We start from the raw sequence: 115,343 nt of genomic DNA, 5'->3' as shown, positions 1-115,343 counted from the left end.
CGGATCGCGGAAGGTCGGCGCATTCGAAGTCGGCGCACCGAACAGGTTGGAAATGGTCGGCGCACGGAACACTTCGGCAATGGTGCCACGCACCAGCACGTCGTCCAGCGGACGCCATTCCAGGCCGAACTTGGAATTGGTCGCGTTGCCGAAGCTGGAGTACTTGGAATAACGCGTGCCGAACGTGACATTCAAGGTCTTGGCGAACGCCACGTCACGCAGGATCGGAATGAACACCTCGCCATAGGCTTCTTTCACATTGAAGTCGCCGCGCACCGGCGAGGTACAGGTTTCCTGTGCCAGCTGGCAGTTGGTGAAATCCGGCGGCAGCGCGGTGACCAGGAAGTCGGGCGAGAAGCTCTGGTATTCCTTGCGATACGAAGCGCCGACGGCGAGGCTGACCACACCGGCCGGCAGTTCGAACAGCTCGCCGTTGGCATTGGCCTCGACTTCGCGCTGGATGTAGAGCGTGCTGAGGCGATACGGCGCTTCGAGCAGGCGGAATGCTTCGGGTGTTTCAGTCGGATTGAACGGATTGACCGGGATACAACCGGCGATCACCGCATCCGGCGTACCGCAACGGGCCACGCCCTGGGCATCGATGAAGGACGGACCCACTGCGTTGACCAGGTTCGGCTGAAAGATATAGCCGCCGAATACCTGATTCTGCGAGAAATGGCCGTAGGTGAAGTTCGCATCCCACTGCCAGCTGGTGTTGCCGAAGCCGCCCTTCAGACCCAGGTTGATCTGGTCGGTGCTGACGCGGGTGTCGGCACGGCGGTTGCCGATCGCTTCCAGGCGCAGGTTGAAGGCGTTGCCCGAATCGTTGGTGCCGCTGCGACCGAAGTCGATGCCGAAGGGGTTGTAGACGCTGTTGGCCGAAATCAGCACGTTGTCGGCGCGCGCATCGAACGGCAGAGGCGCGATGGCGAAGGCGGCGCGGGTGTTGTTGTGGAAAGCCTCGATATACGCTTCCACATTGTCGCTCAGGCGATAATTGCCGACGACGAACAGGCTGCCGCGCTCCTGCGGCGTCATCTCGAGATTGCCTACCGCCTGGAAGTTGTAAGCGTCGGTGGCAGGGTCGTAGCACTTGAAGTCGCTGAGCGCGTTACCGCGCGCGCCCGGCTTGCGTGTCACCGAACCGGCAGCACTGTCCGGACAGTTGAAACCCGCGATGAGGTCGTCGGGCAGGAAGATGCGTCCGCGCGGCGTGCGGCTGGAGCCGCCCGCGGCAATGGAACCTGACGACAGATACAAGGCATCGGCGGAGAATTTGCGATCGGCCGCGGAGACGGCGTCCTGCTTGTGGTAGTTCACGCCGACCATCAGGCTGCCCTTGTCGCTGGTATGACCCATCGTCATGGTCACGCCTTTGCGCTGGCCGTCGTCGGCATCGGCGATGCCGTAGTCGACTGCGAACTCGATGCCCTGGTAGTCCTTGCGCAGGATGAAGTTGACCACGCCGCCGATCGCGTCGGAACCGTAGATGGCCGAAGCGCCGTCCTTGAGCACTTCGACGCGCTCGATCAGATTGATCGGAATGGCGTTGACGTCCGGTGCCGGACCGGCCAGGCGGCGGCCGTTGACCAGAATCAGGGTACGCGCCGTTCCCAGGCCGCGCAGGTCGATGGTGGCCGCACCGGTACCGCCGCCGTTGTTGACCGCGCCATTGGTCGCGGTCGCGCCGCCGGCGATGGCCGGCGTGGTCTGCAGCAGGTCGCCGACGCTGAGCTTGCCGGTTTTTTCGATCTGCCCTTTGTCGATGACGAACACCGGGCTTGCCGTCTCCAGGTCGACGCGGCGGATGCGCGAACCGGTGACGACGATGGTTTCCAGCTTGTCGGTTTCGGCACCGGCGGCTTCAGGCTGCTGCGCGGCGGCCGGCAGCGCAAAGCAGCCGAGCAGGACAGCGCCTGCACCGAGAGATGGTGCAGTCAATGCCAGACGCACGGCTCGGGGGAGCAAAGGGTTGAACATGTATTTCTCCTGTAATTATTCACAAATCAGCCGCGCCGTCGCGAGTCGAAAACGACCTGCAACGCCGACCGCGCGGTTTCTGGGAAAGCGCAGGCCTGGCCGACAAACCCGGGCGTAGCCGGTATCGCAACGTTAAAAATCTGTGGGCGCGCTGAGTTGTCCCGAGTTGGCAGGCCGCGTTGCGGAAACTGCGCGGCGCGGCAAATCGTCGCCATCGCAACGCCGCATCCGTCCCGAGCGCAAGCCCACGCCGTGTTCGCGGCGCAGCGCGGCGGCACTGATGCCAAAGCGCTGCTTGAACAGGCGCGAAAATGCGCAGCGATTTTCAAAGCCGCTGGCGCTGGCTACTTCGCTGATCGCCAGAGGGCTGGAACGCACCAGCCGGCGCGCGCGCTCAAGGCGGCGATTGACCAGATAGGCATGCGGCGTTTCGCCGTAGACCGAGTGAAACGCGCGGATGAAATGCCAGGGCGAATAGCTCGCCATGCGCGCCAGCTCGGGAATGTCCAGCTCCTGTTCGCAGCGCGTCGCCATGTGATTGCGCACGCGCTGCATGCGCAGGAATACGCTTTGCCGCTGCGCCAGCGTGCGTCCAGGGCAGCGCTCGATCATGTCGCCGAACTCGGACTGCAGCTCCAGCACCGCCGCCAGCAAGTCGTCGGCTGCGCTCTGCATGGCGTACTCGCTGGCGTGCTCGACCGTCGCCCGCACCAGACGCATGGCCAGCCGGCGCAGACCCGGCGCTGCAGCGTGCCAGGCAGGCACCAGGCCGGGTTCTGGCGCGATCGCGCCGCCGGCACGCAGCAGGGCACGGCGCCAGCCGCTACGTTGGGCGATCAGGGCGATCCACAGTGCATTGCCGCGGCCACCGGCCTGCATGCGCTGCTCAGGCTCGGCGACGAACAGCTGGCCCGGCTCGAGGTTGAAGGCGCTTTCGCCACAGGCCAGGCGCAGGCGTCCACGCAAAGGCAGCCAGATACCGCTGCCGTCGCTTTGCGAAGCCAGCGTGGCACCGCGACCACCGCCGACCACAACCAGCAGGTTGTCGCCGCAGCGCTGCCGCAAGGCTTCGCTATTGCCCAGTTCCAGGCGCGCGCCGTAGCGCAGCGTTTCGCCGATGATTCTCATGTCCGCCTCCGTCCGATCTACTGGAGTGCATTAGTAGACGGAGTGCGGCACTGCGGTCCCGAGCCGGAGCGAATGATTGCCGAGATTGCGCTTAGATAGCGGTGAAATTTCGGCGGGATTTTGCCCACGTACGCAGGAAACGTAGTATTCATCGCTGTTTGCGCAAATGCTGCAACGCTGCCGCATGCCCTTTGCATGCATGAATTCGCAGCAACCGGCATTGACGCGTGCACTCGTTGCGACCGGCAGTTCCCATGGCATGCGCATACGCGATACCTGCCCCGCGGCCAATGCGACGAAATTCCGCCGAGACAGCGCCGAGATTTCGACGGGAGTTTGCCGGATTGCGCAGCAGCGGACGTTTCAGCGTGCAGCGACGGCGATTCGCAGCAAGGCGATGTCGGTATCGTTGCGCATCGCCCGGATCAGCACCAGGCGGCGCGAATCCAGCGACAGATCGAAGGCGCGATGATCGAAGCTATCGCGCGTGCGCCAGGCGATGCCTTCTTCGCCGTCGGCCAGGGAACGACGGCGCAGCACGATCTCGTCGTCGTCGGCACCGCTGTCGAAAAACCACAACACGCCACTGCGTACCTGCCAGGCGAAGCGCGGGCTGTCGCGGGCAACCAGCGGATCGTCCGGCGCGCCGCCGGCTTCGCGCAATTCATGAATGCCGGCGCCGTCGAGGCGGCTGTAGTAGATGCGCTCGGCACGCAGGTCGCGCTCCAGCGTCGCCACATTCTCGCGCAGCAGCTCGCCCGGCTGCTGCGCCTCGGCCAGCCGCAGCAGGCGCGTGCCCTGTGCAGCAGCCGCCACGACGAGATAGCCACGGCGGTTGGCATAGGTGGCGAAGCGCACATCCAGCGACGGCTGCGAGACGAGGTGCTGGGTCTGGCTGTCGAGATCGATCTCGAGCAGTTCGCCACGGCCGTCGCGCCGCCGCGTCACGAGCACGCGGCTGCCGCTGGCATTCCATTGTGGATAAAGAAATAAGTCGCCAACCCCCTGGGTCAGGGCATAGCTCTGCCGCGCCAGCGCATCGAACAGCCACAACTGCGGGCTGCCGCTGCGATCGGACACGAACAGTACACGGTTGCCGTCGGGCGACAGCACGGCAGCGGTATCACTGCCGGTGGACGGCGTCAGTTCGGCGGGCTCTGGCACGGCGGCGTCGAGCAGCAGCCCCTGCATGACCGTGCGTGCGCGTGGCACTTCGTAGACAAGCGCAGCGCCGTACGCGGCCACGTCGGGCATCTGCGCCGGTGCCACGCCCAATGCGGTGACGCGCGTATCGGCCAGGCCGACCCGATACAGGGCCGACGCGCCGGCATGATTGGAGGCAAAGACCAGGCCACTGCCGTCGGCCAGCCAGTCGAAACCACGGATCTGCGCCGACACCTGGGTCAGCCGGCGCACCGGCCCACCGCTGGCGGCAACGACGTAGAGGTCTGAATACGGTGACAAGCCGCGACGAAACGCAATCTGGCTGCCGTCGGGCGAAAAGTGTGGCGCAAGGTCGTGCTGGGCGGCATCGTGTGCATAGTCGAACGGCAGCGGCTCGCCGTTTTCCACGCTGCGCAAGGCGAGACGCGCCGTGCCCGGGGCGGCGAAGCTGGCGACGGCGAAACTGCGTCCGTCCGGCGACCAGTCGAAACTTTCGAACAACCCCTTGCCGCAAGAACCGCGCTCGCGTTCCACGCCGCCAAGGGCGTCGACGGTCAGCAGTTCGCAGTGACCATCACGGTTGCGTTGGAACGCCAGCAGCGCGCCGTCGGCCGACCACACTGGCCACGATTCCTCGCCGTTGCCGCTAGTGGGGAAAAACGTGCTGGATGCGCCGACACCTCGCACATGTATACGTTGCCGGCCGCTGTCGGCATCGCGCGCAACATAGGCCAGGCGCGCACCGTCAGGGGAAAGGCGTGGCGTGGACTCCGCACCAGGATCCGCAGTCAGCAACAGCGGCACCGGCGTGGTCAGCGCCAGGGTATTGGCGTGTTCGCGCAGCTGCCACTCACGCAGCGCCAGCACGAGTATCAGCACCAGACTCAGCATCGCCAGCGCGAGCAAGGCCAGGCTGCTGCGGTTTGGCGAAATCAGGGGCTGGCGCGGCGCCGCCGGGGCGGCGGCGTCAGGTACATCGCGCGGTATTTCGGCGATCGGAAGATCATTGCTCGCGGATTGCGGGTCTTGCCATTCCACCGGCGCGAGCAGGCGATAGCCCAAGCGCGGCACGGTCTCGATCAAATGCGGCAGAGCCGGGTCGTCGCCAAACACGCGGCGCAGCTCTTTTACCGCCTGGGTAAGCACATCGCCGTCGCCGGCACGGCCGCACCATACGCGTTGCAGCAGATCATCGCGGGTGCGGGTGACGCCGGGCTCGCGCGCCAGTTCCAGCAATACGCCGATGGCCTTGGGCGTGATGCGCTGCGATTCGCCTTCGGCGTTGACGCGCAGGGCGCCCACGTCGACGCGCCGGCCCGCTATGCACAGGACCCGGCGCAGACTCGCATCGGCTATCGCTTCTGAACGCATCGAACCCCAATCACGAAGAGTTTCGTAGATTAGATGCAGCATGCCACAAATGGGTTGCCTTGACGCAAGCGCCGCGCAAGCAGCGCAACATGACTGGATCGCGGCGCCAAAATCGCCCAACGGGTGTCCGCATACCTGAGCCTCGTGCGAGCCGGTATGGCTGCCCGGCCCATGCCCCTGGCAAACCTTGGCACTACGGGGGGGAGGTTCTGGCCGATTCGCAATGGCTGATCGGCCGCAGACCCGCCCTGAGGGCCTGTCTGATCGCGCGCACGAAAAATGCACCGCCGACGTCCCGTGCGGCGGTGCATAAACAACCCGATCGCCCCGCGGTTGGAGTCGCGCGGCAGAATCAGTCTGCCCGGTTTGCGCGACACCGGCGTTGCCGCGACTGCGCACCCGGGTTCCGGTTAGTGTGGAAACAGCGATACCGCAACAGCCGTGCCCTGGCCTTACTCTTCGCTAACGTCGATCGGGTCACACTGTGACCCAGTTCGTTGCGCTCGCGATGCGTTGTGAGCGCTGCGCAACTTGACGACAATGCCCCGGTACGAGCAGCAACCGACCAGCCCAATGCAAGATTTCCCGCTGTACTGCGTTTTGCCGCCGCACGCCAGTTGCCGCGGCGACAGATCACTCCCGCTCCATCGCGGCCAGCGTCCATGAGCGCGCGGCGATGGATCAACACAGCTGCGGTAGCGCTGCTGGCGCTATGCCTGGCCGGCGCTGCGGAAGCGCGCCAGGCCAGCAAGCGACCCGCCGCGCGCGCCGCGGCGAGCGCAAAGAGCAAACCCAAAGCCGTGGCCGCGCCGCGGCGTTCAGCGGCGGCGGCAGCGGTATTGCCGACCGTCGCGGCGACGATTCCGGCCAATGCCGGCCTTACCGTCGCAACCGAAATGAACCTGTGGCTGGACTCGATCGAAGCCTCGGGCCAGGTCGCCGGCCTGGCCGTCGGCGTGGTACAGGACGACCGGGTGCTGCTGCAGCGCGGCATCGGCTATGCGGACGCCGCCAGCGGCCAGGCCGTCACGCCGGATACGGTGTTTCGTCTGGCCTCGCTGTCCAAGTCGTTCGCGACCACCCTGGCCGGCCTGCTGGTCGATGACGGCTATATCGGCTGGGACAGCCGCATCGGCGGCATCCTGCCCACCTTCGCACTGAAGGACGCCAGCGCAGCCGAGCGGCTCAGCGTGCGCGACATCCTCAGCCATCGCGTCGGTCTGCCGCACAACTCCTACGACCATCTGCTGGAGCAGGACGAGCCCTATCCGCTGCTGGTCGACCGCCTGCGCGAAATCGATCCGATCTGTGGCGTCGGTGATTGCTACAGCTATCAGAACGTCGCGTTCAGCCTGATGGGCGACGTGACGTATGCGGTCACCGGCGATTTCTTCTACCACCAGGTCGAGAAGCGCATCTTCCATCCGCTGGGCATGACGACGGCGACCTACGGCCGCGATGCATTGGAATCCAGTCGCGACTGGGCCCGGCCGCATTCGCGCAACGGCAAGCGCTGGCTACCGTTCCAGCCGCGCGAGAACTACTACCATGTCGCGCCGGCCGCCGGCGTCAACGCCAGTATCAAGGACATGAGCCAGTACCTCATCGCGCAGATGGGCGGCCGCCCCGACGTGCTGGCGGAAGATCTGCTGGGCACCTTGCACCGCCCTGTGGTAGCCACGCCGACGGAAATGACCTCGGCGCCCTGGCGCCGCGGGCGCCTGCGCGATGCTCACTATGCGTTGGGCTGGCGGGTATTCGACTATGCCGGCGAACCGCTGGTGTTCCATGCCGGGGCCGTGCAGGGCTATCGCGGTGTGATTGCATTCCTGCCGCAGCGCCGTTTCGGCCTGGTCATGCTGTGGAATTGCGAGACCGCGCTGCCTACCGGCCTGATGCCAATGGCTCTGGACCGCTATCTCGGGCTGCCCCAGGTCGACTGGGCCGGCGTGGAGCCGCTGGAACGCAGCCGCGTCGCCGCCGGCGGCGCCAGCCGCTGAACAATCGGGCGACGCTACTAGCACACGCCTTGGATTCACCCCCGGTATACTGAGACGTATGTAGCGAATCGGGGGATGAGCTACCGTGTTGATCGCGGAACGCTTTATTTTGCTCGCGTTGGACCCGGTTTCCGGCAGCATGCGCCTGCCGCACCCGGACACCGATGCCGACGCGCTGTGCGCCGCCGGCCTGCTGGTCGATCTGCTGCTGCAGCAGCGCTTGCGTGCCCTGGCACCGGACTACCTGCATGTCGACGCCAGTCTGCCCAGCAACCATAGCCTGCTGACCATGGCTGCCGATGCCGTCGCCGCGCTGACGCGGCCCGATGCCGCAGCAGCCATCAACCAGGTGAAACGCCGTCACGGGCGCCTGGTGCGCGATCTGCTCGAGGGGCTGTACCGGCGCGACTTCCTGCATCGCATGCACGACTGGCGCTTCTGGCGCGACGATGCGCTGCGCTATCCGCTGCGCTCGGCCCAGGCCCGCAACGACGCCGCCGGCAGCCTGCAGTACGCCTGCGACAATGCCGACGACATTGCCGGCCTCGGCCTGTTGCTGCTGGCTGACGTGGCCGGCGTGCTGACCTCGCACCTGGACGCGCGCCAACACGAGCGCGCCAACCGCATCCTGCTCGGGCTGAATGGCACGGTCATCGACGAATCGCCGCGCGCGACGCTGGCGCTGATCCGCGCCGCCTTGCTGGCTTAGGCCGGTAGCGGACAAATCGACAGCAGTTCGCCGGTGCTGGCTGCGCCCCGTCTTCCGATTCATGCGTTACAGCCACCACGCCGGACCGGCAGTCGCACAAAGAAAAAGCCGGCATCCGCCGGCTTTTTCTTTACGCAGGAGCGAGTTCCGCCTACATCTTGAATTCGATGCGTCGACGCACCGTCGTCTCTACGGCGGCACCGTTGCGCATGGCCGGATTGAAGGTCCAGCGCTGCACCGCATCCAGAGCAGCGCGGTCGAAGGTGCGCGGCGGGTCCGCGTCGAGCACGCGCGCATTTGCCACGCTACCTTCCGGCGTCACGGTGAACTCCACCTGCACCCAGCCTTCCTGACGCCGGCGCAGTGCCGCGTTCGGATATTGCGGCGGTACCGACTTGACCAGTGCTGCATCACGCGTATCGCCGGCGCTGGGTGCGGCGGCAACCGGTGCGGCAGCGGCAGGGGGCGGCGTAGCCGGCTCGGCCGGTGACGGTGTGCTGCGCGCGGCGCCGGCAGCCGGGGTGGTGGTGCCGGCAGAATCGGCGACCGGCGTTGCCGGGGCCGTGCCGGCAGGCGTCGCCGGTGCGGCAGCCGGTGCTTCGGCGCGGCGACGTGCCGCCTCCTCGGCCGCGGCGGCCTGGGCCGTCTCGCGGTCGACCAGCTTGCGCTGCGCATCGAGCTTGGAGCGCAGGATGGTCAATGTATAATTGTTCGGATCAGCCTTGGTCAGCAGGTCGATCACGCGCTGCGCGTTGTCAATATTGCGCGCGTTGATTTCCTGCTCGGCTGTGCTTGCCGCGAAGGTAAACAGCTCGCGCAGCGCATCCTGGGCACCGCTGTTGCCTGGCTCCTTCTCAAGGATCTTGAGATAGAACTCCAGCGCGTTGTTGCCGGGCGGCGAAACCAGTCGTTGTTCGTTCAAGGCGGTGCGTGCTTCCTTGAACAGCTGGTCGACAGTCAGGGTATTGAGCTTGCCCAGTGTGGCCGGGTCGGGTGTGACCAGGACCGGCGTGCCCGCCGTACCAGGAGCGGCTTCAGCCGGCGCCGGTGCAACTTCGGGAATGACTACCGGTGGCTCGCGCAGAAAGAAATACCAGCCGCCGCCTGCCAGAGCGGCAAGAACGACGATGCCGGCGATGATCTTGGGTGCGGCACTGCCGCGGGCATGACGCAGGGAACGGAATTCGAGTCGGGCAGCCATGGTTTCTCGTCGCACAGTTTTAGCGGGAATCCGCGCTCCCTCCTAGTCATTCCTGTGCGCAGCCATGCGGCTTTCGCCGTGCTATCCCCCATGGCCGCGTTGCGCGGACGACACCGAATGTAGCGCATTTTGCGACGAGTGTCGCAATTGCCCTGCCGACCGCTTCGCAGTCTCGCAGGACAGCGCTCTGCCTCCCCGGCAATGTGACGAAGGACGTCAGATTGCGTCGCTGTACGGCCGAAAACCTGGCGCACAGCACGATCGCGATGACGCGAAGCCCACTGGCTTGCGCCGATGCAGCGCGCACCGCTATTGGAAACCGTCGGCAAATACGCGGTCGCCCGCTGCGGGGTCGGGCAGGACAATCAAGCTGGCCGTGCGTGCCGGCAGTGCCGCGAAAGCCAGGCTGCTGCCGCTTGCCGTGCCACTGCCCGCCGCCGTCAGATGACCCGTGCTGCCGAAGCGCCAGGCGTTCCAGCTGCCGTGCAGCGGCGCCGACAGCGTCACGCTGACATCCTGCGGCGATGTCGATTTGTTGAACAGCAGCAGGTACAGCTTCTGCCCGCTGCGATGGATGGCATAGGCACCCAGCACATCGGTATCGCTCGACACGGTACGCACCGAGTCGCCGCCGACGCGGGAAAACACGCCGTCGTAGTTGAGATACAGCTTGAACGCGTCTTCTGCATAGCTGCCAGGCGCCGGCGCCACCCAGCGCATGGCCGCATCCACGCCTTCACGCGCGAAGATCGCCAGTGCCTCGGCCTGGGCCAGCGCGCCGCTAACGCCCTGGTCTGGCCCCCAGTTGTATTCGCTGATCGACAGCCCGGTGCCGGGACAGGCCTGGGCTATCCACGCCTTCACGCGGGGAATCAGGCCGGGCTTGCTGTAGTGGTAGCTGTCGTTGTCGCCCAGATCGGCAAGCCAGGATTCGGACACATAGTTCGGGTCGTACAACTCGCGCAGGGAGCGCAGCCGCCTGGCGGCGACGGCAGGGCTTTCGGAATAGCCGAGGTTGCCGTTGAAATCGACTACGCCGTCGCCCTGCGGGTAGTAGTGCAGGTCGAGGTAATCGACCAGGCGTACGCCGTTGGCCTGCTGGTAGGCGCAGACCTGTTCCAGATACCACTGCACAAACGGCTTGCCCCCATGTGCAGCGCGGTCATTGCCGGACAGGCAATTGCAATCCTGCGCGTCCCTGGCCGAGGTGAACAGGTCCGGATAACCCCAGGTGACCGGCCCGAACACCTGCGCCGCGGCATCTTGTTGCTTGATGCGGATGGCCAGATCGCGTCCGCGCGTCCACACCTCGTCATAGGTCGGTGCCACCGGATGCACATCGCGGTGGGTGGAATTCCACAGCATGGGTTCGTTGTCGAGCGCGTACAGACGCACGCCGCCGCTCGCTGCCGTGCCGTAGCGCGACTGCAGATGGGCAATCCATGGCACCCAGAACGCCGGCGTCACATCGATAGAGGTATCGCTTCGCGCATTGTTCACTATGCGATAGCGTGGCTGGTCGTTGACCGTGGCGTAGTACTGGCAGTAGCGCACGCCCTGGCCATCGACCTGGGTGTTGAGCGCCGGATCGCACTCGCCGTTGCCGGCATCGGCCGTACACCAGCCGGCGGAACCGGGCTCGTCACACTCGTCGCGCAGCTGCGGCCCATACTTGGCCTGGGAAAAACCCCAGCGCTTGTTGGCGCGATCGTCGATCGGCGCCACGCCGATGGTCGGGATGGACAGCAGTGCCTCGCCACCGTTGCTGCGCGTGGCGGCGATGAAGGCATCGGCCGAATTGCCGCTTGGCGGCGTACCGCTGGCATTGGCCGAATCGGGAATGTTCTGCCAGTACCAGTCGCCAGCAGTGCTGTGCACATCGCCCTGCCAGTTGTAGCGAGTAGTCGAGTTGCCGCCCCAGCGTCGCAGCGGATAGCGCAGTGCGGCGAGACTGGCCACTTCGCCATAGCTCACGCCGAAGATCAGCGGATTGACGGCGCGCCGGTCCTGGCTCAGATCGATGCTGACGCTCTGGCTACCCGGCTGTGGCGGCGTCGTGCGTGGATTGAAACGCACGTCGTCGATATACAGCTGCGCCTGCACGCCGCCGCTGTTGTCCATCAGCTGCAGGCGGTTGAAGCTGCCGCTGGTCAGGCCGGTAGTGGCATCGAACGGAAACGTGGCCTGATGCCAGGTTGCCGCCACGATGCCGCCAGCGACGTAAGGCGCGAGTTCCAGCTCGGCCAGTGCGGTTTCGCCGTCGAGCAGGCTCAGGCGCAAGGCCTGGCCGCTGCCGCTGCCACCGTGAATCCACAAGCTCAGCGACGCATAGTTCGCCACATCGTGGCGCTTGCCCGGATCGGCGAACAGCAGGCCGCCCCAGTTGCGCGGCAGAAAGCGGATCGAGCGATTGCCCGCATGCACCGGCGCGGCATGGGCAAGCGAGTAGTCGGCGGCCGCGGCCCAGCTCCAGTCCTGCCATGCGGCGTCGAGCCCGTCGGCATAGACGTCCAGCACTGTCTGCGCAAGGACGGACGAGGGCACCGCCGCGAGCGCGGCACCAAGCAGAAACGATCGGCTGCGCATCGATACCACCACAACGGAAACGATGCCGACAGCTTAGCGGCGTGTGGCCATACTTACGTGGTGCCGGTCACATCTGTCCTGCGCGCGATTGCCGCTTTCGCCCAGTTCACTGCTGCGCCTGCAAAGGAATCGAGATGCGCACTTCGCCGCGGCCAGGTCCGTTGCCCGGCGCGTATTCCTCGATCACGGGCTCGCCCGCCGGCAGCCCCTTCACCGCCAGCCAGGCCTGCAGCTTTTCCACCAGCTTGATGCGTTCGGCCAGCGAGCCGAAATGATCGAGCTGCGCAGCACGCGCCGCCGGCAACAGCATGCCGCGCACGGCAGTGTCTTCCGGCATGAGGTCATACTGCGCCGGCAAGGCCAGGTCGAAGCTCCACTGGCCGGCATCGCGCCGGCGCGTCAGCGTCAACGGTGCACCGGTCTCGCCACCCAGCTTGTGCTGTACGTGGAAGCGCTGCAGCTGATTCAGTGCCGCGTCCCAGCTGCGCTTCAGCGCGGCCTCGTCCTGCAGCGCCACGTCGAGCGAAACCACCGTGAGCTTGCGCGCAGGCAGCTCGACCAGACGCGGCTCGATGCCGGCAATGTCGATATTCGGAAAGCTGTCGGCGAGCTCGCGCAGGTTGGCCAGTCCGGTTTCGAAATCGCGACCGACCAGGCGATCCATGAACAGCCCCATGTAGCGGCCGACCACATTCCAGCCGAAGCGGCTGTCCAGATGCAGCGGCAGATCGCTGTCGAGGCTCCAGCTCACGCGCGTCTCGCCACTCACCGTGGCGAGGCGGAAGTTCGCATTCGACTTGCCGCGTTCGCCGAAGTCGAGCAGCAGCGAAACCGATTCGTCGGGCTTGAGCGCGGTGATGGCCTGGCTGCCCTCGCCGACGCCGGACTGCTGGCTGGACCATGCGAGCTTCGCGCCTATGCCCTGCTCGGGCCCGCTGAAGGTGTAGCGCGCGGCCGGATCTTTCGCATGCCACGGCGACCACTCGTTGAAGCGGCGCAGATTGGACAGCAGCAGATAGATCTGCGATTGCGGCCGCGCGATCGTGGTGCTGCGCTCCACATGGACGCGGTCGGGCAGAACGAAAGCCACGCCGACCAGAACCAGGGCCAGCACCAGCAGCAGACCCAACAGACGCATCAGCAACCGCATAGCAAGGACTCCGACACCGGCAGCAGGACGGGGGAACATCCTAGCCCCAGGCGTGGCCCGGTGTCGCCTATGGCATTGCGACGCACATCGCGCAAACGAAAAACGCCGCTTGCGCGGCGTCTTCGCAGCCTCTGCAAAGTCCGTCCCCTGCGCTGGGCACCGCAGGGGAGGCAAAGCAGAAACGACTTACAGGTGTTTCTATCGGTGGAACGTGTTGCCTGATTACTTTGCAGCAGCCGGCTTGGCAGCCTTGGTCGCGCGTGCGGCCTTGGCAGGTGCAGCCTTCTTCGCCGCTACCTTCTTGGCCGGAGCCTTCTTGGCAGCGACTTTCTTCGCGACCTTCTTCGCCGCTACCTTCTTGGTAGCCGGCTTCTTCGCAGCGACCTTCTTGGCCGGTGCAGCTTTGGCCTTGGCGACCTTCTTGGCCGGGGCCGCCTTCTTTACAGTGGCTTTCTTCGCCGCGGCTTTCTTGGCGGCGGGTTTCTTCGCGGTTGCTTTCTTCATGGCCATACGTCTTAGCTCCTCGTCAGTTGGCAGTGGTTGCCCAGTAAAAGCGTGCAGAAACGCCTCGCACAGCAGATCGCTGTTGGTAGCGTGGCGGAGGTTGGCGACCTGCCGCCGCGTACGTTCGTCAGAGAGAAGTCGAAGTATGTGCATCGGGATGGAAACGGTGATCTTGCGGACCGCTTCCGACTTGCTCCCGTGTTCGACATACGGGTCGATGTACTTGCCTTCCGACATATCTCCATTACGCGCGCGTTTCAACGGCGCGAAAATTATTCCTGTCGCCCAGCACTGTCAACAAGTTTTCGAAGCGCGACAATCACATGCACGAAGATACAACGCCTCTGCCGCACGCGATCGCGTCATCCGGGCTGCACGCATGCGCGCGACACGGCTGCCGACCGGGACGTCCAGCCGTCTAAATGGATAGCTTTCCGCAGCAAGCACTTACACCGCGCGCGCGCCGCTACCTTGCGCAAAACCCCCGCATTCGCGCGCCAATCTGCGTTTTCCATTGTTTCTTTTTACCTTTATTTCAAATATTACGAAAACAGGGCGATGGCCGGCGGCTCGCGCGATCGCGTGCTCGTGCCGGCGCGTCACGCCGGCTGCCGCCTCTGCTCGCGATCATCGCGAAGCAAGGGCTTGCGTTCAGCTGAGGGACTGGTTGCGGGGTCGTCGCGGGCCGATTTGCGCGAAAGTGCGCAGACTCGCACAGCGCTTCGGCAGCCGCGGCGCGTGCGCGATGCGCGACGTTGCGATGATGCGAGGCTCTTGCCGTGCCCGCCGATATCAGCACGCGCTGTCTTCGCTGCAGGCAGACACGCTGCGCGATGTCCCTCGCGCGCGGCGTCGACTGCAGCGTCTGCACGTCGATGGCGCGCATGAAAAAGGCGCGCCTTGCGGCGCGCCTCGAAGAGGAAATCGCGGGGCGGCGATGCCGCCGCGACTTACTCGTCTTCGTCTTCCAGCTGTTCGAGGTAAGCATCCGGGTCAAGCAGGTTGTCCATGTCTTCCCGCAGGTTGCTTGGCTTGACCACGACGATCCAGCCGTCGCCGAAAGCGTCTTCGTTGATCGTCTCCGGCTTGTCCGCCAGCGAGGAGTTCACCTTGATCACTTCGCCGGCCACCGGCGAATAGACATCGGAAGCGGCCTTGACCGATTCGACGACAGCACAACCGGCGCCGACTTCGAGCGTGTCGCCGACATTCGGCAGCTCTACGTAGACGAGGTCGCCGAGCAGGCCCTGGGCGTGGTCGGAAATACCAATGGTGACCGTGCCATCGTCTTCGACACGGGCCCACTCGTGGGACTTCATGAATTTCAGGTCGCCGGGGATTTCTTTCATGGTCTTGATCCTGTCAGGTGGGCACCGCGGCGCGATTCTACAACGCCGTGATGCGATGCAATCAGTAGTTTTGTCGAACCGGCGTCAGACGCCGTCGCAGGGCTTGCCGTCACGCACGAAGGGAAACTTGACCACACGCACCGGCAGCAGTTTGCCGCGGATGTCGACCTGGACCTGGCCCGGCTCGCCGGCCGGAATGCGTGCGAAGGCAATCGCCTTGCCCAGGGTCGGCGAGAAAGTGCCGGAGAGAATTTCGCCGTCGCCGTTCGCCGTCGTCACGCGCTGGCCATGGCGCAGCACGCCCTTGTCGTCCAGCACCAGCCCGACCATGACGCGCGGCGAACCCGCCGCCTTCTGCTGTTCCAGCACACCGCGGCCGATGAAATCGCGGCCCTCGTCCAGCGCCACCGTCCACGCCAGGGCCGCTTCGTAGGGCGACACGGTTTCGTCCATGTCCTGGCCGTAGAGATTCATGCCGGCCTCCAGACGCAAGGTGTCGCGGGCACCGAGTCCGGCCGGCACGACGCCGGCGGCATGCAGGCGATTCCACAAGTCCACTGCCTGCTCCTGCGGCACGATGATCTCGTAGCCGTCTTCGCCGGTATAGCCGGTGCGGGCAATGAACAGGCCATCACCGGCGCAGGCGACGAACTTGCCGAGCTTGACCGCCTTGGCCGCCGTCTCGGCCGTGAGAAGGCCGTGTACCTTGGCGCGCGCGTGCGGTCCCTGTACGGCGATCATGGCCAGTTCCGGACGCTCGCTCACGCTGACGTCGAAGTGCTTGGCCTGGGCCTGGATCCAGGCCAGATCCTTGTCGCGCGTGGCCGCGTTGACGACGATGCGGAAGTAGTCTTCGCTCTGGAAATAGACGATGAGGTCGTCGATCACGCCGCCCTGCTCGTTGAGCATGCAGGTGTACAGGGCTTTGCCCGACACCTTGAGCTTGTCGACACTGTTGGCCACCAGGCGGCGCAGGAAGTCGCGCACGCGCGCACCGCGCAGGTCGACCACGGTCATATGCGAAACGTCGAACATGCCCGCGTCGCGACGCACTGCGTGATGCTCTTCGATCTGCGAGCCGTAGCTGATGGGCATGTCCCAGCCGCCGAAGTCGACCATCTTGGCGCCGAGCGCGCGGTGAGTTGCATTGAGTACGGTCTGGTTGCTCATTGGCGGTTCCGGCCTGGGGAGGCGCGCATTATCACGACGAGGGGTGGTCAATCCAAGCGCATTAGGTCTGCGATGGCGGACGTATCTGCCTCGAAGCGCGCCGGATCACGCAGCGCGCCCGGCACGTCGCTGCATCCTGTACAAGTATCGTGAAGCGCAGGAAACGCCGCTGCGGACGCTGCCAGCAGCCAGTCCGGGCATGCGCGCCGGCAACGTGATGCCGACGCTGCCGCGTCAGTCCTGCGCTGCCGGCTGTACGTACAAGGTGGCGCCGTCGACGCTGACCACGGAAACCTGCGCGCCGGCGGGCAAATCGGGGCCTTCCACCAGCCAGAGCGAATCGCCGACACGGGCCTTGCCGCGACCGTTCTCGATTGCGCTGTCCAGCACGTAGCACTGGCCGATCAACTGTTCCGCACGGCGGTTCAAGGTCGGCGAACGCGTTTCGCTGCGCAGGCCGCGCCGGGAAAAACGCCAGCAGCCGACACAGGCAATCACCGACAGCACGGCGAACACCACGATCTGCACGGGCAGCGACAATGCCGGCGACAGCAGCAGCAAGGCACCGACGCCGGCTGCGGCCAACCCTATCCAGAGCAGGAAAAAACCCGGCAGCAGCATCTCTGCCGCAATCAGCACGAAGGCTGCAGTCCACCAGAGCATGGTCAGGCTCACGTCGAAAGTTTCCTTCATGCCATCGGCTTGGGCACAGGACGGCGGCCTGCTTCGGCCTTGGCTTCGGCGGAAGCGATCTGGCTGGCGCCGGCCGACTTGGCCAGTTCGGCAATGCCGGCAAGCGAACTCAGCACACCGGTGGCTTCCATCGGCATCATGAAGATTTTCTGGTTCGGCGCCGTGGCTATCGCCTTCAGGGCTTCGACGTATTTGCTCGCGATGAAATAGTTCAGCGCATTCACGTCGCCCTCGGCGATGGCCTGGGACACCATGGCCGTGGCCTTGGCTTCGGCTTCGGCCAGGCGCTCACGCCCCTCGGCTTCGCGGTAGGCGGCCTCGCGCAGGCCTTCGGCCTCGAGGATGGCGGCCTGCTTCTGGCCCTCGGCGCGCAGCACTTCCGACTGGCGCGCACCTTCGGCTTCCAGCACGGCGGCGCGCTTGTCGCGCTCGGCCTTCATCTGTCGCGCCATCGATTCGATCAGGTCGCGCGGCGGCTGTATGTCTTTCAGTTCGATGCGGTTGGCCTTGATGCCCCAGGGATGCGTGGCCTCGTCGACGACGCGCAGCAGCTTGGCATTGATTTCGTCGCGCTTGGACAGGGATTCGTCCAGGTCCATGGAACCTATCGCGGTACGGATATTGGTCATGACCAGGGCGATCGTGGCCTGCTGCAGGTTGGACACCTCATACGCCGCCTTGGACGCGTCCAGCACCTGGAAGAACACCACGCCGTCGACACGCACGACGGCATTGTCCTTGGTGATCACGTCCTGCGACGGAATCTCCAGCACCTGCTCCATCATGTTTATTTTGCGGCCTATGGCCTGCATCAGCGGAATCAAAAGGTGGAAACCCGGCGACAGCGTGCGGGTGTAGCGGCCGAATTGCTCCACCGTCCATTCGAAGCCCTGCGGCACGATGCGTACCGGGTTGAACATGTAGAACAGGAGCAGCACGCCGACGATGACTGCAATCGAGCCGATACCCATGACGCCTTTCCCCCTGCTTTCGCGTTATGAGGCTGAAGTATAGGTCAAGCGGTCCCAGGCAGCCGGGCCGGGCGGCCTGACATACGTCATTCGTAACTCGGTGTTAACATCCGCCGCGTACGCCTTCGCCCTGACTCGCGTGGCGAAGGCTGCCGACGATTTCAATGGGGAGATGAAATACATGAAGCGTGTACTTTGCATGGCGGTGAGCACCGCCCTTCTGGGTAGTGCTGGCAGTGCGTTCGCCATCACCGATTCTGAGACCAACGCCAGCATTCCTTTCAGTTTCTCCAGTCCGGGCGCACGCAGCCTGGGCATGGCCGGTGCCTTCCTCGGCCTGGCCGACGACGCCACCGCGGCGTATACCAATCCGGCGGGCCTGACCCAGCTGGTGCAGACCGAAATCTCGCTGGAAGGCCGCCATACCGCCTACAGCACGCCGTATATCGACGGCGGTACCACCACGATCGACCCGTTCAGCACCGCCGGCCTGAATATCAGCGAGCAGGACAGTTCGAATACCAACCTGTCGTATTTGTCCGTGGTGATTCCGCACGATCGCTGGGCCTTCGCCTTCTACCGGCATGAACTGGCCCGCTTCAAGACCGACTTCACCACCCTGAACGGTGCCGAGATCGGCGAATTCCGCCTGTTTCCGTTCCGCTCCACGGCCGACCTGAAAATCGTCAGCCTCGGCGCCTCGGCCGCGTTCAAGGCCAGCGACAACGTATCGCTGGGTTTCGGCATCACCCGCTACGACTTCAATTTCAACACCTTGACCGGACGCGTCGACGACATCGATCCGAACAATGTGTTTCTGACCTCGATCCAGGCACAGAATGGCGATGACACCGGCTACGGTTTCAATGTCGGCGCGCGCTTCAAGCTCAGCGACCAGCTCAGCCTGGGCGCCACCTATCGCAAGGCGCCGGAGTTCAAATACAGCGCGTTCAATGCACTGCTCGGCGACGAAAACGGCAACCCGCTGCCGGCACCGCAGATCGTGGCAAGCAGCAACAACGTGCGCTTCGACATTCCCGACATCTTCGGCATCGGCCTGTCCTGGCGCCCGACCGACGCACTGGTGGTCAATTTCGACCTCGACCGCGTGATGTATTCGCAGCTCACCGACAACATCGATTCGCTGTTCCTGCTCGATGGCGCACAAAAGCTATATCTGGAAGATGGAACAGAAGTACACCTTGGCGCTGAATACACCTTTGCCAATATGAGCGCGCCGTTCAGCCTGCGCGGCGGCGTCTGGCACGATCCGCGCCATTCGGTCCAGTTCCGCAATCCGCCGGCCGACATCGGCGAAGTGGCGCTGTCCACCTTGTTTGCCGGTGGCCGCGGTTCGGAAACCCACTACACCGTCGGCGGCGGCTGGGCCTTCAAGAGTTTCCAGCTCGACCTGGGTGCCGACTTCTCCGACGGCCTGGACACCTATTCGGTATCCGGCGTGTATCGCTTCTGATCCGGGCAGCAGCGGGGCATACCTGCGCACACCAACGAAAAACGGCGCCCCAGGGCGCCGTTTTTCGTTCTGCCTGCAACACACGCGATCTGCATGAGCCGAGGCCACGGACCGCCGCGGCGATCCGTGGCGCGCGGTTTCAGTTACCGCAGGACCTGCCGGCCAATGCGGTCAGACGCGACAGGTTTGCAGTGCCCGGCGCGTAGCCTTCCAGCAGCGGCTGATAGGTCAGCTCCAGGCTGTTGCCCGAGGTGAACCGCAGCGAGGCCGAACCCCATTTGGTCTGGTTCAGCGCCGTGGCGGAGAACGCAAACGGGAACTGCGCGCCGGAGCCGCCGCCCTGGTACAGGTCGACCACGACGCCGTTGCCGAAACGCCGGCCCACGCCGCTGAGCCACAGCGGACTGCCATCCGGCCGGTAGGTATACCAATAGGTGACGATGGCCCGGTCGGTGCCCTGCTCGATGACTTCGAGATTGAAGCCATAGCCCGAGCGCTCCGGCTCGTACCACACGCCGCTATAGCAGGCACGCAGCGAGTTGCTGCCGTCGCCTTCGATCGCCGCGGGCGCGGTCAGGCGGCGCAGGGTCATGCTGCCGGCAGAGAAGCCGAACGCGGTCGGGAACCACTCGATGGCTGCGCTGTTGGAGTCGGTGAAGGTCATGCGCAGGCGCCCCCAGCTGATATTGCTGACACCGCCGCTACCGACCGGGAAGGCGGTAGAGCGCGTGCTGTAGACCGGCACATCGATGGAGTTGCCGCTGGGCGTCGCCACGCCCTGCAGGAACAGCGGCTGGCCGCTCAGATAGAGATACCAGGTCAGGTAGAAACGGCCGTCCGGCAACGCTTCGACCAGGAAACCGTGGCCGCTCTGGCCCGGATTGAACCAGTTGCCGCTATAGCCCGCATCGAGGCGGTTGGAGGCCGCATCGACGTGCAGCGGATCGTCCTGCACGTAGACATCGGCATTCGGGTTGGGGTCGGATGGATCGAGGTTGTTGGCCGTGGACTGGAACACCACGCCACGCCCCTCGCAGTCCATGGACGGATTGGTCGACGCACCGTTCGGCGCCGCACCGCTGCCGCTGGTGGTGGCACGGCGCACGATATTGCCCTCGGGGTCGAACACGAACACATCCTTGATGCCGCCGCTGTCGTCGAGGATCAGGTTGCTCGCGGCCGAGCCGAATGCGACGACGCTGCCGTTGCAGGAGATGGTCGGGTCGTCGGCATCGCCGTTGGGCGCACCGCCGCCGGGATTGCGCACACCGAACAGGCCGTTGCCCAGGGACTTGGACTCGCCGCCGTCGGGCATCTTGCCGTCCAGCGTTACCGCCGCGCCGGGCGCACCATTGACGGAAAGGTATACATTGTTCAAACCGCCGACCAGTTCGGCGATCAGGTTGGTCGCGCGCGAAGCGAAGGTGATGCGCTGGCCGTCGTAGGAGATCGACGGTTTGCCCACATCGGCATTGGCCGGCGTGCTGGCACCGGCCTGGCTGATGCGCACCACGCTACGGCTGAACAGGTCTTTGCGCACTACCTGCCAATTCGCGGTACCGCCGAGATTGACCGCCTTGGTGCGGAACGCGACGTAGCGGCCGCTGCCGGAGATCATCGCATCGCAACTGTCGCCGTTGCCCTGGGCATTGCCCGCGTCTACCGAAACCAGGGACACAGCGCCAGTGGTCGTGTTCATCACAAACACGTCCTTGGCATTGTTGGTGTCATTGGCGACCCAGTTGCTGGCCGATGAGCAGAACACCATCAGGTTGCCGTCGGCAGACAGGCTGGGACTTTCGGCCGGCCCCGACAAGGGCTGCCCGTTCGGCGCCGTCGTGGTGCAGGTAGGCCGGAACAGGCCGTTCGGCGGCGAGCTGCAGACCTGTCCGGTTTCGCCGGCCTTGGCCGGGTTGGACGGCTGATAGATGAAGGCGACGGCCTTGCCGTTGGCGGAAATCGCCGGCGACGTGCTTTGCCCGCGCAAGGCCAGGCCGCTGCTGTCGCTGACGCTGACCAGACGGCTGCTGCCGTCGCGGCGGTTCTTCAGCACGATGTCGCTGCCGCCGTTGTTGCTGTCGTCGCCGGTGATGCCGCGCTGGCGCGTCGAAAAGACCAGTATCGAACCGTCGCCGCTGAGTATCGGCGCGACCGAATCCTCGGTGGTCGCTGCGCCACTTCGCGTACCGCTGAGCGGACGCGAGCGGTGCGAAGTGCCTATGGTCTCGCTGGTGCTCAGGCTGAAGCTGGTCTGCAGGATGGAGAAGCGTGTCTGCGCCTGCAGTGCAATGGTCTCGCTGGCGGGAATGCTGTTGAGCCGCGCCGTTACCTTGCAGGTTGCGCTTTCGCCGGCCGCAAGGCCGTTGGGCAGGCTCCAGGTATAGCTGCTGCCGCTGCCGGTGGCACAGGCGCTGCTGACTACGCTCGCTTCCGCAGGCAGCGTCAGGCTGGTGCTCGGTGCCGTCAGGCGGAAGCCGCCGCGGTTCACCAGGGCCAGCTGCAGGTCGAAGCTGCCGCCGGGACGCACCGGCCCCGGCGTATTGGCAGTAGCGGTCAGCGCCACGCCGTCGGAAGTCGGCGTCGGCACGACCAGGATTTCCGCGGTCGAGGTGATCGCCGGACCGCCGGAGAAACTGATGCAATTGACCACAAATCGATAGGTACCCGGATTGGGCAGGAACAGATTGTAGTTATGCGGTGCGGCACAGGTGCTGGCCCGGTCGCAGGCCAGCGAACCGCTGGGCGGCGTGGTGCCGGTGCCGCCGCCGGTGCCGTCGGTCGGCCACTCGGGGAAACTCACGCCGCCGGGAAAACTACTGCCGTTGTAATAGCAGGCGTTGGCGACAGCCGACCAGCTCAGGCTGACGCTGGAACCCACCGTGATCGACGACGGTGTGTCTCCTTCGAGCCGGTCGGTAAATGACGCCGGCGGAAACCCCGCCCATGCCGCCGTGCCGAACAGACTCGCCACGGCCATCCCGGCCACCCATAGTAATGCGCGCATCTCGCCCTCCTCGTGCTGATTTGCCGCCGCAGCCCCCTGCGCCGCGCCAAGCTAGCGCAGTCGCCGTGGGGCCGCAATGAAATGGCGGCCTCGGCACGGCCGACTGCCAAGCCGTACGCAGGGGGACTGCCAACCTATACGCACTACGCGGCGCGCATGCGCCAGGGATCAGCGCGTGCTGCTGTAGAAACTGCGAAAGCGCGGCGAGAACAGGGCTGCATCCGGGACCAGTGCCGGGTTCAGTGCGCGCAACGCACGAATGTCGGAGCGAGCCGCTTCCAGCCCGGCGTCGGAATTGTCGATCTCGGCCTGGCGCTGCCGCGCCGCTGCGCGGATCAGATAGGCCTGGCTCTTTGCCCGGCCGTCACTGTAGGCATTCGGATCGATGCGGGCGGCGTCGGCATAGCGTCCGGCCAGGTAATTGCGGAACGCTTCCAGCAGTGGCGCCGGCACGCGCTGGGCCAGCGGCGTTTCCACCGGCTTGGGCGGTGTCACCGGCGGCTTGGGTTCGGGTTTGGGCGGCTCGGGCTTGGGCGGCTCGGGTTTTGCTGGATCGGTCTTTGGTGGCGGCTTGGGTACTTCGGTCTTGCCGCCGTCGGGGGCCTGGTTGCCGCCACTGGTAGCCGGCTTATCCGTATTCGGCTTGTCGGTCTGCGCCACGCGGGTATCGCATTTGGCGCTGGCGCGATCCTGCTCGGCCTTCAGGTTCGGTACGCTGCCGATCACGCCGCTGTTCGCCGCGGAGCGCCATTGCGCCAGCGCGGTGGCGCAGTCGCCCTGGTTGAACGCGGCAAGGCCGAGATAGAACTGCGGTACGTAGGGCTCCCAGCGCTGGCCGTACAGGCGCACGCGCGGCGCGGCGGCGGGATTGTCGGCAATCGCATCCTGCATGCGCTGCCTGACCGTCGCCCAGTCGCCGTCCTTGGCCGCTTCCAGGCCGCGGCTGTAGCTGTCTTTGTAGTCGGCCGCAGCCGACGACGCGATCAATAGCGCCGCGCCCAGGGCGGCGATTCCCTTACCAGCCCGCACGCGAGAAATAGTCCTCTGCCGAGATGGTGGGGAAGGCCGCATTGGCGGCGGCACGGCGCTGCGCTTCGACCTTGGCGATCACCGTGACCGGCTTGTTGGCCTGCGGATGGCGGAACGTGATGACATAGCTGCCGGCCGGCAATTTGAGCGTGAACGGGGTGCTGGCGTCGGCCGGCAGGCTGACAGCCTTGCGGTTGCCGTCGACCACCGATTCCACATTGGCCCAGGGCTGCGCGTTGAGCTGCAGCTCGCCCTGCAGCGCAGCCAGCCGGGCCTGTTCCACTTGTTCCAGATTCTGCCGCAGCGCAGCGGCGTCGCGCGTCAGTGCCGCGGCGGCCGGTTCGGCCGCGAGCAGTTTTTCGTTGCCGCGCACGAAGGCGGCCAGCGCGTCGAATTCGACCAGGCCAGGCGCGGCGCGCTGGGCGGCTGCGAGGGTCTCGGCCAGCCGCGCACGCAAGGCCAGCGCGTCGGCATCGCGCGGATTGGCCGCAAGCAGGCCGTTCAAGGCCGTTGCCGCCTGGGCCAGCGCGTCGAGTTTCAGCGGTGTCGCCGCAATCGCAGTGGCGATGCGCTCGCGTGCCGACTTGGCGTCGGCTTCGCGCTGCTCGGTCTGCGCCTGGGCTTCGACCTGGGCCAGCAAGGTCTTGAGCCGGGCATCGGCGGGGAACACGGTCGTGCCTTCGCGCGCCAATGCCAGCGCGGCGGCGCTGTCCTTGGCCGCCGCCCGCGCCTGTATCGTCTCGGCCACGCGCAGCGGCAACTCGGCCTGCAGCTGGCGCGCTTCGGCGTTCTGCGCATCGAGTGCGAAGACCTTGTCCAGTGCGCTACGCGCGTTGTTGTCGGCGGGCGCGAAATAGCGCTGCTCGGCAATCGCCTGCTTGGCCTGGGACAAGGCGCGGCCTATGTCTGCCAGACGCTGGCCCAGGCGCTGCTCGATCTCATTCTTCAGCGCGGTGGCGTCGGCCCGCTGCGGCGCGACGCGCAAGGCCAGTTCGGCCCGCTCCAGTGCGCGCTGCGGCGCTCCGGCGGCCGACTGGCGACCGTCCGCCACCAGCGCCGCGGCGAGCTGAGTGGCGAAAGCGTCGACGCGGGCATCCTGCGGCGCCAGTTCGCGCAGCTGGCCCAGGCTGGCGAAGGCATTGGCCGCAGCCGGTTCTGCCAGGCGGCCGGCCTTGAGTTCGCCCTCGCCGCGCTGCAGCAGCGCGAGCAGTTGTTTTTCCAGACCGGCCTGGCGCTGGGCCTGGCTTGCGCTGTCCGCCAGGCTGACGAAAGCCGGCTCTTTGCCCAGTTCCGGTCGCAGGCCGATCAGCATCAGATTGGCACGCTCGGTGTCCTTGGCGGCGAGTGCAGCGCGCGCGGGCGCCAGCTGCGCGGCGATGAAATCGTCGACGCGCTGCTTGATGGCGGCATCGTCGGGTGCCAGTTCGCGCGCCCTGAGCAGCAGCGCATAGCTGCCGTCGGGACCGAACGGCCTGGCCGCCTTGTCCGCCGCGGCGGCACCGGCAAGCAACTGTTCGATCTGTTTCCTGCGTTCGCTCGCCGCCGCCGCCTCGACGATGCGCTGCTTCAGCGCAGTCGTGGTGGCATCGTCCCTGCGCACGAACAGGCTCTGGTCGACCTTGTCCTGGGCCAGGACGAAATCGCCCTTGGCCAGTGCCGCCTCGGCTTCGCTGCGCATGGCCTGGGCGATGCGGTCCAGCAGTGCCTGCGCGGATTCGTTTTCGGGATCTTTCTGCAGCACTTTCTGCAGCACTTCGTAAGCGTTCTCGCCGGGCGGCGACACCAGCTTGCTTTCGCCGGCCAGGCGCTCGGCGTCCTTGACCCAGTAGCCGATCAGCTGACGCTCTTCCGCCGACATGCCCGAGGCTGCCTTCCAGCGCCAGATGCCGACACTGCCCAGGGCCAGCGCAACGAACACCGCCACGCCTATCCACAGCCAGGGCGGACTCGCCGGCGGTGCCTTGCGCGACGGTGGCGGCACGGTGGCGGAGGCCGGCTTGCGCGGGGGCGGGCGCTGCACATTGGTTGCCGAGGGCGGACGCGGCGCAGGCGGCGGCACACCGCCGGTCTTGCGCGCGGCGACATCCTGCGGCCGCGGCAGCGGCGCCGAACTGGCCAGCGCGCCCATGTTGCGCAAGCCGCTGCCGGACGGATCGCTGGCGGTGAAGCCGAGCTGGCGCAACTGCTCCGAGGCCGTCATACCCGGGCTGAGCTGCAGCCGCATGAGCAAGGTGTCGCTGGCGACGACGCGTTGCTTCAGCGCAGCGACGAATTCGTGCAAGGTGGCGAAGCGGTCGTCGCGGTTCTTCGCCAGCATGCGGTCCAGCACCGGCTGGAAATAGGCGAAGTCGGCATCCAGCGGCGGCGCCGGCTGGGTCAGGTGCGCCATCATCACGGCAATCGGCGTGTCGCCGTTGAACGGCGTGCGGCCCGACAGCAGCTCGTAGAACATGATGCCCAAGCTGTACAGATCGGAGCGGCCGTCGATATCGCTGCCGCTGATCTGCTCCGGACTCATGTAGTTGGGCGTGCCGACCAGCATGCCGGTCTGGGTCAGGCGCGTGGCGGACTGGTCCTGCTGGCGCGCGATGCCGAAATCGGTCAGTACCGGCGTGGCCGCGTCGCGGAACATGATGTTGGCCGGCTTGAGGTCGCGGTGGACGATGCCCTGGGAATGGGCGAAGTCCAGCGCACCGGCGATCTGCACCACCACGCTGACCGCGTCGGCCAGCGACAGCCCGGCCTGCATGCGGTCGGACAAGGTGCCGCCTTCGAGGAACTCCATGGCGATGTAGGCGACGTCGTCGGTCGAGACAATGTCGTAGACCGCGACGATATTGCGATGCGGCAGCTTGGCCATGGTTCGGCCTTCGAGCAGGAACCGCTTCTCGAACTGGCGCGCATCGTCGGACGCGGAATCGTGCGTGCGCTTCATCAGCTTGATGGCGATCTTGCGCTGCAGCGATTCCTGCACCGCCAGCCAGACCGTAGACATGCCGCCCGCGCCCAGCGGGCGCAGGAATTCATATCCAGGGATCTTCACCGGCGTCTGGGCCATCTAACGGGCTTCCTCCTCCGTCCGGGCCGATCATAGCAACAGCAGCCAGGCTTGATGCGGATGGGGCATGGCTGCAGTGGGCGACTACAGCCGCGCCGCCGGCTATGCCAACGCGGGCCAGGCAGCGCTCCGAACATGTGCGCAGCGACAACAGATCGCTGCAAGGCCAGCGCTGCAGCGCAGCGCCGGCGCAGCCATGGCTTGGGCCTCAGCGCGGCAACAGCAAGGCCACGCACAGCCCGCCGCCGTCACGATTGGCCAGCACGATGCGGCCACCGTGGGCCTCGGCGATCTCCCGCGCCAGCGCCAGGCCCAGGCCGGAACCGCTGCGCTTGGTCGAATAGAACGGCAGCAGCGCGTTGGCCAGCACCGCGTCGCTCATGCCGCTGCCACGATCGCAGACCTCGATGCGGCTTTCGCCGCTGCGCTGCTGTACCTCGATGCGGATCTCCTCGACCGGGCCGCCGGCCTCGTGCGCGTTCTTCACCAGGTTGATCAGCACCTGCTCGATCTGGGCGCGGTCGAACCAGCCCGGCTGTGGCGGCACCAGCCCGGTCTGGATGCCGGGGAACTGGCGCGCAATCGCGCCGAGCAGACTGCTCCACTCCACCTGTTCCAGCCGCGGCTGCGGCAGCTTGGCGAACTCCGCATAGCCGCGGATAAAGCCGTGCAAGTGGCGCGCGCGATCTTCGATGGTGTCGAACACCGGTCCCAGGCGCTGCGTATCGCCCTTGCCCGCCAGCACCCGGCCCGAATGCGCCAGCGAGGAAATCGGCGCCAGTGAATTGTTCAACTCATGGCTTATGACGCGTATGACCTTTTTCCATGTCGCCACTTCCTGGCGGCTCAACTCGCGCGTCATGCGCTTGAGCAGGTACATGCAGTGCTGGCGCCCCTGCAATTTGAAGCTGCGCTGGGAAAAGTGGAAGGTTTCGTCCTCGCCCTCCAGCGCCACGGTGAACAGCGCGTCGCCGCCATCGGCGACCGCCTGGGCGAAGGCCTGCGGCGACTCGGCCACGATGGTGTCGAAGGCCAGCCCCTGCATGCGCCGGCCGCCGTTGAGCAGCTGGCAGGCAGCGATATTGGCGTAGACCACGTGGCCGGCGGGTTCCAGCAGTACGATCGCGGTCGGCGTGTTCTGCACTACCGTGTCCAGCAGCAACTCGCGCTGGAACAGCCCCTGGCGTTCCTCGCGCAGCACCCGGCCCAGCTCGTTGTGGGCCTGGACCAGTTCGCCCAGTTCGTCGCGCAGGTCGGTGGCGATGCTGAAGCTGAAATCGCCGTCCTTGAAGCTGGTCACGCTGCCTGCCAGGGTGCGGAACAGTGCCGTGGTGCGAGCGCTCAGGCTGCGCGCCAGCAGCGGCACGGCAAACGCACCCAGCAGGGCACACAGGATCAGGCTCAGCGCCAGGTCGCCCAGCCACGCGTACAGCAGCAGGGCCACGGCTGCGGAACCGATGGCGAGCAGCGCCATGGCCAGGGCCAGCTTGCCTTCCAGTGAAAGAAATCGCATCGACCAACCTTGTCCCGAACGCCGTCGCGAATGATGCCGCGCACGGCGGCGCAGCGATACGCGCCGGGGGTCAGGCCGTGCTGATGCCGAGTTTTTCCAGGCGCCGGTACAAGGCCTGGCGCGACAGGCCCAGCTCGGTCGCCGCCTGGCTGATCACACCCCGCGCGCGCGCCAGCGCGGCTTCGATCGCCGCGCGGTCGGGCTCGTCGCTGCCGCGTGCGGTTGGCCGTGCCGCGGCCAGGCCGAGGTCGGCCGGCTGCACCAGATTGTCGCGACAGAGCACGCGCGCGCGCTGGATGGAATTTTTCAGTTCGCGCACATTGCCGGGCCAGCCATGGGCCAGCAGGGCGCTGCGGCTGTCGTCGGACAGGCGCGCCTCGCTGCCGAGAAAATGCTGCGCCAGCGGCAGGATGTCGTCGGTACGGTCGCGCAGCGGCGGCAAGGCCAGTTCGATCACATTGAGGCGGTAGTAGAGATCTTCGCGGAAGCGGCCTTCGCGGATCATCGTGGCCAGGTCGGCATTGGTCGCGCTGAGCAGGCGAACCTTGACGGTGCGCGTGCGGCCCGAGCCCAGGCGCTCGAACTGGCCGGTCTCCAGCACGCGCAGCAGCTTGATCTGGCCCGACAGCGGCAGATTGCCGATCTCGTCGAGAAACAAGGTGCCGCCGTCAGCCAGCTCGAAGCGGCCTTCGCGTGCCTTGGTCGCACCGGTATAGGCGCCGGCATCGGCGCCGAACAGTTCGGCTTCGATCAGCTCGTTGGGCAGGGCGCCGCAGTTGACCGCAATGAACGGGCCAGTCTTCACCGCCGAATTCGCATGCACGATCTCGGCGATGCGCTCCTTGCCCGCGCCGTTGGGACCGGTGATCAGCACCGGCAGATCGGCACGGGCAACCTGGCAGGCCAACTCGACAACGCGTTCCGTGGCCGAGTCGGCAAACACCAGATTGCGCAGGTCGAAGCGCGCCCGCAGCGCATCCTGGCTTTTGTTGCGTGCGCGCTTCAGGCGCGTCACTTCGCGCGTGGATTCGGCCAGCTCCAGCAGGTTTTCCACCGTGGCCAGCAGCTTCTGGTCGTCCCAGGGCTTGGCCAGGTAATCGGCCGCACCGGCCTTGACCAGTTCGACCGCGGTTTCCAGCCGGGTCCAGCCGGTCAGCAGGATCACCGGCAAATCCGGATGGCGCGCACGGACGGCGCGGAACAACGCAATGCCCTCTTCGCCCGAGGTCGTGTCCAGGTGGAAGTTCATGTCGGCAATGACGAGGTCGATGACCTCGCGCTCCAGCATGTCCAGCCCCTGCTCCGGCGACAGCGCCGCAACGGTGCGGATTTCATTGAGGGACAGCAGCACTTCCAGCGCCGTGGCCACGGCCGGGTTGTCGTCGATCACCAGAACGGTGCGCATGGACTCACGATGGGATAGAGGTTTCGGGCTGCGCATGGGCTGCTTGGATGCAGCTGTGCGCGGATTGGTTGCGTGGTCGCAGGCGGCAGAGGGTAGCGTTTTCGCGCTGGCCGATACAGCGCAGGGGAATGGAACGGGCCTGCGCGCCAGTGGGGCAGCGAGTCCGCCAGGAAAAACCGGGCGACGTTTTCAACGTCGCCCGGCCACTTCGATCTACCGCTCAGACACTGCGCGTGGCCACCGCCGGCGGCACGCGCGAGGCGCGCGTCGCCGGGCCGAACACGGCCGCCTGGCCCAGCAGCATCAGCACCACGATGCCACCGGCCAGATACACCAGCGGCAGGCGCTGCGCGGCGTAGTTGGCCATCAGCCAGTAGTTCAGGCCGTAGGTCAGCAGCACGCCCAGGGCCAGGCCCAACGAGGTGATGACGAAGTTCTCGGTCATGAAATAACGCAGGATGGAACCGCGCGTAGCGCCAAGGGCACGGCGCGTGCCGATCTGCTTGGTGCGCTGTGTGACCCAGAAGCTGGCCATGCCGACGATGCCGAGGGCCGTTACCGCGAGCAGCGAGACAATCACGCCGATCAGGATGATGGTCATGGCACGGTGTCCCTGATATCCCTCGGCGCGGATGCGCTCTATCGTGCGCGGCTCGCGCACGATGCGGCTGTGATTGCTCTTGAGCATGGCCGCCTCGGCTGCCTTCATCACTTCGTCGCGGCGGCCCGGCTCGGTACGCACCAGATAGCGGCCGAAATTGCCGAACGCCACGTTCTGCGGCACGAAGGTGGAATAGAACTCCGCATCCGGTCCGTCTTCGGCCGACCAGCCAATCCACGGCACCTGCATGCGCTCGACGACGCCGATGATGGTGTTCGGATTGCCTTCGGTATCCAGGTAGACCTGCTTGCCCAGCGCCGACTGGTCCGGGAACAGCTTGTTCGCCAGCGCGCGCGTGATCACGATCACCGGCGGCCAGTCGACCGAGCTGCGCTCGCGGAAGGTGATTTCGTCGGCGGTGAAGAAGCGGCCTTCGGCCAGCTTGGCGCCGAAGGCATTCAGGCCGTGCTCGTCGACGAAGTACATCGCCGAGGGCGCGGTCGAGGTTTTCTGCTCCCGCGTCAGGTTGATGCCGGTAGACCAGCCGCCATTGCTCATCGGCGTGGTATTGGTCGGCGTCGCATCGGCCACGCCGGGCAGGCTGCGCAGCAGGGCCACGTCTTCCTGGATCGAGGTCTTGATGTCGAAAGCCGCACCGAAGCCGAGGCTGCCGATGGTGAAGGTATCGGCTTCGTTGATGCCGCTTTCACGGCCCATCATCTGCACGCGCTGGGAAATGATGAACAGCGAGTTGCACACGATGGCCAGGGTCAGGGCGATCTGCAGGCCGATCAGCACCAGGGCGACCTTGCTGCGCATGAGCGCGGACAAAATTGGACGGATTTCCATAAATTCACCTATGTCGTTTTGTCGCTTACTGCGTTTTCAGCTGGGTAGCCGGGGTGATCTGGCAGGCCTTCCAGGTCGGAAACAGCCCGGCCAGTACCGCCGCGGTGACCGACAGCGCGATCGCGGTGAGCACCATGAACCAGTCCATATGCGCGACGCTGTTCAAGTCCTTGTACAGGCTGCGTACCGCCATCAGCCCCAGCCAGGTCAGGAACAGGCCGATCAGGCCGCCGCTGATACCGATCACGCCGGCTTCGATCAGGTGCTGGCTGAACAGCTGGCCGCGGGTGGCACCCAGTGCGCGGCGCAGGCCGATCTCGCTGGACTTGCGCATGAACTTGGCCAGCAGCAGGCCGATGGTGTTGACCAGGCAGACGATCAGGAAGGCAAACGACAGGCCGACCTGGATCTTGGCGTCGCTGGGCACCACCCCCTGGTCCACGATCCACTCGTTCACGTCCGGCAGGCGGTTGTTGAGCGCGCGCGGGAAGCGGCCGAGCTTTTTCTGTTCGCCGACGTAGTTGTTGAGGAAGCTCAGGTACTCGTCCTTGCGCGCCGTCGAGTTCAGCTGCACCCAGAACTGGATCCAGACGCATTCGGAAGCGAGATAGCCGTCCCAGCCCGGCTTGGGATTGTCCCAGCAGGAATTGTTGCCGCTGGCCTGGGTCTGCAGCTCGATCGCGGTGGTGAACGGTACGAAGTATTCCTCGGAGTCGTTGAAGGCACCGTTGGTGAGATCGTAGAACTTCACCCGCGGCTGCCACTTGTCGAGCACGCCGACCACGGTGTAGTCAATCTCGTTCAGGCGCACCTTCTTGCCGCTGCTGTCCTGGCCACCGAACAGCTTTTCGTTGGTGGCCGAACTGAGCACGACAACGCGGCCGTGGTCCTTGTCCTGGGCGCGATCCCAGGGACCGCCGTACTTGAACGGCGGCTCGAACATGGCGAAGAAATCGGTATAGGTGGCACGGCCCAGGGACGAGAACGGCTTGATGTCCTGGTTGTCCGGCTGCAGCGGCCAGACCAGCTTGAACATCGCCGTCTGCAAGTCGGCCTTGCCGGCCTGCATCAGCGCATTCGCGTCGAGATAGGTGACCTGGTCCGGCGGCTCGTTCGGCGTGCGGTACGGCTGTTCGACACTCCAGTTATCCATTTGTACCACATGCAGCTTGTCGCTCTTCCAGGGAATCGGGTCGCTGCCCATCAGGTAGAACACGGTCAGGCTGGTCATGCTGGTGCCTATGCCCAGCGCAATGCCGAACACCATCAGTGCAGTCAGCAGCGGATTGCGCTTGAGGCTGTGCAGGCCCAGTTGCAGGTAGTAATAGAACATGGCGATGTCCTCAGGCCACGGCGGCGGTGGCGTTGCCCGACGGCACGCGCAATTGCGGTTCGGCATCGAAATCGGTGACCTGGCCGTCGATCACGTGCACGTTGCGATGGGCGCGGGCGGCCAGCTCCGGATCGTGCGTGACCATGATGATGGTGGTGCCCTGGCGGTTGATTTCCTCCAGCAGTTCCAGCACGCCGCGGGCCATCAACGAGTCGAGGTTGCCGGTGGGTTCGTCCGCCAGCAGCAGGCGCGGCGAGCCAGCCAGCGCGCGGGCAATGGCGACGCGCTGCTGCTGGCCGCCGGACAGTTCGGCCGGATAGTGCTTCATGCGCGAGGCCAGGCCGACGCGGCCGAGGTTTTCTTCGATGCGGCGCTTGCGGTCGGCCGCGCTGAAGCCGCGATAGCGCAGCGGCACGTCGACATTGTCGAACAGGTTCAGGTCGGGAATCAGGTTGAAGCCCTGGAAGATGAAACCGATCTTTTCGTTGCGCAGGCGCGAGCGCTGGTCGTCGTTCATGCCGCGCACGTCCACGCCGTCGACCCAGAACTCGCCGCCGCTGAATTCCTCCAGCAGGCCAGCGATATTCAGAAAGGTGGTCTTGCCCGAACCGGAAGGACCGGTCACCGCGACGAACTCGCCTTCCCGTACATGGATGGAGAAATCGCGCAGCGCGTGAGTTTCGATCAGGTGGGTGCGGTAGACCTTGGACAGGTGTTTCATCTTGAGCATGGCGGAGCTCCCTGGTGAGGCGAGTGATGAGCGATTGAGGATGGAGCGTGAGGGCGCGGGTGGATCAGCGCGCCAATGCGATGCGTTGCGCGCCCTTGAATTCGTCCAGGCTGGAGATGATCAGGCGGTCGCCTTCCTTGACGCCGGAAACCAGTTCGACCGCGTTGAGGCTGGTCGCGCCCAGTTCGATCGTGCGGCGCTCGGCCATGCCGTCGCTGCCGACGACATAGGCGACGCGGCCGGCGCCGGAATCGACGAAGGGACCGCGCTCCACCATCAGCACGTTCGGGTGCTCGTCGATCAGGATGCGCGTGGACAGGCGCTGGTTCTGGCGCAGGCCGCCGGGCTGGTCGCCGGTGAAGCGCACACGTGCCGTAACCTGGCCGTTGACGACTTCAGGGCTGACCGCGGACAGCTCGCCGGTATAGGTCTGGCCGGCGTTCTGGATCTGCGCCGGCATGCCGATGGCCAGCTCGCGGGCAAAGGTTTCCGGCACCGGCACTTCCACTTCCATGGCCGACAGGTCGACCACGGTCAGCACGCCGGCATTCGCCGCCACGTTCGCCTTCTGCTGCACCAGCAGCTGGCCGACCTGACCGGCCACCGGCGAGCGCAGCTTGAGTTCGTCCACCTGGCGCTGCAGGTCGCCGACCAGCAGGCGCTGCCGGTCGCGGGTCAGGCGCGCGGTCTTGAGTTCGAAATCCAGGCTTTCGCGTTCCAGCGTGACGTCTTTCTTGGCGTGGGCCAGGGTCACCTCGGCCTTCTGCAGCGCATCCTTGGCGCGCATCACGTCCAGCTGCGGCAGCGCGCCGAGCTGGAACGCCTTCTGCGAACGCTCGACTTCGCGCGCGGCGGTCTGGCGGTCGATCTCGGCCTGGTCGACGGCTTTCTGCGTGATCAGCTGCTGCTTGCGGTTGTCGATGCTGGTGCGCTCGGTGGCCAGTTCGGCACTTTGCAGGCTGGCCTGCTCCTGCTGCAGGCGGTTGTTCAGTTCGGGACTGACCACTTCGGCCAGCACCTGGTCTTTTTCCACTTTGTCGCCGGCCTGCACGGTCAGCGTGACGATGCCGCCGTTGGGCGCATACAAGGTGGGGCTGACGGCGGCCACCAGACGGCCCTGGGCGGTGATGTCGCGGGTGAGATTGCCGCGCTTCACTTCCGCGAAGCGCAGGCGCTCGGAACTGAAAGAAGCGCCGCTGGAAAGAATGCGCGTCATGCCGGGCAGGATCCACGCGGCCACGGCAACGGCAATCGCCGCGCCGATCGCGTATTTCCAGTAGCGCTTGCCGGGGGCAACCGCCGTGCTCATGGCTCTGTCCTGGGCCGAGGTATCGCGAATCATGCAATCTGCTCCGGGTGTCGTTGTCCGCCGACGCGGCGGAACTGCTGTCCTGGAGTGACTTGAGCAACACCCGTGCCAAGTCAACAAGATCATAATCTGTAAGGCTTTTCTGCCAATTTTTGGCAACGTACGCCTGTCCGCGGACAAGGCGCCGGACAGGCCGCGCTGCCTGCGCCGCCACCGCGGACAGCACGCGTACGCAGGCCGGACGTGCGCTGCCGCCTGACTATCGGCGCGGCGCCTGCGACCATTCGGCCCGCCCCCGCATCCAGACCGAACGTGGACCGATCAAACTTCGCCATCGATGTGCCGGAAAGCCTGCTGCAACGCGCCCAGGGCGGCGAGTTGCGCGCATTCGAGCAGATCTATCGCCTGTTCGAACGGCCCGTCTACACCCTGGCCCTGCGCCTGCTCAACGACGCGGACGCCGCGCGGGAAATCCTGCACGACGCGATGCTGAAGTTGTTCCAGCGGCTGGACCAGTTCCGCGGCGATTCGCCGTTCTGGGGCTGGCTGCGCCAGATCGTCCTGAACGAGGCGCTGATGCGCCTGCGCAAGGACAAGCGGCTGGAGTTCGACGCGAGCTACGACGAGATCGAGACCGAGACCGCACCGCCCTGGGTGCATGCCGACGGACTCGTACTGGAAAAGGCCCTGGGACATCTGCCGGCGCTGACGCGCAGCGTGCTCTGGCTGTATCACGTCGAGGGCTATTCCCATCCGGAGATCGCCGACGCGCTGGGAAAGAGCGTCAGTTTCTCCAAATCCCAGGTTGCGCGGGGCACTGCCCGCCTGCGCAACCTGCTGGACAGCACCACGGAGTCGAGACCATGTCTGATCGCCAACCCCCAACCGTCGTGAACCACGACCTGGTCGGCAGCGCCTTGCGCGCACTGCCGCCGGCAGCGGCACCCGCAGGCGGCTGGGAAGCGCTCGCCGCCAGTCTGCGTGCCGCCGGCCTGGCACACGGCGAAGACGATGCGCCGACGGCGGCCGTGCGGCCACACCCTGCGCCGCGGCGGCCGCATCAGCGCGCCGCAGGCCGGCGCTGGATTCCCGCGGCGCTCGCCGCCGGCCTGGGCCTGCTCGCCCTGAGCCTGGTGCCGCTCAACCGCCCTGCCCCGGCGACCCAGGCCGGCAGCGGCAATCCGCCCGCCGCCATCGCCACGGCGGCAAGCGACGACAAGACCGAACTGGCGCAGCTGCGCGGCGAATCCGCGCGCATCGAAGAATGGCTGCGCACCTTGCGCGCCGACGAAACGCCACTGGACGGCCGCAGCCTCATGGCGGCTACCGAAATCGAAGACATGATCGGCCTGATCGATCTGCAACTGGCCGCCGGCAACGACGCCGGCAGCGACGCCCGCGTGCTCTGGCACAACCGGGTCGAGCTGCTGCGCGACCTTGCCGCCGTGCGCACCACATTCAGCCTGGCTGGCACCGGCATCGCCGCGAACGGAACCGCGGCCGTGCCCGACAACTGGACCACATTGTGAGGTTTTCCATGAAAGCGTTTTTCCCTTTGTTTGCACTGACCCTGCTGGGCACGGCGCAGGCGGCCGATCCCGCCGCCAAGGCCGAAGCCGCGGCCAGCAGCCGGCCTGCCGCGGCCGCCGCGGCCGCGGCCAAGGCCGAACCAATCGCACGCGCCCGCGCCGCAGCCTATGCCAACCCGGCCGAGGAAGCCGCCGCACGCCAGGAACTGGACGAACTGCGCGAGCAGATGCGCGACCTCGGCCGCAAGATGGGCGACATCTCGCTGCGCCTGGGCGACGGCGGCGCGCGCAATTTCGCCTGGCGCTACCTGGGCGATTCCGAGCGCGCCATGCTCGGCGTCGTCATGCGCGGCGACGACAAGGGCGTGCGCATCGCCGCCGTCACGCCGGGCGGTCCGGCGGACAAGGCCGGCGTGCGCAACGACGACGTGCTGCTGGCCATCGACGGCGACAAGGTCGGCCGCGACGAGCTGTCGGCAGCACGCAAGCTGCTGCAAGACCTGAAGGTCGACCAGCCGGTCAAGCTGTCGCTGTCGCGCGAGGGTAAGAACCTCGACGTAGTGGTCAAGGCGGCGCGGCGCGAAGCACTGAACTGGCCCAAGGTGATGGCCGGCACCGATATGGACATCGACGTGAATATCGACGTCGACCGCATCCAGCGCGACGTGGAGCGGCAGATGCGCGGGGCACAGCGCCAGATCGAGCGCAGCGTGCGCCTGGGCAATCTGCAGCAGTTGCGCGATCTGCGCGTCAACCTGATGCCCTGGTGGGGCATCAACCTGGCGCCGCTGAATCCGGATCTGAGCAGCTACTTCGGCACCGACACCGGCGTGCTGGTGCTGTCCGCCGACACGGACAACATGCCCGAACTCAAGGGCGGCGATATTCTACAAAGTGTAGATGGCAACAAAGTCGAAGAGCCCGGCGACGTGATGCGCCGCCTGCGCGACGCCAAGGCCGGCAGCGAGGTAAAGCTGGGCGTATTGCGCCAGAAGAAGTCGCTGACCTTGAACACCAAGGTGCCCGAGTACAAGGCCATGTTCCCGCTGCCGCCAGCGCCACCTGCGCCACCCGCGCCGCCCGCACCGCCAGCCGTAGCGGCACCGCCCGCCCCACCGGCACCGCCCGCGCCGCCGGCACCTGTCGCTGCGGTTCCGCCGGTGCCGCCGCAGGTGGCTCACGCACCGACACCGCCAGTACCGCCCACGCCACCGCCGCCGCCTCGCCGCGACGACTGAAAGGCACGGCCTGCGCACAGGGAAGTGCCCGGTGCAGCGTCGCTACTCCGTCAGGGTGGCATCGAGCCCCGCACAGATGTCCGCCGCGCGGCGGCGGCCGGTAGCCGATACCAGGGGCGCCGTTTCCGCCAGCAGCCAGGGCCGGCCCGCGTCGGCGCCTTGGCAAAACCGCACTACAGCCCCCTGCCAGGCATGGCCAACGCGCAGCCAGGCCGCATCGCGCAGGCGCTGATGCAGGCCGCGCGGCGGCTCCGGCGTACTGCAAGGTACACAATTCAGCAGTTGTTCCCAGGCCAGATAGTCGCTGTCGGGCAGCAGGTACAGACGCGCCTGCTCGCGGCCGTCTTCGCGATAGAAGCGCAGGGCTTCGCAGATGCCGTCGGGTTCGATGCGATGGACGCAGTTCCAGCCGGCCACCGCAGACAGATCGGCAGCGCAGCCGCTGGGCGCGCGCCACAGCCAGAGCACCGGGCCCAGGCTGTGCCAGCGGCGTGCCAGCGCACCCAGGTTACGGTTATCGGGCAAGGCGATCGCCTGCAGCAGTACGGCACTGGCAGCCAGGGCGGGGGATTGGACAGCGGGCGGGACTTCGGCCGGAACGGCCGCCGTCATACGGGCCTCGCGCTGGCGCAGGAATGGCAGCTTGTACATGTCTAGTGTCCTGACTCACCAGTACCATCCGCGGGTTTTGGCGCCTTCGCCGCGACGGCGGTTCGCGTTGCTGCAGCGCTGGGACTCCCGGCGGCGGACAGCACGCAGCCGGCCTGCGCTGGGACTGCAGGCGAAGTCGCGAAGGACGGAGCTGGCTGGCAAAGGGGGCCGGGATGGCGGTCGGCCGAGGGCTGGCTGCTCTGACGTAGACTTTTTGCCAATGGGACAACGGCAGATTGCCGCTAGCCGCAGGCGTTTACTTGGTAAGGATCAGTTTGTCGTTGCGCGTGCGGCGCAGGCGGTATTCCTGGCCGAGGTGTTCGATCACCAGCTCGCGCGATTCGCGCAGCAGCAGACGGCTGTCGACCCGGCGTTGCGCCGGTGCTGTCGCCGCTGCCGCTGCCGGCCGCGAAGTTGCAGTGTTGCGGTTGGCCTGAAGTGCAAGAGTGGACGTCATCACCGACATGGTTGGCTCCGGTTCCCGGGTGGGGTGAGCCAGATGATAATGATTCGCATTTAAGTGTCAACCGGTATTTGCACACCGCACTCAGGCGCTGACACCGCCCGCGTCCCACCAGGCTTTCAGCCCGGCCAGATCGCCGTAGTACTGGTCGCGGTCGCAGCGGCCTACGCCGGCAACGCTGTACGGCCCCGGGCCAAGACTGCCGTCGGTGTACTGCCACAGGGTCCAGCGCGGCCACAGCGGCGCAATGGTCGGCTGCGCGGCGTAGTCGGCAGCCCACAGCCAGCACTGTCCCAGCACCGACGTGGCCGAGCTGCCCAGCAGTGAACGCAGATAGCTGCTGCCGTAGACACCAGGCCAGCGCCCGGTCTGCGCCTGCACGTACTGCACGAACTGCTCGGCCTGGGCCAGGCTCATGCTGCTGCCGGCCGGATTCTGTTCCACATCCAGAACCAGCAGATCGCTGCTGCCGGCACCGGCCTGGGCGATGAAATGCGCGGCCTGTGCCGTCGCGTCGCTGCCGTCGCCGAAATGGTAGGCGCCCCAGCGCAGGCCGGCCTGCAGCGCCAGCGGCCGCCGCGCGGCGTAGAGAGGGTCGACATAGTCTGCGCCCTGACTCGCCTTGTGCAGCACGCCGGCAATGCCGGCGGCGGCGAGCCGGGAGAAATCCACCGTCGCGTTATGGTGCGAAAGATCGATCGTCGCATTGATCACGCCAGCCCGCCCCCTGTACGCCGCCATTACGTTGTGGAACTGTACACGACGCTGCAGTGCGGCACTATGCCGCCGTCATCAGCCGCGCCGTGCCGGACACCTGTACCGGCGCACCGGCCACGCCATCGATATGCACCTGCAGCAGCGACCGCATGCCCATGTCTTCGCCCTGGACAATATCGACGCTGCCGCCGTGCGGCCAGCCAAGATCACGCAGATAGCCGCCCAGCGCCGCCGCGGCCGCGCCGGTGGCCGGGTCTTCGTAGACGCCGCCGGAAGCGAACGCATTGCGCGCATGCAGCAGGCGTGGGGATTCGGCATGCACCAGGGCGATGGTGATCAGGCCGAACTGCCGCATCAGGCTGCGCCCCTGTTCCAGTGCGTAGTGCATGGCCGACAGGCGTTCGCGCGAACGCAGGGCCACCAGCAGATGGTCGGCACCGGCATGGATCTGCGCGGGCGGCAGCTGCGGATCGAGATCGCCGGCATTCAGCCCGAACAGCGCCAGCGCATCGTGCAACAGCGCTGCGTCGGCCGCACGGCTGTGCGTAGGCGGCGATTGCAAGGTAGCCGCAATCGTGTCGCCGTCGCGGCGGCCGTGTACGCGGATGGTCGCCTGATTCAACTGCAGCGCGAATTCGCCGTCGCCTTGCTGCAAGGCCAGCGCCGCACCGAGCGCTATCGTGGCGTGGCCGCAGAACGGCACTTCCGATTGCGGCGAGAAATAGCGCACCCGCCAGGCATCGCCCAGCGGCGCGGCAAAGGCGGTTTCGGAAAACCCCACCTCGGCGGCAATGCGCTGCATCATCGCCACATCGGGCAGCGCGGCAGCGATATGCACGCCGGCGGGATTGCCGCCACTGGCGCCGTCGGAAAACGCGGCGATACGCAGAACGTTCATGTGGCAACTCCAGCGATGAATAGGTTGGCCGCAGCTTGGGTTTGCGGCGGCCGATTGCAAGCGGCGGCGCATGGCGGTGCAGGCAACCGCTGCGGCGCCACGCTCCAATCCACGCGAGAACCCCAGCGGATGTACGATGCAGCGCTCGATGGGAGGGTTGTGATGCGCTGGATCATTGCACTGGTAGTGTTGGCCGCCGGACTCGCCGCGGGCTGGTGGATGAGCCAGGCGCCCTCGTCGAGCGCACCCGCCTTGGCAGAACCGGCAGCACCAGCCGCTGCCAGCCCGGCGACATCGAGCGCAGCCGCATCGTCCGCATCACGCGGCGGCACGGCCGCCGGCATTGCCGGACTGCCCGCAGCGCCAGCGCGTGCACGCGCCTCCGCCTCCTGGTCGAAGGAACAGGACGAACTGAGCCGGCGCGCTTATGCCGGCGACGGCCTGGCCGCCGCGCAATGGCAGGACGTCGACCTCACCTGCAGGGCGCTGCAGACGCAGGAGTCACTCAAAGCCCCCGGCCTGCTGAACAGCTACTTCGACGACGATGGCAAGCGCCTGCAGCAGGAAGGCCGGCCACTGCCGCTGATCAACCCCGACGAACACGCCCTGCTGCTGGACCGACGGCTCGACCTGGAACAGCGCAAGACGCTGGCGCAGCAGATCGAATTGCGCGTACAGCAGGTATGCAGCGGCTATGTGACGAGCAGCCCCGGCGACCGCTACGCACTGGCCGAGGTCGCCGCGCGCAGCAGCCGCAAAGATGCATTCTGGACGTTTATACAACAGCCGCCTTTCAGCCTGGATCTCCTGCTCAAAGGCAGTGGCTCGCCGGAAGAACTGACCCAGATGCGCGACTGGACCCGGCGCGCGCCCGCCATGCTGGAACAGCGCAGCACACGCGGCGATGCCGACGCGGTACTCGCCCTCGGCATGGCCTACCTGTTCGGCCCGGACACCCTGCTGCCTGATCGCGTACCGGCGAATTTCATGCTCAACGGCGCCGTGCCGGATGATCCGCAGCAGTCCTACGGCTGGCTCAGTCTGTACCTGCAGATGAATCCCAGCACGCCGCTGTCAGACCGGGTACAGCAATGGCTGGCCCAGTTGGACGACAGCCTCAGCGAGAACCAGCGCGAAGCGGCGCAGCGCTGGGCGCGCGAGCAGCGCGCGAACCAGGCGCTGGCACCATTGGAAGATTGAATGTGCTTAGCGCTGCACCATCGCCACCGCCAGCGGCCGTTGGCATGATCCGCGACTGAAACCAACGGAGACGGGCACGTGGTTCTTTCCCGCAGTGCCGCCAGCGTTCTGCTGCTGGCGGCGTGTTTCGCAACCGGTATCGCCGGCGGCCACTGGATTGCGCTGCATACCGCGGCCCCCTCCGCCTCTCCAGCGAACGCAGGCGATGCCGCCGTTGCGACTTCCGTGGCGGAATCTGCCGGCACAGCAGACCCCACCAGCACCAACACAGCCGCTACGGCAGCGGTGACCGCGCCAGCCCGCACACTGCCGCTGCCGCCTCGCAGCGAGCCCATCGCCGCCTACTACGATGAATTGCTGGCCCAGGCCCGCGCCGGCGACGGTGCCGCCGGCCGACGCCTGGCCGACGACCTGTACGAATGCGCCAACCATTCGCGCCGGCTCGATGCGGTCGAGAACCTGCTCGACGGCGGACGCGGCCGAGGCATGCGCGGCGGCGGCGGTTTTGCACCCGCGCCGGGCAGCGGCGGGCCGCGCAGCGATGGCCCGCGCCGCAACGACCCCAGCTTCGCCGAGCGCCGCCTGGAAGTCGCCGAACGCGAACTGCAGCGCGTGCAGGAAACCGAAAAGCGCTGCGCCGGCATCGAGGCCAGGCAGCAGGTCGACCCGGCCGAACTGATCCGCGCCGCGGCGCTGGCCGGCGATGCCCAGGCCCAGCTCTGCTATGCGCTCACGCCGAACGACTGGAAACCCGATGTGCTGTCGCCCGACTGGGTGCAGTGGAGCGAGCGCTGGAACCAGGAGTCGCCGCAGATGATTCGCCAGGCCTTCGAGAACGGCCTGCCCGAGGCCGCCGTGGTGCTGTCGCAAATGTATACGCCCTGGCAGCCGCGCGACGCGCGCCCCTGGAACGGCCGCCTCGGCGACGATCCCTACTGGGCCTATGCCTACAACCTTGTCGCGCAACAATGGCTGGGCAGCCCTATGCAACAGCGCGGTGGCGGCAATGACTTCGTGGCGCGAACGGCAGCGCGCCTGAGCAGCAGCCAGATCGCCCAGGCCGAAGCCTGGGCCGCTGCGGCAGGCCAGCGCATCCGTTTCCAGCCGCGGCCCGCGCCGGGGCCCGGCATGGATTCGATCTGCGACCGCGTACGCCGCGCTGCGGGGTTCCGCTGATGCGCGCCCTGCCCGCTGCCATCGCTGTGCTGCTGGGCCTGGCCTGCGGCTACGCCTATACCCGTTACACCGCGCCTGGCGACCGCGGCCAGGCCGCAACCGGTGCGAGCGACAGCCCGGCCGGAAACGCCAGCGCCGACAGCGCCACACGCACGCCGCGGCGCGGGCCGCGCACAATCGCCAGCGCTGCAAGCGACAGCGCGGCACGCCTGCGCGAACTCCCGCAACCGCCGCTGCCGCCGGCAACGGCGTCCTGGTCACCGCTGCAGGACAGCCTGCGCCGCCGGGCAGAAGCGGGCGACGCAGCCGCGGCCGCAGAATGGCTGCAGCGCGACTCGCGCTGCTACAGCATGAATGCCATCAGCCTGCGCGACGATTCCACCGAACTGCCGACGCGAAACTTCGTCCAGGCTGTGAGCAGCGCCAGTCCACGCTTTCAGTCACTCGACCCGGGCCTGCCGGAACTGGCAGCGATCGCCGACGAGGACGAACGGCGCAAAGCACTGGGCTCGCTGCAGCAGCGCCTGCGCGACGAATGCCGCGACTACGCACCGCAGCCGCCGTCCGTGCGCTACGCCCTTGCCGAGATGGCCGCGCGCCTGGGTTCGGACAAGGATTTCTGGCGCTTCATCAACGAACCGCCGCTGGTCGCCAACTACAGCCGCGACGTGGAGCAGGCCATCGACTGGGCACGCCGCGCACCACTGATGGTGCAGGAACGCGCGCGCAGCGGCGATGCCGACGCCGCCTATGCGCTGGGCCTGGCATATGCCATCGACAACGCGCGCGAGATGCCCGATCTGCGCCTGCCGCCGCAATACCTCGCCGCGGCCATCGGCAACGACCCGCTGCAGGCCTATCGCTGGCTCAATCTCTACCTGCGCGGCAACGCCGACCCCGATCGCGCAGCCGTGGCGCAGCAGCTGATCGCCCGCGTCGGTGCACAGCTCAGCGCCGAACAACGCGCCCAGGCGCAGCAGTGGTCGCCCTGAAACATCGCGCTCTTGCGCAGCGCCCATTTTTGGAAAATGGATAATTTACACAAGCAGAAGTCGCGGCAGCGCCACGCACCGGCGGCGCCGCCGCGGACCCCGGGGGGCAAGCCCCCCGAAGCCCTGGTCGGATTGGTCACGGGACTTCGTCCGTCCACTCAGCGTTACGGGTTTCCTTTCCCGCCGCGTGCCCACATCCTCCCCGACCGGGGCGAGAGGTTGCCTGCGTGCGCGCGCCGGCGCATCCGGGAAATCCCATGCAGCACAGGACGGCAAACCTACACTGGGCAGTCCCCGTGCAGTTGTTTGTACAAATGCCACACAGCAGCGCAACGCAAGCCCCTGCATTCGCGAAAGTATTTCAAACAGCGGACGCGAGCACTACATAGCACCGGTAGCTCGCCCGCCGCCGTGTCGCGTCCTCGACGATCACTATTCGCCTCAGCACGGAATCATCGCCCTACGCGCCTTCGCCTCACTGCCGGGCCTGGACGCGCGCCGCTGCACAGCGAAAGGGTGGCGCGGCCTTCGATCGCCCATGTCACGGTCAGTGCGCCGGACGGCAACAACCTGTTCGCCGCTGCACCCAGCCGATCCGCCATGGCCGCATCGCCTGCGCCGAGGCGCAGTGACGGTCGCAAGCTGAGACCGCCGCACGACTCGCCGCACTGGCGCAGTGCAGCACGACCTTGGCAGCGCGGCTCCGCTTGCGTTATCCACACGCTGCCGCCAGCAAAGCCGGAAGGCGCTGCTACCCTGTCCGCTGTCGCGGTCGCGCCTGGCACTTCCGCCGTCGCTCACTCCATCGCCCTGCGGGAGATCTATCCATGCATATCTGGCTCGCCCTGGCCATCGCCATCGCCGCCGAAGTGGTTGCGACCACGGCACTCAAGGCCAGTGAAGGCTTTACCCGGTCACTGCCTTCGCTGGTCGTCGTGCTGGGTTACGGCTGCGCCTTCTTCTTCCTGGCGCAGGCCTTGCGCGGCATTCCCGTCGGCGTCGCCTATGCCGTGTGGTCCGGTGCCGGCATAGTGCTGGTATCGCTGATCGCCTGGATCTTCCTGGGCCAGCGCCTGGACATGGCCGCCGTGTTTGGCATCCTGCTCATCCTGGCGGGTGTGACGGTGATCCAGCTTTTCTCCAAGGCCTCGGCGCACTGAAGCAAGGCCATCGAATGGCGCTGAAATTCCGCACGGTTTCCCAGCCAGCCCGAAAGGCCGGCTGCTGAGTTGCGTGCGCGGAGCAGTGCTCAAGACGGGCCGGATATTCGCGAGCAGAAAAATGCGCCGGTCTAAAAGCAAAAATCACTCGACGTGAAGGCTTTGTGATTTCTCGGCCTGCACGTCTTCAGGCAGCCGTTCGTCCGGAATAACACTACGGACGCGTAGGCAATCTGCCGGCAGCGCCTTAGTATCAGCCGCGTAGCAGTTTGGCCGTACGGATTGCGGATGGCCAAATACACCGTATCAGTTGCCGTCAGCAGTTACCGTATCAGTTGCCCGTAGACGCCCTGTTGACGTGGTGCGTGCATACAATTGTAACTATCTGTTTGTATACCGTCGCGCGGCACCACACGGCGCTGCGCAGCAGAACTATCGTCGTGTAGTGCAGGCCAACATCGTGCAAGTATCTGCCGTAGACGCCATCGCCTCGTCCAACCCGCCCGGGTGCGTACGTCCATGAGAGTGCTGGTGACGGGTTCTGCCGGCCGTATCGGCCGCGCCGTCTATGTGCGGCTGGCGCGCGAATGCGAAGTACTCGGGCTGGACCGCACGCCGGCATCGACGGTCGATCTGGTCGGCGATCTCGGCGACCAGTTCCTGCTGCGCCGCGCACTGCGCGAAGTCGATGCCGTCGTACATACCGCCGCCTTGCATGCGCCGCATGTCGGGCATACCGCCGATGCGGAATTCGAACGCATCAACGTGCATTCCACAGCGGCACTGGCCGACATCGCGGTGCGGATGGGCATACGCCGTTTCGTCTTCACCAGCACCACAGCCTTGTATGGCGCCGCAAGCCGGCATGCCACACAGGCCGTCTGGGTGGACGAGGAACTGCCGCCGCAGCCGACCAGCATCTATCACCGCAGCAAGGTAGCCGCCGAAACGGTACTGGCGGTTGCTGCGCGCAACAGCGCCATGTCGGTTACGTTACTGCGCATGTCGCGCTGCTTCCCGGAGCCAGCACACCTCATGGCCAGCTATCGCCTGCATCGCGGCGTCGATGCGCGCGACGTGGCCGAGGCGCATGCGCTCGCGCTGCGCAGCGAAACGCCGGGGCTGCGTCGTTTCGTCATCTCCGGCGCCACACCGTTCCAGACGCAGGATCTTGCCGAACTGCTGCACGACGCGCCGGCCGTGCTGCAGCGCCGTGCCCCCGCCCTGGTACAGGCCTTCGCCCAGCGCGAGTGGCGACTGCCGCGCTCCATCGATCGCGTCTATTCGCCCGCGCTGGCCCTGCGCGAACTCGGCTGGAAACCGCGCTACGGCTTCGAGGAAGTATTGCGCATGCTCGACGAAGACTCGTCAGAGGTGCTGCCACCGAATACGCGCAAGGGCGCACGTTTCGGCGCGGTCTGAAACGCTGCGCGAAACTCCGGTACCGGCACAGCCGTGCCGGTACCGGAGTCGTGCGATTACTCGCCCGCTGCCGCCGTTTCCACCGTCTCTGCCGCTGCACGTGGCTTGCGGCCTCGCTTACGCGGTGCAGCTTCAACAGCTTCGGCCGCGACACGCGGCTTGCGCCCGCGGCGCGGTGCGGCGGCCTGCTCGGTCACCGCTTCGCTGCGCGGCTTGCGCCCGCGCTTGCGCGGCGTGGCCTCAGCCGCTTCGGCGGCGACGCGCGGCTTGCGCCCGCGACGACGCGGAGCTTCTGCAGCAACGGCCGCGTCCTTGCGCGGACGGCCGCGGCGCGGCTTGTCCGTTGCCTCTTCGCTGACTTCGCTCTCGCCGCCGCCGTCCAGGCGTGCACGTACCGCTTTCTTGCCCAGGCTGCGCAATTCCGCCAACTGGGCCAGCTGGGCCGCGCGCGGCGTCGATTTCTTCTGTTCCCAGTTGTAGACCGACTGGCCAGTGACGCCGAGCAGACCAGCCAACTCTGCCGCAGAAAGGCCCAATCGCGTGCGCAATGACTTTAGGCCCTTGGCAACGAAGCGCGTCTGACGTTCGGACGAGCTATCGGCCGCTTCCGCCGCAACTTTGGGTCCCCGCTTGGCCAGCGCACCGACGCGGCGCTCCGACTCCTGCAACTTGCGCTTCAACGCGGAAATTTCTTTGCGGTAGATCACCGAGGCTTTGCGCAGCGGTTCCAGATGCTTGCGCATTTCCTTGCGGCAAAGGCGGGAGATCTCATCCTTGAAGGCAGTTGCGATATTCGGCATGGCGGTCTCGCTGGTGCGTGGCAGTGGAAGGAAACGTCCGATAGTAAACGCGAAGGCACGTGAATGTCTTGCTTTGAATCATGTCAAACCAAAGCAGACAGCGCCAACTTTCCCCGTGACGGACGTCGCCGCGCAAAGATAGCAATTCGGCCCCGGCAAAAAAACCGAATCTGGTACGGAAATGCATACGCAGGGTTTGATGAAATGCAATTGTTTGCAGAAAGGCCGCGTTTGTGCAGGCCAAGTCTGTATTCGTGGACAATGCGCAACGCCGACTCAGGCGGCGGCCTTATGGAAAAAATGTCGCCGACCCCGCCAGAACAGCAGGTCACGCGGAAAAACCTTCATTTTTCCGGCAGAATTTGCCGGGTTTTTGTGCCGAACCATGCCGCTACGGCCGTGGAGAAAACGCAAAGACCGCGGCCTGGCTCTATAAGGAAAGGGGCTTCAGTGGTGTTGCCGGGAACCGGCCAGTAGCGAGCGGCGCTTGCCGCACCGGCGGTATCGCTCAGTGCATTTTGCAGGCTGCGCCGCCCCCGTGCTCCGCGATGATCCGCGGTGAGACCGCACCCTCGCCGCTGCCACGAAGCGATACACGGTTTTTCGCGGGCTTGCGGCTCATACGCGCCCCGCCGCCTGCAAAGCCAGGAATTCGTCGTCGGCAAACAGGCGCGAACGCAGCAGAAAGCGCACGCCTTCGCCGTTCTCCAGCGAAAACATGCCGCCGCGGCCAGCCACCACGTCAATGATGAGCTGGGTGTGTTTCCAATAGGCGAACTGGGCCGGACTGATATAGAACGGCGCATCGCCGATCTCGCCCAGCCGTACATCGTGGTCGCCCAGGATGAATTCGCCCTGGACAAAGCACATCGGCGAAGAGCCGTCGCAGCATCCGCCAGACTGGTGAAACATCAATGGGCCATGCCTGTCGCGCAGCCGTGCAATCAGCTGCAGCGCGGCCAGGGTGGCGATCACTTGTGGCGGATGAGTAGTCATGCGGTCTGCCCTGGCCGGCCGGGCGACGTGAGGCCCGGCCGGCACGCAACGATCAGAAGAAACCGAGCGCCTTGGGCGAATAGCTGACCAGCAGGTTCTTGGTCTGCTGATAGTGGTCGAGCATCATCTTGTGCGTTTCGCGGCCTATGCCCGACTGCTTGTAACCGCCGAATGCCGCATGCGCCGGATACGCGTGATAGCAGTTGGTCCAGACGCGGCCCGCCTGGATCTCGCGTCCCATGCGATACAGACGTGCGCCGTCGCGGCTCCAGACGCCAGCACCCAGGCCGTACAAGGTGTCGTTGGCAATCTGCAGCGCTTCCTCTTCGGTCCTGAACGTGGTGACCGAAACCACAGGCCCAAATATCTCCTCCTGGAATATGCGCATCTTGTTATGTCCTTTGAACACGGTGGGCTTGATGTAGTAGCCCCCCTGCAAGTGGCCCGGCAAGGTGTTGCGCTCTCCACCGATGAGTACCTGCGCCCCCTCCTGGCGGCCGATGTCGAAGTAGCTGAGGATCTTTTCCAGCTGCTCGCCGGAAGCCTGCGCACCGATCATGGTGTTGGGGTCGAGCGGATCGCCCTGGCGAATCGCGGCGACGCGCTGCAATGCCCGCTCCATGAAGCGCTCGTAGATCGACTCTTCGATCAGCGCACGCGACGGACAGGTACACACCTCGCCCTGGTTGAAGGCAAACATGACGAAACCTTCGATCGCCTTGTCGAGAAACGCGTCGTCGACCGCCATCACGTCGGCGAAGAAGATGTTGGGCGATTTGCCGCCCAGCTCCAGCGTCACCGGAATCAGGTTCTGGCTGGCGTACTGCATGATCAGCCGTCCGGTCGTCGTTTCGCCGGTGAAAGCGATCTTGGCAATGCGCGGACTCGACGCCAGCGGCTTGCCCGCTTCCAGGCCAAAGCCGCTGACCACGTTGAGCACACCCGGCGGCAGCAGATCGCCGATCAATTCCATCAGCACCAGAATGCTGGCCGGCGTCTGTTCCGCCGGCTTGAGCACGACGCAATTGCCCGCGGCCAGCGCCGGCGCAAGTTTCCAGGTCGCCATCAGCAGCGGGAAATTCCACGGGATGATCTGGCCGACCACGCCCAGCGGTTCGTGGAAGTGATAGGCGATGGTGTCGTGGTCGATCTCGCCTATGCCGCCTTCCTGGGTGCGCACGGCCGCGGCGAAATAGCGGAAATGATCGGCGCAGAGCGGAATATCCGCATTCAGGGTTTCGCGTATCGGCTTGCCGTTGTCCCAGGTTTCCGCATAGGCCAGCAATTCCAGGTTCTGTTCTATGCGTTCGGCGATGCGATTGAGTACCGCCGCACGCGCGCTTGCCGCAGTGCGGCCCCAGGCGGCCCGTGCCGCATGCGCGGCATCGAGCGCGGCTTCCACATCGTCCTTGTTGGACCGCGCGACGCGGGTGAATACCGCGCCGGTGACCGGCGTGATGTTTTCGAAATATTCGCCGCTTTTCGGCGGCAGCCATTCGCCGCCTATGAAATTGTCGTAGCGCGGCTTGAAGATCGAGGCAGGGTCGGTGGCGTAGGCTTTGAGCGAAGTGACGGCATTCATGGCAGATCTCCGGACGCGGGATGGCGTGACACAGCCGTCGCAAGGGCAATGCCAGAAATGACCTGCTGCATCGCGCCATGCATGCACGTGCCGGCATCCGGGACAGTCGCGCGCTTTGTGCTGCAACGCAGGACGCCACGGGTTGCTTGGCCGCAGCGACTGTGCTGTTTATCGGGACACAGTGCTGCAGCACTGTCGCAATTTGAGACAGAGGAGCAAGGAATGGCCCGATTGCTGATACAGCCCGATCTCGGCCAGGCCCGGCGCGAGTTCTTCGAGCGCGGTGGACTGCCGGTCGGCCGCGTCACCGAAACCATTCTGCAATCCTGGCGCCGCTGCCAGCGCCTGGGCCTGGCCTCCGAGCGGCTGCCGTCGATAGAACCGGTGCCGCAGATGCGCCTGCGCGAAATGCGCGAACGCAACGAACGGCTATGGCGCCTGGCACGGGCCGAGCTGGACGCCCTCGGTGCCGATGCCGTCGGGGCCGGCAGCATCGTGATACTGACCGATGCGGACGGATGGATTCTCGAATCCATCGGCCACCCGCAATTTCTCGACAAGGCCGGCCGCGTCGCGCTGATGGCCGGCACCTGCTGGAACGAGGCGCAGGTGGGTACGAATGCGATAGGCACCGCGATCGTGGAAAAACGCGCGGTGGAAGTGCGCGGCGGCGAACACTATCTGTCGCTGCACCGCATCCTCAGCTGCTCTGCCGTACCGGTACACGATCCCTATGGCGACGTCGTCGGCGTGCTCGACATCAGCGGCGACTCCGGCGTGCCGCCGATGCATGCGCTGGGCCTGGCCCGGCACGCGGTCGCCACCATCGAACACCGCTATTTCGACCAGAACCTGCCCGGCTGCGAGCTGCTACGCCTGCACCGCGATCCGGCACTGCTGGGTTCGGTGCGCGAAGGCCTGCTGGCGTTTCGCGACGGCCGCCTGGTCGCGGCGAATTCGGCCGGACTGCAGCTGTTCGGCCTGGACCGGCGCGAACTCGGCCGCATCCGTTTCGATGCCTTGTTCGACGATGCCCTGCCACGCCTGCGCGACGATGGCGTGCTGCTGGACCGCCATGGCGCCGCGCTGTACGGCGGCGTTCAAAGCCCGCTACGCAGCACACGCGCAACCGGCCTGCCGTCGGCACCGGCCAGTGTGGTGACCGAAGCCGTGCTGTTCGATGCCGACCAGGAAGCCGCACTGGCCCGTGCCGAGCGCGTACTGCAGGCAGGCCTGCCGGTGCTGCTGCTCGGCGAAACCGGCACCGGCAAGGAAGTGTTCGCGCGCGCCCTGCACCGGCGCGGTGCACGCGCGGCCAGGCCCTTTGTCGCCGTGAATTGCGCGGCGCTGCCGGAAGGGCTGATCGAAGCCGAACTGTTCGGCTACGAAGACGGCGCCTTCACCGGCGCGCGCCGCCAGGGCAATGCCGGCCTGCTCCGCCAGGCCGAGGGCGGCATCCTGTTCCTCGATGAAATCGGCGATATGCCGCTGGCGCTGCAGCCGCGCCTGCTGCGCGTACTGCAGGAACGCGAGCTGCTGCCGCTGGGTGGTGGAAAACCGGTAAAACTGGATTTTTCTCTGATTTGCGCCACCCACCGCGATCTCGCCGGCGCCGTCGCGCAAGGGCTGTTCCGCGCCGATCTGTACTATCGCATTGCGCACTATCTGGTCGAGCTGCCGGCCTTGCGCCAGCAGCCGGGTCGAGCTGGGCTGGTGCAAAGCCTGTGGCAGCGCTTGGCCGCGTCGCGCACGCTGTCGCCCGCGGCATTGGCCGCACTGGCAGCCTACGACTGGCCCGGCAACCTGCGCCAGCTGCAGTCCTGCCTGCGCATGCTGGTCGCTCTCAGCGATGCGCACGACGGCATCGACTGCGCCGACTTGCCCGGCTACGTCACCGCTGCGCCCGTGGCAGTAACGGCAGCCGCTTTCGACGACGGCGCGCTCGACAGCATCGAGCGCGCCGCCATGCGCCGCGCCCTGGCCGACTGCGACGGCAATGTCAGCCAGGCGGCACGACGGCTCGGTATCAGCCGCAGCACCTTGTATCGCCGCCTCGGCAGCAAGCCCGGCAGCGCCGGCTGAGCCAGCCGCCGCCACGACAGCGGCGCGCTATTTCACCTGGCGTTGGTAGTACTCGGGCAACGGTGCGAAGCCCATAGGCAGCTCGTACAGGCGGTCGGCCAGCTTGCTGCGGCGCACGGCGTGCTCGGGCTGGTTGGCCAGTTGGCAGATTTCGCCGGGACCGCGCTTGCCGAATTTGTGCGGGGTGCTGTCGGACAGAGGAAAGGCGGGGGCGCACCGTCGATATTCCACCGGGTTTCGCTGGCGATCGGGCAGGAACACGCCCTGCGGCAGCGCCATCGTGTGTCCGGTGCTGCTGCCGGTATTGCCGGAACAGTGACTGTCGCGGCCATCGACATCCACGCACGGCGCATCGATGTCGATGGCCGGCGCGCACCGTGATCTGCTCAGGCGTCCGTCGCCCGATCGCTCACTTGTCCAAACGTGAACCGTCGGCTGCGTCGACGCGGGCGGTAGCGGACCGCGCATGCCCGGTGCCGAGCAACACAGCGCTGCTTCGCGACGACAACCCCTGCCTGAGCAGGCAAAGCGCCGTTGCGGGCATGCACCCCTCATCGATGTCGAATTTTTTACAGGCTTGCGACAAACCGCGCCGCCGTCGCAGTTCTGCCTCCATACGCTGGCAAGTATTCTGTATTTGTGGCAAAAATCTTTTACCGGCCGGGGGGCCGGTCCCGTGCGAGCCATGCTGCTGCAATGTCGGCCAGGTAGTTTCGCCGGCCGGCCTGCAACACGGGCCGCTCGCCGTTCAATCAATCAGGAGTTTCATCAATGCGCATCATGGGAATGATGGTCGCGGGCGCGCTTGCGCTTGCCGTCGGTGGGGAAGCCAGGGCCTGGTCGCAGGAAACGCACCGGCGCATCGTGCTCGACGCCGTGCAGTACATGAAGAACAACCCCGCCACCACGCGCTACGCGCGCCTGGCCGCCTGGGCGCAGAGCGCCGGCATCAGCATCGACCAGCTCGCCCAGGTGCTGGGCCAGGGCGCCTACGACGTCGACGATTTCCAGGACACCTTCATCTGCGGCGCCATCACCGGCGACTGCCAGCGCGCACCACTGTGGTCGACCGCGGCCTCGCTGGCCCACTACACCTCGTTCTGGCATTTCCAGAACCATACCCGCGGCAGCGACGCCCACGGCAACGATTTCGGCGGCTACAACTACAGCCAGCTGACCCAGGCCGGCGATGTCGACGAACTGGCCGCCGGCTGGCTGTGGAACGACCACCTCGACGACGGCAACGGCGGCATGAAGGGCTGGTTCTCCGACGGCAGCAAGTACAACACCTACGGCATCACCGAAGCGCATTACCGCATCGGCAGCAGCTCGTCGCCGTCGATGTACCAGGATTACCAGAACTTCCCGTTCCAGCCCATCGACAACCTGGGCCAGTACTGGTGGAGCCAGTTCCTCGCCAGCCCGACGCCGCAGACCGTCGGCTACGTGCTGCACACCACCGACCTGCTGCAGCCGCACCACACCTGGACGACCAGCGGCAACATGCATTCGGGCTGGGAAACCTGGGTCAACGACTATTACTACAGCGAAGGCTTCAACAACGCCGCCGCGGTGACCACCGCGCTGAACGACGGCACCTTCAGCAAGTGCACCGGCAGCAGCGCGGTCAGCGACATCCGCGGCGTGCTGACCCAGGGTGGCGCCTATTCCTACCGCACCGGCGGCATCGTGCTGTCCTCCGACGCCCATGCCGACCGCGTGCGCGTGGCCAAGGACGCCATTCCGCATGCGATCGCGATGGCCGTCGTCGTGCTCGACTGCGCCGCCTTGCGCGTGGCCAATTGAGCATCGGCCGACCATGCCCGTGACGATGCCTGCACCACTGCCGCTGCGCCCGGGGGCGCAGCGGCTACTCTGCGCCGTCGCGGCGCTGCTGTTGCCCGCCATTGCCGTCGGCCATGGCCAGGGCGCCGCAAGCGCAACGCAGGCAGCGCTTGCCGCGACGCCGCTGGATCTTCCCGCCGCCACGGCAGATGCCGACATCGCCCGCGTCGACGGCGAACGCATAGGCCGCAACGGACTGTTGCTGCTGCAGGCCTATCTGAGCCTGGAGCAGCGCAAGCCCAGCCTGCCGCAGTTGCGCGACGAAGTGATAGAACAGCGCCTGCTGGCGCGCCACGCAGAAAAAACCTTTACACAAGCAGAATTGTTTCCCGAGCAGCGCGTCGCGTTCGCACCGCAGGCCGCCGTGGACGACCGCCTGGTCGGCCTGCTGCGCACGCTGTACCGCGACCGCCTCGACAGCGCGCTGCAGGCCGAGGCGGGCAACGACCTGGCCAGGGCCATCATTGCGCAGACGCTGCCCGATGCCGCCGGGCTGCAGGCGGCACTGGGCGACCCGCGCCGCCTGCGCGTGGAATACCGCCTGAGCGAATCCGAGCAAGCCGCTGCGGCCCAGCTGCAGCTGCTGCACTACCGCCTGCCCAGCGGCGGCGAAGGCCGCATCAGCCTGGCCGACATCTATGCGCGGCAGAACGTGCAGGGCCGCATCAGCCTGCACCAGCTCGATCGCGACTTCCTCGCCGCCCAGCTGCGCACACGCCTGCTCGGCCTGCTCAGCGTCGACTGGGCCAGCCGCCAGGCCGGCGTTGCCGCCATCGCCGAACTGCGCCGCAACCTGTACGACCGCGAGCTGGCCCGCGCCCTGATGGCGCGCTACGGCCTGGGCACCGACATGCATGCCAGCAGTGAACATTTGCAGGAATTGCGCAGCCGCGTCACCCAGGCCGAGGTAAACGCCTGGTACGACGCCGACCGCGAGCGCTTCCGCCGGCTGGAACGCGTGCGCGCGCGGCATATTCGCCTGGCCGACCAAGCCACAGCCGACCGTGTCGCCAGGCTGCTGCGCAAGGACGGCAGCAATTTCGCCGAGATCGCGCGGCAGTTTTCCATCGCGCCCGACGCCGCCGGCGGCGGCCAACTGGGCTGGCTGGCGCGCAAGAACGAAGCCGACTGGTTCAGCGAACTGGCCTTCGCCCAGCCGCCGCAGCGCAACAGCGCCGCGGTGCGCACGCCAGCGGCCACCGCGGCAAGCGCACAATGGGAAATCGTGCGCGTGGACGAACAGCAGTTCGGCCATCATCCGCGCGATTCGGAAACCGTGCGCTACCTCGCCGCCCAGGCCATTGCCGAGCAGAAGGCGCGGCAGGAATTCGCCGCCCTGCGCCAGCGCCTGCAGGCCAAGGCGCGCATCGTGCTGGCACAGCAGACGCCGGCAACGGCAGCGCTGCGATGAAACCGCAACGGCGGTCATCGCTGTGGGCACTGGCACTGCTGCCGCTGCTGCTGCTCGCCTACCTGCTGCTGCAGCGCAGTGGTGCGACGGCACAAGCGCCCGGCGCTGAGCCCCATGCGGGGCGCCAGAACGCAGCGACAGCACCGCGGGCCAACGACGCGGCGCCAACCGCCGCCCGCGACGGCGCAGCACGCTCCCACGCCGCGGCCAGCGCGATCCATCACGAGGCGGGCGATCGCAGGCAGGAACGCAGCGCTGCCGCCAACACCAGCAGCAGCGCCGCCCTGCCGGCGGTACAGGCCGATGCGGCGCTGAGCCTCGCCGATGCACTCCAGCATGGCGACGCGCGCAGCCCGCCCATCGCCCGCGACAGCGCGCCGCAGGAAGCCGCGACGCCGGCAGAACTGGCCGATCCCGTCGCCTACCGCCGCTACGAAAACCGCCAGCAGGCCAGGCTCTACCGCGCCTACGAGCGGGAAGCGGCGATTGCGCTGAGCGACATGCAGCGCGACCTGCAGCGCGCACGTGCACAAAACCTGCCGCCGGAACTCATTGCCGAAGGCGAGGAAAAGGCGCGTATGCTGCAACAGACGCTGGAGGCGGTACGCAACGGCGAGATGCGCTGAACGCCCGAGCCTGCAGTTGCGGGCTCGCGGGGCAACGCACAACTACGTCCGCCTTCAGGAACGCCACACCGCCGTGTCCATACCGACCTCCACAGCGTCGCATACGATACTGGGCTCGCTCAGCGACGCCACCGCAGCTACCTCGCCCGGCGAAGCCGCCGTCCCCGCTCCGCATGTGCGCGTATTGCGGCTGGCGGACTGCCCTGGCCATATGGCCGAACTTCGCGCCTGGTTCGAAAGCGAATGGGCCGACTATTACGGACCCGGCGGACCCGGCGACGCGGCGCGCGACCTGGAAGAATTTGCGCGCGAGGAAGGCATTCCCTCGGGCCTGGTCGCCGTACGTGGCGACGAGTTGTGCGGCATTGCCGTGCTCAAGCCCGATTCCATTCCCAGCCTTGCCCACCTGCGCCCCTGGGCCGGCGCCGGCCTGGTCAAGCCGGACCTGCGCCGCCAGGGCATCGGCGCGCTGCTGTTGCGGGGCCTGCGCAAGGAAGCACGCCGACAGGGCTATACCCGGATCTACAGCGCCACCGCGACGGCCGAGACGCTGCTGCAGCGGCTGGGCTGGCGCAAGATCGACAGCGTTGCGCACGAAGGCACGGTGCTGGCGATCTACGAAGTCGATACGGGTGCCTGAGATTACGGCGTTGCGATGTGGCTGGCGGCGCAACTCGCTGGCGCTCATCGCGCCGGACGAAGCTGCGGCGAGGCTGTATGTGGCGCCATTCGCGGCGCCGCGCCCTACGCAAGCACGGCCTGGAACTCGTAGGGTGCGATGAGCGCCAGCGAATTGCACCGTCGCTGACCCCACCCTCAAGCCCAGACACTGTTCGCCTCGCCGGCCTTGCCACGTCTTGCCACCGCCCAGGCCAGCGCAGCGAAGGCACAGGCCAGGACCAGCGCGGTGAGATCGACGCCGTACAGCGCGCCATGCCCCGCCGCCGCGCTGCGCCAGAACCACCAGCCGCTGGCAATGCCGTGAGCCAGCGGAATCGAGGCCGTCAGCACGGCACTGAGCCATAGCAGTTCCTGCGCTGCTCGGCGTGGCCGCCGCAGAAAAGCCCAGAGCAGGCAGACAGCCCAGGTCAGGAAACAGGCCCAGCGTTCCAGCACGATGCCCGCCGCCAGCCATTCCGGCTTCAGGCCGGCCAGCTGCGCTGCAACGAACGCAGCCGAGATCGCCGCGCAGATACCGATACAGGCGCCGACCGTCAGCCTTGCCAGGAAAAAGGCGCCGCGCGACTGCTGCGCCTGGCGCCGCTTGCGCCGTGTCTCTATCCACAGCAGGTTGCCCGAATAGAACAGGAACGCGCCGCCCAGGCCGAGCAGGAAATACAGCCACTGCACCGCCGCATTGCCGAATTCGCCAAAGTGCAATGCATACAAGGTTGCCAATGTCGCATGGTTTGCATCGCGCGAACCGGCCAGCTGGGTGCGCAGCACTTCACCCGTGCTCGCATCCAGCGCCACCGCGCCCAGCGGCGCCAGCGCCCGTGGCGCGGCGCCGGTGATCTCGACTTCTGCACTCGCATTGCCGGCCAGGCGCAGCTTGAGATAGGCCGGCTCGAAATCCGCCAGCCCCCGCGCTTTCGCCGCCTCGACCGCCCGCGCCCGCCACTGCGCCAGACTGCCCAGCGGTGCCGCATATTCTACCTTATCTCTTTGTGGATAGGTATCCAGCGCCTGCGGCAGGGCCGCCATCAGGCCATTGCCGAAGATCAGCGGATTCAGCGCCGTCATGGCGACGAACAGCAGGCACAGCAGCGCGCCGCTGATGGCGAACAGCAGGTGGAACGGCAGGCTCAGCACGCCGATCACGTTGTGCGCATCCTGCCAGTAGCGCTTGAGATTGTGTCCCGGCCGCAGCGCGAACAGATCCTTGGCCAGGCGCGGCAGATGAATGACCAAGCCCGATACCAGGGCGATGCCGTAGAGCAGGCTGACCAGCCCCATCAGATACGTGCCCGCTATTGGCAGGCCCAGCGTGTAGTGCAATTCGTTGACCAGTTCCGACAGGCCGGTCTGCGGTGGCTGCGGGCTGCCGTCCAGGTTGTCCAGCGTGGCGAACAGCCAGGTGCCGGCTTCGTCCTGCCAATAGGCGATGGGCTGCGGCGACTCGTCGCCGGGAAACATCATGCCGACGTGTTCGCGCGCCTTGGCATGCCGCTGCAGCACGCCGTCGAGCAGGTGCTGCATATCGTCCAGCGTGCCGACCGGCGTCTGCGCTGCCTGCCAGCGCTGCAGATCGTGATGGAAGACGGTGATCGCGCCGGCATAGAACGCAACGAACAAGGCCAGCCCGGCGACCAGGCCGGTCCAGGTATGCAAGGCAGTGAAGGTGCGCAAGGTGACCGCGCTTAGCTTCATCGGACGCACCTCAGAGTACCCATTGCTGCCATTGCAACAACCATAAAATGCCCAGGGCAGCCGCCGCGGCCAGGCTCAGCCACGACCAGGCGGCAACCGCCGTGCGAAACAGGAAAGTCGCGCAGAACACGCCGACCCATAGCGGAAAGAACGCGGCCAGGCCGCCGACCAGGCTCGCCTGCCAGGGTCCGGGCAGGCACCAGCAGACCAGCCCGACCAGGCCGGCGGCGAGAAAGAAACCCGGCACGGCGCCCGCAGCGGCGCGGCCCCACATCAATCGTTCTCCGCCGCAGCGGCCGCAACAGAAACCGCACGCGGCCACAGCAGCGCCGCATACGGCAGCACGACCAGGCCGAGCATCCAGGCCACCAGCATGGCGCAGCTGCCGGCGCCCCAGCCCAGCGGCACCTGCGCCAGCAGCAGCGACAGCAGCGCGGCCAGCGCGCCCGCCGCCCGTAGCAGCCGCGGCGAAAGCGCGGCACGCCAGCGGCTATGCGGCGAAGACAGGTACAGCAGCAGCGCCGAAAGCAAGGCCGCGGCCAGCGCCAACAGGGTCAGCATGCGGCCCTCACCATTGATAGCGCAGCGTCGCCGTGACATTGCGCTCGTAGCCGTAATAGCACCAGAAGCCGCTGTTGCAGACCGAAATGTATTCCTTGTCGGTGGCATTGCTCGCGTTCAGCTGCGCGCGCCAGGCGCCCAGGTCGTAGTGCACGGCCAGGTCGAGCAGGGTATACGACGGCGTTTTCCACACGTTGTAAATGTCGCCGTAGTGATCGCCGATATAGCGCACGCCGCCGCCGAAGCCGAAACCGGCCAGGGCGCCTTCGGTAAAGGTGTAGTCGAAGCCGGCCGACGCCTGCTGTTCGGGCACCAGCGCCACTTCCTTGCCCAGCGACGGCAGGTCGGTGCTGCGCGTGACTTCCGAATCGGTATAGGTATACGCGCCGTAGACACTGAGGCCGCGGCCGATATTCCAGCGGCCTTCCAGCTCGATGCCCGACAGCTTGGTTTCGCCCTGCTGCACCTGGAACAACGTGTGGTTGGGGTCGATGGTCTTGGCGTTCTGCTGGGTGATCTCGAACGCCGCCAGCGTGACCAGGCCGTTGCCGCTGGCCGGCTGGAACTTGATGCCCGCCTCGACCTGCTCGCCCGTGGTCGGCACGAAGGCGCGGCCGCTGAAATCGCTGCCGACAGTGGGCTGGAACGACTGCGAATAGGCGACATAAGGCGCGAAACCGCTGTCGAACAGATAGCTCAGGCCGACGCGGCCGGAGAACTTGTCGTCCTTCTGCGTGGCGCTGGTATGCGCAATGAGGTCATCGGTATCGGTATCGACCCAGTCCTTGCGCCCACCCAGGGTGATCAGCCAGCGCTCGATCTGGATCTGGTCCTGCAGGTAGATGCCGACCTGCGACTGGCTCTGGTCGGTATGGCTGGTATAGGCCGGGATGACGATGGGGCTGCCGTAGACCGGATTGAAGATATCCAGCGGCGGCGCACCGAAGGCGAAGGCCGAGGCGTAGTCGTTGCGCGAACGGCGGTAGTCCAGCCCGACCAGGAATTTGTGTACAACCGCGCCGGTACCGGCCGACCACTGCAGGTTGTTGTCCACGCCGAAGGTCGTGGAATGCTCTTCGGTGGGGAAGTAATAGCGCGTCAACGTGCGCAGGTCGGCCCCCAGGCCGAAGGCGCCGATGCCAGCGCTGGGGTCGATGTCCGCCTCGCCGTAGCGCAGGTTCTGCTGGAACACCAGATCGCCGGCGAAGGCATGGCGGAATTCGTAGCCGATCGACGTCAGATCCTTGTCGTAGTCGTTCTGGCCCGGCTCGCCGGTGAAGCGGTTGCCCGGAATGCGCCCGTTCGGATTCGGCAGCAAGGTGCCTTCGGCCGGCAGAAAGCCCGCGCCCGAGGCAGTTTCGGCTTTCTGGTAGCGCGCCAGCAGGGTCAGGCTGGTCTGCTCGCTGGGTTTCCAGGTCACCGCAGGGGCGATGAAGTAACGATCGTCCTCGATGTAGTCGACCGAGGTATCGCTGTTGCGCACCAGGCCGGTCAGGCGATACAGCCAGGTGCCGTCCTCGCTGAGCGGACCGCCGATATCGAAGGCCACCTGGCGCAGTTCGAAACTGCCGGCCTGCAGTTCGATCTCGTGCAGCGGCACTTGCGTCGGCCGCTTGCTGACCATGTTCACCATGCCGCCCGGCGGCATCGCGCCATAGACCACCGACGACGGCCCCTTCAGCACTTCCAGCTGCTGCAGGCCGTAGGGCTCAATGCGCGTGATGCCGGTACCGGACCCGTCCGGCAGGGCCAGGCCGTCCATGTAGCGCGCCGGCGTGAAGCCGCGCACCAGCAGCCAGTCGCTGCGCGAATCCGTGCCATAGCCGCCGCCCTGGGCGCCGGCCGTATACCAGACCGCCTCCTCCACGCCGTGGATGCCGCGCTCGCGCATCTGCACATCGGTGATCACTGAAATCGACTGCGGAATTTCAACGATGGCGGTATCGGTCTTGGTCACCGTACCGGTGTTCTTGACGATGGGCGCGGTGACCTCGACCGCTTCCAGCGTATCTGCCGGTGTTGCCGACTCAGCCTCGCGCACCGCGCCGGCCTGGGCGGCAGACCCGGCGATGCTCGACAACAACAACGCGATGCGCACAGCCGCGGACAGGCGTGCACACGCGGGACGGCAAGATTTCATACGACGACAACTCCCAGACAAAGACCGGCGCCAGCGCGACCGCGCGTAAATGCCCCATTCGGCCGTGCCGGGACATGCGATAGCGACGCAGATTAAATCAAATGGGAATCATTCGCAGCAATACGATGGTCGCGGCAGTGGCGGCGAGCGATGCCAACCGGGTGTAACCCCGGTATCCGAACACTCCCTGGCCATAAGCCCGGTGCAGGCGAACAACGCGCGGAAGAGACATCGACCTCGGCGCCAGCAGCAGCGGCAAGATCGACCATTGGCTCCCCTACGTCGTTACGGTCACAGCCACCGCGATGCTGAAGTTCGCCTGCGGCCCAGCGCCAACCTGCGCCAGCCCTGTTTTACCGTTGCCGTTGCCCGTGATTGTGTTTTGGCTGCGGCCGTTGCTTCTGCGCGCAGGAAGCGCGCGCTTGTCCCGGGGCCCCGTCTGCCGCGGTGAGGCCGCGGAGGGAAAAGCCCGCAGGGTCGCGGCCAGGGATGGCCGCGGGTCGGCGCAGGGGACAGGATGTCCCGTGCGTCGACCGCCGTAGCGGCCTCACGGAGTTTCGGGCCAGGGATGGCCCGAAACCGCGGCATCCGGGGGCCCTTTCTCTTTGCCTTCTTTCTCTTTGGGCAAGCAAAGAGAAAGAAGGTCGCGGGCCGCAGGCGGGCGAAACCGCCTTTGCTTTGGGCTCCGAACCACAGCGGCCCCTGCAGGCAGGCGAAACCGCCTTTACTTCGGGCTCCGAACCAAAGCAGCACTGCAGGCGCGCGAAACGGCCCGCACCGCGCTAAAACAACAACTCCGCCAACGGCGGACTCCTTCGCGAAAACCAGGCGGCGAAGCAGAGTCCGACACCGCCCCTCACCCCAACCCACTCGCCCGACAGCTGTCGGGCGAGTGGGAGCAAAGCAAAACTCCGAAATACCTTTCCCTTGTTCACTTTTTATAGAACAAGGAAATCGAATCCCAGCAACCGCGAAAAACCGCCTGCGCAAAATCGAAAGTCAAAAAAGCAAACCTCAGGACATCGTCGCAAACACATTCCCCCGCGCCACCACCACCGCATTGCGCCCGGCGTCTTTCGCCCGATACAACGCCTGGTCGCAACGCTTGAGGCATTCCTCCAGCACCTCGCCCGGCTGAATCTCGGCCACACCCAGGCTCAAGGTGACGCGCAAGCCACGCACCGGCGTCACCATGCGCTCGATGCGCGCGCGCAATTCCTCGGCGCGGCGGCAGGCTTCCATCAGGCCAATACCGGGCAGCAGCACAAAGAATTCCTCGCCGCCCCAGCGCGCGGCGTGGCGATTGTCGCCCTGCAGTTTTTCCAGCTCCTGCGCCGCTGCGGTCAGCACCTGGTCGCCGACACCGTGGCCGTACTGGTCGTTGATGCGCTTGAACTGGTCGATATCGGCCAGGATCACGCTGAAACCGCCCTGCCCGCGCGAAGCTTTCACCGCCTGCACCAGCATCTCCAGCATGGCGCGGCGATTGAGCAGGCCGGTAAGGCCATCGGTCAGCGCCGCTTCGGCCAGCAGCGCTTCGACCTGCAGTCGATTCTCGATTTCCGCCTTCAGCTGATGCGTGGCGTCTTCGATCGCCTGGGTGCGTTCCTCGACCTGGTTTTCCAGGCGCGCATTGGCCTGGGTCAGCGCGGTCAATGCCGCTTCGCGCTGCGCTGAGGCCTCGCGCAGCCGGTCGGCGGTAGCATCGAAATCGGCAATGACGCGATCGAATTCGTCGCCGATGGGCGTCTGCCCCGCCGGCCTGGCCTGGCCGGTCGCCAGCGCGCGGCAGCGTTCGCCGAGCAGGCGTATGCGTTTCTGCAGGCTGTCGGCGAGCAGGCGCGACAGCACCAGTGCCAGCAGCACGCCGAACAGCAGCGCGACCAGAGTGGTCAGGCGCAAGGTGCGCAAGCTGCGCTGCAGGCTTTCCGCATCCAGGCGCACGCCGACGACATAGTGCTGCGGCGCGGTGCCGATGCTGCTCAGCGCCGACAGCTCGGCCCGGGCACTGGCCGCCGTGCGGATGTTGCTGACGACCGCATGCTCGATGCCGCGGCGCAGCAATTCATTCTCTTCCAGCGTCAGGAAATCGCTGCGCACGCTGGCATTGTCGGGCAGGCTGGTGGCGAGTATGCGCACGGCCTCGCCGCGCGGCTCGACCACATAGGCACTGGCCAGATCGGGATTGGTCTTGATCGCACGGCGCAGGCGGCCGGCGATACGTTCGCCGGCGGCCGAGTCGGCGCGATCGCTCAGGGCACGGATGTCGTCCAGGTCCAGCGAGGCTTCGATCAGGCGCACGTTGTCGAGCAGGCGCAAGCCTACGGCGTCCAGCATCTGGCCGGAAACCGACCAGTACATATAGGCGCCCAGCGCGCCGGCACCCAGCAGAATCACTGCCAGGTGGCTCAACATCAAGCGTCGTTTGATCGTGAGCACCTGTTCCCCCGTTGCGCGCTCCCTTCCCGGCAGCGCTGACCCGGACCCGAGTATAGGGCACGTCGAAAAAGTGCGGTTCGAGGCCACGGCAAGCGTATTCGCCCCCGCGGATGCCACCCGGCAGCGGGCGCCTGCGTAATTTTGCAGCATCGCAGCATGCCCGGCCGGCGCCTTGCCTCGCTGTTCGGGCATGAACTACGCTCGGCCAACTTATGCGGCGGGATTTCCTTCCTCCGCTGTCCGGCAACGGCTTACCGGGTTTGGGGAAAAATTCATGCTGGCTGCCCTTGGGCATATCGCGTTCGGCCTGTTCGGCCTGTTTGTTCTCGTTCTGATTGCGTATGCGTTTTCCAACAACAAGCGCTCGGTTGACTGGCGCCTGGTCATCACCGGCATTTCGCTGCAGATCGGTTTCGCCACGGCTGTGCTGCTCGGCGGCCGCATCGAGACCGGCCTGGCCGAGCTGGCGCCCATCGTTCACACCGAGTGGTACTGGTTCGTCACCCGCCTGGCGGTGTTCCTGCTGGTCGCCTTCCCGGCCAGCTGGATCGTCGGGCAGTTCCTGCGCGACGAACAGCGCATGGCCAAGGTGCGCAAGGTATTGCTGATGCTGCTGGCGCTCGACGCCGTGCTGGCCATTCCGCTGTACGGCGCGATTTTCGATTCGCTCGGTCGCGGTTTTGTACATTTGCTGGAATTCAACAAGGTCGGCTCGGAATTCATCTTCGGCAAACTGCTGGACGCCAGCGCGTTCGGTTTCATCTTCGCCTTCCAGGTATTGCCCACCATCATCTTCTTCGCCGCACTGATGGGCGTGCTGTACTACCTCGGCGTCATGCAGCAGATCGTCAAGGGCATGACCTGGGGCATCACCAAGGTGATGAACGTCTCCGGCGCCGAAACCACCTCGGTCTGCGCCAGCGTCTTCATCGGCCAGACCGAAGCACCGCTGACCATCAAGCCCTACCTGGAAAAAATGACCGAGTCGGAACTGATGACGGTCATGATCGGCGGCATGGCGCATATCGCCGGCGGCGTGCTGGCGGCCTACGTGGGACTGCTCGGCAAGGGCGACCCGGTGCAGATGGCGATGTACGCCAAGCACCTGCTCGCCGCCAGCATCATGGCCGCACCGGCCACGCTGGTCCTGGCCAAGATCCTGATCCCCGAGACGCGCGAACCGCTGACCCGCGGCAGCGTGCGCATCGAAGTGGAAAACCACAGCGCCAACGTGATCGACGCCGCCGCGAGCGGTGCCGGCGACGGCCTCAAGCTGGCGCTCAATGTCGGCGCCATGCTGCTGGCCTTCATCGCCCTGATCGCGGTACTGAATGCACCGCTGAAGTGGCTGGGCACGGTGACCTGGTCGGGCAAGCTGGTCGCCCTGCTCGGCGTCTGCGGCGTGCTGCTGGCGGTGGCCGCCGTGTACGCGCGCCGCCTGCCCGGCCCTGTGGAAAGTTCGCTGCTGGTCGATGCCAGCGGCGCGCCCCTCGCCACGCCGCAGCCCGCCAACACCTCGCTGTTCTGGCTGCTGGTACTGTCCGGCGCGGCCTGCCTGCTGCTGGCGTCGGTGGCCTATGCGGCCGACGGCGCCACCCTCAACGCCTGGCTGTCGCAGGGCAAGAGCGTGCCGGTCACGCTGAGCCTGCAGACCATCCTGGGCTACGTGCTGTCGCCGATCGCCTGGCTGATCGGCGTGCCCTGGCAGGACGCGGTGCTGGTCGGCGGTTTCATCGGCGAGAAAGTGGTGCTGAACGAATTCGTCGCCTATGTGGATTTGTCCAACAACATGCATCTGCTGCAGGAGCACAGCCGCGTCGTCGCCGCCTATGCGCTGTGCGGCTTCGCCAACTTCTCCTCCATCGCAATCCAGATCGGCGGCATCGGCGGACTGGCGCCCGGCCGGCGTGCCGACCTCGCCCGCTTCGGCCTGCGCGCCGTGCTCGGCGGCTCGCTCGCCACGTTCATGACGGCGACCATCGCCGGCGTGCTCAACCAGCTCTGAGCACGACGTGGCGCGCAGCTGGGACGATCGCGTGAACGCCCTGTCCGACCAGGACTGGGCCTGGTGGCCGCTGCTGTCGCTGCGGCCACTGCGCGAGCAGGCGCTGAGCCATGCGCGCCTGCTGCAGATCGTGCTCGGCTTCGGCGGCGTCTGCGCGTGCTTCAGCGTGCTGCTGTACTGGCTGCTGTTCGACACGCCGGACTGGCTCGTCGCTGCATCGCTGGCCGGCGTTACCGTCGCCCTGTTCTACGCCGCCGCGCGGCTGACCCTCTACCGTAGCTGGAACCGGCGCGCAGCGCGGCTGCGCAGCGACGTCGATCCACTCTAGCCGCATCACTGCAGGTTTCCCGGCATGTCCCACGTCGTCGTCGTCGGTTCGTACAACCAGGATCATGTCTGGCGCATCGACCGTTTTCCCCAGCCCGGCGAAACCCGCCGCGGCCTGGATTTCTTCACCGGTCCCGGCGGCAAGGGCTTCAACCAGGCCGTCGCCAGTGCGCGCCAACAGGCGCCAACCGCGTTCATCGGCGCGCTGGGCGACGACTCGCTCGCCCGCGTCGCGCGCGAACTGGCCCAGGCAGAAGGGATGGACGCCCGCTGGCAGGTCTGCGCCGGCACGCCGACCGGCTCCTGCGGCATCCTGGTCGATGCCCAGGGACAGAACCAGATCGTGCTGAACCTGGCGGCGAACGAACAGCTGGACGCCACATTCGTGCGCGCCCAGGCCGACCTGTTCGCCAGCGCCGCGGTTGTGCTGGTGCAGATGGAAACCCGCATCGAACCGATCCGTGCCGCGCTCGAATCCGCCCGCCCCGGCTGCGTGCGCCTGCTCAACCCGGCACCGGTACATGCCCAGATCGACGCCAGCCTGCTCGCCCTGGCCGACCTGATCACGCCGAACGAAACCGAATTCGCCGAGCTGCTGCACCGCTGTGCCGGCGTGACGCAAAACGCAGACGCCATCGCCAGCCTGGCCGATGCCGAACTGCATGCCCTGTGCCGCCGTCTCGGCAGCGCCAGCCTGATCGTCACGCTGGGCGCCCGCGGCTGCTTCGTCTCGCATGCCGATGCGGCACGCTGGGCGGACAACGCCGACCACTACCGCGTAGCCGCCGCCAGCGTGCAGCCGCGCGACACCACCGGCGCCGGCGACGCCTTCAACGGCGCCCTCGCCGCCCGGCTCACCCTCGCCCCGCAGCAACCCTTGCGCGATGCCGTGGCCCAGGCCGTGCGCGTCGCCGGCCTCAGCACCGAACGCCCCGGCGCGGCTGCGGCCATGCCGACGGCAGACGAGGTGCGTGTGCGGTTCGGCTAGCCTGCAGTACACCCGGTGGCCTGAATACAAGTGCGGGTGGATTTCGCCGCGGGACAGAGCGTGGCGAGAATCCGTGTGTACCTGCTGCGCAAAAAACGCGACGGAATTCCTTGACTTCGCCGGGAATGCCGCGCCGTTCGTACTTTTACCAAATCATAACAAGTCAACAATTCCATGAAATTTATTTCATGGGGAATTTTTGATCATTGTTCACGCCGGTTTGCGTTTGGAATGTCTGCACGACGCGCCCCCTTGATCGGACCGCAACGCCGGTCCGCCGCGGCGTGCGCGACGGCCCTGCCGTCGCCCACTACGACGATGGAGTACAACCCGTGAACACGTTCACCCGTACCATCCTTGCGTCATCGCTCGCTTTCGCCTGCGCACAGGCTTCCGCCGCCGAATTCGGCGCTTGGCATCAGGTGCAGAAGGGTGTGATCGAACGCACCAATGCCGACGGCAGCAGCAGCCGCGCCACCTACGGCCCGGCCGGTGCCCAGTACACCTACGACCGGCTGCAAGCGCGCATCGCCGAGATCGAAAGCGGCAAGGTCGGCGTGCTCGACAGCCTGGCCGAGCTGCAATCCGTCTATGCAGCCCTGGGCGTTGCCGCCTCGGCGCGGTTGGCCGCACCCGATGCCAGCGCCGCCAACGACGACTGGCTCGCGCCGATGAAAGTCGGCCCCGTGATCAACGCGGCCGACTACACCGACACCATCTGCAGCGGCCACTACGCCGAGTTCTGGTCGACCTATACCAACATGTTCGCCACCGCCAGCCTGGTCGCCAAGTCCACCTTGCTGTCGGGCGGATTCTCGCCGCCGCCGCCGGCCATCACACAATGGACGGTCACCGCCAACGCCTCGTTCCTGACCACCGCCGGCGGCACCTGGAACCAGGTCGACACGTACGACATCAGCCCGTCGGGCACCCAGACCACCACCGCCAGCAACGGCGCGCCGCGCACGACAGGCTACTGCGACGGCTACAGCCTGGGCCAGGTATCGGTGTTCTGTCCCGGCGGCGGCGGCGACTACGCCTCGTACGAACGCTGGTACGTCGGCTGTCCGTAACCGCAGCACCTGCGCGGCCCGGCGCCGGGCCGCGCACCCCCGCTACGGCGCGGCCGCGACGCAGGCGGGAATCCCCGCCCAATCGGGCAAATTGCGTGATTCGACCCCGTCGTTGACCAATTTTTAGTCAGCATTGGGTAATTTTTGCCCAGCGACGGGCTCGTGGGACCCAAGCGTGCGTAATTTTTACCCTACGTAGGGTTCGCAGGACCCACGCGCGGGTTCGCGAGGCCCAGCGTTGGGTAAAAATTGCCCGACGAAGCGTTCAAGGGGCCCGACGATGGGTTCGCGAGACCCACCCGAGGGTTCGCCGGAGTCATCCACGCGGTCCCGGCTTGCGCTGTCGACGCAACGCGACCCAAGGGAGGGGGCCGGCAACCCGGCCGCCCCAGCGGGGCAGCGACCGGGCCGGATCACCGATGCCGCGCTAGCCGTCGCGGCACTCCGCCGCCTGCAGCAGCCCCTTCGCATCCCGCGACAAGATCGCAATTGCCTCCAGCAACGGCGCATGCCCGCGCCGCCCAGGCGCCTCCACCTGCACCGTCAACAGCGCATCGCTGAGCGAACTCACCGCGGTGATGCGCGCCATCGCCTCATTGCGCAATGCCTGTTGCTGGGCGGGCGTAGCGGCGGCGTAGGCGAACAGCACGGCGGGGGCGGCCGGGTCGTCGTTGGCCAGGGGGTAGAACGAGCCGTTGGGGGTCATGGTGACGGCCTCCAGAAACGCTGAGAGGACGCGCGGACTAGCGACAGGCAACAACGACCAAACGGATGAACACACATCATGTCGAACTCCTATGTTGGAGCCCGCCACTTCTTCGCCAAAAGAAAGGTGGCGGACGGTGTGCAGGTTGGCGAACCGGTCATAGGGCACCGGCGAGCCTTGCGGCTCCCCGCACACCGCCGCCATAAAGCGGTATCCACACCGTCACGAATGCCGGACATGAAAAAAGCGCCGGCAAGTCGTTGCGGCGCTGGTGCGCCCTACAAGATTCGGGTCGCCAAACCCGGTTGCCGAGTTAGCGGCAACGGGCGCATTGTCAGTACGCAACTTCCATACTGTCAAGCCAAGGAGTCGACAAGCTTGTCACTGGCACTGCCACTCATAAATAGAGGATATGTCCGATTTTTAACGCTATGCCGCATCGCGGTAGCGCCGACGCACCCACTTAAACGGAGTAGTCATGGGCACGAACAGCAAGAGGCGACGCGAGGAGAAACTTCGCAAGAAAGCGAAAAACAATTCGAATCCAAATTTTCGCAGATCCCATGCGCTCGACGCCAAATTAGCGTTGACTGAGTTTGAGACGCTGATCACCAATCTGACGACACCAAAATCAATTACTGAGAAGGTATTGGAGTTCAGTAGAACGCTATCTGACCAGGTTCCGTTCTACATCGATTGCCAACCAGAACCATGGAGCCGTCAAAACTGCTGCGATAGAAACGTAGTTGAATACGCCAAGATTCATGGGGGAGAACCCGTGTTCGGGTTTCGCCTGTGGGCAAATGGCGACATCTATATCGAGGCCGAGAGACATGCAATCTGGAAAGGTAATGAAGAGCTTCGTGACGTATCTTTTGTCAGCTCAGGTGAAACGCACGTCTTATTTGTTCCGGATTCTCAAAATGTCACAGGTGGCTTCGACGCGGCGCCACAGAAGATCCGATATGCATTTACTCCGCACCGGAGGCAGGTCATCGCAACCATTAATGCATTGGAATCAGCAGCGCCAATCGGACAAATGACGAGTGAAGAATCGTGGCGGGTCATGCCGACTTATGCACAATGGCAGAACGGAAAGCGCATGCCAAACTATGTACCCGTACATCTTTTGGGTGGCCCCTGACGAGCGAAAACCGGCCCCGTCGCCCGATTAGTATCTCGACACAGCCAGATCTACCGGTTTTCACATCTCGCTAGGTTGTTGTGCTGGCAACCATGCCTGAAATATCTGGGCGCAGACCTAGTTGATCGGCTCGCGTCGATACACGCAACCATGGTTCTTCGATTCGATGAGTACTGGCTTTCAGCAGATCGTCGTCGCAAGCGCTTGCTCCGGCTCCCACCTGCCCTACCGGATTTCCCGGCGCGGCCCGGTACAATCCACCCCATGCTCCACATCGGCCCCCACCCCATCTCCCCGCCCCTGATCCTGGCCCCCATGGCTGGCGTCACCGACAAACCGTTCCGCCTGCTGGCCAAGCGCCTCGGCGCCGGCCTTGCGGTATCGGAGATGACCACGAGCGATCCGCGCCTCTGGCATACGCGCAAATCGCTGGCCCGCATGGACCATGTGGACGAGCCTGCGCCGATCAGCGTGCAGATCGCCGGCTACGATCCGCAGATGCTGGCCGAGGCGGCGCGCTACAACGTTGCCCATGGCGCGCAGATCATCGATATCAACATGGGCTGCCCGGCCAAGAAGGTCTGCAATGTCTACGCAGGCTCGGCGCTGCTGCAGGACGAGGCGCTGGTCGCGCGCATCGTGACGGCAGTGGCGAAGGCGGTCGAGGTGCCGGTGACGCTGAAGATCCGCACGGGCTGGAACCGGGACAACCGCAACGGCGTGACGATTGCGCGCATTGCCGAAGACGCCGGCATTGCCGCGCTGGCGGTGCACGGGCGCACCCGCGCCGATCTGTACAACGGCGAGGCGGAATACGCCACCATCGCGGCGATCAAGCAGAGCGTCCGCATTCCGGTGCTGGCCAACGGCGATATCGATTCGCCGCAGAAGGCCGCCGAGGTGTTGCGCCTGACCGGCGCCGACGGCCTGCTGATCGGCCGCGCCGCGCAGGGACGGCCGTGGATCTTCCGCGAGATCGCGCATTTTCTCGCCCGCGGCGAACGCCTGGCCGCGCCGTCGGCGGACGAAGTGGCGGCCATCCTGCTGGAACATCTGCAGCATCTGCATCGTTTTTACGGCGAGATCGCCGGTGTGCGCATCGCGCGCAAGCACCTGGGCTGGTATGCCAAGGACCGGCCGGAAAACGCGGCCTTCCGCGCCGTGGTCAACCGCGCCGAGAGCGCCGCGGAGCAGATCCGCCTGACACGCGAGTATTTCGACGCGCAACACGCGGCGCCTCTGCACGCCGCCGCCTGAGTTCGCGCGGCCAGACTGTTCGGCCCCGCCATCGAGCTGCGTTCTCGCAGGGGCACAGGCAACGGCGCATGCGCAGCGGGTGACTACAACGCTGTGCCGGCAAGGCGCGGCACCGTGCCCTTGACACCCCGACCTGCAATCGCCTATCCACCGCGCCAGCCCCGTCCTTCGAGCGAGCATGTCCGACACCGATCCCACCGTCGCCAATCGCCGCCCCATCGCGGCACGCGGGCTGGCCTCGATGCAGCGCATCGCGGCGCGGCTGGCGCGCAGCGGCGTCACGCCGAATGCGATTTCGGTCGCCAGCATCGTGTTCGCCGCGGCCGGCGCAGCGGCGCTGCTCTGGCTGCCCTCGCCCTGGGGCGCCTGGGCCTGCGCCCTGGGCATTCAACTGCGCCTGCTGTGCAACCTGTTCGACGGCATGGTGGCCATCGAAGGCCGGCGCCAGACCGCCACCGGCGCGCTGTACAACGAAGTGCCGGACCGCATCGCCGACAGCCTGCTGCTGGTCGCGCTGGGCGTGGCCGCCGGCCAACCCTGGCTGGGCTGGCTGGGCGCGCTGCTCGCGGCACTGACCGCCTATGTGCGCACGCTCGGCGGCGCGCTGGGCCAGGCGCAGGATTTCCGCGGCCCGCTGGCCAAGCAGCAGCGCATGGCCGTGATGACCGCAGCCTGCGTGCTGGCGCCGCTGGAACTCTGGCTATGGCAAAGCCGCTGGAGCCTGCTGCTCGCCGCCGCACTGATTGCCGCTGGTTCGGCCCTGACCTGTCTCACCCGCCTGCGCGCGATCGCACAACGCCTGGAGACCGCCGCATGATGGTGCGTGGAGCCGCCGCCACCCTGGTCGGCCTGACCCGCCTGCTGGTCGGCGCACGCGCAGACTGGCGCGCCGAACCGAGCACGCAGCAGTCGCTGTATTTCGCCAACCACAGTTCGCACCTGGATACCTTGGCGATCTGGAGCGCGCTGAGTCCCGAGCAGCGCCGCGTGACGCGGCCCGTGGCCGCGCGCGACTACTGGGACAAGCCGGGCCTGCGCACCTTCCTGTCCGGCCGCGTGCTGCGCGCCATCCTGATCGAGCGGCGCCGCGACGCCCAGGCGGCCGATCCGCTGCTGCCGGTGTTTGCCGCGCTGGAACAGGGCGATTCGCTGATCCTGTTCCCCGAAGGCACGCGCACGGCAGAACGCCTGCCGCAGCCGTTCCGCGGCGGCCTGCACCGCATTGCCGAGGCGTTTCCGCAATTGCAGCTGGTGCCGGCGTATCTGGATACCTTGCACCGCAGCCTGCCCAAGGGTTCGCACGTGCCGCTGCCGCTCTACTGCACGGTGCGTTTCGGCGCCGCGCTGGCGCGCGAGGCCGGCGAAGCACGGGCAGCCTTCCTCGCCCGCGCCCATCAGTCCGTGGTCACCCTGGCCGGCGGCGAACGCAAGGCGTCCGCATGAACACGCAACAGAAACTGCTCTGGGTCTTCGGCGGCATCGTCGCCCTGCTCGCGCTGGCCTCGGCCATCGGCTGGCTGCTGCAGCGGCGCAAGGGCCCGACCGAGGTCATTCGCAACCTGAATGCCCGCGTCAATGCCTGGTGGGCCATGGTAGCGGTGCTCGGTGCCTGCTTCTGGCTGGGGCCGATTGCGACTTTGGTGGTTTTTGCCTTTATCTCGTTTTTCGCGCTGCGCGAATTCATCACGCTGACGCCGACCCGCGCCGGCGACCACAAGCCGCTGGCGGTGGCCTTCTACGTGCTGGTGCCACTGCAGTATTGGCTTATCCAGCAGGAGTGGTACGGCCTGTTCGCGATCTTCATTCCGGTCTACGGCTTTCTTGGCCTGCCGGTGCTGGCAGTATTCGCCGGCGATACCGAGGATTTTCTCGAACGCGTCACCAAGATCCAGTGGGGCGTGATGATCGCGGTCTACTGCATCAGCCATGCGCCGGCGCTGCTGATCCTCAACCTGCCCGGCTTCGAAGGCCAGGGCGCGCTGTTGCTGCTGTACCTGATGCTGGTGGTGCAGATCAGCGACGTGATGCAGTACGTGTTCGGCAAGCTGTTCGGGCGGCACAAGCTGGCGCCGAAGGTGAGCCCGTCCAAGACCGTCGAAGGTCTCATCGGCGGCGGCCTCGCGGCCACCGGCATCGGCACGGCGCTGTGGTGGATCACGCCGTTCACGCCGCTGCAGTCGGCGCTGATGTCGCTGGTGATCGTGATCTGCGGCGTGTTCGGCGGCCTGGCCCTGTCGGCGGTCAAGCGCAGCCTGGGTGCCAAGGACTGGGGCAGCATGATCGAAGGCCACGGCGGCATGATGGACCGCATGGATTCGGTCTGCTTCGCCGCGCCGGTATTTTTCCACCTTACGCGCTATTTCTTTATCGGCTGAATGCCGCCACGGCGGCCGCCACAGGAGTTATGCATGCACGCGATCCGATACCTGCTGTTGCCGCTGCTGCTCGCCGCCGCCTGCGGCGCCGCCGCCGCCGAGGATGCGCGCCTGGCGCAGATCTGGCCCGAACACCAGCAACGCCTGCGCGAGCCGCAGAAGACCGTCGATGCGGTGAACGCCGACCCGGGCATTCCGCGCAGCGATGCCGAAGCCAAGGCCGTGGTCGAGGAATTGCTGGCCGAAGCGCATCTGCCGCTGGACGGCAAGGCGCTGCTGGGCGAATGGCGCGTGCGCTCGCTGCAGGGCACGCGCTACGGCGTGTTTCCGTATCCCTGGTTCAAGGCCCGCGTATCGGAACGCGACGGCAAGCTGTTCTTCGAAAAACTGACCGGCTCGCAACGCCGCAGCGGCTGGCTGCTGCCACCGGCCGATGGCAAGGGCGACTGGTTTTTCGTCGGCGGCGCCTCGGTCAACGAAGACCCGCAGGTCGGCTACAGCAAGGCCGACGGTGCGAGTGAAGCGCGCGCCAGCGACAGCGTCGGCCTGGCCTGGGGCATCGCTGAAGATCGCGTGCTGATGCTGCTGGATACGCGCGGCGATGACTACGAGGTCTACCAGCTGAAGCGGCCGTAAGCGCCACCTCCGCTGCGACGGCCGTCGCGGCATTCTTTGACATGGACGTCTATACGTCCTAACGTCCGCCCCGCTGTAGGTCCCCGGAGTCACGCCCGGGGTGAAAAGGGAATCCGGTGCAATTCCGGAGCTGCCCCGCAGCGGTAAGTGGAAACGAACCCCGCCAATAGCACTGGTGGCCGGCCCGAAAGGGCGACGGCTGCCGGGAAGCGGCGGGCACTAGGCAATCCGGCCAGCGCGCCGGCCCTGTCCACAAGCCCGAAGACCTGCCACAGCCGGACGCCGTGTTGGCGTCTGACCCGACCTGGAGCTTCCGCGGGGAAGCTTGGGCACCGCGACGCATCCGCGTCGCGGTCGCTTGCGTCTCCGCGTTGTTCCGGTTCGCCCGCGGGGGCGAAGGTCGACGGCCTGGCAGACGCTGCGCCGCACCCTTCGTTCCTCTAGCGTACTTGTTCACAACGCAAAGAGGATACGCAATGTCCATCGTTACACACCTGGGTTTCCCACGCATAGGCGCCAAGCGGGAGCTGAAATTCGCCCTGGAAGCGCATTGGCGCGGCGAAGCCGATGCGCAGGAACTGCCGCGCATCGCTGCTGACCTGCGCCAGCGCCATTGGCAGCTGGCGCGGGAAGCCGGCGCCGACGTGGTGCCGGTCAACGATTTCTCCCTGTACGACCATGTGCTCGACCACGCCGTGCTGTTCGACGCCGTGCCCGACAGCCATCGCCCGCTGCTGGCTGACGACGCACTGGCCGGTTACTTCGCGCTGGCGCGCGGGCGCCAGTCCGGCGGGCACGATCTGCGCGCGCTGGAAATGACCAAGTGGTTCGATACCAATTACCACTATCTGGTGCCCGAGCTGCAGCGCGGCCAGCGCTTCCGCCTCAGCGGCGACAAGCCGCTGGCGCACTGGCGCGAAGCGCGCGAACTAGGCCATGACGCGCGGCCGGTGCTGCTGGGCCCTGTGTCGTTCCTGCTGCTGGCCAAGACGGTCGACGGCAGCGAGCGGCTGGACCTGCTCGATGCGCTGCTGCCCTGCTATGCGGAACTGCTAGGCCAGCTGGCCGCGGCCGGCGTGGAATGGGTGCAGCTGGACGAGCCCTGCCTGGTGCTCGATCTCGACGAGGCCGCGCGCAAGGCCTATGCACGCGCCTATGCGGCGCTGGCCGAAGTGGCTTCGCCCAAGCGGCTGCTGGCGACTTATTTCGGTCCGCTGCTGGACAACCTGGCCCTGGTGCAAAGCCTGCCGGTGCACGGCCTGCATGTCGATCTGGCCCGCGCGCCGCAGCAGCTGTCCGCGGTACTCGACAGCCTGCCCGAGGGACGCGTGCTCAGCACCGGCCTGATCGACGGACGCAATATCTGGCGCGCCGATCTGGACCAGGCGCTGGCCCTGGCACAACGCGCGCATAAAGCGGTCGGCAGCGAGCATCTCTGGCTGTCTTCGTCCTGCTCGCTGCTGCACGTGCCGGTAGACCTGGCGCACGAGACCGCGCTGGCCGCGCCGCTGAAAAGCTGGCTGGCGTTTGCGCGGCAGAAAATCGCCGAACTGGCCGTCGTGCGCTGCGCCCTGGACGGCGAGGCGGACAGCGAGGCAGCTCTGAACGAGGCGCGCCGTGCCCGCGCTACGCGCCTGCTGTCGCCTCTGGTGCAGAAGCCGGCCGTGCGCGAACGCGCCGCGGCCGCCAGCGCCGAACACGGCCAGCGCCAATCCACGTTTGCACAACGAAGCATCGTGCAGCAGCAGGCACTGCAGCTGCCAGCCTTCCCCACCACCACCATCGGCTCGTTTCCGCAGACCGGCCCGGTACGCGAGGCGCGGGCACGCCACCGCAAGGGCAGCATCGACGAAGCAGGCTATGTGGACTTCCTGCGTGCCGAGACCGAGCGCGCCGTGCGCGCGCAGGAACAGATCGGCCTGGACGTGCTGGTACACGGCGAGTTCGAACGCAACGACATGGTCGAGTACTTCGGCGAGCAGCTGTCGGGCTATGCCTTCACCCGCAACGGCTGGGTGCAAAGCTACGGCTCGCGCTGCGTCAAGCCGCCGATCATCTACGGCGACGTGGCACGCCCCGCGCCGATGACAGTCGAATGGTCGCGCTATGCCCAGTCGCTGACGCCGCTGCCGATGAAGGGCATGCTGACCGGCCCGGTGACGATGCTGGCCTGGTCGTTCGTGCGCGACGACCAGCAACGCGCCGAAACCTGCCGCCAGATCGCCCTGGCCCTGCGCGACGAAGTGCTGGAACTGGAGGCCGCCGGCATCGGCATCATCCAGATCGACGAGCCGGCCCTGCGCGAAGGTCTGCCGCTGCGCCGTGCCGACTGGGCGGCGTACCTGGACTGGGCGGTGGAGAGTTTCCGCCTCTGCGCCAACGGCGTCGCCGACGCGACCCAGATCCACACCCACATGTGCTATTCGGAGTTCAACGACATCATCGAGGCGGTGGCGGCCATGGACGCCGACGTGGTGTCGATCGAAACCTCGCGCTCGCGCATGGAACTGCTGGACGCGTTCGTGCGCTATCGCTATCCGAACGGCATCGGCCCGGGCGTGTACGACATCCATTCGCCGCGCGTGCCCAGCGAGCAGGAAATGCTGGATCTGCTGCGCAAGGCGCGCGGGCTGATTCCGCCGCAGCAGCTGTGGGTAAACCCCGATTGCGGGCTGAAGACGCGCGACTGGCCCGAGGTGAAGGCCGCACTGGAACAGATGGTCGCGGCGACGCGCGTGCTGCGCGCGGAGCTGGCTGCCTGAGGAACACAGCTGCCTGAAGAACAGGCCGCCCGAAAACGACAACGCCGCGGATTGAAATCCGCGGCGTTGTTTTCAACACAGGCTGATCACGCCGAGGCGATCAGGGCTGAAAGCCGTTCTGGAAGATGGCGTCCGTCTGCGTCGGCACTGTCACGGCATAGGTGCAGCTGGTGTTGTAGGCCTGGGCGATCGCGGCCACGTTGGCGAAGTTCTGCACCGCCGCGGCGTTGATCACGGCCTGGGCGGCCGCCTTCTGGTTGCTGCTGGACGTGGTGCCCGACAGGCCAACCAGGAAGGCCTTGTCCATGGCCTGGCCGCCGATCGCGGTGCGCGCCAGATGATTGCACGAAGCCCAGTACTGGCCCTGCGCGTGGATGCCCGAGCCGAGGTTGCCCGGATAGGTGTGGTTGGTCTGCCAGTTGGTGACGCGGCCGGCCCAGAACGGGTTGTGGCCGTCCCAGCTGAAGGTCCAGTTGTAGGCCGTGTCGCCAGGAGCCCACTGGTTCGGATAGTCGCGGCTCCAGGCCTGGGCGAGGTAGTCGCCCGTGCCTTCGGACAGGCCCTGCGTCTGCGACAGGCCGCCGTTGGTGATCCAGTCGTGGATGCCGTGGCCCAGCTCGTGCACGATCACGTCAGCATCCTGCGCATCGTCCACGCCGCCTTCGCCGAACACCAGCTCGCCGGTACCGCTGTCGTAATGCGAGTTGTCGTCGCCGGCTTCGCCATGCGGGTCGAAGCGCACGCCGCCGGTGTAGTGACGCGTCGGCAGCGACACCACGCCCAGGGTCTGGTTGGTATAGCGCAGGAAGGAATCGACATGGTGATAGACCATCACCGCGTCGAAGGTCAGTGCCGAACGCGTGACCGAGAAATTGGTGCTGGCCTGGACCGGGCAGGCGGCGTCGGTCGGGGCTTCCCATTCCCAGCAGTTGGCGAAGGGACCGCTGAGCTTGTGGTTGGCGCCGTCCAGGGTGATGTCGCGCAAGGTCACGTTGACCAGTTGCGCGGTCAGCTGCGGCGAATCGGCATTGTTGTTGTCCGGATAGCCGGCCGTGGCGTAGGCCACCTTGGCCGAGGACAACGGGTCCGGCGCCCACACCGTACCGCTGCCGTCGATATGGTGCGTGGTGCTCTCGGCGCGCAGCACGCTGCCGTCGTGCGCGTCGACCAGCACTTCCCAGCCGCCGACGCGGACGTCGCTGCTGCTGACGTTGGTGCGCCAGACCAGGTGGGTCTTGCCGCCGGCCACATGCACCATCAGCTGCGCCTTCTGCGCCCGCAGCGGTGCACCGCCCAGGTGTGCGGCCGCCGCGTCGATCGCCTTGGCGCTGCTCAGCGCCGGCGTCGTATCCACTTCGCCGACATTGGAAACCTTATCGCTTGCAACAAAGATAATCTCGCCGCTGGCGCTGCTGGTGACGGCGATATCGCTGCCGTAGACGGGCAGGCCTTGCTGGCTCTGCTGCACGCGCACCACGCCGATCGCATCGGTCTGGCGTTCGGACGTTACGGCGAGGCTGGCGATTTCCGCGTCGCTCAGGCCCAGCGAGGCACCGCGCGCCGCCAGGAATTCCAAGGTCATGGCCTTGGCCGTAGCCGGCTTCGCCTTGAACTGGGGAACAAACAGCACGGCGGCACTGCCGTCCGCGCGGAACTGCCCCTTGGCGGTTTCGCTCAGTTGCGCCGGCGCGTCGACGCCGACGGCCAGGGCCACTTTCATCGATTCGCGCTGTGCGATCGATTCGGGCGACAGCGCCATCGCGCTCGTGGTCAGCCCCAGCAGGGCCGCGGCAACGGCGCCGCCGAGAATGTTTCGATACTGCTGCATTGCATTCCTCCAAACAAATTGAGCCCGGCTGCGCTCGGGTAGTGGCAGCCTTGAGCCTTGGACCGATCGTTTCTGAAGCACATCGCGCCGGGCCACGGCCGCAACCCGGAATCTGGCGACGCTAGTCGGAGGTCGGCAGCAGCGAAACCGCCAGGACGCGCAGAAACGCCCGACGACAGATACATCTCAAGGCGGACTGAAAATAAGACCTGAGACCCACGCCCCGACAAAACTGCACAATTGCTGCCCGCCCCGCAGGCGCCGTGCAAACTATCCAAAATTTTCCGACAATGACTGGTACAAATACGCCAGCGTGTACAGGTACGGACAACTTATCGCCGGACCGTGGCGGAGTGCGCGGTCGCTCCGGCGCCGCTATCGGCGAAAGCGGCGGGGCAGCCGGCCGGTTCGCGTCCGCGCTGGCGGGCCCGGCCGCCGCCGAGGTAGCGCCGGGCGCACCCGGCCGCTATCATTGCCCGTTCCATTCATCTTTCTATCTCGACTAAGGGATATTTGCCGCCGATGAGCAGCTACCTGTTCACTTCCGAATCCGTGTCCGAAGGCCATCCGGACAAGATCGCCGACCAGATTTCCGATGCGGTCCTGGACGCCATCCTGCTGCAGGACAAACGCGCTCGCGTTGCCTGCGAAACCCTGGTGAAGACGGGCGTTGCCATCGTCGCCGGCGAAGTCACCACCTCGGCCTGGATCGACCTCGAAGCGCTGACGCGCAAGGTCATCCTGGACATTGGCTACGACTCGTCCGACGTCGGTTTCGACGGCGCGACCTGCGGCATCCTCAACCTGATCGGCAAGCAGTCGCCCGACATCAACCAGGGCGTCGACCGCAAGAAGCCGGAAGAACAGGGCGCTGGCGACCAGGGCCTGATGTTCGGCTACGCCACCAGCGAAACCAAGGACATGATGCCGGCGGCGATCTACTACTCGCACCGCCTGGTCGAGCAGCAGGCCAAGGTGCGCAAGCACAAGAAGTCGCCGCTGCCCTGGCTGCGTCCGGACGCCAAGAGCCAGGTCACCCTGCGCTACGAGAACGGCAAGGCCGTGGCCATCGACGCCGTGGTGCTGTCGACCCAGCACGATCCGGGCGTCAAGCAGAAAGACCTGGTCGAGGCGGTGATGGAAACCATCGTCAAGCCGGTCCTGCCGACCAAGTGGATCCACAAGGGCACCAAGTTCCATATCAATCCGACCGGCAAGTTCGTCATCGGCGGCCCGGTCGGCGACTGCGGCCTGACCGGCCGCAAGATCATCGTCGACACCTACGGCGGCTGGGCCCGTCACGGCGGCGGCGCGTTCTCGGGCAAGGATCCGTCCAAGGTCGACCGTTCGGCCGCCTACGCGGCGCGCTACGTGGCGAAGAACATCGTCGCCTCGGGCATTGCCGAGCGCTGCGAGATCCAGGTCTCCTACGCCATCGGCGTGGCTGAGCCGACCTCGATCTCGGTCACCACCTTCGGCACCGGCAAGATCCCCGACGAGAAGATCGAAAAGCTGATCCGCAAGCATTTCGACCTGCGCCCGTACGGCATCATCCAGATGCTCGACCTGATCCACCCGATGTACCAGCAGACCGCCAGCTACGGCCACTTCGGCCGCACGCCGTACGACGTCAAGCTGGCCAACGGCGAAAGCTTCACCGCGTTCTCCTGGGAAAAGACCGACAAGGCCGAGGCGCTGCGCGCCGACGCCAAGATCTGATTCCCCGCTACACCGCCATACGACAAGGGCCGCCGCGTGCGGCCCTTGTCGCGTCTGGACACCGCTGTGCTGACGCCCGCGCGGCGCCGGCAGTGCCTGGACTCCGGCACGCCGCCGTTGCCTGCGATGCCGGCAAACCTTGCTGCCGAGTACGGTAGCCGCCGGTTGCCGTCGTTGCGGCAACACGGGGATTACACCCCGCATTACGTCTTACTAACACCGCACTCGCACGCCACTGTCAGGATTTCGTGTCATGAACCCCTCTTCGTCTTCCCTGCGCCGCTCCCGCCGGCTGCTGTCCAGCGCACTGCTGCTGGCCGGCCTTGCCGCCACCCAATCCACCCTGGCCGCCGGCTGGAGCTATCTCGCTCCCAGCGATGCGACTGCCACCGCCAAGGTGGTCGACGCGGCCGCCGGCGACAACTGGGTACTGTCCAGCGAAGGCGCGGCGCTGGTGCTGCTGCGTAAAGCCGGCGCACAGAGCCAGGCGGTGGCCACGGCAGCCGCGGGCGGGCGACTGGTCGGCCTGGCCGACGGCGGCGTGCTGCTGGTGGAAACCAATAACTCGCGCAGCGTGCTGCGCCGCTTCGACAACCAGGGTCTGCTGACCTGGCGCCGCGAGACCGTGCCGGTGCGGCTGGCCCTGGCCGATCAGGCCGGCGCCGTGTGGCTGGAAGGCGACGACTACATGCTGCGCCTGGCCGCCGACGGCAGCGAAGCCGTACGCCTGCAGCGCGCGCAATACCCCCTGCTGGCCCGCACCATCGTCGATGCAATTCCGCCGCAACTGCGCTACCAGCGCCCGCAGCGCGCCATCGACAGCGCCAGCGGCGACCTGCTCGTCGCCGGCAACAGCGCAGGCAGCAGCGAATCCGGCGACGCCCAGGTCGCCCTGTTCGACCGCAGCGGCACACCGAAATGGACCTGGAGCGACACCGGCCGCCGCCTCAACCTGGACATGAGCGCCGTGGCCAGCAACGCCCGCGGCGTCAACTGCGCCGCCGGCCGCGTGCGCAATGGCAGCCAGCTGCTGCGTTTCTGCTTCGACGCCGCCGGCCAGCCGCTGTGGACGCATACGCTGGAACTGGGCGCCAACGCCTCCACGCCGGTGATTGCCGTGGGCAGCGACGGCAGCCTGTTCGCCGTGGATACGCAAGGCGGCAACGCCAGCCTCAGCCGCATCGGCAGCAATGGCAGCGAACTCTGGCGCCGGCCCCTGACCGGCAACGTGTTCGACGCCTGCGCCGGCCCCGCCACGGGCTGCGCGCTGCGCCTGGACGCCAACAACGACGCCAGCGTCGTCGTGTCCACCTCCAGCGGTGTTTCCCAGCGCCTGCGCCTGGTCGGCATCAGCGCCAGCGGCGGGCCGCGCTTCGGACAAGAATTACCCATTTCTGCACTTTCCACATTGAATCGCGCCGGCGACGGCCGCTATCTCGCCGTCGGTTCGTACGATGCGGGCAGCTCGCGCCTGATTGCGCTGTCGGCCAGCGGACAGCTGCTCGACGACAATGTCGCCGTGCCCGCGGCCGTGCTGCCGCCGGTGCGTGCCATGGCGCACAGCGGCGATGTCACCTATGTCGTTGCCGCCAGCGACGGCGCCGCGCAGTACCGTCTCAGCCGCATCGATGCCGACGGCAGCGTGCGCTGGAGCCGGGAATTTGCCGGTCATATCGACCTGGCCAATGCCAGCGCCAATGCCGAGCGCGTCTGCGTCGCCGAAACCGAAGCGCTGCAGGGCGAGCCGAACAATCGCGTGCGCTGTGTCAGCGCCGCCGACGGCAGCCCGCTGTGGCTGCGCAGCATGGACGAACCGTTCGCCTTCCGCTCGCGCACGCCGCTGCCGCCCAGCCTGTTCGAACTGCGCGCCGACAACACGCTGGAACTGGCCTACGTCTATCGCGGCGTGCAGCTGTACGACCCCAGCGGCAATTCCATCCGCCTGCTGTCGACCGACCAGCGCGCTCCGCTGGGCGACATGAACGCCAGCGGCGACAGCGTGCTGCTGGAACGCCCGGCCAATGCACCGGCCGGCAGCGACGCCGGCACGCTCAAGCGCGTGACCGTGACCGGCCGCCTGGCCTATACCCTCGACCTGCCCAGCATCGGCATGCAGCCCGATGCGCTGGTACTGGCCGACAACGACGTGCTCTACGTGGTCGGCCGCAACAGCACCGCCAGCAACGAGGTCGGCGTTTGGATGATCGATGCCAACGGCGACGTCGAATGGCGCCGTCCGCTCAGCAACATCGTCGGAGAAATCAGCGTGCAGCTCACCGACGACTCCATCGTCGTGCAGCGCCGCGCCGCGCTGTCTTCCGGTACGCGCCAGGTGCATGTCGACGTGCTCACCCGCGACAACGGCAACCGCCGCTGGCGCAAGGTGGTCAACGCCGACGCAGGCGCGATCGACAGCGCCACCCAGCGCGTGCTGGCGTTCTCCTCGGGCCAGTCGCGCTGGAGCGTGCGCAGCCTGGCCCTGGCCAGCGGCGCCGAAGTCGGCAACGACACGTATTTCTGCCCGGTGCAGGACTGCAGCCTCAGCGCCGTCGGCGCCGGCGATGGCATTGCCCGCATCGCCGCCGGCAACGGCGCCAGCGCGCACAGCTACCTGCACAATGCCGCGATCCGCGTCGACCAGCCCGGCATCGCCGGTGCCTGGGGCGCGCTGTACGGCGAAGGCGAAGGCCTGCTGATCGACTGGCTGCCGCAGGCGCGGTTGCTGTACATCCCCTGGTTCACCTATTCCCTGGGCGGCGGCAACGAGCCCAGCCAGTTGCGCTGGTACGTCGCCCAGGCCGCCAATGTACCGGCCGATGCGCGCGAAGCCGCACTGGATATCTACTCCGTCAGCGGCGGCGAATTCGACAGTGCCACGCCGCGCCAGACCACCCGCGTCGGCCGCGCCACGCTGAGCTTCAGCGACTGCGCCAACGGCAGCCTCGACTACACCTTCGAGACCGGCCTCAACAGCGGTGCCAGCGGCAACATCAGCCTGACTCGGCTGTCGCCGGATACCGAACCCTGCATCCTCGCCAGCGGCCAGGTACAGCCGGCGTCCGCCGCGCGCCCGGCGGCCAAGGGCTTCGACGCACGCCAGAGCGGTTCCTGGTACGAACCCGCCACCGGCGGCCAGGGCCTGCAGATGACGGTACAGCCCGACGGCGTGTTCTTCGCCGCCTGGTTCACCTACGACGTCGCCGGTGCCGCCAACGATAACGAAAAGCAGCACTGGTTCACCCTCTACGGCAACCTCGCCCAGGCCGTGAACGGGCGCATCGAACTAGCCCTGGTACAGACCATCGGCGGCAGCTTCGACAGCACGCCGACGCGCAACCGCTACATCGTCGGCGGCGCCACCCTGCAGATGCACGGCTGCGACCGCGCCACCCTGAGCTACCGCTTCGACGACACCGAGCTGGCCGGGCCGTATGCGCGGCGTAATGGAGAACTGGAGTTGATCAAGGAAGGCGGCTGCGCCCCCTGACGGCCAAGGCCGGCGGCTCGTCCGAAGCGGCGAGCCGCCGGCCCGATTCTCTGTAACCCGGAAATGCAGCCGGAGCCGATCCGCCCTGCTGCCGGACGGCGGCGCACTGGTCGTCGGCACCCGCCTTCGCTCCAGGTCTACCGTTTCGGCGACGCGAAAACGGTAGGCCCGCTGCACGGCCGCAGCGACACGCTGAATCTGCGCAAAGACGGTGGCGGCGCACCAGGCGCAGGCGCGACCTCGCGCCCGCAACTCCGGCAATTCGCGCTGCAGCAGGTCAAAGTATCGGCCTGCTACGGCACGAAGCTGTCTTGTCCATACGTGCATTTCTGCATTGCGTAATCAAGGCAACATCGCCTGCCGGCATTGCTCCGCTGACGCTGCTGGCCGCCGCGGAGTGATGGCCTCGCGACAGGCATCAATTCGCCAGCGCATCGAAAGGCCTTGGGGGAAAGCAGCGGCAAGAGCGTCAACGAGGGCACTTGCGGTGCAAAACCGCCGGATCAAGGAAGTCCCATGCCCTCATCCCCAGCACTTCAGGCTTCGCGACGCGCGCAACGACTGGGCGTACTACTGCTGGCGCCGCTCGTGTCGCTGCCGGCACTGGCCGACTGGCGCTACGTTGCCCGCGACGACAGCACCACAACGCTGCAAATACAACACGTTCAATTTGCACCCGATCACAGTTTGTGGAGTTTCAGCAGCGACGGTGTGCGCCGCACCGACATACAGGGCAATACCCAGCTGGTGCGCCGCTCCGACAATCTCGGCCGGGTTCCCACCGAAAGAATTACCGGCGGCGTTTTGCTCGACGATGGCGGCGCCATCCTCTCGACCGAAACCTTGCCGGGCTTTACCGGCTGCGGCGTGCAACGTATCGATGCGCAGCTGCGGTCGACCTGGCGGATAGCGGGCAACCCGCAGGACTACGCCTGCTCGCCCGTGTTCGCCAATGCTGCCGGCATGGCATGGCTGGAGCGCGGCGACAGCCTGCGCGCACTCGAGCGCGACGGCAGCCTGGGCGCCAGCGCACAAGCCGGCAGCAGCGGCGAACGCAATAGCTTCGGCCGCAGCGGCATCGTCCTCGCCGATGGCGGCATCATCGTCAACTCGTATCCGGTCGACCGCCTCAACACGATTACGGGTGCCCGACTGAACCGCTTCGCCCGCGACGGCAGCCAGGTCTGGTCCTGGCTGCACGCCAGTCCGGCTTCGGTCGAGCACCTGCTACCGCTGGGCAGCGACGTCATTGGCGCGCTGAACGACTACGGCGACGGCAGCGCTACCGCGGTGAAGCGCTGGAACACCGGGGGCGAGGTGGTCTGGTCGCTGCCTACGCCCGCGAACACACCCAAGGTGGTCGGCCTGGTTGCAGCAGCCGGCAACGACACGTACGTCCTTGCCGGCCCTGCCCGCGCCATGGGCAATACCAGCATCAGCAAGGTGCAACGCGTCAGCGCCGACGGCCAGATCCGCTGGCAGCGTGACGTCAGCTGCATCCGCTACTTCGAGCGCATCGGCGCGACGCTGGACGCCAGCGACGGCGTGGCGCTGATTTGCGATGCCGGCGAAACGCGCCGCGCGCAGTTGCTGCGCCTGGACCGCGACGGCGCCGTGACAACCCCGCAGCCATTGCCGCTGCTGGACGCGGCGCAGATTCTGCGCCAGCCGGACGGCCGCCTGCTGGTACTGGGCAACGACACCGATGGCGATTTCCAGACCCGCAGTCTCGTCGTCGACGGCAACAGCAGCACACCTGCGCCCATCGACGCACTGCGCACGCATCCGTCGCTGCGGCTGGGTGCCAGCCATATCGCCGCGGACGGCACCAGCTATGTAGCGTTGGAGGTGGCGTATGCGTCGGGCGAGACACCGCGGGCGATCCTGCGCAAGCTCGACGCCCAGGGAAATCTGCTGTGGTCGCACACGCTGCAAAACACCTACTCGGTCGATCCCATCGCCGGGCTGGCGCACAACGCCGGGCGCATCTGCGCGCTGGCGGCAAAGCCGGCCGCGGAAAGCATCTCGCATTCCGCCGTCTGCCTCGACGCCAACAATGGCAACCTGTTGTGGCAGACCGCGATGGCCGATGCGGCCTCGCCGATCGGCCATGCCTTGCGCGTGCTGAATGACGGCAGCGTCGTCGCCGTCGTCTCGGCAGGCGCCCGGCACGAGGTCCGCCGGTTCACCGCCGCGGGCGGCGTACTGCCGGCAACACGGAACAACGAGATGGCGTTCCAGGCCGTCATCGACGCCAACGGACGCGCCACGGTGGTCACATCGCTGGAAGTCATCCAGTACGCGCTGGACGGCAGCGTCAATTACCGCCTTGGCGGCGCGGCACTGGCGCTGGAATTCGGCGGCGCCATCGGCACTATCGCGCCACAGGCGGCATTTGCCGGCGACGACGGCAGCGTCTGGCTGACCGGCCCAGCGCGCGATCCGGCACATCTCCAACGCACGGTATGGGCCATCGCGCCGGACGGCAGCACGCGCTGGCTGTCCAGCGTAAGCAATAGGCGGCGTACCGCGATGACCGTCTCCGCCGATGCGCTGTATATCGCGCACTGGGATCTGAGCGACGCCAACTACGGCAGCGTGGCCGTCGAGCCCAATTACCTCACCAAGCTGGACAAGGCCAGCGGTGCGGTGCAGTGGAACTACACGTCCATCGATCCTATCCAGCACACCGACGTCCCATCGGAAGCGTTTGCCAATGGCAGTCCTGCCATTGCGCTGTCGGCCGACAACAGCCAGTTGTTGCTGCTGCATAGCTGGACCGACCGCCTGCGCCTGCAACGCATCGACCCGGCCAACGGCCAGCGCCAGCACGAGCGCTTCGTCGCGTGCACGCCATCCTGCGCTGCGCCGCGCGAACTCGCTGCGGACAACGGCGGCACATTACGCACCAGCTTCGGCGTATTCGATGCCGCCGCCGGCGTCAGCGCCGCCGTGCTCGCACTGGACCACGCCGCCGGCCCGATGCCACGCATCCGCCTCGACCAGGCCGGCATCGGCGGAGCCTGGTGGTCGCCGTATGCCAACGGCGAAGGCATCGCCTTCGACTGGCTGCCCGCTTCGCGCACCGTGTTCGCCGCCTGGTTCACCTATGCCAACACGGAGGGCAACGACACGGCCGGACTGCGCTGGTACACCTTGCAGGCCAACGGCGTGGCCAACGGCGCGACCACGCTGGAATTGCCCATCCTCAAGACCGACGGCGGCAGTTTCGCCGCCGGCCCTGGCGTTTCGCCGCGGCGCGTCGGCACTGCCCGGCTGGAGTTTCACGATTGCAGTAATGGAACTTTGTACTATGCATTCGACCCGGGCCAGAACGACGGCCGCAGCGGCACCATCACCCTGTCGCGCCTGTCGCCGCCGACCCAAGCCTGCCTCCTCGCCGACGGCAGCAGCCAGCCCGCCGACGGTGCGCGGCCGCCGCTTGACGGCTTCGATGCGCGCATGTCCGGCTCGTGGTACGAAGAGGCCACCACCGGCCAGGGCCTGCAACTGACGGTACAGCCCGGCGCTGTGTTCTTCGCCCCCTGGTTCACCTTCGATCCGGCCGACGGCGGCAATGACCAGGGCCGCCAGCACTGGTTCACCCTGCAGGGCAACCTGGCCACGGCAAGCAACGCCAGCGTCGAGCTGCAACTGGTACAGACCACCGGCGGCGTTTTCGACCGCATACCGACCTACAACGCCAATCCGGTCGGTAGCGCCACTCTGCGCATGCAGGGCTGCGACCGTGCACAGCTGGACTATCGCTTCCATGCCGATGCAACCGCCGGACCGTTCCAGGCCCGCAGCGGCAGGCTGAACCTGGTCAAGGCCGGCGGCTGCACGCCTTAGCCGTTCAGCAATGGCGCCCTGTCCCGTCGTGCACTGGGCAGGGCTGCCGCTGCCGGCGCATCATCGGCCTTACCGCGCCGAAACGCCGGAAACCGCCGCAGACATGGCACAAAATAGCCTTATGCCAATGGGTACTTCTGCTGCAATGACATTGCTGCGCTCGCTGCCACTGCTGCTGTGCGCGCTGGCGGCCGACGCCGCCGACTGGCGCACGCTGCAGCCGCAACTGTCCCGGCCGGTGACGCCGGACAGCTTCCGCATCGGCGCCGACGGCAGCATCTGGAGCTTCAGCACCGACGGCGTGCGCCGCAGCGACGCCGGCGGCACGACGGTAACTGTGCATCGTTCTGCATTCGGCGATCTCGTATACAACGACCTGGCCAGCGATGCCGTGCTGCTGGCCGACGGCGGCGCCCTGCTCGATGTCAGCGGCGTACGCGGCGGCAGCGCCTACTGCACGGTGCAGCGCATCGATGCGCTGGGTCGCCCCACCTGGCGCGCGGAAATTCCGCTGCAGTACGAAACCTGCAAAGGGCTCCATGCCAATGCCGCCGGCCAGGCCTGGCTGCCCGGCGGCGAGAAGCTGTACCGGCTGTCGCCCACCGGCGCGGTAGCGGCGGAAGTGGCCCAGGTCGGTTCGCTGGGCTATGCCGAGCGGCCGCTGGCGGTGACGTCCGACGGCGCAGCCATCGCGGCGACGCAGCTGCGCGGTGTCGACGGCACGCGGCTGACCCGCTTCAATGCCGCCGCCGGCGAAGACTGGCGCTGGACCGGCGAGGTCGGGCGCCCGCTGGATCTGGTCACCCTGTCCAGCGACGGCGGTGTGTTCGCGCTGGAACGCAATTTCGCCCGCGACTACCTGCTGCGGCGCTGGAACGGCAGCGGCCAGCTGTCCTGGGCGCGGTCCCTGCCGGGCAGCGACGACAAGGTACGCGCACTGATCGCCGCGGATGCCGGTGGGCTGTACCAGCTCAGCAGCGTCGGCTACGCCACGACACTGACGTTGCAGCGCATCGCTGCCGACGGCAGCCTGCGCTGGCAGAAGACCCTCGCCTGCCCGCTCATGAATCCCATCGGCCGCCAGGTCGTGCGTCTCGCCGACGACGGCCTGGCCCTGCTCTGCCAGGACGGCGATGGCACGCAGCTGCAGCGCCTGGACCGCAACGGCACGGCCGCTGCAAGCCTGCCGCTGCCGCAGTACCAGCCGCGGCAACTGGCGCAGCAGCGCGATGGCCGCCTGTTGCTGCTGTTGCGCGAACGTCTCGCCGACCTGAGCGGCACGGCAACGCGCTGGCTGGTCGTCAGCAGCGACAACCAGGCCGTGCCGTCCACGCTGGACGGACGCCGCGACGCCGCAGCGAGCTGGCTGGCCGGACAGGCTGCGCTGGCCGACGGCTCGGTGTATCTGCTCGGCGAACCGTTCGACGGCAGCACGGCCGTGCCCACCGTGCTGCTCAGCCGCATCGGCGGCGACGGCCGCACCGCCTGGACGCGGCAGCTCGACGGCAAGGCCCGCTCGCTGGGCGCGGCTCTGGCAGCCGCACCCGATCGGGTCTGCATTGCGCGCGCCTCGCCGGCGGCGCCGCAGGAGGTCGACGACCTGTCCTGCTTCAATGCCGCCGAAGGCGCGCTGCGGTGGTCGCAGTTTCCCGGCAGCACGTTTCCCCCGCGGTTCATGACCCATCTGCAACTGGACAGCGGCGGCGGCGTGGTACTGGTACGCAGCAATGCAGCCAGTCACGAAGTGCAGCACTGGTCCGGCAGCGGCAGCCTGCGCTACGGCGTGAGCGGCAGTCGCAAGGCCACGCGCGCGATCGTCGCCGGCAGCGGCCCTGTCAGCGTGATCACCACCACTGAACTGATCCGCTACAACCCCGATGGCAGCGTCGGTTTTCGTATCGGCCAGAACGATGCGCCGCTGCAGTTCGCCGACGACGGCAGCGTGCAAGGCGTAGCCAGCGCCGCCGACGGCAGCCTCTGGCTGGCGGGCCGCAGCAAGGCCAGCAGCGGGCAGCGGCTCGGCGTGTGGGCGCTGGCGCCCGACGGCAGCACGCGCTGGGCCCGCGAGGTCGATGGCATTGCGGCCATCCAGCTGCTGCATGCCGGCGATGCGCTCTACCTGCTGCAATCGGGCCTGGCGCAGCTCGGCGGCGATCCCGGCACAGTGCTGAGCCGGCTCAGCAGGCTGAGCGCCGTCGATGGCTCGACCGCCTGGACGTACGAGTCGCTCGATCCCTGGATCTACGCCTCGAACGCCCGCTACGGCAGGCTGGCGCTGCTGGCCGACGCCAGCAAAATTCTGCTTGTACACAGTTGGAACCATCGCCTGCGCCTGCAGCGACTGGACACCGCCAGCGGTGCCCGCGAGCACGAGGCATTCGTCGCCTGCGGCGGCTACTGCGCCCAGGCCGGTGCGGTCGCGCTGGATGCAGCCGGCCGCGCGCATATCGTCGCCGAAGTGCTGGACAGGCAGGCAGGCCAGAGTGCGGCCGCCTTCGGCGTAGACCATGCCGGCCTGGCCGCGCCGCCGCATCCGCTGGACCAGGCCGGCATCGCCGGCGCCTGGTGGTCGCCGTATGCCCACAGCGAAGGCATCGTGCTGGACTGGCTGGCCGGTTCGCGCACGCTGTTCGGCGCCTGGTTCACCTATTCCAGCACCGGCGGCAACGACCCGGCCGAATTGCGCTGGTATACGCTGCAGGCCAACGGCGTTGCCGCCGCGGCCACCGCACTGGAGCTGCCGATACTGCAGACAGCCGGCGGCAATTTCGCGGCCGGCCCGGCCGTGACGCCGGCGCGCGTCGGCACGGCAATGCTGGCTTTTACCGATTGCGACAATGCCACTTTGCGCTATCGCTTCGATGCCGGTCACAACGACGGCCGCAGCGGCATCCTCACCTTGTCGCGCCTGTCGCCCGCCACCCGGCCCTGCCTGCGCGCCGACGGCAGCAGACAGCCCGGGGCGGGCGCGCGCCCGCCGCTACAGGGCTTCGATGCACGCCTGTCCGGCAGCTGGTACGACGCGGCTACGCCGGGCCAGGGTCTGCAATTGACCGTACAGCCCGGCGGCGTGTTCTTCGCCGCCTGGTTCACCTACGACCTGCAGGGCAGCGGCAACGATGCGGCGCGCCAGCACTGGTTCACCCTGCAAGGCGACCTGGCCACGGCCGGCAACGGCAGCGCCGCCGTGCAGCTGGTGCAGACCACCGGCGGCAGCTTCGACCGCGTGCCCAGCTACGACGCCTACGTCGTCGGCAGCGCGACCTTGCGCATGCAGGCCTGCGATCGTGCCCAACTGGACTACCGCTTCGGCAACGATCCGCGCGCAGCCGCCTTTGCCGGACGCAGCGGCACGCTGCAGCTGAGCAGGATAGGCGGCTGTGACGCACCGTGAAGCGCGCTGCGCACGGACGGCACGGCCAGTGCAGTGTCCCTCGCGCGCCGCAGCCACGCGGATCGGTTGGGGGTTCCTGCTACGACTGCCGTCGTAACTACTGTCTGTCATGACTAACCCGAGAGTCATCATGTCTATCTGCACTACATTCCCGCCAGGCGTGCGCCTGCTCGCTTCCTCGCTGCTGCTTGCGCTCGCCGTGCCGTTCGCGGCACAGGCGGCCGATACGGTTTACCTGGAGTCGCAGGAAACCAAGCCCTTCGATCCCGTCCGCTTCGTCAGCGGCAGCAACGGCGTCGTCTGGACCTTCGACGGCAACACGCTGCGGCGTACCGATGCGGCCGGCAACAGCGCCGTGCTGCAGCGCAGTGCCTTGCTGGCCGGCGTCGACGATGCCGCCTATACCGACGGCGTCGCCACCGCCGATGGCGGCCTGATCGCCTTCAATGCCAACTGCCAGGTCTTGCGCATCACCGCCGACCTGCGCGCGACCTGGCGCAGCCAGCTGCCGCTGCAGTCGTGCAAGGGCGTACGCGTCAGCGCTACCGGCGTCAGCTGGATCGGCGGCACCCTCTCCGGCGACGGCGACAACCTGTTCCAGCTCGGTCCCGACGGCACACAGTGGGCACGGCGCCGCGCCGGGGCCAACGAAGGCGCCCTGCTGTCGATGTCCAGCCTGGCCGATTTCGCCGCATTGCCCGACGGCGGCGACCTGGAGCTTACCCACAGCCTGCAGAACACCGACGCCAGCCTGAGCCGCCGCGGCGCCGATGCCGGCATCGCCTGGACCTGGAACTTGAGCGGCGGCCGCAACCGCGCGCAGAAACTCGTCGCTGCCGCCGATGGCGGCGGCGATGTGATCGGCCTGAGCGAAAACACCTTGTCGGTGTCGCGCATCGGCGCGCAGGGACAGCAGGTCTTTTCGCGCCAGTCGCCGCATGCTGCCAGCGTCATCCTCAACGCACAGCGCGCCGCCAACGGCGTGCTCTACATCGTGACCAGCGCCGCCGCGACCGGCGAACCGCTCAACCTCGTGCGCATAGGCAGCGACGGCGCGGTGACCTCGCAGGCAGCGCTCTGCCCCGGTGCCGCCGTCGGCAACGCGCCGCAGCCGGCCGTGGCCGATCTCGTCGTCGGCAGCGACGGCAGTGTCGTCAATGTCTGCCCGGGCACGACCCAGGCACGCCTGATCCGCCGCGACGGCGGCACCACCGAGAGCACGCTGCCGCTGGCCCAGGCCCTGCAGCTGCAGACCGGCAGCGGCGGCGAAATGCTGGTACTGGGCCGCGGCAACACCAGTGCGCCGTACCAGAGCCAATTGCTGGGCATCAACGCGAGCGGCCAGATACGCCAGGTATCGCTGGGCACGGCGGCCGAGCGCGAAGCACTGCGGCTGTGGGCCGGCCAGATCGACAGCGACGGCAGCAGCTATCTGCTGACCCAGAACGATGCCGGTGCCGGCGTGCCACGCACGCAATACCTCAGCAAGGTCGGCGCCAACGGCATGCAGGCCTGGCGCAAGGTGCTGCCCAGCTTCGACGTGCGCAATGCGCGCATGCAGCTGGGCAACGGCCTGGTCTGCATCACCCAGAACACCGGTTCCACGCCGCTGCCGGGCAGCGCGCAGAAGCAGCGCGCGTTCTGCGCCCGCGGCAGCGACGGTACGCCCTACGGCACCCAGGTCGACACCCTGCCCGGCTTCGATGCGCAGATCTACAGCCGCCCGATCGAGAACGGCCAGGTGCTGCTGGTACGCGTGGCGCCGACCGAATATGCAATAGAAATATACAATGCAACTGGACTGGTGCGTTCCATCGTTGGCTCCGGCCTGGTGCGTAATGTCGGTATCGACAACAAGGGCCGCGCCACCCTGGCGGTCGGCAGCAACGTGGTGCAGTACGACGTCAACGGCCGGCTGATCTACCAGATCAGCCAGGGCGTGCTGGGCAGCTACACGTCCGACTTCGTCGCCAGCGACGACGGCAGTGTCTACGTGGCCGGCATCGCGCTTGGCCAGACCCAGGGCGGCGAGCGCAGCGTCTGGGCAATCAGCCCGACCGGCGCGACGCGCTGGCACACGTCGCTGCAGCTCAGTGGCCCCAGCACCCAGCTCGTGGTCACGGCCAACGCGCTCTACGCACTGCAGTTCGGCGGCGGCAACGGCGCCAACGTCACCAGCCGCGTGGTCCAGCTCGGCCTGAACAGCGGCACGCGGCGCTGGCAGTTCGACTCGATCAATCCCGCGCTGTCGGCCACACCGCTTGAGGGCGGCCAGATCGCGGTGAGCGCCGACGAGCGCGACGTACTGGTGCTGCACAGCTGGAAAAATCGCCTGCGCCTGCAGCGCGTGAACACCACCAGCGGCCAAAGCACGGCGGAGCGTTTCATCGCCTGCAACAGCGTCTGCAGCCAGCCCACCGATCTGCAGATCGACGCGGCAGGCACCGCCCGCGCCAGTGTGAACGTGGTCAACGACAGTGCTGGCCAGACGGCCGCGGTCTACACGTTCGGCGCCGCCACGGCCGACGAGACCTACCTGCTCCTCAGCCAGCCCGGCGTCGCCGGCCTGTGGTACTCGCCCTATGCCAACGGCGAAGGCATCGCGTTCGACTGGCTGCCCGCCTCGCGCACGCTGTTCGGTGCCTGGTTCACCTATACGTCAGCCGGCGGCAACGATCCGGCACAGCAGCGCTGGTACACCGTGCAGGTCAACGGCATACCGGCCGACACGACCGAACTGGACATGCCCATCCTTGAAACCACGGGCGGCAATTTCAACGCCGGGCCAGCCGTGTCGCCACGGGAAGTAGGCCGCGCAAAGTTGCACTTTACCGATTGCAGCAACGCCAGCCTTAGCTATGTCCTGGGCAGCGCCGGCAGCGAACTGCGCGGCACCATAACCCTGTCGCGCCTGACGCCGGCCACGCAGAACTGCGTGCTCGTCAACGGCAACGTGCAGCCAGGCAGCGGCGCACGTCCACCGGCCAAGGGTTTCGATGCGCGCATGTCCGGCGCCTGGTACGACGAAGCCACGGTAGGCCAGGGCCTGCAGCTGAATATCCAGCCCGACGGCGTGTTCTTCGCCCCCTGGTTCACCTACGACCCGGCCGACGCCGGCAACGACCCGACCCGCCAGCACTGGTTCACCCTGCAGGGCGACCTGGCCCAGGCGAACAACGGCAAGGTCGAGCTGATGCTGATCCAGACCATCGGCGGCGCGTTCGATCGCATACCGACCTACAACGCCAACGTGGTCGGCAGTGCCAGCCTGAGCATGCTCGGCTGCGACAGCGCACGGCTGGACTACGTGTTCTCGCCCGAGCGCATTGCCGGCCCGTATGCCGCCCGTAGCGGCACGCTGAACCTCAAGCGCATGGGTGGCTGCGCGCCATAGGCGTCATCCGGGCAAGGGCGGAAATCGCCCTTGCCCGCCACGGCAAAGAATCGAATGCCTGCCATGCCACGGCCGCGGACAACCACCGCGGCCGTTTTTTTTATAAAAATAATTTTTACCTATATGGAAACAAAATGGCGTGGCGTGCCGGCCACACCGTCCTCGCGGCGAATTGCGCACGCCGCCGCCCCACGCGCATACGGCGCCGCACTCACGATGAGCGACCCGAAGGCCGTTTTCGGCTGGGGGTTCTGGGGACGATCAACGTCCTAGCCATTGCCATGACCAACCCGAGTGTCACCATGCGAATTCGTTTTCCCCACCGGCCCGTGCAGCGGCTGCTGTCGGCCACGCTGTTGCTTGCCCTGGCGCCGGCATTCGCCGCCCAGGCGGCCGAGTGGCGTTACCTGGAACCGCAGGAAAGCAAAGCCTTCGACCCCGTACGCATCGTGACCGGCAGCAACGGCACGATCTGGAGCTTCGACGGCAGCAGCGTGCGCCGCACCGATGCGGCCGGCAACAGCGCGGTACTGCAGCGCGGCGCTCTGATCGACGGCGTCGACGATACGGTCTATAGCGACGGCGTCGCCACGGCCGACGGTGGACTGGTCGCCTTCAATCCCCGCTGCCAGGCCACCCGCATTACCGGCGAACTGCGCGTCACCTGGCGCCTGCAGGGCACCGACCCGGTCTGCAAGGGTATCGACGTCAGCCCCGGCGGCAACAGCTGGATCGGCGGCGGCGCGACGGGCGGCGACGACAATCTGAGTCTCTACGGTGCGGACGCAATGCTGCTGGCGCAACGCCGCACCGGTGTGGATCGACTGGTCGCCTTCGACGCGCTGAGCGACGGTGGCTCGCTCGCACTGAGCCGCAGCACCGTCAACAGCGATGCCTATCTGGTCCGCCGCAGTTCCAGCGAAACGCTGGCGTGGGCACTGACCCTCAGCGGCGCGCGCGAGCGCAGCCAGTACCTGCTCTCCACCGGCGACGGCAGTGCCGACGTGATCGGCATCAACCAGAACAGCCTGACCGTGACGCGCATCGGCGCCCAGGGCCAGCAGGTGTTCTCGCGCCAGTTGCTGCACAGCGCCGGCGCCATCATCAGCGCGAAGAAATCGGCCAACGGCGTGCTGTATGTCGTGACCGGCAACACGCCGCAGAACGGCGGCCAGGCGATCAACCTCGTGCGCTTCAATGCCGATGGCAGCCCCGCCTGGGAACGCCCGCTGTGCCCCGGTACACAGGGCCTGGCGGCCGAAGTCAGTGACCTGGTCGCCGATGCCAGCGGCGGCGTCGCCAATCTGTGCCCGGCCAACGCAGCCTCGGGGCAGGCCCGCCTGATCCGCCGCGACAACAGCGGCACCACGGTCGAGCACGGCCTGCCGCTGGCAAAGGCCCTGCAGCTGCGTGCCGGCGACGACGGCGAATTGCTGGTACTCGGGCGGGTCAGCGCCGACCGGCCGTACCAGACCCAGCTGCTCGGCATCAGGAACGACGGCCAGCTGCGCGTCGTTCCGCTCGGCGGCGCCGGCGAACGCGAAACCCTGCAGCTGTGGGCCGGCAAGGTCGACAGCGATGGCAGCAGCTACCTGCTGACCCAGAACGGCATCGACGGCGGTACTCCGACAGTGCAGTACCTGAGCAAGATCGGCGCCGACGGCGGCCAGCGCTGGCGCAAGGTGCTGCCCAGCTTCGATGTGCGCAGCGCGCGCATGAACGTCGGCAACGGCCTGGTCTGCGTCACCCAGGACACCGGCTCGGCGCCGCAGCCCGGCAGCGCGAAGAAGCAGCGCGCCTTCTGCGTGCGCAGCAGCGACGGCTCGCCCTACGGCCTGCAGATCGACACCCTGCCCGGCTTCGATGCGCAGATCTACAGCCGCGCGATCGAGAACGGCCAGGTCGTGCTGGTCCGCGCCGCGCCGACCGAATACGCCATCGAAGTACTGAATGCGAACGGCACCGTGCGCTCCACCGTCGGCGCTGGCCTGGTGCGCAATGTCGGCATCGACAACAAAGGACGTACCACCCTCGCTGTCGGCAGCAGCGTGGTGCAGTACGACGTCGACGGTCAGCAGGTGTATCGCATCAGCCAGAGCCTGCTGACCAACTACAGCGGCGAATTCGGCACGCGCGACGACGGCAGCATCTACGCCGTCGGCCAGCTGCCCGGACAAAGCTCGCCGATCGGCGGCCTGGGCGGCGGCACGCTCTGGTCGGTCACGCCGGCCGGCACGACGCGCTGGACCGTTTCGCTGCCGTCGAGCGGACCCGCGCAGATCGTGCCGGTGGCCGATGCGGTCTATGTGAACCAGTTCAGCGCAGGCGCAGACAGCTTCACCACGCAGATCAGCAAACACGCCAGCAGCGATGGCGGCCGCCTGTGGTGGCACGACTCGTTCAACCGCGCGCTGTCCGCGCGCCAGCCCCGCGGCGGCCGGCTTGCCCTCAGCGCCGACGGTAATGACGTGGTGCTGGCGCACAGCGGCGTGAACCGCCTGCGCATGGAGCGCCTGGATGCGTCCAGCGGACGGCTGGAACAGGAGCGCATCCTGTCCTGCAACGGCCTCTGCGCCGCGCCGCACGACCTCAGGCTCGACGCCGCCGGCACGGCTCGTGTGGTCACGGCCGTGGTGGACGATTCGGCCGGCCAGACCGCCGCCGTACAGTCCCTGGGCAACGTGCTGGTCGATCCGCCGCGCATCCGCCTCGACCAGCCCGGTGTCGCCGGCCTGTGGTATTCGCCCTATGCCAACGGCGAAGGCCTGGCCATCGACTGGCTGCCCGCCTCAGGCACGCTGTTCGCCGCCTGGTTCACCTACAGCGCCATTGGCAGCAACGATCCGGCCCAGCTGCGCTGGTATACCTTGCAGGCCAACGGTGTCGCCGCCAACGCCACCGAACTGGACCTGCCCATCCTCGAAACCCGCGGCGGCAGTTTCAATGCCGGCCCGGCCGTATCGCCGCGCGAAGTCGGCCGCGCAAAGTTGCGTTTTACCGATTGCAGCAATGCCAGCCTGAGCTACGAGATCACCGAAGGCCAGATCGGCCGCTTCTACGGCACCATCACGCTGTCGCGCCTGACGCCGTCCACGCAGAACTGCATCCTTGCCGACGGCAGCAGCCAGCCCGGCGCCGGCGCGCGTCCCGCGGCCAAGGGTTTCGACGCGCGCATGTCCGGCGCCTGGTACGACGAAGCCACGGTAGGCCAGGGCCTGCAGTTGAACATCCAGCCCGACGGCGTGTTCTTTACGCCCTGGTTCACCTACGACCCGGCCGACACCACCGGCAACGACCGTGCCCGCCAGCACTGGTTTACCCTGCAGGGCGACCTGGCCCAGGCCAACAACGGCCAGGTCGAGCTGATGCTGATCCAGACCATCGGCGGCGCGTTCGATCGCATACCGACCTACAACGCCAACGTGGTCGGCAGCGCCAGCCTGAGCATGCTCGGCTGCGACACGGCGCGGCTGGACTATGTGTTCGTACCCGAGCGCATTGCCGGCCCGTATGCCGCCCGCAGCGGCAGGCTGAACCTCAAGCGCATGGGCGGCTGCGCGCCCTGAAGCCGCGCAACCGGGACTGCAGCGGGCATGGGCTCGCTGCAGTCTCTGCAGTCCCCGCAGCAGTCAGGTCTTGCCGCTGCGTTTCACCAGGCCGTCGAGACTGGTCCGCACCTGCCGCACCTGTTCCCACATGTCGTGGTCCAGCGTCATCTTGTGGTGCAGCGCCGATACCAGCGGCAGCAGGGTTTCCTCGTAGGCCTTGGCCATGCGCGCCAGCGCATCGCTGAGGGCCGGCGGTGCTTCCAGGCGCGCGTCACGCTGCAAGGCCGTGTGGATATCTGCCAATTTATCCAATGCCACCAGTGCCGTGCCCAGGCCCTGTGTCTGCGTGCCCTGCTTTTCCAGCTGCAGCGCGATCTCTGCCAGCATCTGCGCCATGCGCGTGGCGCCGTCGGCATCCTTGCCGCCCTGCTTGGCCAGGCGGCGGAAATTTTCCGCCAGCACATCCCAGCGCTGCTGCTCGTCGGCACTGGGCGCGCCGATCAGCTGCGCCAGCCGCAGCAGGTTTTCCTCGGCCCGCGCGCCCAGGGTCTGTGCTTCGCCGCGGTAGTGGTCGCGGATCAGCGCATCCAGTTCGGCCGCCGTGAGCAGTGGACTCAGCTGCGCGCTGAGCTTGGCCATGTTGCGATAGCTGCCCTGCAGCTTGAAGGCGGGTTCGCTGCGGTAGGCGTCGTCCTGCGCCGCACTGGCGACATAGGCCGCGTTCACCCGCATCAGCACGTCACGTACGCCGACCATGCGGCGGATCAGCTCCAGCGTCTCCACGCCGCCGGGCAGCTGTGCCGGCACCTCGGCCTCGTCGCCGCGCGCCGCGCGCAGCACCGCCTGGATCTCGCTGCGCGGCCGCTCGGCCAGTGCCGCGCTGAGCGGATGCGCGGTCAGCGCGTTCTCGATATAGCTGTCGGCAAACAGCGCTTCGCGGCCGCTCAGCACATCACCCAGGTTGTAGACATCGGCACGGTTGGCCAGCATGTCCGGAATGCGGAACACCTCGCCCGATTCGGTATACGGATTGCCCGCCATGACCAGGGCGAAGCGCTTGCCGCGCAGGTCCAGCGTGCGCGCCTGGCCGTCGACGATGGCGTCGATGCGCCGCGTGCCGTCGGCCAGGCTGATGAACTTCTGCAGGAATTCGGCCGACAGATGCTGGATGTCGTCCAGGTACAGCATCACGTTGACGCCCATGGCCAGGCCGAGGTTGAGCTTGATCAGCTCTTCCGCCGCGCCGCGCTGGCTGACAGCGGCGGGATCGAGCGAATTCACCTCGTGCCCCAGGGTAGGCCCGTTCACGCGCACGAACACCATGCCCAGGCGGTCGGCGACGTATTCCATCAGCGTGGTCTTGCCGTAGCCCGGCGGCGAAATCAGCAGCAGCAGGCCGGAGCGGTCGCTGCGCGCGTCGCCGACGCTGCCGATCTGCTTGGCCAGGTTGTTGCCGATCAGCGGCAGGTAGACCTCGTCGATCAGACGGTTGCGCACGAAGCCGGCCATGGGCTTGGCCAGGAAGCGGTCCAGCGCGAGACGCTCGCGCTCGGCCGTGACGATGCCATGGCGCAATGTGGCAAAGGCATGCCAGTCTTTTTCTGTACTTTCGGTATAACGCTGCAGCCGCGCGATGAACTCGGGCAGTTCCAGCCGCAGCTGGCCGTCGCGCAGGCGCGCATGCACGCCGCGCAGGCCGCCGATGTCGGCGCCCAGCTGGGCGTTGATGCGTTCCCGCGGCAACTCGGCGAAGGCGAGTATGGCGCCGGCTTCCAGCGCCAGCGCCGCTTCGCCGGCCGCCAGGCGCAGACACCATTCGCGGGCCAGGTTGAGCCGTTCGCCCGCCGGCAGCTCCGACTGCAGCGCCGCCAGTGCCGTGCGCGGCAATTCCGCCGCGGCGCGCTGAGCCAGGTCGAGTGCCGCGGCGCTGGCGGCGAATTGCGCCTTGTCGCCGCCCAGGCTGGCCACCAGATGGCGCGCCGCCGCCGCCGCATTGGCTGCGCCAGCGTCCAGGCAGAACTGCGGCGCGGCGGCCTGCAGTCCGCTGAGCCAGGACGGTGGCAGCGGTGCTGCTTCGCGCTGCTGCAGAAACCAATGCAGGCCGGCCGCATGCGCCCGCACCAGGGCCTGGCCCTGTTCGCGCTGAATCGCATACCAGGCCTGCGCCAGCACGCGCGCCTGCGCCGGCAGGCGCAGCTCGCCCGCGGCCTCGCCCAGGCGCACCAGCTCGCGCAGGATCGCCGCCGCATCGGCGTCGTGTACGCCGCGCTGGTAGTCCTCGCCGGGGCGGCGCTGCGCCTCCTGGGCAATCGCATCGAGCAACACCTGCGGATCGCTGGCGCGCACGGCCTCGTGCAGCAGCGCGTCACCGCTTTGTATACGCTGCCACAATTGCGCCGCAAGGAATTCGGCGCGATAGACCTGGGCGTCTTCGTTCGGCAGCGGCTGGCCCCAGACCTGCCGATACGGCTCGGCGCGCGGCTCGTCCAGGCGGCGGCGGTAGTCGGTGCCGGTCAGCTGCAGCGACAGGCCGTCGGCGTCGTGCATCAGGGCCAGGTCTAGCGTGCTGCGCTCGATGGTGAAGCGATGCTTGCCAAGCGCCAGCGCTTCGCCACTGGCACCCAGTTCGTTGCGGTCGCGCAGATCGCGCAGGCCGGCTTCCTTCAGCGCCTTCAACCGGCCGGCCAGCTCGTCCGCCGCGACCGACTGGCCCAGGCCGCGCAATTCGCCGATCTGGCGCTGCGCGCGCTCGACCAGGCTGTCGCCGGCGAAGAAAGCGTGCAGTTCTTCCGCCGCGGCGATCTTGGCCACGCGCCGCGGCACGCCGTCGAGTACGCGGCCTATCGCCTCCTTCAAGCCCTGCGCGCGCTTGTCGCGCTGGCCGGCAATCTGTTCGCGCCGCGCGGCAAAGGCTTCCAGCGCGCCTTCGCGGCGCGAGGTCAGCTCGACCAGGAAATCCGGCTGCTCGCCGAAGCGCGCCTCCAGCTGCTCGATCTGGCTCAATACCTGGGCCAATGCCGCATCGGCGCTTTCCGGGGTATCGCAGCGGCCCAGCAGGTTCAGCACCGACTGTTCCAGCACGGTGAGCTGGGCGCCGAATTCCAGCCCCTGCTCCTGCACCAGCAGCGCATCGCGCCGCGTGCGCAGGCTGGCGCGGATGCGATTGACCTCGGCATACAGCTGCGAGGTTTCGCCGAGCAAGGTCGCGCGCTGCTGCGCGTCGCTCTGTTCGAAGCCGGCGATCAGCGCGGACAGGCCGTCCAGCGATTCGGCCAGTGCATCGAGTTTCTCCGCCACCGGCGCCAGCGCGGCGGTGGTGCGCGCCTGCTCTACCGCGCCGGCACTGTCGGCCAGGCCTTGGCGCAGGCTGGCAAACGCCGCGGGCTCGGCGAAGAACTTCAGCGCGCGCGTGCCGATGCGGTCCAGCTCTTCGCGCAGGCGCTGGTCCAGCGCGGCAATGCCTGCCGCCGGCATGTGCGGCTGTTCGCCCAGCACGGTGAGTTCGCCGCGCTTGCGCTTGAGCAGGCGGATCGCGTCGGTGAAATCGTCGGGCTTCTGCCAGAGCAGGCCGGCGACACGGGACAGCAGTTCGCCGGTGGCTTTTTCCGCGGCCTTGAGCTGCTGCGCGGCGTCGTTCTGCGCGCGCTCCAGTTTCTCGTAGGCGTTCAGCGCCTCGCGTCCGCTGCGTGCCAGCAGGCTGACTTCGCTGCCGATTTCGCCGGCTTCGGCCTCGGCCAGCCAGGGATACGCGTCGCTGCAGCGCGCGGCCACGCGCAACAGACGCTCGTAGGCGCCGCGGCTGCCGGTGTCTTCGGCCAGGCGCGCCAGCTCGCGCAGCTCGGCCAGCGCACGTACCACGCTGGCATTGCCCAGCCGGCCGAGCAGGCCAGGCACGCGCGGCTGCGCGCTGGCGTATTCGTCGAAAGTGAACGGCGTACGCCACAGCTGCATCGTGTGCAGGCGCGAGGCCTGCTCCTGCGCTTCGGGCGTGACCAGCAGGATGCGCCCGTCGACGAAGCGCGCATAACCGTTGCCGAGCAGCGGCTGGCTCATACTGCGCTCGATCAGGTTGTAAGACAGCAGCGCATAGCTGCCGCTGGCCGGTTCGTAGAACACGTAGAGCATGTCCTCGCCGCTGGGCGCGCGCAGATGGCGCTTGATGCGGTAGGCAGAAAAATCGTGGCCGAGATCGGCGAAGCGCTTGTAGTCGCCGGACTCCAGGTAGTAGCCGCCGGGAAACACCAGGCCATGGTCTTCTGGCAGCTGCAGGCAGGAAGCGCCGATCTCGTCGATGCGCACCACCGTCCTGAGGCGCTTGTTGAACACCAGATAGCGCTGCGCGTCTTCGCGGTAGGGCTTTACCCGCAGCAGGATCATGCTGCGTAGGTCGGCGTAGGCGATTTCCGCATCGGCCAGCGACTGGTTCTTGTCCTCCACCGGCTCGCTGTAGATGCCGAGGCCAGTCTCGGTATTGTTTTCCACTTTGATAGTGAGGTCGCCGGCCACCGTCTCGACGAATACGCTGTCGAGCACGTTCACGTGGGGATGGCGGCCGAGTACGAACTGGTCCCGTGTGACAGGCACCCATTCGAAGTCGTGGCTGGGCGGCAGGATGTGATCGCGCTCGCCGCGATTGTCGATGTAGCTGATCCTGCCGTCGCGCTCGATGGCGAAACGGAATACGCGCTTGTCGCCGGTCTGCGTGCCAGTGCGGAAAACCAGCAGCAGGCGTTCGTCCAGCACGCGCAGCTGGTCCAGCGTGGTGGCGCGGTAGTAGGTGAACAGTTCGCGGAAATCCGCGGCAAAGCGCGCATCGTCGAGAAAACTGCCGGCTATCGGCAGCGGCGCCAGTTCCGGCGCCTCGCCGCCGTCGTTCAGCGCGTACAGGCAGAACACGTCGGCAACGGTCGTTTCCTTCTTCAGGCCGATGAAGACGTTATAGCCGAACAGCAGCACATCGCCGACACGCACGATGTCGCGCGCGACGCAATTGTGCTCGGTGCGCGCGTTCAGCCGCGCCAGCAGCTTGGACTCGACCCGGCCGAACGCCTCGACGCGGCGGGTGTTCAGCGCAGTGGTCTTGCTCTGCAGGGCCTGCGCCGCGGCGATGAGGCGTTTGCGCAAAAGTTCGAATGTGGCGGAATCGGACATGGCTACCCTTGCTGGCGATCCGTTGCGGACGGAACTCGCACCACCGCGCCGATTGACGTGCGCGGCCCGAATGACTCTGCCGTGCCGCCACTGTCATCCGCGACAGCGCGGCACGGCATGTTTCAGGCGTCGCCGCCGCTGAGCCGCTTCAAGGTCTCTGCGTCGCCAGTCCGCCCCGATGCCGTCAGCTTCTGCATCAGGCCCGCAATCGACAGATCGCGCACTGCCTCGGCCCCGCCCAGCGCCGCGATCAACTCGCGCGCATCGGCGATCAGGTCGCGCTTGCCGGCCTTGTGGTCGGCCAGGGCGCGGCTGAGCAGTTCGCTCTTGTCCACCGTGCCGTCGATGGCCTTGCCCAGGCTCAGGCTGCGCATGAAGCGCTCGAAGTATTCGCCGTCGCCGCCGACGATCTCGATCTTGGCCACGCTGAGCGCCTTGCCCAGTACCTCGGCCTGCTCGCGCGCGATGGCCTGGTTGGCTTCGATGCTCTTGAGACGCTGTGCATGCGAATTGTCCATCTGCATGCGCTGCTCTTCATGCGCGCGGGTATCGGCACTCATGGCCTGCATGGCTTCGAACTTGTCTTTCAGGCCGCCGGCTTCCGCGGCGAAACGCGCCGCAATTGCCGAGGCCTCGGCTTCGCCGAACTTCTGCTTGCCGCTGGCTTCCGCTTCCAGCTTCATGCGCAGTGCATCGGCCGTGGCCGCGCCCTGCTTGGAGATCGCATCGGCTTCGGCGATATGCACCTTGGCCGCGACCAGGCCGGCCTTCTCGTCCGCATCGGCCTTGGCCAGTGCCACCCGGGCCTGGGCCAGCCCGCCCGCGGCCGCCAGCGCTTCCACGCCTTCGGCTTCGCGCTTCTTGCCCTCGGCGGTCTTGCTGGCGATGGTCAGGCGCGCCTCGGCCATGGTCAGCTCTTCGGCCGCCTTGTGCTTGGCGCGCTGCTCGTCGGCCAGGGCGACCTTCACGTCGGTGATGTACTTCTCTTCGGCCTGGCCTTCGGCCAGCACGATGGTGCTTCTCTTGGTGCGTTCGGCTTCCGACAAGGTGCGCAGGTTCTTGATTTCCTCTTCCTGCTCGGCCACGGTGCGCTCGACCACGATGCGCTCGCGGATCACGTCGGCAATGGCTTTTTTCTGTACTTCTACTGCTTTCTCTTTTTCGATCTGCTGCAGGGTCACTTCGCGCTCGCGGTCGACGATCTCCAGCTGGCGCGCACGGGTGACCTTCTCTTCCTCGATCGCCACGGCGCGCTGGCGGTTCATGCCGGCCACTTCCGACTCGCGCTTCATGTTCTCGGTCTGCACCGCGATCTGCTGGTCGGCGAGCAGGCGCGCACCTTCGGACTTGGCACGCTCTTCCGAGGCCACCTTGGACGATTCAGCCTCCTCGCGCGCCTTGGTGATGGCGATCTCGCGCTGCTGGTTGGCTTCGGCGTAGGCCTTCTGCCGCTCCAGTTCCAGCACGGCCTCGGCCGTCTCCACGTCCTTCTTCTTGATGCGCATTTCCTCGTTGCGGCGCAGCTCGTTGGTGAAGATGTTCTGCTCGGCGGTGAGCTCGGTGATCTTGCGGATGCCCTGCGCATCGAGGATGTTGTGCGGGTCGAGCTTTTCCAGCGGCGTCTGTTCCAGGTAGTCGATGGCCGCGTCTTCCAGCACGTAGCCCGACAGCTCGTCGCCGATCTGCCGCACGATCTGGTCGCGGAAACGGTCGCGCGCCTCGTACAGGTCGACGAAATCCATCGCCTTGCCGACGGTCTTCAGCGCTTCGGAGAACTTGGCGCTGAACAGGTCTTCCAGCGTGGCCTGGCTGCTGGCGCGCTCGCAGCCGATGCCCTGGGCCACGCGCAGCACGTCTTCCCGCGTCTTGTTGACGCGCACGAAGAACTTCACCTTGATGTCGGCGCGCATGTTGTCCTTGCAGATCAGGCCTTCCTTGCCCATGCGCTCGATCTCGATGGTCTTCAGCGAGATATCCATCACCTCGCGCCGGTGCAGGATGGGAATGACCAGGCGGCCGGTAAAGGTGACCTCGGGCTCGGCCCGCATGGTGTTGACGATCATGGCGCGGCCCTGGTCCACCTTCTGGTAGAACTTGGCCACCAGGGCCATGAAACCGAGCACGAAGATGACCAGGATCACGATGGAGACGATCAGGGTCGTAAAGGCGATGTCCATAAGCAAGCTCCAGCAATAGTGGAAACGTGCACTTGATTCTCCTGGGCGCGCTACACGAGGCGCACGCGGGGATGATGCAGCCCGCCCTCTCCCCGAGGGCCGGGCCAATGCCCAGGCAAACGCGCCGGGGCGGTGTTATCGAACAGGCAGGGTGTGAAGTCGCTTCAATCCGGCCCTAAGGTGGCCACGCGGTAGCGCTTGCGCTGCGCATCGAAGCCGACCACGACGGCCTGCGTATCGCGCACCAGATCGTTGGGCTGCTCGGCAAACACCTGCAGGGTCAGGCGCGTACCGCTACCCATCTCGACCTCGGCCTGGCCGAAGTTCTCTTCCACGCTCAACGTAAGGATGCGGCAGCGCTTGCCGATGGCCGACTGCTGCGCGCTGTGCTCGTGCACGGTGAACAGCGGCTTCAGCGGCCGCAGTGCCAGCGAGGCGAGCAGCGCCGCAACCACCAGCGCAGCCAGCAGCAGCAGCGTTCCGGTCGCCCACAACGGCAACGGCAGCAACGGCAGCAGCAGGGCGCTGCCGAGCATGGTCAGCAGCCACCAGAAGAAGGCCACGCCGCTGACCACGATGGAGAACGGCAGGCGGTCCAGCCCCAGCGCCAGCAGCATGTCGGGCAGGCCCTCGGCGTCGGCGTCATGGTGATGGCCGCCGCCCAGCCAGTCCGGGCCTATGCTGTCGAAGTCGAGCAGGCCGACGATGGCCAGCAGCCAGAACACCAGCAATACACCGATCAGCACACTGGGCAAAAAGGCCGGGTAACTGGTCAGCAGTCCGACAAAACTCATGGCGTGCTCCTCTTGCCGCGCGGCTTGCGTTGTTTTTCGGCGAACGCGATGAGCGTCGCGCCGACTCTTTCCTTGATCGCGAGCGAATCTCCCGGGTCGAGATCGTAGCGCGCGCCGAGCAATTGATAATCGGTCTCGCTCAGGCTGACGGTCAGGCGCGGCCGTTTCGCCTGGCGCAGCAAGGGCAGCCCCAATACGACACGCACCTGGTCGGAGTTGGACAGATTATTTTCGTATGCCGCCGCACGTATCGCCTGCAGCACACTTTCGGAAACGTCGAACGCCACCTGCACGGCGCGCAGGGCCGATTGCGCCGAACGCCAGCTGCTGGGCAGCTCAGTCTTCACGCGCTGGCCCCGGGCGGCGTGCCGCAGGCACTTTTTCCAAGGCATCGATCACCCGGCTGGCACGGGCGCGGCGGAAACCGGCCGATCCCGCCGGCGCTGTTTTCGTGCGCGCGGATTTGGCAGCAGCGGTTTTCTTCGCGGCCTTGGCGGCGGGCGTGCCTGCCGCGGACTTGCTTGCCGCCGGACTGGCCGGGGTTTTGGGCGTGCGCGCCGCCTTGCTGCCGGCAGCGGCCGCCGTGCGCCGCCGCGTGGCCTGCGCCTGCGTGGCCTGGCCTATCGCGCTGACGGCGCGGGCCATGCTCAGGTCGTGGTCGAGTTCGCGCAGCTGCCGGCTGACCTGGTCGTGCAGCAGGTCGAGCTGGCTCAGGTGGGCGCGAAAGCTGCCGGAAAGATCGCTGTCGCGGGCAATGCTGCGGGCCAGTTCGATCAGGCGCTCGCGATAGCGCGGATGCGACTGCGGCACCTGGGTCAGCGCTTCCAGCTGCTGCTGCGCCTTGCCCAGGCGCCTGGCCACCTGCCCGGCACGCTGGCGCGCCTCGGCCAGTTCCCGGGCGGTGCGCTGCAACAGCAGCTGCGCCTGATGCAGCGAGGACGGTGCCTTTTCGGCGTGCGTGCGCGGCGGCGCATCGGCGGCCAGTTCCTGCCGCACCATGTCGCGAATTTCGTTCCACCAGGCCATGGCTTACCTCAGACCAGGAATTCGGCCAGCGTGGCCAGGGCGTCGCGACCGTTGTCGCCCAGCGTGGCCAGTTCCAGCGCCATGTCCGCGGGCGAAGCGGCGGGACTCAGCGCACCGACCAGCACGAAGTGCGAACCGATGCGGCCGAACGACGACAAGGGCACGCTGGGATTCAGATCCAGCAGTGTTTCCATCAGCCTGGCACGCAGGCGCGGACGGACTTCGTCGTCGCGCCAGAGGTAGCTGATGCACAGCAACTGGCTGCCCGCGTCGGTGACATAGATCGCAAGCCGCTCGCTGCCGGGAAAGGCAATCTCGATTACCGGCACTTCGCCGGCAACGGGAGTCACGTCGATGGCGTCGATCAGGATCTGCCGCTTGAGCAGCGGCACCGCAGCCTTGATCAGATTCACCAGGCGTCGCCGGCTGGCCATTGCATCCCCCGTGTTCTGGCGTTCGGTTGACTTTGCGCTAGCGGCGACGCTAACCAGCGCGACATAACATGTCAAGACATATTATGTCGCTGCAGTGCAGCACGGCAAGAAATGCACCGTAGGCCGGGGTATGCCGCAGGCGCACCCCCGCATCGAGGTGCCACTCACCAGGAACCCATGGCGGAGGAATACTCGCCGCAACGGGATACAGGCAACAGCCGTTCTCCGCCAAGGCTTTTTTGCGGGTACACCGCGATGCCGGGGTGCGCCTGCGGCCTACCCCAGACTGCGATTTTCCTTTATTGCTTTATTTCTTTGTCTGCAATTCCACTCGCCGCCGGTGATCGAGCAGGAATTCGCGCGTACCCGCCGGCAGCAGCGAGCGTTGCAGGGCGATCTCGAGCGCAGGCAGTTCCTCGGCCGGATACGCCTGGCGCAGCAGCAGCAGCGCGCGCTCGGCCAGGGTGGCGTTGTCGCTGGCGAGCCAGCGCGTGATGTGCTCGACAGGAGGCTTGGCCTTGTCGCGTTCGAGAATGTCGAAAGCGAAGCGCACCAGGCTCGCATGACCGTCGCTCTGCTGCAGTTGCACCTGCACCTGCTGCTGCGCCAGCAGGTCGGCGGCAATGGCAGTCCAGCCGCTCTTGCCCGGACCGTAGTACTGCGGCAGCACGGCGGCGGCCTGCAGCAGACGGGCCCGCGCATTGGTGTCGGCGTCTTCGTCCTGCGCATAGCTGAGCAGTGCCTTGCGCGCCCGGGCGTCCAGCGCCTCGTTGAGCTGCGGCCGCAGCACGATCTCGGCCAAAGCAAAATTATTTATTTGTGGATCGCGATGCTGCAGCAGCTGCAGCAGCTCGGGCAGGCGCTTGCGCACGGCGGTGGCGTCGGCACCGGCCTGCCAGGCGTAGATGGCGCGGTTTTCGGCACTGTCGCGCAGCAGCGCGGGTTCCAGGCCGGGGCTAACCAGCAACTGCGCGCCACCGCGGTTGAGCCGGATCTGCTCGGCTTCGCGGCGGAACGGCGAATAGGCAATGAGATAGCGCTCGCCAGGCACCACGATACCGGCCAGCTTGTCCGGCACAGCCAGGTCGATCAGCTCGGGCACCGGCGCGTCGCCGCCCAGTTGCTCGATGCGCTTGAACACCATGCGCCCCGGTACGCCCGGTTCGGCGAACTCGACCACAGCGATATTGGTCGTCGCCTCGCGCAGTACGGCACTGGGCGGCTTGACCTTGGCGGCCCCGGCAATAGCGGGCAGCAGAGAAACAACAGACAAAAAAGCAAGCCGCAAGACTCCCATAAATACACCTCAAGACCTAGAAAACTCGACATAGCAAGACATACGGTGCTGATTGTTGCATCATCCGAAAGGCTGATAGTTATCAGCCTTAAGTCTCAGTCTCCGGGGGTATTGTCCATGCTTGTTCGTCACGGCTTCGCTTTGGCCGCCGCGACCGGTTTCACTGCGCTGTTTTGCCAGGCCGCTGTTGCGGCCGGCGGCGTAGTGGTCGGCCATGCGGTGCGTTCCGACGTTTCTCCGCCCATGCGCGATGTGCTGGGCAGCTATCCTGCGCCGCAGGTCGGCGCTGACGGACAGGATGTCTACGTCATTCCGAACCAGTTCGTGAAGCCGAGATCGGCCGACATGAGCGAGTTCCTGCGCTCGCTGAGCCAGCGCAATGCACAGACTTCGCCCAGCGGCACGCCGGCACCGTCGACCATCGTGGCGGCGAACGGCCTGTCCCTGGCAGTCGGCGGCGGTGGCGTACCGCCGGATACCAACGGCGATGTCAGCCCCACGCATTTCATCCAATGGATCAATACCAGCTGGGCGATCTTCGACAAGACCACCGGCGCACGCCTGGCTGGCCCCACCGCCGGCAACTCGTTCTTCGCCGGCTTCGGCGGCAAGTGCCAGACCACCAACGCGGGCGACCCGCTGGCGATCTGGGACGACCGCGCGCAGCGCTGGGTCATGTCGCAGTTCACTACCGGCGCGAATGCCAGCCAGTGCTTTGCGATCTCGACCACGGCCGACCCGCTCGGCACCTACAACCGCTATGAATTCGCCTGGCCGACCACGCCGGTGCAGGTATTCGGCGACTATCCGCACATCGGCGTGTGGACCGACGAATCGACCCGGCAGAATGCGTACACCATCGTGACGCACGAGTTCAACAGCGCGACCTCGGCCTTCCTCGGCGCCGCCTTCATCGCGGTCGAGCGCGACAAGATGCTGGCCGGCGCACCCGCCAATCAGGTCGGCATCGTGCGCTTCCCCGGCTTCGATGCCTATGGCGCCGAACCGGCACACCTGGACGGCACCTTGCACGCCAAGGCCGGCAGCTGCGCCCCGTTCGTGCACTTCGACGCATCGACGGCGGAGTACCTGTTCTGGGACATGTGCGTGAACTGGACCACGCCGAACACATCGACCATATCCACCGAGCAGCGCGTCGCAGCGAAGACGCCGTTCGTACCCAACTTCACCGCCGTGCCGCAGCTGGGCTCGTCGGTACCGCTGGACGCATTCGGCACGCACATCATGTATCGCGCCGCCGCGCGCGCCTTCCCGCCCGGCTCGCCGACGCGCCTGTCGCTGGTGGTCAACCACGGCGTGCTCGGCGCCAGTGACCAGGGCGGCATTCGCTGGACCCACTTCGATCTGGCCCAGGCCAGCCAGCGCTTCGAATCGATCTTCACCGACGGCTTCCAGGCCACGGTCGACGCCGGCCTGAACAAGATCATCGTCGACGAAGGCACCTATACGCCGGATACGAATACCCGCTGGATGGGCGGCATCGCCATCGACAAGGGCGGCAATATCGGCGTTGGCTACAACGTCGGCGCAGCCGCCATCAATCCGCGCCTGATGATCAACGGCCGCAGCCTCAACGATCCGGACGGCCAGTTGCGCGACGAACAGGCCTGCACGCCGGCCACGACGGGCTCGCAGACCGGCTCCTTCAGTGGCCGCGGCCGCTGGGGCGACTACACCTCGATGAGTGTTGACCCGAGCGACGACTGCACTTTCTGGTTTACCGGCGAGTTCTATCCGACCACCAGCACCAACCAGTGGTCGACGCGCATCTGCAGCTTCAAGTTCAGCGAATGCGGCCTGCCCAGCTTCAAGCTGATCAGCGAAACGCCGCGGCGCCTGGAAGTCTGCGGCGCGACACCGGGTCCGGACCCGTCCTGGAGCCTGCTGGCTGGCACGGTCGGCGGTTTCAATGCGGCCGTCACCCTGACGCCGAGCGGCGTACCGGCCGGCACCACGCCGTCGTTCAGCGCCAATCCGATTGCAGTCACGCCGAGTGCCAGCCAGTTCACCCTGGTCGGCGGCCGCGCTGCAGCGAGCGGCGAATACTCGGTAAACGTGTCGGGTACCGGCGGCGCCGTCACCAGCGCGATCGGCCTGGAGCTGGGCGTGTCTGCCACGGCTCCGGCAGCACCGACCCTGACCGCCCCGGCCAACGCGGCCACCGGCGTGAAAGTGCGGCCGACCCTGACCTGGGCTGCCGTGCCGGGTGCGCTGACCTATCTGGTTGAAGTGTCCAGCAGTGCCGGCTTCGGCACCATCATTGCCTCGGCGACGGTGACCGGCACCAGCTGGACGCTGGATACGACACTGACCGCGAGCACGGCCTACTTCTGGCGTGTACGTCCGTCCAACTACTGCGGCGCCGGTCCTGGCTCGGCAGTGTTCACCTTCACCACCGGCGTTCCGGGCTCCTGCCCTGCCGGCACCACCCTGACCAACGTCGTCACCTACGGCTTCGAGGGCGGCGCCGAGCCGGCCTGGACCGCGGGCGCACCCGGCGATGCGGGCGGCACGGCCTGGAGCGTGGGCACACCGATCGCCAGCACCACCGGCTTTACCGGCAATGTCTGGAAAGTGCCCAACAACACGGTGACCAGCGACCGCTCGCTGCTGTCGCCGAGCGTGACGATTCCGGCTGCCCAAGCAGTGATCCTGTCGTTCGACACGTACCACAGCTTCGAAATCGAAGGCACTACCGGCTGCTGGGACGCCGCGGCGATGGAAGCCAAGGTCGGAGCTGGCGCGTTTACCCTGCTCAATGCCGATCGCTTCTTCACCGACTCCTACAACGGCACCATCGAAGCCGGCGCGCCGCTGGCAGGCCGCCCGGCCTGGTGCCGCCGCTCCAGCGCCGGTACCGCGGCAATCCGCTCCATCGTCGATCTCGACGACATGGCGGGCCAGTCGGTGCAGTTGCGCTTGCGCGCGACCAGCGACAGCAACACTGCCGCGGCAGCACCGAATGGCATGCAAATCGACAACGTGCGTATCGACGTCTGCCAGTAACAGGTTGACCAAGACAACCTGCCAGGGCGGCCCAGGGACGGGCCGCCCGACTTTTCGACCGGGACTTGCTGCTGAGAAGGTGTAGAGGCGGTCCGCAGCACGGGGCTCAGGCTCGCACCGCGACAGCAATACGTCACGATGGCCAGAACCGGCAGGAAAGAAAGCAGGGATTCACTGACCAGACCCGAACGCGCGGCTGCCCGAGTGCAGCCGCGCGCCGGGAGGCGCCAAGGCCATTGCGGCCTGTCGCCCCTACCAGAAACCACGGCAGCGATGCCGTGGTTTTTTTATGGCCGCGCAGGTTGGCGGCGAGCGAAGCGAACCCCGACCTAGGTTTTTACTGCGCGACGCTCAGCCGCGTCGCATCGACGTCGGCGCGAATCCAGGCATTCGCCGCATCGACAGCAGCTTCGCGCGAGGCAACGATGCCCGAGGCGGAAACCGTGCGCAGCCAGGGACGGAACACCTTCCAGCGCAGCGGCGTGGTCGGCGTGCCTTCCACGACGACGCGATAGCCCAGACGGCGATACGCGGCCACGCGCTGCGCGCGCGGGCTGCGGCTGGCGTTGGTCGCACGATGCATATCAGGGATGCGATACATAGCTAATTCCTTCAGCAGGTCGATCGGGGCAAAACCACATCAATCGGTACAAAAACACTTAGCTACAAATTTTTGGCACAAGCAGGCCCTATCCGTGGGTCACACGAATCCATTCCCACCTTCGGGCTGGCAATGCCGCGCGGCGGCAGTTGCGGTGTCAGGCGCTTTTCGTCGCCGCGGCTGTTCGTGCCGGCGGCGACGGGCGCCTTATTTCACTTGCAGGAAATCGTGTTGCGCCTGCAGTCCTGGGTGCGCCGCTGCTGCTTGGACAGGCTGTAGTTGGCCAGTACCCCAGGCGCGGCATTCGAGTTGATGTAGTTGATGGCGGTGAATCCGATCATCGGCAGGCCGAGCATGGCCGTGCCGTCTTCGGCCACGCGCAGGCTGCGGCTGGCCTGGCCGCCGTTTTCGCTGTAGCGCAGCAGGTCGAGGCTCATCCAGCCGGTTTCCTTGACCGCACTGGCGGCGACCGGCGCGAGCCGCGAAACCAGGGTCGAACCCAGCGGACGTCCGGTCGCATTGACCGTACCGCTGCTGGGCGCCAGCGCGATGACCTGCGTGGCATAGCGCATTTCGAGGTTGGCACTGCTGCCGGCCGAGACGCCGACGCTGCGGCCGGACGGATCGCGCAAGGCGTACGGCAGGTACATCGCCGCGCTCGCTTCGCTGCCGGTGGTCGGATAGACCGCGGTGAACGGCTTGATCGCGGTGGCGCCGACGATGGCCTGGTCGGTGTAGTACGGCTTGGTCGGGAAATTGATCACCCAGTCGGTGGTCGCGCCCAGGCTGGCATCGTTCACATAGTTCACATCGGCGGCATCGGCGGCGAGCACCGCGCTGACCGCATCGACGCCGCGCTCGGCCGGGTATTTCAGTTCGAGACGACGGCTGGGCAGGTCGACCGCGGCCGTGGCGAAGCGCTCCAGCGGGTCGTTCAGCGCGTCGTCCAGGCCCAGCGTGTTTTCCGCCGGAGCGCGGTGCGATACCACGCTGGAGCGGCTACCCGCGGGAATATCGCTGGGGTCGGTGCGGAAATCGGCCAGTGCGGTCGCGCTGTAGGCCATGACCGTGCCGTCGCCGACATTGAGCACCATTGCCTCGCCGCTGAGCCCGCCCGTGGGGTTGGTCAGATAAGTCGCCGGCGCGGTACGCCAGTAGCTGCTGAAGCCCGTATACAGCTCTTCGCAATCGACCGGCGCGCCAAGGCCGTTGGGCGAGATCGCATCGGCCGGCGGCGAGCCGGGCACCAGGGTGCCGGTCTCGAAAATTTCCACATAGCCTTCGCGCGCCCGGTCCATGGTGTTGGGACCGGCATCATCCAGCGGCGCGATATAGCCGACAGTGCGGAACGGCACGTAGCGGCGGCCGTTGGGCAGGATGCGCTCGTCGAAGGCGGGATAGGTGCAGGACTTGTCGCCGCTGATCAGATTGGCCGATTCGCCGTTCTCGTCCAGTGCGAAGGCCGTCGTAGACCAAGTATCGTACGGCGCCAGGTAGACATTGAAGGTCAGCGTCTGGCGACCGTTGCGCGCCTCACGGAACGCCACGAACAAGGCCTTGTGCCGGTCGCTGTGGTTGGTCACCGAAATCACGGTCTGGTTGCCGGCGCGGGTGGTGTAGTACGGGTAGATCAGCACCTGGCCGTGGCCGTCGGGATCCAGCCTCACCGCCGCGGCGTTGCCGGCAAACAACGCCAATGTCAGCGCAGCAGCCAGGGACTGGCCTGTGCGGAGTGCAAATTTTCCGATCGAACTGGTGCTCATGTTTTTTCCCGTCTTTTGCAGCTGCAAGCAGGTTTGCAGGCTGCCTTTGCGTTTCACAATCGGTAGACGCGCGACCTCGCCGATCCCCCCAAGCACATCGACCTTGCGCATAACACATGCCTTTTCACGTTACTGTAGCTAATATCCGCCGCCATTCAGGTCGAAGACCATCGCCCGCGATGCCGAGTACGTCCTCCAACGCCGCGCACGTCCTCCTCTTCGCATCGCCTGGCACGGCGACGGTCGCCGTTGCGGCGGCAGCGAACCCTGACGCTGCCATGCCGGCACCCGCCTTCGTCGCTCACCCCGAGCGCCCGCTGCGGCCCGGCCTGATGGCCCTGAGCCTGTCCCTGTTGCTGCATGCCTTCGGTGCCATTGCCCTGTGGCAATGGATCGCCGATTTCGAACCCACGCCGGAACGCCCGCCCCTGCAGGTCAGCCTGCGCAGCGGCGGCGCTACCGCCCCCGCGACGACCGCGCCGGTCGAGTATCCTGCCGACGCCCCGGCCCCGCCCGCTACAGCGGCGACGCGACCGCCCAGGCCCGCAGCCCCGCCGCAACCGCGCGAACTGGCCAAGACTGCCACAAGCCCCGCGCCGATTCCGCTACCCGCCACACTGACCGAACCACTGGTCGCGGTGCCTGTACCGGCGCCGCCGCCCACGCTGCCCACCGCTGCGGAAGCCGGCCTGCCGGTCAACCCGGTCGCCGATACCGCAGTCAACACCACCACCTTGCGCGTGCTCGAATGGCTGGCCCAGCACCGGCGCTATCCGGCGTCGGCCCGGCGCGAACGCCTGCAGGGCACGGTGGAAGTCCTTGTCGTGCTGATGCCCGACGGCCGCCTGGTCAACCAGCGCATCGCGCAGAGTTCCGGCCATGCGGTGCTGGACAAGGCAGCGCTGGAGCTGCTGCGGCGCGCCTCGCCGCTCCCCAGTGCCGCGTTCTTCACCGGCGAAGCGCGCCAGCTCGAACTGCGCCTGCCCATCGTCTACCGGCTCAGTATCTGACCATGGCCACGGTGCTGCCTCAGCCCGGCCTGCCGCGCCGGCACGCTGCCAACCACTTCTGTGCCGGCGCAAGCGGCCCGGCATGAGTTCAGTCTCGCCCCGCCCCGCCCCCGATGCCGACGCCCAAGCCACTGCCGAGCTGTATTCGGCCTGCTACGGCGAGCTGGTGGCCTACCTGCGCCGCCTCTGCGGCGATCTCGGCCAGGCCGAAGACCTGGCCCAGGAAGCCGGCATGCGCCTGATTGCCCAGGCCAAGCGCGAAGCCATCGCCAAGCCGCGCGCGTTCCTGTTCCACGTCGCCACCAACCTGGCGCGGGACCAGCTGCGCCGGCGAATGGTCAGCGATGCCCACGCGATCGAGAGCGAATACGAAGACGGCGCCTTTTCTCCGGGCGCCGACCATATCGCCAGCGTGCAGGAAGACGTGGCCCGGGTCAGCGCCGCCCTCAATACGCTGACGCCGCGCGCGCGCGACGTGCTGGTGCTGGCGCGCATCCACGGCCATAGCCAGAAAGAAATCGCCGACCGCCTCAATCTGCAGCCCAAGACGGTCGAGAACCACCTCACCCGCGCCCTGGCCCAGCTGGGTGCGGCCCTGTCCGGCAGGCGCCGGCAATGATCCGGCCAGGGTTGGCCCACACCCGTTTCTGCCCCGCTTGGGGGGATACCGGCGCTCGCGCGTCTCAGCCGGAGAAATGACCATGAACTCGCCCGATTCTCTGCTGCAACAAGCCGCACGCTGGCACTCCATAGCCAGTGGGAGAGACCTTTCGGCCGAAGAAAGCCGTTCGCTCGACCTCTGGCTGGCACATAACCCGCGCCACCGGCTGGCTTATGCCGACATCTGTGCCGCCACCTTCGCGCTGGAGCAAAGCCCGCTCGCGCTAAGTGCCGTGCAGCCGGCGGCGGCACAGCGCCGGTCCGCCAGCCGGCCGCTGCTGCGCTGGAGCCTTGCCGCAACGCCGCTGCTGCTCGTGCTGGCCGTCGTG

Annotated in this window: 81 protein-coding genes, 1 pseudogene and 1 riboswitch (2 of these 83 running past the window's edge); of the genes and pseudogenes, 38 read left to right on the top strand and 44 right to left on the bottom strand. The window is 66.8% G+C overall.

Annotated features, from left to right (window positions below):
* The 3 genes from DFR29_RS06760 to DFR29_RS06750 all read right to left on the bottom strand — a co-directional run.
* Nucleotides 1-1,980, bottom strand: the 5' portion of a protein-coding gene (locus tag DFR29_RS06760) for a TonB-dependent receptor plug domain-containing protein (RefSeq protein ID WP_133817822.1). 915 nt of this gene lie to the left of the window's left edge; 1,980 of the gene's 2,895 nt are visible here — the first part of the coding sequence; its start codon is at nucleotides 1,978-1,980; its stop codon lies beyond the left edge, outside the window.
* A 132-nt stretch (nucleotides 1,981-2,112) separates the two neighbouring features.
* Nucleotides 2,113-3,108 carry an AraC family transcriptional regulator gene (locus tag DFR29_RS06755; RefSeq protein ID WP_133817821.1) on the bottom strand — a complete coding sequence of 332 codons (996 nt, stop codon included), beginning with the start codon at nucleotides 3,106-3,108 and terminating at the stop codon, nucleotides 2,113-2,115.
* Between the two features lie 363 nt (nucleotides 3,109-3,471).
* Complete coding sequence (locus DFR29_RS06750) at nucleotides 3,472-5,643, bottom strand: winged helix-turn-helix domain-containing protein (RefSeq protein ID WP_166653923.1); 2,172 nt, start codon at nucleotides 5,641-5,643, stop codon at nucleotides 3,472-3,474.
* A 662-nt stretch (nucleotides 5,644-6,305) separates the two neighbouring features.
* Here DFR29_RS06750 and DFR29_RS06745 point away from each other — a divergent pair.
* Together DFR29_RS06745 and DFR29_RS06740 are read left to right on the top strand one after the other, a co-directional pair.
* Nucleotides 6,306-7,643, top strand: coding sequence for a serine hydrolase domain-containing protein (locus tag DFR29_RS06745; protein ID WP_133817819.1), 1,338 nt, complete (start codon nucleotides 6,306-6,308; stop codon nucleotides 7,641-7,643).
* Between the two features lie 85 nt (nucleotides 7,644-7,728).
* Complete coding sequence (locus DFR29_RS06740) at nucleotides 7,729-8,352, top strand: GPP34 family phosphoprotein (RefSeq protein ID WP_133817818.1); 624 nt, start codon at nucleotides 7,729-7,731, stop codon at nucleotides 8,350-8,352.
* Nucleotides 8,353-8,503: 151 nt separating this feature from the next.
* Here the strand turns inward: DFR29_RS06740 and DFR29_RS06735 are convergent, their stop codons facing one another.
* The 8 genes from DFR29_RS06735 to DFR29_RS06700 all read right to left on the bottom strand — a co-directional run bounded on the left by DFR29_RS06735 (nucleotide 8,504) and on the right by DFR29_RS06700 (nucleotide 17,976).
* Nucleotides 8,504-9,553, bottom strand: coding sequence for an energy transducer TonB (locus tag DFR29_RS06735; RefSeq protein WP_133817817.1), 1,050 nt, complete (start codon nucleotides 9,551-9,553; stop codon nucleotides 8,504-8,506).
* A 309-nt stretch (nucleotides 9,554-9,862) separates the two neighbouring features.
* On the bottom strand, nucleotides 9,863-12,139 hold the full coding sequence (locus tag DFR29_RS06730) for a glycoside hydrolase family 44 protein (protein ID WP_133817816.1): 2,277 nt from the start codon (nucleotides 12,137-12,139) through the stop codon (nucleotides 9,863-9,865).
* Between the two features lie 106 nt (nucleotides 12,140-12,245).
* Nucleotides 12,246-13,289: an SRPBCC family protein gene (locus tag DFR29_RS06725; protein ID WP_166653922.1), complete on the bottom strand. Its 1,044-nt coding sequence runs from the start codon at nucleotides 13,287-13,289 to the stop codon at nucleotides 12,246-12,248.
* Between the two features lie 222 nt (nucleotides 13,290-13,511).
* Nucleotides 13,512-14,054 carry a met regulon transcriptional regulator MetJ gene (metJ, locus tag DFR29_RS30305; protein ID WP_345775755.1) on the bottom strand — a complete coding sequence of 181 codons (543 nt, stop codon included), beginning with the start codon at nucleotides 14,052-14,054 and terminating at the stop codon, nucleotides 13,512-13,514.
* Between the two features lie 689 nt (nucleotides 14,055-14,743).
* Nucleotides 14,744-15,142 carry a glycine cleavage system protein GcvH gene (gene gcvH, locus DFR29_RS06715; RefSeq protein ID WP_133817813.1) on the bottom strand — a complete coding sequence of 133 codons (399 nt, stop codon included), beginning with the start codon at nucleotides 15,140-15,142 and terminating at the stop codon, nucleotides 14,744-14,746.
* Between the two features lie 84 nt (nucleotides 15,143-15,226).
* On the bottom strand, nucleotides 15,227-16,312 hold the full coding sequence (gene gcvT, locus DFR29_RS06710) for a glycine cleavage system aminomethyltransferase GcvT (protein WP_133817812.1): 1,086 nt from the start codon (nucleotides 16,310-16,312) through the stop codon (nucleotides 15,227-15,229).
* A gap of 234 nt (nucleotides 16,313-16,546) precedes the next feature.
* Nucleotides 16,547-17,005 carry an NfeD family protein gene (locus DFR29_RS06705; RefSeq protein ID WP_133817811.1) on the bottom strand — a complete coding sequence of 153 codons (459 nt, stop codon included), beginning with the start codon at nucleotides 17,003-17,005 and terminating at the stop codon, nucleotides 16,547-16,549.
* Nucleotides 17,002-17,976, bottom strand: coding sequence for an SPFH domain-containing protein (locus tag DFR29_RS06700; protein ID WP_133817810.1), 975 nt, complete (start codon nucleotides 17,974-17,976; stop codon nucleotides 17,002-17,004). Before DFR29_RS06700 ends, DFR29_RS06705 begins: the two co-directional genes overlap by 4 nt.
* A 181-nt stretch (nucleotides 17,977-18,157) precedes the next feature.
* Here DFR29_RS06700 and DFR29_RS06695 point away from each other — a divergent pair, with 181 nt between their 5' ends.
* A complete protein-coding gene (locus DFR29_RS06695) occupies nucleotides 18,158-19,450 on the top strand; it encodes an OmpP1/FadL family transporter (RefSeq protein ID WP_166653921.1) in 1,293 nt (430 codons plus the stop codon).
* 139 nt (nucleotides 19,451-19,589) lie between these two features.
* Here the strand turns inward: DFR29_RS06695 and DFR29_RS06690 are convergent, their stop codons facing one another.
* The 9 genes from DFR29_RS06690 to DFR29_RS06650 all read right to left on the bottom strand — a co-directional run bounded on the left by DFR29_RS06690 (nucleotide 19,590) and on the right by DFR29_RS06650 (nucleotide 34,314).
* The gene (locus DFR29_RS06690; protein WP_133817808.1) at nucleotides 19,590-22,454 is read right to left on the bottom strand and encodes a TolB-like translocation protein; all 2,865 of its coding nucleotides are present in this window, start codon (nucleotides 22,452-22,454) and stop codon (nucleotides 19,590-19,592) included.
* 168 nt (nucleotides 22,455-22,622) lie between these two features.
* The gene (locus DFR29_RS06685; protein WP_133817807.1) at nucleotides 22,623-23,483 is read right to left on the bottom strand and encodes a hypothetical protein; all 861 of its coding nucleotides are present in this window, start codon (nucleotides 23,481-23,483) and stop codon (nucleotides 22,623-22,625) included.
* Entirely contained in the window at nucleotides 23,470-26,541 is a 3,072-nt protein-coding gene (locus tag DFR29_RS06680) for a serine/threonine-protein kinase (RefSeq protein WP_133817806.1), read from the bottom strand. Before DFR29_RS06680 ends, DFR29_RS06685 begins: the two co-directional genes overlap by 14 nt.
* A gap of 208 nt (nucleotides 26,542-26,749) precedes the next feature.
* On the bottom strand, nucleotides 26,750-28,054 hold the full coding sequence (locus DFR29_RS06675) for a sensor histidine kinase (RefSeq protein ID WP_133817805.1): 1,305 nt from the start codon (nucleotides 28,052-28,054) through the stop codon (nucleotides 26,750-26,752).
* Between the two features lie 70 nt (nucleotides 28,055-28,124).
* Nucleotides 28,125-29,459: a sigma-54-dependent transcriptional regulator gene (locus tag DFR29_RS06670; RefSeq protein WP_133817804.1), complete on the bottom strand. Its 1,335-nt coding sequence runs from the start codon at nucleotides 29,457-29,459 to the stop codon at nucleotides 28,125-28,127.
* Nucleotides 29,460-29,679: 220 nt separating this feature from the next.
* A complete protein-coding gene (locus DFR29_RS06665) occupies nucleotides 29,680-30,909 on the bottom strand; it encodes an ABC transporter permease (RefSeq protein ID WP_133817803.1) in 1,230 nt (409 codons plus the stop codon).
* Nucleotides 30,910-30,934: 25 nt separating this feature from the next.
* Nucleotides 30,935-32,242: an ABC transporter permease gene (locus tag DFR29_RS06660; RefSeq protein ID WP_133817802.1), complete on the bottom strand. Its 1,308-nt coding sequence runs from the start codon at nucleotides 32,240-32,242 to the stop codon at nucleotides 30,935-30,937.
* Nucleotides 32,243-32,252: 10 nt separating this feature from the next.
* Complete coding sequence (locus DFR29_RS06655) at nucleotides 32,253-32,972, bottom strand: ABC transporter ATP-binding protein (protein ID WP_133817801.1); 720 nt, start codon at nucleotides 32,970-32,972, stop codon at nucleotides 32,253-32,255.
* 64 nt (nucleotides 32,973-33,036) lie between these two features.
* A complete protein-coding gene (locus DFR29_RS06650) occupies nucleotides 33,037-34,314 on the bottom strand; it encodes an efflux RND transporter periplasmic adaptor subunit (protein ID WP_133817800.1) in 1,278 nt (425 codons plus the stop codon).
* 279 nt (nucleotides 34,315-34,593) lie between these two features.
* Here DFR29_RS06650 and DFR29_RS06645 point away from each other — a divergent pair, with 279 nt between their 5' ends.
* The 3 genes from DFR29_RS06645 to DFR29_RS29035 are packed head-to-tail and all read left to right on the top strand — an operon-like array spanning nucleotide 34,594 to nucleotide 37,048.
* A complete protein-coding gene (locus tag DFR29_RS06645) occupies nucleotides 34,594-35,175 on the top strand; it encodes an RNA polymerase sigma factor (protein WP_133817799.1) in 582 nt (193 codons plus the stop codon).
* Nucleotides 35,145-35,810 carry a hypothetical protein gene (locus tag DFR29_RS06640; RefSeq protein ID WP_133817798.1) on the top strand — a complete coding sequence of 222 codons (666 nt, stop codon included), beginning with the start codon at nucleotides 35,145-35,147 and terminating at the stop codon, nucleotides 35,808-35,810. Before DFR29_RS06645 ends, DFR29_RS06640 begins: the two co-directional genes overlap by 31 nt.
* An 8-nt stretch (nucleotides 35,811-35,818) precedes the next feature.
* Nucleotides 35,819-37,048: a PDZ domain-containing protein gene (locus tag DFR29_RS29035; RefSeq protein ID WP_166653920.1), complete on the top strand. Its 1,230-nt coding sequence runs from the start codon at nucleotides 35,819-35,821 to the stop codon at nucleotides 37,046-37,048.
* Between the two features lie 42 nt (nucleotides 37,049-37,090).
* On the opposite strand, the gene DFR29_RS06620 is transcribed toward DFR29_RS29035, so the two are convergent.
* The 4 genes from DFR29_RS06620 to DFR29_RS06605 all read right to left on the bottom strand — a co-directional run bounded on the left by DFR29_RS06620 (nucleotide 37,091) and on the right by DFR29_RS06605 (nucleotide 39,777).
* Nucleotides 37,091-37,699: a hypothetical protein gene (locus tag DFR29_RS06620; RefSeq protein WP_133817797.1), complete on the bottom strand. Its 609-nt coding sequence runs from the start codon at nucleotides 37,697-37,699 to the stop codon at nucleotides 37,091-37,093.
* Nucleotides 37,700-37,955: 256 nt separating this feature from the next.
* Nucleotides 37,956-38,156: a hemin uptake protein HemP gene (hemP, locus tag DFR29_RS06615; RefSeq protein ID WP_133817948.1), complete on the bottom strand. Its 201-nt coding sequence runs from the start codon at nucleotides 38,154-38,156 to the stop codon at nucleotides 37,956-37,958.
* Between the two features lie 90 nt (nucleotides 38,157-38,246).
* Nucleotides 38,247-38,876 carry a glycoside hydrolase family 25 protein gene (locus DFR29_RS06610; RefSeq protein ID WP_166653919.1) on the bottom strand — a complete coding sequence of 210 codons (630 nt, stop codon included), beginning with the start codon at nucleotides 38,874-38,876 and terminating at the stop codon, nucleotides 38,247-38,249.
* Between the two features lie 64 nt (nucleotides 38,877-38,940).
* Nucleotides 38,941-39,777 carry a PhzF family phenazine biosynthesis protein gene (locus DFR29_RS06605; RefSeq protein WP_133817795.1) on the bottom strand — a complete coding sequence of 279 codons (837 nt, stop codon included), beginning with the start codon at nucleotides 39,775-39,777 and terminating at the stop codon, nucleotides 38,941-38,943.
* Nucleotides 39,778-39,939: 162 nt separating this feature from the next.
* Here DFR29_RS06605 and DFR29_RS06600 point away from each other — a divergent pair, with 162 nt between their 5' ends.
* The 5 genes from DFR29_RS06600 (at nucleotide 39,940) to DFR29_RS06580 (ending at nucleotide 45,727) form a co-directional block, all read left to right on the top strand.
* Nucleotides 39,940-40,977 carry a hypothetical protein gene (locus DFR29_RS06600; protein WP_133817794.1) on the top strand — a complete coding sequence of 346 codons (1,038 nt, stop codon included), beginning with the start codon at nucleotides 39,940-39,942 and terminating at the stop codon, nucleotides 40,975-40,977.
* A gap of 78 nt (nucleotides 40,978-41,055) precedes the next feature.
* Nucleotides 41,056-42,153, top strand: coding sequence for a hypothetical protein (locus DFR29_RS06595; protein WP_133817793.1), 1,098 nt, complete (start codon nucleotides 41,056-41,058; stop codon nucleotides 42,151-42,153).
* Nucleotides 42,153-43,145, top strand: coding sequence for a hypothetical protein (locus DFR29_RS06590; protein WP_133817792.1), 993 nt, complete (start codon nucleotides 42,153-42,155; stop codon nucleotides 43,143-43,145). Before DFR29_RS06595 ends, DFR29_RS06590 begins: the two co-directional genes overlap by 1 nt.
* An 827-nt stretch (nucleotides 43,146-43,972) precedes the next feature.
* Nucleotides 43,973-44,305, top strand: coding sequence for an SMR family transporter (locus tag DFR29_RS06585; protein ID WP_133817791.1), 333 nt, complete (start codon nucleotides 43,973-43,975; stop codon nucleotides 44,303-44,305).
* Between the two features lie 531 nt (nucleotides 44,306-44,836).
* A complete protein-coding gene (locus DFR29_RS06580) occupies nucleotides 44,837-45,727 on the top strand; it encodes an NAD-dependent epimerase/dehydratase family protein (RefSeq protein WP_243745976.1) in 891 nt (296 codons plus the stop codon).
* Nucleotides 45,728-45,783: 56 nt separating this feature from the next.
* Here DFR29_RS06580 and DFR29_RS29625 read toward each other — a convergent pair whose 3' ends face one another.
* The 3 genes from DFR29_RS29625 to adh form a co-directional block, all read right to left on the bottom strand.
* Nucleotides 45,784-46,527 (bottom strand): helix-turn-helix domain-containing protein, encoded by a 744-nt coding sequence (locus DFR29_RS29625; protein ID WP_208113524.1) that lies wholly within the window; start codon nucleotides 46,525-46,527, stop codon nucleotides 45,784-45,786.
* Nucleotides 46,528-47,145: 618 nt separating this feature from the next.
* Entirely contained in the window at nucleotides 47,146-47,523 is a 378-nt protein-coding gene (locus DFR29_RS06570) for a DUF779 domain-containing protein (RefSeq protein ID WP_133817789.1), read from the bottom strand.
* A 52-nt stretch (nucleotides 47,524-47,575) separates the two neighbouring features.
* Nucleotides 47,576-49,105, bottom strand: a complete 1,530-nt coding sequence (gene adh, locus DFR29_RS06565) for an aldehyde dehydrogenase (RefSeq protein ID WP_133817788.1) — start codon at nucleotides 49,103-49,105, stop codon at nucleotides 47,576-47,578.
* 222 nt (nucleotides 49,106-49,327) lie between these two features.
* On the opposite strand from adh, the gene DFR29_RS06560 reads away from it, so the two are divergent.
* Entirely contained in the window at nucleotides 49,328-51,187 is a 1,860-nt protein-coding gene (locus tag DFR29_RS06560) for a sigma-54-dependent Fis family transcriptional regulator (RefSeq protein ID WP_133817787.1), read from the top strand.
* Between the two features lie 27 nt (nucleotides 51,188-51,214).
* Here the strand turns inward: DFR29_RS06560 and DFR29_RS06555 are convergent, their stop codons facing one another.
* On the bottom strand, nucleotides 51,215-51,466 hold the full coding sequence (locus DFR29_RS06555) for a hypothetical protein (protein WP_133817786.1): 252 nt from the start codon (nucleotides 51,464-51,466) through the stop codon (nucleotides 51,215-51,217).
* A gap of 492 nt (nucleotides 51,467-51,958) precedes the next feature.
* Here DFR29_RS06555 and DFR29_RS06550 point away from each other — a divergent pair, with 492 nt between their 5' ends.
* The 4 genes from DFR29_RS06550 to DFR29_RS06535 all read left to right on the top strand — a co-directional run bounded on the left by DFR29_RS06550 (nucleotide 51,959) and on the right by DFR29_RS06535 (nucleotide 55,709).
* Nucleotides 51,959-52,993, top strand: a complete 1,035-nt coding sequence (locus DFR29_RS06550) for a phospholipase C/P1 nuclease family protein (protein ID WP_133817785.1) — start codon at nucleotides 51,959-51,961, stop codon at nucleotides 52,991-52,993.
* Nucleotides 52,994-53,006: 13 nt separating this feature from the next.
* Nucleotides 53,007-54,443, top strand: coding sequence for a peptidylprolyl isomerase (locus DFR29_RS06545; RefSeq protein ID WP_166653918.1), 1,437 nt, complete (start codon nucleotides 53,007-53,009; stop codon nucleotides 54,441-54,443).
* A complete protein-coding gene (locus DFR29_RS06540; RefSeq protein ID WP_133817783.1) occupies nucleotides 54,440-55,069 on the top strand; it encodes a hypothetical protein in 630 nt (209 codons plus the stop codon). The genes DFR29_RS06545 and DFR29_RS06540 overlap by 4 nt, the downstream gene beginning before the upstream one ends.
* 73 nt (nucleotides 55,070-55,142) lie before the next feature.
* Nucleotides 55,143-55,709 carry a GNAT family N-acetyltransferase gene (locus tag DFR29_RS06535; protein WP_133817782.1) on the top strand — a complete coding sequence of 189 codons (567 nt, stop codon included), beginning with the start codon at nucleotides 55,143-55,145 and terminating at the stop codon, nucleotides 55,707-55,709.
* Nucleotides 55,710-55,885: 176 nt separating this feature from the next.
* Here the strand turns inward: DFR29_RS06535 and DFR29_RS06530 are convergent, their stop codons facing one another.
* The 5 genes from DFR29_RS06530 to DFR29_RS06510 all read right to left on the bottom strand — a co-directional run bounded on the left by DFR29_RS06530 (nucleotide 55,886) and on the right by DFR29_RS06510 (nucleotide 62,555).
* The gene (locus DFR29_RS06530; protein ID WP_133817781.1) at nucleotides 55,886-57,439 is read right to left on the bottom strand and encodes a PepSY-associated TM helix domain-containing protein; all 1,554 of its coding nucleotides are present in this window, start codon (nucleotides 57,437-57,439) and stop codon (nucleotides 55,886-55,888) included.
* A 10-nt stretch (nucleotides 57,440-57,449) separates the two neighbouring features.
* Nucleotides 57,450-57,713 carry a hypothetical protein gene (locus DFR29_RS06525; protein WP_133817780.1) on the bottom strand — a complete coding sequence of 88 codons (264 nt, stop codon included), beginning with the start codon at nucleotides 57,711-57,713 and terminating at the stop codon, nucleotides 57,450-57,452.
* On the bottom strand, nucleotides 57,713-58,000 hold the full coding sequence (locus DFR29_RS06520; RefSeq protein ID WP_133817779.1) for a hypothetical protein: 288 nt from the start codon (nucleotides 57,998-58,000) through the stop codon (nucleotides 57,713-57,715). The genes DFR29_RS06525 and DFR29_RS06520 overlap by 1 nt, the downstream gene beginning before the upstream one ends.
* Nucleotides 58,001-58,007: 7 nt before the next feature.
* Nucleotides 58,008-60,140 (bottom strand): TonB-dependent siderophore receptor, encoded by a 2,133-nt coding sequence (locus DFR29_RS06515; protein WP_133817778.1) that lies wholly within the window; start codon nucleotides 60,138-60,140, stop codon nucleotides 58,008-58,010.
* Nucleotides 60,141-61,154: 1,014 nt separating this feature from the next.
* Nucleotides 61,155-62,555 (bottom strand): GGDEF domain-containing protein, encoded by a 1,401-nt coding sequence (locus DFR29_RS06510; RefSeq protein ID WP_166653917.1) that lies wholly within the window; start codon nucleotides 62,553-62,555, stop codon nucleotides 61,155-61,157.
* Nucleotides 62,556-62,853: 298 nt separating this feature from the next.
* On the opposite strand from DFR29_RS06510, the pseudogene DFR29_RS30475 reads away from it, so the two are divergent.
* From DFR29_RS30475 to DFR29_RS06485, 5 genes and pseudogenes are all read left to right on the top strand, one after another.
* A pseudogene (locus tag DFR29_RS30475) lies at nucleotides 62,854-63,021 on the top strand (Na+ dependent nucleoside transporter N-terminal domain-containing protein); the annotation flags it as partial.
* 165 nt (nucleotides 63,022-63,186) lie between these two features.
* Nucleotides 63,187-64,584 (top strand): NupC/NupG family nucleoside CNT transporter, encoded by a 1,398-nt coding sequence (locus tag DFR29_RS29030; RefSeq protein WP_425598824.1) that lies wholly within the window; start codon nucleotides 63,187-63,189, stop codon nucleotides 64,582-64,584.
* 31 nt (nucleotides 64,585-64,615) lie between these two features.
* Complete coding sequence (locus DFR29_RS06495) at nucleotides 64,616-64,912, top strand: hypothetical protein (RefSeq protein ID WP_133817776.1); 297 nt, start codon at nucleotides 64,616-64,618, stop codon at nucleotides 64,910-64,912.
* A gap of 24 nt (nucleotides 64,913-64,936) precedes the next feature.
* Entirely contained in the window at nucleotides 64,937-65,899 is a 963-nt protein-coding gene (locus DFR29_RS06490; protein WP_133817775.1) for a ribokinase, read from the top strand.
* 332 nt (nucleotides 65,900-66,231) lie between these two features.
* A complete protein-coding gene (locus DFR29_RS06485; protein WP_133817774.1) occupies nucleotides 66,232-66,972 on the top strand; it encodes a hypothetical protein in 741 nt (246 codons plus the stop codon).
* A gap of 427 nt (nucleotides 66,973-67,399) precedes the next feature.
* Here DFR29_RS06485 and DFR29_RS06480 read toward each other — a convergent pair whose 3' ends face one another.
* Nucleotides 67,400-67,678, bottom strand: coding sequence for a hypothetical protein (locus DFR29_RS06480; protein WP_133817773.1), 279 nt, complete (start codon nucleotides 67,676-67,678; stop codon nucleotides 67,400-67,402).
* A 478-nt stretch (nucleotides 67,679-68,156) separates the two neighbouring features.
* Between DFR29_RS06480 and DFR29_RS06475 the strand changes: the two genes are divergently transcribed.
* The 7 genes from DFR29_RS06475 to metE all read left to right on the top strand — a co-directional run bounded on the left by DFR29_RS06475 (nucleotide 68,157) and on the right by metE (nucleotide 75,852).
* Nucleotides 68,157-68,822 (top strand): hypothetical protein, encoded by a 666-nt coding sequence (locus tag DFR29_RS06475; RefSeq protein WP_133817772.1) that lies wholly within the window; start codon nucleotides 68,157-68,159, stop codon nucleotides 68,820-68,822.
* A 264-nt stretch (nucleotides 68,823-69,086) separates the two neighbouring features.
* A complete protein-coding gene (gene dusB / locus DFR29_RS06470; protein ID WP_133817771.1) occupies nucleotides 69,087-70,079 on the top strand; it encodes a tRNA dihydrouridine synthase DusB in 993 nt (330 codons plus the stop codon).
* A gap of 178 nt (nucleotides 70,080-70,257) precedes the next feature.
* Nucleotides 70,258-70,896: a CDP-alcohol phosphatidyltransferase family protein gene (locus DFR29_RS06465; protein WP_133817770.1), complete on the top strand. Its 639-nt coding sequence runs from the start codon at nucleotides 70,258-70,260 to the stop codon at nucleotides 70,894-70,896.
* Nucleotides 70,893-71,522 (top strand): lysophospholipid acyltransferase family protein, encoded by a 630-nt coding sequence (locus DFR29_RS06460; RefSeq protein WP_133817769.1) that lies wholly within the window; start codon nucleotides 70,893-70,895, stop codon nucleotides 71,520-71,522. Before DFR29_RS06465 ends, DFR29_RS06460 begins: the two co-directional genes overlap by 4 nt.
* Nucleotides 71,519-72,454 (top strand): phosphatidate cytidylyltransferase, encoded by a 936-nt coding sequence (locus DFR29_RS06455; RefSeq protein WP_133817768.1) that lies wholly within the window; start codon nucleotides 71,519-71,521, stop codon nucleotides 72,452-72,454. The genes DFR29_RS06460 and DFR29_RS06455 overlap by 4 nt, the downstream gene beginning before the upstream one ends.
* Nucleotides 72,455-72,487: 33 nt before the next feature.
* A complete protein-coding gene (locus DFR29_RS06450; RefSeq protein ID WP_166653915.1) occupies nucleotides 72,488-73,090 on the top strand; it encodes a DUF4893 domain-containing protein in 603 nt (200 codons plus the stop codon).
* A gap of 59 nt (nucleotides 73,091-73,149) precedes the next feature.
* A riboswitch (cobalamin riboswitch) is annotated at nucleotides 73,150-73,378 on the top strand.
* Nucleotides 73,379-73,566: 188 nt separating this feature from the next.
* Nucleotides 73,567-75,852, top strand: a complete 2,286-nt coding sequence (gene metE, locus DFR29_RS06445; RefSeq protein WP_133817766.1) for a 5-methyltetrahydropteroyltriglutamate--homocysteine S-methyltransferase — start codon at nucleotides 73,567-73,569, stop codon at nucleotides 75,850-75,852.
* Nucleotides 75,853-75,952: 100 nt separating this feature from the next.
* On the opposite strand, the gene DFR29_RS06440 is transcribed toward metE, so the two are convergent.
* Nucleotides 75,953-77,680 (bottom strand): PepSY domain-containing protein, encoded by a 1,728-nt coding sequence (locus tag DFR29_RS06440; RefSeq protein ID WP_133817765.1) that lies wholly within the window; start codon nucleotides 77,678-77,680, stop codon nucleotides 75,953-75,955.
* A gap of 522 nt (nucleotides 77,681-78,202) precedes the next feature.
* On the opposite strand from DFR29_RS06440, the gene metK reads away from it, so the two are divergent.
* From metK to DFR29_RS06410, 6 genes are all read left to right on the top strand, one after another.
* Nucleotides 78,203-79,399: a methionine adenosyltransferase gene (gene metK / locus DFR29_RS06435; RefSeq protein WP_133817764.1), complete on the top strand. Its 1,197-nt coding sequence runs from the start codon at nucleotides 78,203-78,205 to the stop codon at nucleotides 79,397-79,399.
* A gap of 253 nt (nucleotides 79,400-79,652) precedes the next feature.
* Nucleotides 79,653-82,886 carry a PQQ-binding-like beta-propeller repeat protein gene (locus DFR29_RS06430; RefSeq protein WP_133817763.1) on the top strand — a complete coding sequence of 1,078 codons (3,234 nt, stop codon included), beginning with the start codon at nucleotides 79,653-79,655 and terminating at the stop codon, nucleotides 82,884-82,886.
* Between the two features lie 516 nt (nucleotides 82,887-83,402).
* The gene (locus DFR29_RS06425; protein WP_133817762.1) at nucleotides 83,403-86,738 is read left to right on the top strand and encodes an outer membrane protein assembly factor BamB family protein; all 3,336 of its coding nucleotides are present in this window, start codon (nucleotides 83,403-83,405) and stop codon (nucleotides 86,736-86,738) included.
* Nucleotides 86,739-86,883: 145 nt separating this feature from the next.
* Nucleotides 86,884-90,132: a hypothetical protein gene (locus tag DFR29_RS06420; RefSeq protein ID WP_133817761.1), complete on the top strand. Its 3,249-nt coding sequence runs from the start codon at nucleotides 86,884-86,886 to the stop codon at nucleotides 90,130-90,132.
* A 130-nt stretch (nucleotides 90,133-90,262) separates the two neighbouring features.
* Nucleotides 90,263-93,526 (top strand): hypothetical protein, encoded by a 3,264-nt coding sequence (locus DFR29_RS06415; protein ID WP_133817760.1) that lies wholly within the window; start codon nucleotides 90,263-90,265, stop codon nucleotides 93,524-93,526.
* A gap of 281 nt (nucleotides 93,527-93,807) precedes the next feature.
* Nucleotides 93,808-97,092: a hypothetical protein gene (locus DFR29_RS06410; RefSeq protein WP_133817759.1), complete on the top strand. Its 3,285-nt coding sequence runs from the start codon at nucleotides 93,808-93,810 to the stop codon at nucleotides 97,090-97,092.
* A 63-nt stretch (nucleotides 97,093-97,155) separates the two neighbouring features.
* On the opposite strand, the gene DFR29_RS06405 is transcribed toward DFR29_RS06410, so the two are convergent.
* From DFR29_RS06405 to DFR29_RS06375, 7 genes are all read right to left on the bottom strand, one after another.
* The gene (locus DFR29_RS06405; RefSeq protein ID WP_133817758.1) at nucleotides 97,156-102,225 is read right to left on the bottom strand and encodes a DNA repair ATPase; all 5,070 of its coding nucleotides are present in this window, start codon (nucleotides 102,223-102,225) and stop codon (nucleotides 97,156-97,158) included.
* A gap of 122 nt (nucleotides 102,226-102,347) precedes the next feature.
* Complete coding sequence (locus DFR29_RS06400) at nucleotides 102,348-104,402, bottom strand: flotillin family protein (protein WP_133817757.1); 2,055 nt, start codon at nucleotides 104,400-104,402, stop codon at nucleotides 102,348-102,350.
* A 164-nt stretch (nucleotides 104,403-104,566) separates the two neighbouring features.
* On the bottom strand, nucleotides 104,567-105,196 hold the full coding sequence (locus DFR29_RS06395; protein WP_133817756.1) for a hypothetical protein: 630 nt from the start codon (nucleotides 105,194-105,196) through the stop codon (nucleotides 104,567-104,569).
* Nucleotides 105,193-105,543, bottom strand: a complete 351-nt coding sequence (locus DFR29_RS06390; protein ID WP_166653914.1) for a hypothetical protein — start codon at nucleotides 105,541-105,543, stop codon at nucleotides 105,193-105,195. Before DFR29_RS06390 ends, DFR29_RS06395 begins: the two co-directional genes overlap by 4 nt.
* Entirely contained in the window at nucleotides 105,533-106,222 is a 690-nt protein-coding gene (locus DFR29_RS06385; protein WP_133817754.1) for a hypothetical protein, read from the bottom strand. The genes DFR29_RS06390 and DFR29_RS06385 overlap by 11 nt, the downstream gene beginning before the upstream one ends.
* A gap of 8 nt (nucleotides 106,223-106,230) precedes the next feature.
* Nucleotides 106,231-106,656 (bottom strand): DUF2170 family protein, encoded by a 426-nt coding sequence (locus tag DFR29_RS06380; protein ID WP_133817753.1) that lies wholly within the window; start codon nucleotides 106,654-106,656, stop codon nucleotides 106,231-106,233.
* Between the two features lie 307 nt (nucleotides 106,657-106,963).
* The gene (locus tag DFR29_RS06375) at nucleotides 106,964-107,929 is read right to left on the bottom strand and encodes a hypothetical protein (protein ID WP_133817752.1); all 966 of its coding nucleotides are present in this window, start codon (nucleotides 107,927-107,929) and stop codon (nucleotides 106,964-106,966) included.
* Nucleotides 107,930-108,070: 141 nt separating this feature from the next.
* Between DFR29_RS06375 and DFR29_RS06370 the strand changes: the two genes are divergently transcribed.
* Nucleotides 108,071-110,980, top strand: a complete 2,910-nt coding sequence (locus tag DFR29_RS06370; RefSeq protein WP_133817751.1) for a fibronectin type III domain-containing protein — start codon at nucleotides 108,071-108,073, stop codon at nucleotides 110,978-110,980.
* A gap of 337 nt (nucleotides 110,981-111,317) precedes the next feature.
* Here DFR29_RS06370 and DFR29_RS06365 read toward each other — a convergent pair whose 3' ends face one another.
* Together DFR29_RS06365 and DFR29_RS06360 are read right to left on the bottom strand one after the other, a co-directional pair.
* Nucleotides 111,318-111,581 carry a hypothetical protein gene (locus DFR29_RS06365; RefSeq protein ID WP_133817750.1) on the bottom strand — a complete coding sequence of 88 codons (264 nt, stop codon included), beginning with the start codon at nucleotides 111,579-111,581 and terminating at the stop codon, nucleotides 111,318-111,320.
* A 212-nt stretch (nucleotides 111,582-111,793) separates the two neighbouring features.
* The gene (locus DFR29_RS06360; protein ID WP_133817749.1) at nucleotides 111,794-113,344 is read right to left on the bottom strand and encodes a hypothetical protein; all 1,551 of its coding nucleotides are present in this window, start codon (nucleotides 113,342-113,344) and stop codon (nucleotides 111,794-111,796) included.
* Between the two features lie 278 nt (nucleotides 113,345-113,622).
* Here DFR29_RS06360 and DFR29_RS06355 point away from each other — a divergent pair, with 278 nt between their 5' ends.
* The 3 genes from DFR29_RS06355 to DFR29_RS06345 form a co-directional block, all read left to right on the top strand.
* A complete protein-coding gene (locus DFR29_RS06355) occupies nucleotides 113,623-114,354 on the top strand; it encodes an energy transducer TonB (protein ID WP_133817748.1) in 732 nt (243 codons plus the stop codon).
* 82 nt (nucleotides 114,355-114,436) lie between these two features.
* Nucleotides 114,437-114,973 (top strand): RNA polymerase sigma factor, encoded by a 537-nt coding sequence (locus tag DFR29_RS06350; protein WP_133817747.1) that lies wholly within the window; start codon nucleotides 114,437-114,439, stop codon nucleotides 114,971-114,973.
* An 82-nt stretch (nucleotides 114,974-115,055) separates the two neighbouring features.
* Nucleotides 115,056-115,343, top strand: partial view of a FecR family protein gene (locus DFR29_RS06345; protein ID WP_166653912.1) — the beginning only. It continues 660 nt past the right edge of the window; 288 of the gene's 948 nt are visible here — the first part of the coding sequence; it begins with the start codon at nucleotides 115,056-115,058; its stop codon lies beyond the right edge, outside the window.

This window comes from Tahibacter aquaticus, assembly GCF_004363655.1.
In the GTDB taxonomy this organism is placed as follows: domain Bacteria; phylum Pseudomonadota; class Gammaproteobacteria; order Xanthomonadales; family Rhodanobacteraceae; genus Tahibacter; species Tahibacter aquaticus.
This window is presented reverse-complemented; position numbering and strand designations above follow the sequence as displayed.

What these genes read in the sequence shown, in the direction of transcription:
- DFR29_RS06755 (WP_133817821.1), bottom strand. Translation starts at nt 3,108, where the DNA reads ATGAGAATCATCGGCGAAACGCTGCGCTACGGCGCGCGCCTGGAACTG.
- DFR29_RS06750 (WP_166653923.1), bottom strand. Translation starts at nt 5,643, where the DNA reads ATGCGTTCAGAAGCGATAGCCGATGCGAGTCTGCGCCGGGTCCTGTGC.
- DFR29_RS06745 (WP_133817819.1), top strand. Translation starts at nt 6,306, where the DNA reads ATGAGCGCGCGGCGATGGATCAACACAGCTGCGGTAGCGCTGCTGGCG.
- DFR29_RS06735 (WP_133817817.1), bottom strand. Translation starts at nt 9,553, where the DNA reads ATGGCTGCCCGACTCGAATTCCGTTCCCTGCGTCATGCCCGCGGCAGT.
- DFR29_RS06730 (WP_133817816.1), bottom strand. Translation starts at nt 12,139, where the DNA reads ATGCGCAGCCGATCGTTTCTGCTTGGTGCCGCGCTCGCGGCGGTGCCC.
- DFR29_RS06725 (WP_166653922.1), bottom strand. Translation starts at nt 13,289, where the DNA reads ATGCGGTTGCTGATGCGTCTGTTGGGTCTGCTGCTGGTGCTGGCCCTG.
- gcvH (WP_133817813.1), bottom strand. Translation starts at nt 15,142, where the DNA reads ATGAAAGAAATCCCCGGCGACCTGAAATTCATGAAGTCCCACGAGTGG.
- gcvT (WP_133817812.1), bottom strand. Translation starts at nt 16,312, where the DNA reads ATGAGCAACCAGACCGTACTCAATGCAACTCACCGCGCGCTCGGCGCC.
- DFR29_RS06705 (WP_133817811.1), bottom strand. Translation starts at nt 17,005, where the DNA reads ATGAAGGAAACTTTCGACGTGAGCCTGACCATGCTCTGGTGGACTGCA.
- DFR29_RS06700 (WP_133817810.1), bottom strand. Translation starts at nt 17,976, where the DNA reads ATGGGTATCGGCTCGATTGCAGTCATCGTCGGCGTGCTGCTCCTGTTC.
- DFR29_RS06695 (WP_166653921.1), top strand. Translation starts at nt 18,158, where the DNA reads ATGAAGCGTGTACTTTGCATGGCGGTGAGCACCGCCCTTCTGGGTAGT.
- DFR29_RS06690 (WP_133817808.1), bottom strand. Translation starts at nt 22,454, where the DNA reads ATGCGCGCATTACTATGGGTGGCCGGGATGGCCGTGGCGAGTCTGTTC.
- DFR29_RS06680 (WP_133817806.1), bottom strand. Translation starts at nt 26,541, where the DNA reads ATGGCCCAGACGCCGGTGAAGATCCCTGGATATGAATTCCTGCGCCCG.
- DFR29_RS06675 (WP_133817805.1), bottom strand. Translation starts at nt 28,054, where the DNA reads ATGCGATTTCTTTCACTGGAAGGCAAGCTGGCCCTGGCCATGGCGCTG.
- DFR29_RS06670 (WP_133817804.1), bottom strand. Translation starts at nt 29,459, where the DNA reads ATGCGCACCGTTCTGGTGATCGACGACAACCCGGCCGTGGCCACGGCG.
- DFR29_RS06665 (WP_133817803.1), bottom strand. Translation starts at nt 30,909, where the DNA reads ATGGAAATCCGTCCAATTTTGTCCGCGCTCATGCGCAGCAAGGTCGCC.
- DFR29_RS06660 (WP_133817802.1), bottom strand. Translation starts at nt 32,242, where the DNA reads ATGTTCTATTACTACCTGCAACTGGGCCTGCACAGCCTCAAGCGCAAT.
- DFR29_RS06655 (WP_133817801.1), bottom strand. Translation starts at nt 32,972, where the DNA reads ATGCTCAAGATGAAACACCTGTCCAAGGTCTACCGCACCCACCTGATC.
- DFR29_RS06650 (WP_133817800.1), bottom strand. Translation starts at nt 34,314, where the DNA reads ATGATTCGCGATACCTCGGCCCAGGACAGAGCCATGAGCACGGCGGTT.
- DFR29_RS06640 (WP_133817798.1), top strand. Translation starts at nt 35,145, where the DNA reads ATGTCTGATCGCCAACCCCCAACCGTCGTGAACCACGACCTGGTCGGC.
- DFR29_RS29035 (WP_166653920.1), top strand. Translation starts at nt 35,819, where the DNA reads ATGAAAGCGTTTTTCCCTTTGTTTGCACTGACCCTGCTGGGCACGGCG.
- DFR29_RS06620 (WP_133817797.1), bottom strand. Translation starts at nt 37,699, where the DNA reads ATGTACAAGCTGCCATTCCTGCGCCAGCGCGAGGCCCGTATGACGGCG.
- hemP (WP_133817948.1), bottom strand. Translation starts at nt 38,156, where the DNA reads ATGACGTCCACTCTTGCACTTCAGGCCAACCGCAACACTGCAACTTCG.
- DFR29_RS06605 (WP_133817795.1), bottom strand. Translation starts at nt 39,777, where the DNA reads ATGAACGTTCTGCGTATCGCCGCGTTTTCCGACGGCGCCAGTGGCGGC.
- DFR29_RS06600 (WP_133817794.1), top strand. Translation starts at nt 39,940, where the DNA reads ATGCGCTGGATCATTGCACTGGTAGTGTTGGCCGCCGGACTCGCCGCG.
- DFR29_RS06590 (WP_133817792.1), top strand. Translation starts at nt 42,153, where the DNA reads ATGCGCGCCCTGCCCGCTGCCATCGCTGTGCTGCTGGGCCTGGCCTGC.
- DFR29_RS06585 (WP_133817791.1), top strand. Translation starts at nt 43,973, where the DNA reads ATGCATATCTGGCTCGCCCTGGCCATCGCCATCGCCGCCGAAGTGGTT.
- DFR29_RS29625 (WP_208113524.1), bottom strand. Translation starts at nt 46,527, where the DNA reads ATGCCGAATATCGCAACTGCCTTCAAGGATGAGATCTCCCGCCTTTGC.
- DFR29_RS06570 (WP_133817789.1), bottom strand. Translation starts at nt 47,523, where the DNA reads ATGACTACTCATCCGCCACAAGTGATCGCCACCCTGGCCGCGCTGCAG.
- adh (WP_133817788.1), bottom strand. Translation starts at nt 49,105, where the DNA reads ATGAATGCCGTCACTTCGCTCAAAGCCTACGCCACCGACCCTGCCTCG.
- DFR29_RS06560 (WP_133817787.1), top strand. Translation starts at nt 49,328, where the DNA reads ATGGCCCGATTGCTGATACAGCCCGATCTCGGCCAGGCCCGGCGCGAG.
- DFR29_RS06555 (WP_133817786.1), bottom strand. Translation starts at nt 51,466, where the DNA reads ATGGCGCTGCCGCAGGGCGTGTTCCTGCCCGATCGCCAGCGAAACCCG.
- DFR29_RS06550 (WP_133817785.1), top strand. Translation starts at nt 51,959, where the DNA reads ATGCGCATCATGGGAATGATGGTCGCGGGCGCGCTTGCGCTTGCCGTC.
- DFR29_RS06545 (WP_166653918.1), top strand. Translation starts at nt 53,007, where the DNA reads ATGCCCGTGACGATGCCTGCACCACTGCCGCTGCGCCCGGGGGCGCAG.
- DFR29_RS06540 (WP_133817783.1), top strand. Translation starts at nt 54,440, where the DNA reads ATGAAACCGCAACGGCGGTCATCGCTGTGGGCACTGGCACTGCTGCCG.
- DFR29_RS06530 (WP_133817781.1), bottom strand. Translation starts at nt 57,439, where the DNA reads ATGAAGCTAAGCGCGGTCACCTTGCGCACCTTCACTGCCTTGCATACC.
- DFR29_RS06525 (WP_133817780.1), bottom strand. Translation starts at nt 57,713, where the DNA reads ATGTGGGGCCGCGCCGCTGCGGGCGCCGTGCCGGGTTTCTTTCTCGCC.
- DFR29_RS06520 (WP_133817779.1), bottom strand. Translation starts at nt 58,000, where the DNA reads ATGCTGACCCTGTTGGCGCTGGCCGCGGCCTTGCTTTCGGCGCTGCTG.
- DFR29_RS06515 (WP_133817778.1), bottom strand. Translation starts at nt 60,140, where the DNA reads ATGAAATCTTGCCGTCCCGCGTGTGCACGCCTGTCCGCGGCTGTGCGC.
- DFR29_RS06510 (WP_166653917.1), bottom strand. Translation starts at nt 62,555, where the DNA reads ATGTTGAGCCACCTGGCAGTGATTCTGCTGGGTGCCGGCGCGCTGGGC.
- DFR29_RS29030 (WP_425598824.1), top strand. Translation starts at nt 63,187, where the DNA reads ATGCTGCTGGCGCTCGACGCCGTGCTGGCCATTCCGCTGTACGGCGCG.
- DFR29_RS06490 (WP_133817775.1), top strand. Translation starts at nt 64,937, where the DNA reads ATGTCCCACGTCGTCGTCGTCGGTTCGTACAACCAGGATCATGTCTGG.
- DFR29_RS06480 (WP_133817773.1), bottom strand. Translation starts at nt 67,678, where the DNA reads ATGACCCCCAACGGCTCGTTCTACCCCCTGGCCAACGACGACCCGGCC.
- DFR29_RS06475 (WP_133817772.1), top strand. Translation starts at nt 68,157, where the DNA reads ATGGGCACGAACAGCAAGAGGCGACGCGAGGAGAAACTTCGCAAGAAA.
- dusB (WP_133817771.1), top strand. Translation starts at nt 69,087, where the DNA reads ATGCTCCACATCGGCCCCCACCCCATCTCCCCGCCCCTGATCCTGGCC.
- DFR29_RS06465 (WP_133817770.1), top strand. Translation starts at nt 70,258, where the DNA reads ATGTCCGACACCGATCCCACCGTCGCCAATCGCCGCCCCATCGCGGCA.
- DFR29_RS06460 (WP_133817769.1), top strand. Translation starts at nt 70,893, where the DNA reads ATGATGGTGCGTGGAGCCGCCGCCACCCTGGTCGGCCTGACCCGCCTG.
- DFR29_RS06455 (WP_133817768.1), top strand. Translation starts at nt 71,519, where the DNA reads ATGAACACGCAACAGAAACTGCTCTGGGTCTTCGGCGGCATCGTCGCC.
- DFR29_RS06450 (WP_166653915.1), top strand. Translation starts at nt 72,488, where the DNA reads ATGCACGCGATCCGATACCTGCTGTTGCCGCTGCTGCTCGCCGCCGCC.
- metE (WP_133817766.1), top strand. Translation starts at nt 73,567, where the DNA reads ATGTCCATCGTTACACACCTGGGTTTCCCACGCATAGGCGCCAAGCGG.
- DFR29_RS06440 (WP_133817765.1), bottom strand. Translation starts at nt 77,680, where the DNA reads ATGCAGCAGTATCGAAACATTCTCGGCGGCGCCGTTGCCGCGGCCCTG.
- metK (WP_133817764.1), top strand. Translation starts at nt 78,203, where the DNA reads ATGAGCAGCTACCTGTTCACTTCCGAATCCGTGTCCGAAGGCCATCCG.
- DFR29_RS06430 (WP_133817763.1), top strand. Translation starts at nt 79,653, where the DNA reads ATGAACCCCTCTTCGTCTTCCCTGCGCCGCTCCCGCCGGCTGCTGTCC.
- DFR29_RS06425 (WP_133817762.1), top strand. Translation starts at nt 83,403, where the DNA reads ATGCCCTCATCCCCAGCACTTCAGGCTTCGCGACGCGCGCAACGACTG.
- DFR29_RS06420 (WP_133817761.1), top strand. Translation starts at nt 86,884, where the DNA reads ATGACATTGCTGCGCTCGCTGCCACTGCTGCTGTGCGCGCTGGCGGCC.
- DFR29_RS06415 (WP_133817760.1), top strand. Translation starts at nt 90,263, where the DNA reads ATGTCTATCTGCACTACATTCCCGCCAGGCGTGCGCCTGCTCGCTTCC.
- DFR29_RS06410 (WP_133817759.1), top strand. Translation starts at nt 93,808, where the DNA reads ATGACCAACCCGAGTGTCACCATGCGAATTCGTTTTCCCCACCGGCCC.
- DFR29_RS06405 (WP_133817758.1), bottom strand. Translation starts at nt 102,225, where the DNA reads ATGTCCGATTCCGCCACATTCGAACTTTTGCGCAAACGCCTCATCGCC.
- DFR29_RS06400 (WP_133817757.1), bottom strand. Translation starts at nt 104,402, where the DNA reads ATGGACATCGCCTTTACGACCCTGATCGTCTCCATCGTGATCCTGGTC.
- DFR29_RS06395 (WP_133817756.1), bottom strand. Translation starts at nt 105,196, where the DNA reads ATGAGTTTTGTCGGACTGCTGACCAGTTACCCGGCCTTTTTGCCCAGT.
- DFR29_RS06385 (WP_133817754.1), bottom strand. Translation starts at nt 106,222, where the DNA reads ATGGCCTGGTGGAACGAAATTCGCGACATGGTGCGGCAGGAACTGGCC.
- DFR29_RS06380 (WP_133817753.1), bottom strand. Translation starts at nt 106,656, where the DNA reads ATGGCCAGCCGGCGACGCCTGGTGAATCTGATCAAGGCTGCGGTGCCG.
- DFR29_RS06370 (WP_133817751.1), top strand. Translation starts at nt 108,071, where the DNA reads ATGCTTGTTCGTCACGGCTTCGCTTTGGCCGCCGCGACCGGTTTCACT.
- DFR29_RS06365 (WP_133817750.1), bottom strand. Translation starts at nt 111,581, where the DNA reads ATGTATCGCATCCCTGATATGCATCGTGCGACCAACGCCAGCCGCAGC.
- DFR29_RS06360 (WP_133817749.1), bottom strand. Translation starts at nt 113,344, where the DNA reads ATGAGCACCAGTTCGATCGGAAAATTTGCACTCCGCACAGGCCAGTCC.
- DFR29_RS06355 (WP_133817748.1), top strand. Translation starts at nt 113,623, where the DNA reads ATGCCGGCACCCGCCTTCGTCGCTCACCCCGAGCGCCCGCTGCGGCCC.
- DFR29_RS06350 (WP_133817747.1), top strand. Translation starts at nt 114,437, where the DNA reads ATGAGTTCAGTCTCGCCCCGCCCCGCCCCCGATGCCGACGCCCAAGCC.